Origin of the sequence: Yinghuangia seranimata, assembly GCF_029953285.1 — a bacterium.
Classification (GTDB): domain Bacteria; phylum Actinomycetota; class Actinomycetes; order Streptomycetales; family Streptomycetaceae; genus Yinghuangia; species Yinghuangia seranimata.
Map to the genome: position 1 here is coordinate 1 of NZ_JASAOI010000004.1, position 115,343 is coordinate 115,343.

A 115,343-nucleotide genomic window follows, 5' to 3' on the forward strand; every position below is an offset into this window, starting at 1 on the left:
CAACCGGCTCAAGCAGTGGCGCGGCATCGCCATGCGCACCGACAAACTCGCCACCAACTACCAAGCCGCACTCAACGTCGCCGCGATCTTCCTTTGGCTCAAGTCTTGATTCGTAAGACAGGCCCTAGGACGGCACCCGGCTCGCGAGGGCGGCGTCCTCGCCCGCGGGGAGGAGGCACGCGCTGTGGTGCCCCGGCGCGACCGTCGCCAACGGCGGTACGGCCTCGTCGCACGCAGCCATCGCGTGCGGGCAGCGGCCGCGGAACGCGCACCCCCCGGGGCCCGCCGCCGGACGCCGCGCCGGCGTCGGGTCGGGGAGCCCGGGGCCCGACGGAACTCCGGGGTCCGGCTGGGGCCGTGCGTCCAGGAGCATGCGGGTGTAGGGGTGCCGGGGCGACGGGAACACCGTCTCGGCCGCGCCGGACTCGACGATCCGTCCGCGGTACATGACCGCGGTCCTGTCGGCGACGTAGTGCGCCACGTCGAGTTCGTGGGTGACCAGGACGTAGGTGAGTCCGAGCCGTTCCCTGAGGTCGGCGAGGAGCGAGACGACCACGGCCTTGACCCGGTTGTCCAGGCTCGCGGTGGGCTCGTCCAGCACCAGGACCCGGGGCTCGACGGCGAGCGCCCGGGCGATGGTCACGCGTTGGAGTTCTCCGCCGGAGACGTCGGCCGGGCGCCGGTCGGCGTACTCCTCGCGCAGTCCGACGGTGTCGAGGAGTTCCGTGACGCGCGCGCGGCCCTCGGCCCGCCCGGCGACCAGGCGGTGCGCGTGCAGGGGAAGCGCCAGCGACTGGCCGATGGTGCGGCGGCGGTTGAGCGCCGACCACGGATTCTGCGAGACGATCTGCACCGACCGCCGCTGCGCGGGGGTGAGCGGGCCGGACATGGCGACGCCGTCCACCGTGATGCGCCCGGACGTCGGGGTCTCCAGGCCCACCAGCAAGCGGGCGAGGGTGGACTTGCCGCTGCCGGATTCGCCGACCACGGCGAGCGTCTGCCCCGCCGGTACTTCGAGCGAGACGTCGTCGACGGCGCGCAGCGCGGGTGCGGCGCGCCGCCGCAACCGGTCGCTCACCGTCCGCTCCGCCACGAAGTCCTTGGTCACGGAGTCGATGACGATCAGGCTCACCGGACTTCTCCCGGCTCGTCGGCGAACGCCGGGTCCGGGCGGCCCGGGTGGTGGCAGCGCACCAGCGACGTCAGGACCGCGCGCAGTTCCGGCGCCTCGGTGACGCATCGGTCGGAAGCGTGGGGGCAGCGCGCCAGGTAGGCGCATCCCGTGGGCGCGGACGCGACGGGTGCCTTGCCGTGCTGGTCGGGCAGAAGGCGCTCGCCGCGACGCCACCGCTGGGGCGCGGCCCTGAGCAGGACCCGTGTGTAGGGGTGCTGGGGTTCGGCGAACACGGCGTCGACAGACCCGAGTTCGATGATCCGTCCGGCGTGCATGACGCCGACGCGGTCGCACGTCTGAGCGATGACGCCCAGATCATGGCTGACCAGCACCATGCCGATCCCGAGCCGATCGCGCAGCTCCAGGAGCAGCCGCAGCACCTGTGCCTGCACCGTGGTGTCGAGCGTGGTGGTCGGCTCGTCGGCGAGCAGCAGGTCGGGCTCGGCGGCGAGCGCGGAGATGGTGATGAGCACGCGCTGGAGTTGGCCGCCGGACAGCTGGAACGGGTAGCCGTCGAGGCGTTCGGCGACCATGCCGAGCCCGACCTGGCGCAGCAGGTCGGCCAGGCGCGCGTCGTCCACGCCGGGCCCGGCGAGCCGGCGCAGCTGGCGGCCGAGCGGGATCACCGGGCTCAGCGACGTCATCGGTCGTTGCGGCACCAGGGCGATCCGGCGCCCGCGCAGCATCCGCATGGCCTCCGGCGACTGGTCGGAAAGCGCAATGCCGTCGAACTCCAGCCGTGTGGCGTCGACTTGGCAGACGTCCGGGAGCAGTCGCAGGATCGCGTTGAGCACGGTGCTCTTGCCGCTGCCCGACTCGCCGACCAGCCCGAGGATCTCGCCGCGGCGCACCGAGAACGAGACGTCGTGGACGGCGGCGTCGGCGGGCGATGCGGAGCGGTAGCGGACCGACAGTCCGGCCACTTCCAGGAGCGGAGCCTCCACCGGAGTCTCGGCCGGTGCGGCGGCCAGGACTTCGGTGCCGCGGTGGTGGGCCGCCGGGACGGGCGCGCTCACGACAGGATCCGCAGGCTCGCCAGGTCGAGCCTGCTGAGCTTGAGGGCGCCCTGTGAGAGCCCGGTGACCCGTTTGCTCTGCGCGATGACCGTCTTCGGGTAGACGGGCGGGATCATGACGGCGTCACGCACCAGAGTGGTGTTGAGCTGCTTGATCAGGCCGGTGCGTTCGGCAGGGTCGGCGGAGGCCCAGGTGCGCTGTATGAGGCCGTCGACCTCGGGGTTGGTATAGCCGGAGTTCAGGATGTTGGTGGTCTCGGCGGGCGAGAGGGTGAGGAAGTTGGCGTTGCCGCTGCCGAGGCCGCTTTGGTAGTAGCCCATGATGAAGTCGTACTTGCCGGTGATCCACTTCTGGGTCCACGGGCCGCCGTCGAGTACCTCGATGTTCACGTCGATCCCGACCTTCTTCCAGCCCTCGGCGAGGAGTTGGCCGATGCTGCGCATCTCCGCGCGGTTGCTGATGGTGAGCGTGAAGGACGGGTCCTTCACGCCGGACTGCTGGAGCAGGCCGCGCGCGCGGTCCACGTCGGTAACCACGGGGTACGGCGTGAACGCCGGGTCCCAGCCGATCACCGCCGGGCCGACGGGGCCCTGGCCTATCGTGGCGTCGCCCTGGAACACCGTGTCCAGGACGCCCTTGCGGTCCATGCCGTAGGCGACGGCCTGTCGGAACAGCGGGTTGTCGAACGGCGCCTTGCCGATCCGCGGGTAGGCGAGCAGGTCGACGGGCGCGTCGACCTTGTACACCGCCAGGCCGGGGGCCTTCTCCAGGACCCGCACCATCTGTGGCGGCACCTGGGTGGCGATGTGGATCTTGCCTTCCTGGAGGTTGACGGTGCGGGTGGTGCCGTCGGGGATGACGTCGATGGCGATCTGGTCGGGGCCCGGGCGCGGGCCGTGGTAGTCCGGGTTGCGGTCGAGGACGTAGCCGGTGCCGATGGTGACGCGCGTGAGCTTGTACGGGCCGGTGCCCATCACGGCGTCCTTGCGCGTGAGGAAGTCCTTGTGGCTGATCGGCATGTTGCCCAGGTGGGAGCGCAGCAGGCCGTAGCGCTTGACGAGTTGCAGGCGCACCGTGAGGGGGTCGGGGGCGGACGCCTCGGCGAGGTAGCCGAAGAAGTAGATGATCCACTCGCTCGGCGAGCTGGTGTTGTTGGCGTAGTTGAGGCAGGCGACGACGTGCTCGGCGGTGAACGGGTCGCCGTTGTGGAACCGGACGCCGGGCTTGAGGGGGATGGTCCAGGTCAGGCCGTCCGGGGAGACGGTGGGTTCGGCGGCGGCCAGCCGGGGGACCGAGGTGCCGGTGTCGTCGTACGCGTACAGGGACTCGGCGACCGGGTCGGTGACCCACCGGGTCAGCTCACTCGTCGAGTCCAGCGGGTTGAGGTCGTTGGCACCCGCGTACAGGCCGACCCGCAGGGTGCCGCCCAGGCCCGGCTTCCCGCTCGGCACGGCGTCGCCGGTTCCGGCGGGCGAGCAGGCCGCCCCGCCGAAGCCGAGGCCGGCCGCGAGGGAGGCACCGGCGCCCAGCCGTAGCAGGGCGCGGCGTGAAAGTGCCGCGCCACCCGGGTCGTTCGTTGGTGTCACTGCGAACCTCCGCGGTCGATACGGTCGTTGAGGGCGTCTCCGACGAGGTTGAATCCGGTGACCGCGAGCACCAGCACGAGTCCGGGCAGGACCGAGTACCACCAGGCGTCGACGAGGACGTAGTTGCCGCTGTCGGCGAGGATGCCGCCGAGCGTCGGGGTGGGCGGCTGCACGCCGAGGGCCAGGAAGCCGAGCGCCGATTCGGCGAAGATCGCGATGGCGATCCACAGGAACCCCTGGGCGAGGACCGGGGGCAGCACGTTGACCAGGACCTCGCCGAGCACCCTGCGGCGCGGCAGGCCGAGGACGCGCAGGGCCCCCACGTAGTCCTCATGGACCTCCGCGAGCGTCTGCGCGCGGGCGACCCGGGCGAAGTAGGGGAGGAAGGAGATGCCGAGCAGCAGCACCACCTTGGTGCTCATCGAGAGCGTGATGCCGGCGACGCTGCTCGAGCCCGTGCCGGTGAGGCCGATCACGAACATCGCGAACACGAAGACGGGCAGCGCCTGAACGGTCTCCAGGACGCGCATCACCGCGTCGTCCAGCCAGCTCCCGGCCCGGTAGGCGGCGACCATGCCGAGCGGAACCGCCAGCACCAGGCCGAGCAGGACGCTGAAGAAGCCGACCGCGAGCGAGAGCCGGGCGCCCGCGGCGGTCCGGGCCAGCAGGTCGCGGCCCAGGTGGTCGGTGCCCATGAAGTGTCCGGCGGACGGACTCTCCAGCGGCAGACCGGTGGTGGCGCGCGGGTCGGGCGCGAACAGGGGGACGACGAGTGCGAGGACGGTGAACCCGACGAGTAGGGCGATCCCGGCCGCGGTCAGCGGCGCAGGCCTGCCGGTCTTCCTCGCCCAGGAGCGCAGCCGGCTCCGCCAGGCCGGCGTCGCGCCGGAGATCCGGTCGGGTACGGTCACGGACGTCATGCGGCCACCGCCGTTCCGGCGCGCCTGCGGGTCAGACTCGCCCGCAGCCGCGGATCCAGCCGGAACTGGACGAGGTCCGCGACCAGATTGCACAGCAGGAACACCAGCGCGATCGTGAGCGAACACCCGGTCGCCAGCGGGTAGTCCTGGCCCGCGAACGCGCCCACGGTCAGCCGCCCCATGCCCGGGATCCGGAACACCGATTCGACCAGGACGGTCCCGGACACCAGCATCCCCATCATCAGGCCGGCCACCGTCGTCGTCGGCAGCAGTGCGCCGCGGGCGGCGACCCGCCACAGGATCGTGCGTTCCGGCAGCCCCGCCGCACGCGCGTACGCCACGTGGTCGCTGCGCAGCGCGTCCGCGAGCGACGCCCGCATAGTGCGTGCCACGATTCCGCCCGCGCCCAGCCCGAGGACGAACACCGGCAGCACCAGGCAGCGCAGATGCTCGACCGGATCCTCCCCGAACGGCACCCACCCGCTCGACGGGAGCACCCCGGGGATGCGGACGCCGAACACGATCACGCACACCACGCCGAGCCAGAAGCTCGGGATCGACACCACCACCACCGACCCCACCCGGACCAGCCCGTCGAGGAAGCCTCCGGGGCGGGCGGCGGCCAGTGCGCCCAGCAGGATCCCGATCGCCACCCACACCAGCGCCGTCACCAGCGCCAGTTCGAGCGTGACCGCCAGGGGGCCGGTGATCAGCGATGTCACGGTGCGGTTGTTGTAGATGGAGCGGCCGAGGTCGCCGTGGAGCAGGCGGCCCAGGTAGTGGGCGTACTGGACGGGGAGCGGATCGTCGAGTCCCAGGTGCTCGGCGAGCTTGTCGCGGCTTTCCTGGCTGGTGCTGAAGCCCTGCATCTGGAACAGCGGGCTGCCGGGGCTGAACCGCAGCAGGAAGAACACGAGCGTGGTCACCAACCACATCACCAACGCGAGCCCGGCCAAGCGCCGGGCGAGAAAGGCAAGCATGCAAGCACCTCTCAGGCTGTTCCGCCAGACAGTACGCCGTTTCATAGATGCTGCGAAAGTCCCGGCGCGGGAAACCCGTTACTTTCCCGGAGGCGGCCGGTTCGAGGCTTGACAGCGCGGATCGGCGCCCCCAAGACTTCCTGGATATATGGAACAGTGTTCCAACATCCGGAACGTTAGGAATGCCTGCCCTATCGGTGGGATCGGGGCAGCCATCGGAAAGGGGCCGGCATTCATGGCCGATCACGTGTTGGACCTGCGTGGTGCCGAACTGCACCGTGGGCACCGCGACGTCACGGGCGGGTGGCTGCGCCCGGCGGTGTTCGGCGCGATGGACGGGCTGCTCACCAACGCGTCCCTCATCCTCGGCGTCGCCGCGGGCGGCGGCGACAGTGCCGCGGTGGTGCTCACGGGATCGGCCGGCCTGGTCGCCGGGGCGTTCTCGATGGCCGCCGGCGAATACACCTCCGTGGCGTCGCAGGGCGAGCTGATCCGCGCCGAGATCGCCACCGAAAAGGCCGAACTGGCCACGTCGTTCGAAGACGAAGTGCGCGAGCTCGCGGAGGTCTACCGGGGCCGCGGCGTCGACGCCGACCTCGCCGAGCGGGTCGCGCGCCAGCTCTCCGCGCAGCCGGAGATCGCGTGGCGCACCCATGTGCGCGAGGAACTCGGTGTGGACCCGGACGACTTGCCGTCGCCCTACACGGCCGCCGGGGCGTCCTTCGCGGCGTTCGCCCTGGGCGCCCTGGTCCCCCTGCTCCCGCTGTTGCTCGGCCTCAAGTCCGCCTACGTCGGACTCGCCGCCGCAGCGCTCGGCCTTGCGGCCAGCGGGGCGGTGGTGGCCCGGCTGACGGCCCGCCCGATGTGGTTCGGCGCGGCACGGCAGCTGGCGCTCGCGGTGGTCGCGGCCACGGTGACTGTCGGCGTGGGGCACCTGGCCGGGGTGAGCCTCGCCTGACCCCGGCCGTTCCACTGGGTGAAACCGTGGCGCTCGCCCGGATACTATGGCACCTCCGAACCATCAAGGAGGACGAGGTGCCAGGAGCAGCGGTCGAAATCGAGGAGACGACCGGCAAATCCATCGCGGCCGTGGAGCGCGCGCTCGACGTGCTCCTGCTCTTCGGCCGCATCGGGCGGCCGGATCTCGGCGTTACCGAGATCGCCCAGGAGCTGGGCATCACAAAGGGCGCGGTCCACCGCATCCTGACCGCGCTGCGCAGCCGCCGGCTGGTCACCGCCGATCCGGTCACCCGCCGGTACGCGCTCGGCCCCGCGGCCGTCGCGCTGGGCCGGGCGTACCTCGCCCGCACCGACCTGCGCATGGTGGCCGCCCCCGAGCTGCGCAGACTCGCGGACGAGTGCGGGGAGACCGCGACGCTGTCCGTCCGCCGCGGCGACACCCGGCTGTACGTCGACCAGGTCCTGCCCACCAGCGAGCTGCGCATCGAGGTCTCGGTGGGCGCGCCCTACCCGCTGCACGCCGGCGCCTCCTCCAAGGCGATCCTGGCGTTCCTGTCGGACGACGAGATCGACGCGTACCTTGGGCAGGCCCGGCTGGAGGCGCTGACCGCCCGAACGGTGACCAACGCCGCCGCGCTGCGCAAGGAGATCGCCCAGATCCGCAAGCGCGGCTACGCGACCTCCGTATCGGAGCGCCAGGAGGGCGCCGCCGCGGTGGCCGCCCCGGTGCTGGACCACGACGGCTGCGTCATCGCGGTGATCAGCCTGGCCGGACCGCAGTTCCGGTTCCGGCAGCGGCTCGCCGAGTGCGCCCCGGTGGTCGTCGAGGCGGCGGGCCGACTCTCCGCGGAGTTCGGCTACGGCCTCGCGGACGGCGACTGAGACGCCGCGCCGGCGGTAAGTGACACCTTCGGGCCCGGGCGCACGTGGGGGAGAGCCGTGCCCTCCTCGGCTCTCTCCCACGACCACGCCCCGTGAAGGGTTCGTCAGCCGCGTGTGACGAACAGCCCGACCGCCTCGCAAGACGCGAGGTGGCCCATGCGGGCCGAGACGCGCCGGCAGGCGTCGAGCACCACGCCGCGGCATTCGTCGGCGACCCGGGTGAAGCGTTCGGCCGGCCCGCAGACGCTGAACACCGCCACCGGGCGCCCCTGGTGGTCGAAGATCGGCGCCGCCACCGAGCCGGCGCCCGGCTGCCGTTCACCGATCGAACCGGCCCATCCGCGCCCGCGGATGGTCACCAGGTCCTCGGTCAGAGCGCGCAGGCTCGGGGCGACCTCGCCCGCGGCGCGGACCCGGGCAAGGACTTTGCCGTACCTGACGATGCGGGTGAGCGCCTGGGGGTCCTCCGCCTCCGGCATCCACGCCAGCAGGGCCTTCGAGGAAGCGCCGAGGTACAGCGGGATGGGAGCGCCCAGCGTCACCGACATGATGACCTCGCGGTCCGGGGTGACCTGGTCGACGTAGACGCGGGCGTCGCCCACGCGCATGGACAGCGTCGCCGTCTCGCCGGTGGACGCGGACATGCCCGCGAGCTCCGGGGCTGCCACCGTGCGCACGTCCAGTGCGTCGAGATAGGCCAGGCCCAGACGCATGGCCAGCGGGCCGAGGGAGTACCGGTGCGTGTCGGGAGCCCGCTCGACCAGCCCCCGGCTGCGCAACGAGGACAGGATCCGGTGGACGCTGGCCTTGGACATCGCCAGCCGGTCGGCGATCTCGGTGATCCCCAGGTCGCCGCGGCGGGTGTCGCAGAAGCAGGCGAGGATGTCCGCGGCGCGGGTGACGGTGGCGACGCCCTGGGCTGCCGTCCCGGGTTCGCCGGGTTCGGCGCCGCGGCCTCGGGCGCCCGCGTCCTGGCGCGGTTCTCCGCCCATTGCCGGGCGGTCAGGCCTCGGACCGGCGCGCGAGCCCGACGGGCACCGGCGGGTCCGTCACGATGCGGGTGTCCAGAAACTCCCACCAGTCGTCCTGGCTGACCCGCTCGGACTCCCACGAGTCGTCCTTCTTCAGGCCCGCGAGTGCCTTTCGGTAAGCGCCCCACGCGGCCTCGTCCTCGAAGGCGGCCCAGTTCTCCAGGACGTACACCTCGCCGATCACGCTGTAGTACCAGCGCACTTCACGCACCATCGGCAGGTCGCGGTAGAACCAGCGCTCACGTTCCTCCAGCCACGCCCAGAACTCCTTCTGGTTGCGCCGCGACCGTTCCGACATCCTCATGCGGTACACGAGATAGATCACGGGTGGAACTCCCCATCTCCCGGGTGCCATCGCGGACTGCATGCATGCTACGAGTCTGGAACATGGTTCCACAATAAGGAACGCCATGCGCGCATCAGCGGCGAAGCCCGACCCGGTCCATCAGCACGATTCCGTCGTTGAAGAGCTGCACGTTGGTGACCCTGGGGCCGTGTATCGCGCCCGCTACCGCCTCCTGGTAGACCCACACCGGCATGTCCTTGTTGAGTGCGACCTGCACTTCGGTGTACGCGTTGCGGCGTGTGGCGGTGTCCGTGCCGGCTCGTGCGAGGTCGAGTGCCGCGTTGACGTCGGGGTTGTTGTAGAGGCAGCAGTTGGCCGGGCTGCTGCCGTACAGGTAGTCGTGGACGGAGGGCTCGGGGTCGTCCGCCCACAGCTGGCCGAGCCGCACATCGAACGTGTGCTTGATGACTGTCAGCTGGATGAACGTCATCAGGTCGACCACATCCACGCGCACGCTGACCGCGGGGTACTTCGCGAGTTCCGCCGCGACGTACTGGCCGAGCGCGCGAGAGCTGGGCTGCTCGGGGGCGATGAGCGTCGCCGTGAAGGGCTTGGTGCCGTTCCTGGTCACCTTCGCCCACAGCTGGGCGGACCGGACCGGATCGTTCTCCTCGGCGGCGAGCTGGTTGTTGGCCAGGGGAGAGTCGTCGCTGAAGATGCCCCGCGCGGGTGTTCCGGCGCCGTGGAACGCGATGTCGTTGATGGCCGCGCCGCTGAGTGACAGGGCCACCGCCCTGCGCGCGTCGGGATCGGCGAACGGGCCTACGGCCGTGTTGAAGCTGAGCATCTCGCCGCCGGACAGGTGAAGGGCCTCCACGCTGAGGCCCTTGTCCTTGGCGAGCCTCACGCCCAGCGGGTCGACAGTGACCGTCACGTCGGCGTCGGAGTCGGCGATCGAGGAGACGGCGGCCTCGGTCCGAGGCTCGGCCTTGAACACCACCTGATCGAGATACGGGCGACCTGTCTGCCAGTACGCGGGGTTCCTCTTGAGCGTCATGGACCGGTTCTTCACCCAGTCCCCTGGACCCAGCACGAACGGGCCTGCTCCCACCGGCTTTTCGCCGAGAGTGCCGGACGCGATGGCGTTCGGCGCGGCGATGAAGGAGAGGTGCCGGGCCACGGTGCGGTCGAAGTTGGCGTTCGGTGCGGGCAGTCTGACGGACAGCTCGAGGTCGTCGAGGACGGTGATCTTCAGCCCTGCCGCGGCCGCGCGCTGCGGAGAGTGCACCTGCTCCTGGCCGTGTCTCTCCCAGTTCAGCCGGATCGCTTCGGCGTTGAAGGGCTCGCCGTCGCTGAAGCGGATGTTCGGCCGCAGCCTCAGTCGCCACGTCGAGCCGGAATTGTCGGTGGGGATCAGGCTTTCGAGCAACTGCCCTTCCACCGCTCCGGTGGCGGGGTTCGTCCACACCAGCGTGTCGTAGATGGCGGCGAGACGGCTGCCGTCCGACGCGCTGGAGTATCCGCTCACGAACGGGTCGAGGCTGAGCGACTCCCCGCGTAGCAGGAAGGTCACCGAGCCGCCCGCCCTGGGTGTGCCGTCGTCGGTCGGCGGCGTCCTCGACTCGGAAATGCAGCCGCCGGTGAAGAGGAGAGCGGCGGCAAGAGCCAGGCCCTCCAGGCGTCTTGCACGTCGTCGTCGACCTGTTGTCCGGTGTCCCGCGGACGCAAGCTCGCTCACGCTCCTCGCCGGCAGGCGTTGTGCGTTCGTCACGGTCGTCCAGTTCCCTTTCGATGTGGTCGCCGGAGGCGCGCACCGGGAGCCGGGGAGCGCGGGGATGGCCAACGCCGGATCCGGAACGATGTCCCTTGTGCGGGACGGCTGTTCCTGTGGCTTTTCAGGCGCGCTGGTGCGTTGGTTCGGCCGCGCGGCTCGGGCGCGGTTGCGCCGGGGTCTCCGGAGGGCTCCGGACGATACACTCAAGGGTTCCGTTCAGGCTAACTTCATTCCATATAGCGAAACGCTCAAGACGGATTCCGGGATCCCTGAGAGCGAGCAAAGGCGGTATGCCGAGGACTGCCGGGCTGGGGACTTTACGGCCCGTGCGCGTGTGGAGATTTCCGGCCACCGCTGTGGAGTGTGGGGTGAACAGCGGGCGGCGTCGAGGTGGCGGGCGGCTGGTCGGGCTGCCCCGTCCGGATCGCCGCGAAGACCGGCGGCTTCGGGTGGACGGCGTCGAAAAGTCCGGTCCCGCGCGGCGATTGGGGAGGTCGCGGACGTGGTGGGGTTCGAAGCCCGCGGCCTCGGTCAGGGCCGGGTGCGGTGCCGGATGGCGCGGTGGTGAGGCGGCGCGGCGACGCGGCCTGGAATAATCTTTCGATTTTGCCTCCTCTTGATCGATACTGCTCGGCGTGCGGTCGGGGGCCTGCATGCGTTGGTGCGCTTTCCTGGCCTCTGGTGGGCACAACCCGGTGGCTGCCGGGTGTCCGGCAGTGTCATGGGAATTGCTCACCAAGGGGGAATCGGGGCATGTCCGTCCTGGCGTCGACTCGTCGTGTCCGCTTCAAACGGCGGGCCCGCCGTCGGCGGGGTTCCCGCCGCGCGGTCCTGGTCGCGGTCCTGGGCCTGGCGCTACTGGCGCAGGGCGCCGCCCCGCCGGGGCTGGCGGCCGCGGGCGGGACCGGCGGCGGCAGCAGCTCCGGCCCTGCGGTGGGAACTCCCGAGCATCCCGAGGGGACATCGTTCAATCCGAACCAGATCAAGGACATCAAGGCGGGCGACCCCGGCGCCGGCGTGAGCTTGATCGAGGCGCCGTCGGCGACGAACGGCGGCGAAGCGCGGCTGTCGTACCCGCTGGAGGTGCCGAAGGGTCGGGCGGGTCTTGAGCCGAAGCTGTCGCTGACGTACAACTCCATCGCCGCCAACGGCTGGCTGGGCATCGGCTGGGACGTCGGCATCCCGTCGGTCACGGTGGACACCCGGTGGGGCGTGCCTCGGTACAACCCCGCGTCGGAGACCGAAACGTATCTGCTGAACGGCGAGGAGCTGACTCCGGTGGCGAACCGGGGGCCGCTCCAGCCGAGGTCGGCGGAGAAGATCTTCCACACCCGTACCGAGGGCCGGTTCGACCGGATCGTGCGGCACGGTGACAAGCCGGGGAACTACTGGTGGGAGGTCACCGACAAGCAGGGCGCCCGCATGCTGTTCGGCGGCGCGCCGGACACGACGCTGGGCGACGCCGCGGGCAACACCGCGCTGTGGGCCCTGCGGGAGACGCGCGACAGCCACGACAACCTCATGCGGTACAGCTACGCCCGCGTCAACGACGGCGGGACCGCGAACTCGACGGTGCCAGGCACCAACCTCTACCCGCAGCGCATCACGTACACCGGGAAGGGCAACACCGAAGGCCGCTACTCGGTGACCTTCATCCGGGACCGCGAGCGCAACGAGCCGCGCCGCGCGGACGTGCAGATCGACGCCCGGTTCGGGTTCAAGCGCGTGACGGCGGACCTGCTGCGCCGCATCGAGGTCAAGCTCGACGACCAGCTCATCCGCGCGTACGAACTGAACTACCGGAGCGGCGTGTTCGCCAAGACGCTGCTTGCGGGGGTGGCGCAGTTCGGCGATGACAACCGGGTGTTCAACACGCACGTCTTCGACTACTTCGACGACGTCCGCGACCAGGCGGGGAACTACGACGCCTTCGCGCCCGCGGCGGGTTGGTCGGTGCCGGACGACGGCCTCGGGGTGGACATCCGCGAAGGCGAGGCGAGCGCGATCTCGGCGAACACGTCGGCGAGTTTCGGCGCGCACCTGTACGCGGGCTACAACGTCCAGGGGCTGCCGACCAAGGAGGGCTCGGTCGGGCTGAAGGTCGGGTTCAGCGCGGGCCAGTCCGACGGCCTGTCGACGCTGGCCGACGTGAACGGCGACAACCTGCCGGACAAGGTGTTCCGCAAGGGCAGCGACGTGTACTACCGGCCCAACCTGGCCAAGCCCGGCGGCCAGCCGAAGTTCGGCGACACACCGGTGAAGCTCACGAACCTGCCGGGCATCTCGACCGAGCGCACGCTGTCCGGCACCATCGGCATCGAGTCGTACGTCCTCACCACCTCGGCCCAGCTGGACTTCGTGGGCACCACGACCACCTCGGACCGGTTCTTCACCGACGTCAACGGCGACGGCATAACCGACCTGGTCAACAACGGCGGCGTGCTGTTCGGCTACCTGGACGCCAACGGGCAGCCCGCGTACAGCGCGGACTCCGCCCGCACCCCGGCGCCGATCGGGGACGGCGCGGTGACCGGCCAGATCGTCGGCGACCAGACCGCGCAGTTCGAACGGCAGGTGGACAACTCGCCGCTGCTGGACACGGTGCGCCGCTGGATCGCGCCGTTCGACGGCAACGTGCGCGTGGACGGCCGCGTGCAGCTGACCCAGGATCCCTCCCCGGCGCGGGCCGCGTACACCAAGGCCGACGGCGTACGCGTCACCATCCAGCACAAGGACGCCGAACTCTGGGCGCAGCGGATCGGACCCGACGACCACACCGAGTTCACCCCGGGCAATGTGGCGTCGATCGCGGTGAAGAAGGGCGACGCGCTCTACTTCCGCACCCAGTCCATCCTGGACGGCAAGTACGACACCGTGGCGTGGGACCCGCAGATCACGTACACCAACCTGCCGGCCGGCACGGACGCGAACGGCCTGGCGAACACCGTGTTCCGCGCGTCGACCGACTTCACCTACGGCGGCCGGCCGTCCTTGGTGACCGTGCCCGTCACCGGGACGCTGCGGCTGACCGGCGACGTGGTCAAGAACAAGGCGACCTCGGACGACGTCACGATCGTGATCGAGAAGGGCAACGGCGTCCACACCCCCGCCGAGGTGTACCGCAAGGTCCTGCCCGCCGGGTCGACCGGCACCACCGCGATCGACGTGAGCATCCCGGTCACGCAGTTCGAGAAGATGTCGTGGAAAGTCAAGACCGACTCCCCGATCGACGCCTCGGCGATCGGCTGGGTGCCGAAGGCGGCGTACACGGCCGCGCAGGGCGTGGAGTCGGTCGTCGACGCCGCGGGCAACCCGACGCTGGTGATCACCCCGCCGTACGACCAGACCGTGTACCCGGCGAACACCCTGTCCGCGCCGCAGCAGTCCTACAAGGCGACCAAGACCGGCCAGCTGAAGGTGCGGCCGAAGCTGACCTTCAACTTCAGCCTCTTCGGCGACACCCCGATCACGTTCACCGTGAAGAAGAGCGGCGGGCAGCTGCTCGGCAAGCGGACCTTCCTGGCCAAGGACACCTTCTTCGGCGGCCCGAACCTGGACCTGACGGTGCCGGTCACCGCCGGCGACGACCTCTACATCGACTACTCCTCGACGGACACGGGGCTGCTCGGCACACTCGTCGACCAGTCCGCGTCGGTCACCTACGACGTGGCGTCGCCCTTCCCTGCCCTCACCCCGGCGCCCAGCGCCATGTACACCTCGGTCCCGCAGGGCGCCTTCGCCCAGCCCTACCGCGGCTGGGGGGTGATCGGCTACCAGGCCAACCGCGACCGCGCCGCCCAGCCGATCAAGCAGACCGAACTCACGCTGGACCAGAGCTTCAAGGACGCGCTCCCCAAGGAGCCCAAGGAAGCGGACGTCCCGGCGTTCGCCGCCGATCCGCGGCTGACCATGCCACGGCTCGCGGTGTTCGCCCCCGTTCCCGCCAAGGGCGGCTGGGCCGCTCAGGACGAGTCCTCCTGGGCCACCGCCGCGATGGCCACCAGTTCCCGCCTCGGCGCGGACACCATCGACGTGGTCACCGACGCCGACGTGGTGGGCGACCGGGCGGTGATGCGCCGCGGTGTCACCGGCCAGGTGTCGGCCACCCTCGCGGCCGGCCCGTTCGGCGGCACCGTGGCCGGCGGGATCACCGCGGGCTCGGTCGACTACCTCGACCTCAACGGCGACCGCTACCCCGACGTCGTGGGCGCCAAGGAGATCCAGTTCTCCGACATGAACGGCGCGCTCGGCGCCACGCGCGGCACGCTCGGCGGCAACGTCCGCGAGGCGGACAACGTCTCCGGCAACGTGTCGCTCTCCGCCGGCAGCGAGACCGCCACCATCGCCAGCGCGCTGGGCATGGCCGCGCCCGAGGCGGGCACCAGCGCCAACACCGCCAGCACCGGCTCGGTCCAGCCGTCGCTCGGCATCGGCGGCAGCCTCGGCGGCGGCGAGTCCGACGTCCGCGTCGACCTGCTGGACATCAACGGCGACGGGCTGCCGGACAAGGTGTTCGCCAACGGCGACGTGCAGCTGAACCTCGGCTACTCCTTCGCCGCCCGCGAGCCCTGGCCGGCCGGGCCGATCAACGACGCCTCGACCCGCAACGCCGGCGTCAACCTCGGGTTCAACGTCGACCGCTACGGCTTCGCTGGCGGCTTGTCCGCCGAGCTCGGCACCTCGTACACCAACGCGAGCATGATCGACGTCAACGGCGACGGCCTCGTCGACCGGGTGTTCACCGACGGCGCCAACCCGATCAAGGTCGCGGTCAACACCGGCACCGGCTTCACCGCGCCCGTCCCGTTCCGCGGCAGCTTCTCCGACATCGCCGTCGACAAGAACGCCACGCTGGGCGCGGGCGTCTACTTCACCGTCGGCCTGCCCACCCCCGTCGGCATCTTCGTCTTCAACCCCGGCGCCAACGTGTCCACCGGCATCAGCCGTGCCGAGACCGGCCTGCGGGACGTGAACGGCGACGGCGTGGCCGACCACGTCAAATCCACCCGCGACAACGAACTCCTGGTCGCCGTCAACAAGACGGGCCGCACCAACCTGCTGCGCTCGGTCAGCCGCCCGATGGGCGCCCGCATCGACCTGGACTACACCCGGGCGGGCAACACCGCGGACATGCCGGAAAGCCGCTGGGTGCTCTCGCGCGTCTCCGTGTTCGACGGCGTCACGGGCGACGGCGCCGACACCCGGCTGACCACCTACCGCTACGAACAGGGGCGCTACGACCGGCAGGAGCGCGAGTTCCTCGGCTTCGGGCGCGTCGTCACCGAGGACCGCGACCCCGCGGCGGGCGACAAGGTCCTGCGTGCGATGACGAACGAGTACCGCAACGACGGATACGCGAGCCGCGGCCTGCTCACCCGCACGCTCACCACGGACGGCACCGGCCGCCCGTACACCGAGACCCTCAACACCTACCGCCTGCACGACGTCGCGTCCGGAGCCGACGCCGACCCCCGCAACGCGACGGCCACCGTGTTCCCGCAGCTCACCCGCGTCGAGAAGAAGTACTACGAGGGCGCGGCCACCGCGGCCAAGTCCACGTCCACCGAATATGCGTACGACGCCTACGGCAACCTCGCCCGCACGTTCGACGCCGCCGACGAGGGCACCGCGGACGACCTGGAGACGACCTACACCTACAGCGGCGCCGACCCGGCGTGCCGTGACCGCAACATCCTCGGGATCCCGACCCTGCTGCGGCAGACGGCCGCCGCCACGGGCGCCGTCCTGCGGCACCGCGAGGCGAGCGTCGACTGTGCGACCGGCGAGGTGCGCCAGGCGCGCGAGTATCTCGACGACAACACCGCGGCGGTCTCCGACATGGAGTTCCTTCCGGACGGCAACCTCAAGTCGGTGACCGGCCCGCCGAACGCGGCCGGGCAGCGCTACAAGCTGGAGTACGGCTACGACACCGCTGTCGGCGTGCACATCGAGTCGATCACGGACAGCTTCGGATACCGGTCGACCTCGGCGTACAACCTGAAGTACGGCGTGCCCGAGCGCACGACCGACGAGAACGGCCAGTCGCTCCTCATGGCGTACGACAGCTTCGGCCGGCTGGACACGGTGACCGGGCCGTACGAGGCCGGCAGCGGCCAGGCGACGATCGACTTCGAGTACCACCCCGAGGCCCCGGTTCCCTACGCCACGACCAGGCATCTCGACCGGGCCGCGGGCAGCGTGCGCGCCGACACCATCGACACGGTCACCTTCACCGACGGATTGAAGCGCGTCCTGCAGACGAAAAAGGACGCGTCGGTGTCCGCGTCGCCGGGGGCGGCGTCCGCCGACGTGATGACGGTGTCCGGGCGGGTCACGTTCGACACGTTGGGGCGCACCGTCGAGAAGTACTATCCGCTGACCGAACCCAAGGGGGCCGCCAACACCGCGTTCAACGCCGCGTTCGACACGGTCGCGCCGACCCGCGACACGTTCGACGTGCTGGACCGGCAGGTCAAGACCGTGCGGCCGGACGGCGTCACCTCGGAAACCGCGTACGGCTTCGGCCCGGACCGGGCGGGGGTGACGCGGGCGGAGAAGACCTCGACCGACGGCAACGGCAAGAAGGTGCGGACGTACGCCGACGTCCGCGGTCTCACCACGGCCGTACGCCAGACCAACGGGACGGCGGTGATCTGGACCGACTACGCCTACGACCCGGTGAAGCAGGTGACCGCCGTCACCGACGACAAGGGCAACGTGACGCGCACGTCGTACGACGCCGCCGGGCGGCGCACCGTCCTCGACAGCCCCGACGCCGGGCGCACCGAAACCCGCTACGACCTGGCCGGCAACCCCGTCGCGAAGACCACCGCGAACCTGCGGGCGGCGAACACGAGCATCGAGTACGACTACGACTACTCGCGGCTGAAGGCGATCCGCTACCCGACGTTCCCGGGCAACAACGTCACCTACGCGTACGGTGCCCCCGGCGCCGCGGAGAACGGGGCCGCACGGATCACCGAGATCCACGACGCGGCGGGCACGGTCACCCGCGGCTACGGTCCGTTGGGCGAGGTGACGCGCGAGACCCGCACGATCACCGTGGCCGGCGGCGCCCCGCGGACATACACCACCCTGTGGCGCTTCGACGCGTTCAACCGCGTGCTCCAGCTGACCTACCCCGACGGCGAAGTCCTCACCTACGGCTACGACTCCGGCGGCCAGGTCGGCAAGGCCACGGGCAGCAAGAGCGGGACCGACTACACGTATCTGGACCGCCTGGACTACGACAAGTTCGGCCAGAAGATCCTGCAGCAGACCGGCAACGGGGTGCGCACGACGTACACCTACGACGCCGAGGACCGCAGGCTCGCCACGTTGAAGTCGGTGGCGCCGAACTCCGCCACGTTCCAGAACCTCGGCTACACCTACGACAACCTGGGCAACATCACCGCGCTGACCAACGACGTGCCGCAGGGCGGCTCCATCGGCGGACCGAGCAGCCGGACGTTCGGCTACGACGACCTGTCCCAACTGACGTCGTCGTCAGGCCAGTACACCGACAAGAACAACCAGCTCGACAAGTACACGGTGACCCTGGGCTACGACTCGATCAACAACACCACGAGCAAGTCCCAGCGCCACGAAGTCACCGGCGGAACCCCGGCGTTCCCGCCCGGTGGCAGCGGCGGCGGGGCGGCCGGCCCGATCGAGCCGGTCGACGACCCGTCGAACGCCGCAGATGTCCAGGACAGGACCAGCTACGACTACGCCTACACCTATGCGGACGGGAAAGCGCACGCACCCGGCGCCGTCGGCCCGATCACCCAGGCCTACGACGCGAACGGCAACCTCACCGACACGGTCAACACCGCGGCGGGCGGGAAGCGCCGCCAGTACGTGTGGGACGAGGAGAACCGCCTCGTCTGCAACCAGGACACCGCCGCGGCCACCGTCACCCAGAACCCGAGCGGCTGCACCAACGCCACCACGGGCTACATCTACGACGACAAGGGCAACCGCGTCGTCAAGAACGGCGGCGGGCTCGCGCTCTACCCGAACACCAACTACAGCGAACGCGACGGGACCGGCTACAAGCACGTCTTCGTCGGCGACACCCGGCTGGTGACCAAGACCGTCGCCGCTTCCGGTCCCGAGGACACCCAGTCGTACTTCCACACCGACCAGCTCGGCTCGTCCGGATACGTGACCGACAAGCAGGGCGCGGTCACGGAGCACCTGGAGTACTTCCCGTCCGGCGAGACGTGGGTCGAGGAGCGGACCGGGCAGACGGGCACGCCGTACCGGTTCACCGGCAAGGAACTCGACGCCGAAACCGGGCTCTACTACCACGGCGCCCGGTACTACAACCCGAGGACGCAGCTGTGGGCGAGCGCCGACCCGGCCCTGCCCGACTACTTCGGCACCGACCTCGCCGGCGGCATCCGCAACCCGGCCAACCTCGCGGCGTACACCTACACGCACAACAACCCCGTCGTGCTCGTCGACCCCACGGGGAGGTTTCCCCAGGAGCCGGCGCCGTCGGCCTACAACGTGATCCTGGACCACATGGCCAAGGAGATGCGGGACAACTCCCAGTCCACAGTGGTGCAGAGGCTGCACACTCTGAACACGAACGACACGCGGTGGACGAGGCGGCTCAACCCGAACTGGTACGCCGACAAGGCGGCAGCGATGGCGATATGGAAGGAGAAAGTCAAGACCGGTGGTGCCTGGGACCACAAGCCCTGGATTGCGGAGAACAACGGCAACCAGGTCAACAGCTCGTCCCAAATCCCCGGCACCGGCTGGTACCTGCGGGACGACTTCTGGTCCAACGTCCACTACGGCTTCGTGGGTACGGCAGCCGGATTCAGCCCCGAGGTGCTGTTGGGGGCCGCGAGCCTCGTCGACGTGAAAGAGGGCCAGCCGGTCTTTTCGGGTGACCCCACCTCGATCCAGTTCGGTATCCGCCTCTATCAGGCATACGGGGAGGGCCTGACCGCCGCCGACCTCGACCGGGAGATCAGGAGCCACATCGCCGAGCTGGTGAGGGCGACGCTGATCGACTCCAAGCCGAAGAACTGAGTCGAACCGGGGGGCGGCCGGAATCCCCGGCCGCCCCTTCGCCTCTCCGAAATCGTGTGAAATTCATGGCGATTACCCGTCTTTGACGGACGAAACGCTCCGTCGACCCCCTGGCGTCACCTAGCCTGGCGAAGCCGGTGTGGGGCCGGCGACCCGGGGGCTGGGGGATGCTGCCGTGAACGAAAAGCAGCGGGCGTTGCTGCGGGAGATCGCCGGGCTTCTGCGCGAGCTGGTCAAGAATCCCTCGGCGGCCGCGTTTCAGATCATCGAGGAGCGGCTCCGGGGGCTCATCCTCGAACTGCGCGCGAACGACGCGGCCGCGATCGAGTGCGTGGCGCTGGAGTCGGTCCACTGGATCCTCGTCAAGGACGTCGGGGACCGGCTCACGGGGGACGCGCCCTCCGACGACACACTCGATGTCGTGACCGACGTCTGCGCGGAGCAGTGTTCCGTCATGGTCGCGCTGGCCCGCGCGAACTCGGGCACGACCGAGCCTTTGGTGGCCGACGGCGCCCCCTACATGTTGTGTCCGCTCAACATCGTCGTCGAGGGCGCGAACTCCGGGTCGCCGACGACCCGAAGGCACTCGCCCTCTTTCCGTTGGCCATGTCGCTGGTGATGCTGCGCGACGAGGGTGTCAAGCGTGTCCGCTTCGACCACATGGACACGATCACCCGCGAGGAACTGGCGTGGCTCTACAACGCCGCCCGCGCCGCGTTCCGATTCGTCAGAGGCCGGATCGGGACGTACAGCAGTGTCGTCGTCTCCGTGCCGGGCCTTGGCCGCAAGCTGTACGCCCGCCTGGTCTTCACCGCGGGCCCGACCGTATGGGTGCGCTTCGAATCCACCGCCCTGCCGCCGGCGACGGAGGCCGGGGCCGGCGTCGACGGGCTCAAGGCCGAGCTGATGGCGGCGTTCGGGCTCAAGGGCTTCGAGGAAGTCGAGGCCAGCCGCTGGACGTTACGCGAACTCCTGGAACTGAAGAAGGCGTTCGCGAAGATCCCGGAGCCCGACCGCAGGGCCCTGGTGGACTGCCTGATCGTGCGCCGCGCGAAGGCGGCCACCCTCGACAAGGACGCCGAGCGGGAAATGGCCTCCTACAACCCGGTCCTGCACTGCCTGACCCTCCTCGACAGCGCGTTCGCCGAGGACCGCGGCTTCGTCGGGATCGGGACCGGCCTCTGCCCGTACAGCCACTGGACCATCCTTCCGCTGGTTCGCGGACGGCGACCACCGGGTCGCCTTCCCGCTCGTGCCCGTCCCGTCGCCGGCCGGCGGCATGACCGACGCCCAGTTCACGGCCGTGCGGGACCTGCGCGCGTTGCTCGGCAACCTGCAGGCGACCCTGGAGCTCGTCGTACGCGGGGGCAGGTCTCCCGACACGCGCACGGTGACCGAGATGCGGACCATGTACGCCGTGCTCGACAAGGCGCTGACCGTGCTCGCGGCGGACCTCAAGGGCACGCGCAAGGTGCGGATCGAGCGTCTTGTCATCGATCACGTGCACGGGGTGCTGAGCACGTCGGTGCAGGGTCCGCTGGTTTCGCTCGGCGGACCGCCCGACATCGACGCCTGCAAGGCCATGCACCAGGTCTGCACGACCGTGGACGCCACCCTCGTGGACCTGGCCCGGCTGACGGGCGTCGGGGCCGTCGCCGCGCTCTTCACGTCGGCCTCCCCGGCCTACGCGGCAGCCCGCGCCTTCGAATCGTGGACGTACCTGCGTGACCGCCTGCTCCTCAGCAAGGCCGCAACCCCATCGCCCGTGGTGCTCACACCGTCGGCGAGTCTCACGGTTGACCGGCGACCGCGGTGAGCAGCTCGTCGAAGGTGATCAGGCCCGCGTCGTACCAGGCGCGCGGAGTGCCGTTGGGCCCGATCGACTGGGGGTTCAACGCGGCTTCGAGTGCGATGGTCGGCCCGAAGGCGAGCGCGTCGGGCTGGGTCGGCCAGGCGTGCGGGGTCACCAGGACCGCGCCGTACACCGGCAGCGCGTCCGGGTCGGCGAAGACGCGCAGGCGCGTATAGGTCGCCACGCTCGTCGCCGTCGCGCCGGAGCCGACGATGATGTCCCAGTAGGGCTGCGGCGTGATCGGCGCGCCGAGGGCCAGTGTGTACTGGCCGGCCTGCGCGAAGGCGTCGACAAGTGACTGCGGGGCTTTCGCCTGCTGCAGAGCCGGTTGCTGACTCATCGGCAGGTAGAAGAGCACGGTGCCGCCCGCCGCGTCGTAGACGGCCAACTGCCCCTGCAGCGGCCGTACACGGTAGCCGCGCGGCATGCCGGGCGTGGGATCCGCGGAGTTGTCGAGCAGCCACTGCTGGACCTGGGTGACCGTGGGCCCGCTCCCGAGCGGGCGCTTGGCCGCGTTGAACAGCGGCGCGAGCTGCGGCAGTCCGGTGTTCGTGAGGTTCGCGCGAGCGGACAGCGGAAGGCGGAACAGCGGCACGCCCCGCTGCGTGCTGACCGCGGCGTCGACCAGCAGCGTGGTGAGCAGCGACGCGCTGGTGAAATCGGTCCCGTGCAGGAGCGCGCCCTCCATCGAGACCGCGCGCTTGGATGAGCCGGGGCCGCACACGCACCCGCGCAACAGCGATCCGACCAGCACCGTGTCGCTGAGGTCCGTTCCCGCCACGCGCGCCTGAGTGAGGTCGGTGCCGGCCAGGTAGGCGCCGTTCAGCGCGGTGTCCTCGAGGTCGGCGTGCGCGAGGGTTGCCGGTTTGGCGTGCCAGAGCACACCGCGCAGATCGGCTCCGGCGAGGCTCGCGCCGGCCGCGGTGGTCTGCAGACACACCGCGCCGCGGAGCACGGCGGGGCGCAGGTTCGGGTCGGCGTTGAACACGTCGATCGCCGGCGTCTGGTTGAGGAGGAGGTCGTACAGCCCGCGCGGGTCGGTGATCTGCCAGCGTTGCCCGGGGGCCACGACGCGCACCGGATCTTCCGGTGAGATCCGCACGCCGCTGTTCGCGAACGCGGTGACGAGGGCGGGCTGGGCGTACGGTTTCGTGTCCAAGTCCGTTGCCATCGCCGCCGGCACGGTGAACAGCCACGCTTTCGCGCCCATGCGCACGCGCGTGAGGTCGGCGTGCGACAGGTCGGCGCGCGCGAACGAGGCGGCCTGCGCGACGGTGCCACGCAGGGACGCGAAGGTCAGCGTGGCGCCGTCGGCGATCGCACCTGTGAGGTCCGCGCCGTCGAGCACCGCGTTGTCCAGTCGGCAGCCGCTCAGGAGCGCGCCCTGCGCCGACGCCCCCGGCAGCGACAACGTCCGCAGGTCCGCGCCGCGGAAGTCGCCGCCGGAGAGGGTGGCACCGGCGCAGTCGAGCGCCGGAGGCGGCCCGCCGAGCACGGCACCGCGCGCGTGACAGTTCGTCAGCACAATCCCCTTGGCCGACTTGGGTGTTCCCCAGGCCGCGCCGGTCATGTCGGCATCGACGAAGTGCGCCGAGTCGAGCACCGCGCCGTCGAGCTTCAGCGATCCGAGCGTCGCGCCGTCGAAGCTCGCCTGGTCGAGGGTGCACGACGCCAGTTTCGCGCCGTCGAGTTGCGCGCGGTCCAACGACGCCCTGTGCAGGTTGACGGTGTCGAGCACCGCGCCGCGCAGGTCGACGTCGGCGAGGTCCGCCTCCGGGCAGGACCTGGTCGCGGCGATGGCGGCGAGCGACGGGGTGACGGTCGTCGGCGCGAACGTGTCGTACGCGCCTGCTCCGTCGTTGATCGTCAGCAGTGGCGCGTCGCTGCCGACCGTGTACGACACGACGGCCGGGCCGCCGGAGGCGGCGACGGTCCAGGTCTTGCCCGGGGGAGAGCCGCCGAGTGTCAACGACGCGGCCCGCGCCGGGTCTTGCGTGGTGGTGAGCCAGCCAAGTCTCTCGTCGAGCGCCACCCACATCAGGTTCGCGAGCTGAAGCGCGATCGATCCGTCCGCACGCTGGTACAGGATGCATCTCTCGGTCGGCGTGGCCGCGGTGGCGGCCATGCCCGGGTACCAGAGCGGCTCCTTCCCCGGGCGTTTGATCGCGTACGCCGTCAGGTATCTCGCCGGCGCGCCGCCGGTCGATCCGAAGACGGTCTTTCCCGCGAAGATCCCGACCGCCCCGCTGGGGACGCCGTTCATGGCTTTGTGAAGGCCGCGTTGGCCAGGATCGAGACGAAGCCTTCCTGGATGCTGAGTTGGGCCTGGTCGAAGAGGAAGTGGAAGCCGCTCATGATCGGCAGCGGGGTGCCGGTGTGGCCGATCGCGGCGAGTTCCTTGTCGTACGCGATCTCGCCGATCGTGGGCCAGAGCTTGTCGCCGAAGTCGCTGCCGTCGAAGTCCGGCACGGTCGAGGACACGAACGTCGCGTCGTAGACGGCGTGGAGGAAGTCGAACATCAGGGTCTGGGCGTCCGATCCGGCGGCCTGCGTCTTGCCCAGGCCGAGGTTCTGCAGGATGTCGGTGCGGGTCAGGTCGAACACGATGTTCGGCTGCTCCGGCTCACCGTCGAGGATCGTCAGCGTGAACCGCATGCTCTGTGCCAGAGCCATGCCGGGGGCGTACGCGGCCTGGGTGATCGTCGGCCAGTACTGCTGGTTGATCCCGGCGTCCTGGAGGTCGCCGTCCAACGCGCCCTCGGTCACGTAGCCGTTCCCCGCCAGCCCGCCCAGCAGCGTGTAGACGTTCGCGGGGAGTTTGGCCTGCAGGGTCTGCATGGCCGCTGTGTTGAGCACCCAGACCTTCTGGAACGAGACCGTCGGCGGCGCCTTGGGCGCGATGTCGGCCCGCATCGCGAACGCGGAGTAGCGCTTCAGCGACTTGATCCAGTTGGCGTAGGTCTTGCAGTGCAGGGCGTCCGGGTCCGGGAGGTCGGTCGCGTTGATGGTCAACGTCAGGCGACCGGCCTGGTAGAACGCCCAGTACAGCGCGTTGAGCTCGTAGTTCGAGACGTACGTCTGGAGATGGTGGCTGTCGGTGGGCGGAGGCGGCACGGGAAGCCCGGTCGGCGGCGTGCCGGGGTACGGGGTGCCCTTGTAGCTCACGGAGCCGGTGATCCCGATGGCGATGCCGGCGTCTCCGGGGAAGCTCATCCCGGAGTCGCCGACCCCGAAGTCGTACGTGATGTCGTCCGTCAGATGACCGCTCCCGGCGATGGACTTGATCAGCGGCGGGAAGACGTCCGCGATCGGTTTGGAGAAGTCGATCGCCGAGACCGACGCCGCGGTCGCGTCGCTGACATGCGAGCTGAAGCAGGATCCCACCTGGGTCTGGATCACGCTTTGACCGGGGACGTTGGGCTGTACGCCCGCAGTGCTCGTCGTCGGTGTGCCGGCCAGCACGACGTCGTAGGTCTTGCTCGTCGCGTTGTACTGAAAGCCCAGCGTCACCACGGTGGTCAGGCTGCCGAACACCGGTCCGTAGGGGTAGTCGTCGGATCCGTTGATCCAGTTGCAGACGGGGCCGATGTCGCCGGCGACGCACGAGTAGTCGCTGTAGGACTCGTGCCACTTGTAGTGCGCGGTGAACGCCTGCGCCTGCAGCGTCAGGTCGAACTTCCCGCCTGATTTCTGGACGACCGTCCCGCTCTTGGGGGCGAACCCCGACAGTGACCCGTTCGACAGCACGATCGCGACGTTGCTGTAGCTGTCCGAGTAACCGAAGCCCCCCACGGTGAAAGGCGGGATCGGTATTGTCCGGTCCGGCGGCGTTATCCGGGCGAGTTCGTCGGTCATCTGCTGGGCGACGAGCTGCTGGGTGAAGTACGTGATGCCCGCGGGCCCGATGGCAAGGGATAGCGCTTGCATGATTCTCCTCGTGACCAACGCGTGGTCGCTGGTCCTGTCCGATGGCGCGTGACAGCGCCTGGATGTCAACGTCTCCCGATCACGCCGGAATGGCGTAGACCTGCAGGCCGTCACCGCTGCGGTAGATGTGATAGACGGCCGCGCCGTCCTTGACCGTCCAGGCGCCGTCGGCGTCCACCACCTCGATCAGCGCCTGGTTCGAGAGCCGCACGCCCTGCGAGGCGAAGTCGCGGATGACGGCGGCGATGTTCCGCTGGTTGAAGTCCGGTTGCGTGGACAGCGACAGCGTGAACAGCGGCGGTGTGGGGGTCCAGTGCGCGACGCCCGGTTGGGGGCCGGGCCCGTGCATGGTCTCGTAGGTGAGCGCGTAGAGGTTGCGCCAGATGTCGATCGCGATCCGCCCCGCCACCACGTTCTGCGGGGACGGCGTGACACTGGGGTCCGGCGTCCGGACCACGAACGTGCCGTCGGGCGCGTAGATGTCGAGGATGTAGTGCTCGGGCTTGGACCCGTCGTCGCGGTAGCTCAGGACGTACACGTATCCCTGCGCCTCGACGGCCATGTCCAGGTACGTGATCGTCCCGACGCGCGCCGGCTGCAGCGGGAAGTAGGTCAGACACGCGCGCACCTCGGTCTTCCCCGGGGTGCCGCTGGACGCGGTGAGCCGCCAGGCGTCGAGGGCCGTCTGGTCCACGATCAGCCACTGCTCTCCGGTCTTCTCGGTGGTGATCTGCACCTTCGTCAGCCGCCGGTTGATGACGAGCGTTCCGTCCGTGGCGGAGATGCCCCAGGCGAACCCGCGCGGGTCGGTGATCGTCCACGCCGAGCCGGCGTCCACGACCTTGATCTGCGCGCTGGACGTCGGGTCGGTCATGTTGTCCGGGTCGTAGGCGAGGTCCACGCCCTGTTCGGAGAGCGCCTGGATCAGCGGGTCGTTGGCCGGCTTGAAGGCGCCCGTGTCGAGCTGGGCCGAGAACGAGCGGTCGAGCGAACCGCTGGTCGTCAGACCCGCTGCCGCCCACGCGGCCTGGATGACCTCGGGGACCGAGCCGCTGGTCAGTTCGTCGGCGATCGCGGCGGTGTCGAGCATGAGCAGGGACGGTCGCGGTGTGAACGAGGGAACGCCGTTGCCCTTCGTGTCGAACGCCTGGACGCGGCGGTTGACCGTCTCCAGCACCAGGATCCGCCCGTCGGGGGCCGTTGCCAGCGCCCGCGGACCTTGCAGCAGCCCCTGCCGCAGCCCTTCACCGGAAACCATCAGCGCGGTGGGCGCCTGGCCGTCGGGCGACGGTGCACTCGGCAGGCTCAGCAGCATCAGCTTCTGGGTCTGCCACGAGCACGCCACCACGGTGCTGCTGGAGTGGATCGCCGCGGCGTCGACGTTCTCCATCGGCAGCGAGCCCCAGCTCATCAGTCCGGGGTCCTCGAGCCCGAAGGTCGTGCGCTGGTCGTTGAGCGTGACCTTGCGCAGGTTCATGTTGCCGCCGCGCGGATCGACGACGAAGTTCGTCTGGTCGATCACGTTGCTGTTGGTTACGGGTGTGTAGGCGATGGCCGGACGGTCGGTCAGGCCGATGCCAGAGCGTTTGAGCTGCGACCCCGGCTGCGCGAGCACCGACAGGTTCTGGACCGCGTACAACTGCGCGTCGGACACGGGAGCGCTCGGGTTGTCGGGGGACAGGCCCTGGCCCGAGGCCCGCCACGCGTACCCGATCTGGAACGCGCTGTTGTTGATGCTCATCCCGACGAGTTCGCACAGCGTCCCGCCGCTGCCGCAGGCCAGCGAGGTGACCGGTGTCGCCGGCGGCAGGCCGCCCGCCACCCACGTGAACGCGTGTCCGTCCGTGACGACCCGTTCCTTGAACACGTACTGCGTGTCCGCCGCGAGCGGCACCAGGTTCTCCGTGATCTTCTGGTCGCCCAGTGGCAGCGTGGTGCCGGACGTCGGCGTCGCGGTACGCCAGTCGCTCTGCCACGACCCGGCGAGCCAGCCGTTCTTGCTGTAGACGCCCGTGAAGATCCGGAAATCGCCGCCCGCGGGAACGTCGGAGAACTTCAGCGGGATCGGCGCGTTGCTGGTCGTGGTGGGCAGGTCGTCCTGCAGCCGAATGCTCGTCCCGTCCCGGTACTCCAGGGTGGCGACGTACTTCGTCGCGACGGCCGGCCACACCGCGGTCTCGGGGCGCCCGGCCTCGCCGTGCGCCGGGTCGGGGTGGAGCGTGAGGGTCACGTCGATGGCACGCTTTGCGGTGACGGTGATGCACGCCGGCGACGACAGCACCTGGCCGGTCGTGACCATCATCTCCTCGAAGTTCAGACCCGCTGCGGCGAGCTTGAGCACCCAGCCCACCGGGCCGAACGCCGACGAGATCGCACCGCTGCCGACCTTGGTGAGCAGCCACTGGCCGAGCTTTTCGAGCCCCTTCTGCACCACCAGGGTGAGCACGGCGTCGGCGCAGGCGGTCAGGATCTTCTTGGTGTTCGTCAGCGCCGACGCGGTCGCCACGCCGCCGCCCACCACGCCGAACCCGACGGCGAGGGTCGAGGCGAGCAGATCGGGGTCGTTGACGATCTTGTTGAACAGCTTGCTGTCGGTGAACGCCGTGCCGGCGATCAGCAGGACGGTCGGAACGCCGTACTGCCACAGACCGGTGAGCAGCGCGCCGCGCCAACTGACGTCCGGGTCCCAGTCGGTGGTGCCGAGACTGCCGAAGTACAGCTGCACGCCGCTCGCCTTACCCAGCGGCAGCCGCAAGGGAGTGGGGTCCGTCCAGGTCGGAATCCCCATGATCGTGTTGGTCGCGGAGATCGAGTACAGGAGTTGTTTGTCCCCGATGGGGCGTTCCTTGTCGTCGATCAGCTGGTAGCCGGTGTAGAGCGTGCGCAGGTACTGGTTCGAGGCGTCGATCGAGAAGGTGCCCTTGTCGTCGACGACGATCGAGCGCGGGTCCACCCCGACGCCGTGGTGGTCGGTGCGTTCGGTGACCGTCCACTTGTACGACACGTCGCCCAGTGCCGTGGTGGCAAAGGCGCGGGGGTCCGGCGCGGGTTGGTCGATGACGCTCGTGCCCGGGGTCGGCGCCCAGGTCTTGCCGGAGAGCCGCATGTCGTCGAGCGCCGTCTTGCGCGCGCCGCCCGTGCACGGCTGCGCGGCCGCGTCGACGTTGGGGTCCAGCGTGTAGGTGTACAGCGGCTGGCCGGTCGTGAAGCCGCCCTGGGCGTCCGTGAGGTCGTACCCGGCCGACATCGGGGCCCCGGTCTTGTCGGTGCAGCGCACCACCGGTGACCACGACGGCGACGCCGCGATCGCCTGGGACAGCACCTGCATCGCGTTGTACTGGTCCGGATCGACCTCCGGGTCGGGCAGGATGTGGTCGTTCAGGATGATCGTCGCGGTGTAGCCCTGGATGTTGGCCAGTTCGGGATGGTGGCTGACGAGCGCGCCCGCGGTGTCCAGCGTTGTCACGAGATTCTGGGCGGCGACGAGGGTGCCGATGGCCTCCTCGGGGTCGTCGGGCAGCGCGGTCATGCCGAGCGAGGCGAGCTTGGCCGAGTGCAGGCGCGGGCGGTCGACGAGCGAGGCACGGTGGAACGCGCGCAGCCGCTCGACGGGTTGCTTGGCGAGTTGCAGCTGCTTGGCGTAGAAGGCGCGCAGGTGTCCCTCGGGAAGGTGGACGGCCATCAGCTTGACCTCGGCCAGGTGCACACCCGGGGGCGCCGGCTCGATCACCCGGACGAATCGTACGGCCGGAGTGGCGAACTCCTCGTCGGGCACGTCCGCGTAGTGCGTGAACGCCTCGCGCGCCGAGTCCGGCAGCGCGGCCAGCGCGGGGTTGGCGGACACGGCGTTCGACCGGGTGGCGTCGTCGTGACCGCGGAGCTCGAAGGAGGCGGCGCCCAGCACCTCCACCTCCAGACCGTCGGTCGTGTCGAGGTGCCGCAGGTCGAAGTGGAACAGCGTCATGGGGGGTCTCCTCGGCTCGTCGCCGACACGACCTGCACGGAGCCAGGCACAAACAGGTGCCTGGAGGCCCACTGACGTCGTTCCTGAGGCGCCGCGGACACGGCCGGTAGCGGTGTCGGGCAGTTGGGTTCCGCAAGGGAGGTCTCAACCACGGCGCCGCGAGAACGTGGACAAGCTCCTCATGGGCACTCTGGGCGATCCCTACAACCTCTCCTCCATAGTCCGAACAGGTGAGATCGGTTCGCCAATCGGATTACTCCATCTGGGGGTGCCCGATTTCATCCGCGCAGGTCGGGCGGCGTGTCGGATATCCGTGGCCGGCGCGGCCGGATCGGCCGGGACGCCGCCAGCGCGCGGCGAGCGGGCGCCGCCGCTTTCGACCACCAGGGGTAGCCGCTCGTCCTTGCGTCGGAAGAACCGACGGTGTCACCATTGGTTCAAAATTATGGCCCGTGCGATTGTCGGAGGTCCGGAGTGCGGACAAACAGAGGAGTCCGAGGCGGCATGCCGGCTGCCTGGGCGGCGGCCGTAGGTGTCGCGGCCGGGGCGGCTTGGCTGTGGCGGCATCAGGCCGAGGTTGCGACGTCGCGGCCGTTCAACGAGTGGACGTTCACGCACACGGCAGCCCTGCTGCCGACCGAGACCGTGCCGCGCGCGGTGCGGCCGCGGCTGCTGCCCCATGAGCCGCGCGGCCTCGAGGAGTTCACGTACGACTACGCCGGCGCGCGGCGCACGCTCGCTGACCTGCACAAGCGCACGTTCACCACCGGGTTCGCGGTCGTGCACCGCGGAGCGCTGGTGCACGAGTGCTATCCGGGGCGATTCGCCTCGCCGCAGGCCCGCTTCCAGCTGTTCTCCGTGACCAAGTCGGTCACCTCGATGCTGGTCGGCATCGCGCTCGAGGAGGGCGCCATCGCGTCGGTGGACGAGACGGCGGTCTCCTACCGCCCGGAGCTGGCGGGCACCGCGTACGACGGTCCGACGATCGAGCACCTGCTCCACATGAGCAGCGGCGCGGGCTTTGTGGAGGACTACACCGACCCGGACGGGGCGATCGCGCGCTTCGAGCGCGCGGTCATGGGCGGCGGGTCGATCCTGGACGTGCTGCGTGCGGTGCCGACCGTGGCCAAGCCGGGGACGGTGTTCAACTACTCGACCATGGACAGCCAAGTGCTGGGCTGGGTGTTGGAATCGGCGACGGGGATGTCGCTGGCCCGGTACGCGGCGGAGCGGCTGTGGGGCCCGATCGGGGCCGAGCGTGACGCGTACTACTTCCTCACCCGCGGGCGTCCGCGCACGGCGCTGGGCGGCGGTTCGTTCAACGCGGCGATCCGGGACATCGCGCGGTTGGGCCTGCTGATGGCGCGCGGCGGAGCGGTGGACGGGCGGCAGATCGTGCCCGAGGCGTGGGTCGAGCGCGGTCGCGGGGCGGGCCTGGCGCATCTGGAGGCCGGGGCACTCGGGCCGGAGGTCCCGGAGTGGTACGGGTACGCCAACCAGTGGTGGACGCTGGGCGGCGAGCACCGGGCCTTCACCGGGCTGGGCATCCACGGGCAGTTCCTCTGGGTCGACCCGGAGGCGGACGTGGTGGTGGTCAAGACCAGTGCGTGGTCCACGGCGGAGGACCTCGAGCGGGAGGCCGAGACGGTGGCGGCGCTGACCGCGCTCGTCTCCCACCTGGACGCGGGCCGCTGAGCGGCTCACCGGCGGCCCCGGGTTCCGCTGTGACGGTCGATAGGATGGCCGCCATGACGGAATCCGGGGCCGCAGCCGCGCCGAAGGCGAAGGCCCGACGCGGCCGTCCGCCGTCCACGTCGCTGAACCGGCAGCTGATCCTGGACACCGCGCTCGCCCTCGTCGAGCGCGAGGGGCCCGACGCGCTGACGCTGCGTCGTCTGGGCACGGACCTGGGGGCCAACCACACAGCGGTGCTGCGGCACTTCGCGGGCAAGGACGAGATCCTGCTCGGGCTTGCCGAGCGGCTGATCCAAGAGGCCATGGAAGGCTTCGTGCCGTCCGACGACTGGCGGCAGACTTTGGAGTCGCTGGCGCGCCGGGTGCGGGCGGCCTGCCTGGCCCATCCGCACGTCGCGGTGCTCGTGGGCACCCGCGTCTCGAGCCGGGCGGCGGAGTTCCGCGGCGCGGACGTGGTCGTCGGCGCTCTGCGCCGGGCCGGTTTCGCGGACCGCGACGCCGCCCGCTACTACCGGTCGCTGGTGGACACGGCCATGGCGTTGGCGTCGTACGAGGCCGCCGTCGCCGCGCTCGACAGTGCCTCCCGGGAAAGCGACCGGATGGCCTGGCGCCGGGAGTACCTGGCCGTGTCGCCGACCCGGTATCCGGACCTTGCGGCGGTGGCCCCGTATCTGGCCGAGGCCGACGAGGACGACCAGTTCGAGACGACGCTCGGCCTGATCCTCGACGCCGTCGAGCTTCGCGCACGCGCCGCGCGCCGGTGAATACCTGACCGACCAAGCGGTCTTCGGGAAGTGTGCCCCACGTCCCGGAGGCCGCTCAGCGTGCGACGGCCGGCGCCGGCTCGCCGACGCCGGGTTGCGGCTCGACCATCTGCCCGCCCGCGGCCCCGACGTGACGGGCGGTGCGCAGCAACGGGACGGCGGCGACGCCGGTCGCGGCCGCCAGCGTCAGGCCCAGCACGGTCGGGCCCGTCGCCTCCAGAACCCCGCCGACCGCGGCCGGACCGATTCCGGTGCCGATCGCCAGCGCCCCGGCGGCCGCGGCGGCCCAGCGCCCGCTGGGGTCGGCGGCGGTGACGACGCCGAGGGTCTGCACCAGAAGTCCGACGTAGCACACCTGCCAGACGACCGTCGCCGCCGCGTAGACCGGTGCGTGCGGGCAGGCCGCGACCAGCAGCTTGGCCAGTGCCTCCGCGACCAGCACGACCAGCATGGTGGGCACCCGCCCGACGCGGCGGGCGGCCACCGCGGTCGCGGTCACGCCGACGAGTGCGGCGAGGCCGGCCACGGCCAGCACCGCGGAGACCGCGGCCGAGGAGAGCCCGGCGTGCCGCTCGCCCAGGACCCCCGCGTACGACCAGGCGCCCTGGTCGGTCACAGCCAGCAGGGTCACCGCCGCGAGGAACCACCAGGGCGGCGCGTCGGCCGGGAGGTGCTCCGGGTGCGGCTCAGCGCCCTCCGGCAACCCGCGCACCAGCCACCACGCCGGCGCGCAGCACGCGGCGACCACCGCGAAGCCGGCCGCCCCGCCCCACAACGCGTTCGCCTGCGGCACCGCTATCAACAACGCGGCGAGTACGACGGTGCTCCCGAACACGGCCACCGCCGAAGCCCGTTCGCTGTCCCGCGTGGCTGCGATCGCCGCGGCGGCAGCGGCGAACGCCGCCCCCAGCCCCGCACCCGCGACCACGTTGGCCGCGACCAGGACGGCGACGTCGGGCGCCATGGCGGCCGCGCCGAGACCGGCTGCCGCCGCGACCAATCCCCACCGCGCCATGCGGACCCGACCCGGCCGCATCGCCCGGCGGGACAGCAGGAGCGCCGCGACGGCCGTGGCCAGGAGCTGTGCCGCGGCGACCGCCCCGCAGGCGCTGTCGGACAGGTGGAACCGCCGGCCGAACCCGTCGAGCAGCACCGGCATCACGGTGCCTCCGACGTTCCCCATGGCGCTGCCGGTGATCAGCGCGGTACCCACCGCCGCCGTCAGCACGGTTCCCGCGCCGGTTGTGCCGCGACTCATCTGGTCCTCCGGGGAGCTGCGGAAAGATTTACGAACCATAGCTGTCACCACTGGTTCTGAATAGAGACGACCAGAGACCGCGCGGGGGTTGGTTCCGCGGTGGCCGGTCCGTGTCAGGCAGCCGGCTCGCGCCACACGTCGGGAGGCACGACGCCGACCGACCGGCCCTCCCGGTCCAGGAGCCGCCCGAGGAGCTTGTCGTGACGCATGGACACCGTGCGGTTCGCGACGACCACGTCCGGGTGGACGTCGCCCAGGCGCCCCTCGAACGCGAGGATGTCGCCGACCGTGTGCAGGCTGGCCTGGACCAGCAGGTTGTGGTCGCCCGTCACGGCCGCGCAGTTGCGCACCTGCGGGAGCCTGACCAGCGCGTGGCCGATGGCGGACAGATGTTTGACGGGCGCCGAGGCCCGGAACGTGACGGCGACCGGCCACCCGCCGAGCGGGCGGGCGAAGTCGCACCGGAAGCGGAACAGGCCGAGCCGGACCAACTGGTCGACACGGCGTCGGACGGTCGGCGCGGTCGTGCCCAAGCCGTCGGCCAACGCCTGGTAGGAGGCGCGCCCGTCCACGGACAGCAGCCCGAGCAGCGCACGGTCCCGGTCGGTGATCTCGTGCGAGCCGGCGGCCTGGTCGTCGCCCCCTGAACCGGATGGTGCGGCCAGGCGGGAACGCTGCCCTGCGTCCAACGCGTCGATCCGCCACCGGCCGCCCTCGGTGAACATGTGACTGACGATGCTCGAACGCACCGCGGCGACGTCCGGTACGGCCGACAGGACGTCGAGCGTGTAGCGGGACATGGCCGCCACGTCGCCGGTGGCCACCGTGACGAGGAGACGGTGGGTGTCCGCGGGCCGCTCGATGGTCACCGCCTGGGGGTGTCGCCCCAGCACGGCGGCCACCCCGGCGGCGGAGCCGGCCGTGCAGTCGATCTCCACGTACGCCACGCAGAGCTGGTCGAACAGCCTGGGGCCGGGCGAGGCGCCGACCCAGACCTCGCCCCGGTCGGCGAGGCGGCCGTAGCGGCGGGCGACCGTGACCGGGTCCACGTCCAGGACGCGGGCCAGGTCCGTCCACGAGGCGCGGGGCCGCACCTGCAACGCGTGGACGAGAGCGAGGTCCGCTTCGCTCAGCATGCCGACCACGGCCTTCCGATCTGATGCTTGGTTTCCTGCGTCTGGAGACGGAAGGCTACCGGGAACCTGCAATCAGCCCCGGATCCATCCGTGCTGTCCGACGTTGGTCACCCTCGACCGGCACCTCCGCCGGACGGGAACGACGAACCGTGACCACGAATCGGGTGTCCGCATGGCGTACGGCGACTACCAGAACGAGATCTACCTCAACGGCCTGGGCGGCGTGGTGCCCGAATTCCCCATGGACTTCGCGGAACTGGAGGCCAGGGCGCAGGCCGCGCTGCCGCCCTCGGTCTGGTCCTACGTCGCGGGCGGCGCGGGCGACGAGCACACGCAGCGGGCCAACACGGCAGCCTTTCGGGACTGGGGACTGATCCCGCGCATGCTCGTCGGCGCCTCGCAGCGCGACCTGACCGTCGAGTTGTTCGGCGCGACCTGGCCGGCCCCGGTCTTCCTCGCCCCGATCGGTGTGATCGGCCTGTGCGCGCAGGACGGGCACGGCGACCTGGCCGCCGCCCGCGCCGCCGCGCGTACCGGCGTCCCGATGGTCGCCTCGACCCTGTCCGTGGACCCCCTGGAGACCGTCGCGGCGGAACTCGGCGACACTCCGGGCTTCTTCCAGCTGTACACACCCACCGACAGATCCCTCGCCGAAAGCCTCGTGCAGCGCGCCGAACGCGCGGGCTACCAGGGCATCGTCGTCACCCTCGACACCTGGGTCACCGGCTGGCGCCCGCGCGACCTCGCCACCGCGAACTTCCCCCAACTGCGCGGCCACTGCCTGAGCAACTACTTCACCGACCCGGTCTTCCGGGCCGGCCTCGACCGCGCACCCGAGGACGACCCCGGGGCCGCGATCCTCCACTGGACGCAGGTCTTCGGCAATCCGCTCACCTGGACCGACCTTGACTGGCTCCGCTCGCTCACCGACCTGCCGCTGATCCTCAAGGGCATCTGCCACCCTGAGGACGCCCGCCGCGCCCGCGACGCCGGTGTGGACGCCCTCTACTGCTCCAACCACGGCGGCCGCCAGGCCAACGGCGGCCTCCCGGCCCTCGACGCCCTGCCCGGCGTGGTCCAGGCGGCCGGGGGACTGCCCGTCCTCTTCGACTCGGGCGTCCGCAGCGGCGCCGACGCCGTCAAGGCCCTCGCCCTGGGCGCCACCGCCGTCGGCATCGGCCGCCCCTACGCCTACGGATGCGCCCTCGGCGGAACCGACGGCATCGTCCACGTCCTGCGCGCGATCCTGGCCGAGCTCGACCTGATCATGGCCGTCGACGGATACCCCACCCTCGCCGACCTGGTGCCCGAGGCGCTCCAGTACGTCTCGTCGCCCAGGCGCAACTGATCCACGCTGCCTGTGCTGGTCGAAAACCCGGCTACCGGGGGGAAGGGATGGCCGGCCCGGCGGACGCGGCTGCCGCCACCGCGAGGCGACCAGGCCGGTGCCACCGCGTCAGCGTGCCCGGGGTGACGATCCGATGCGCGCGTGGGGCCTTCGGCGGCACCTGGGTCAGCGCGGAGCGTTTCGCGACCTGCAGGACATCGAAAGGGGCGTCGTCGCCTCACTCACCCTCGGCATGGACCCCTCCATGACGAACACCGTCCTGGCCCGCCGGTAGACCGGTCGACTCGGTCCTCACGCCGCCGGTCGGCCGGTGACCGACCGGCGGCACCGGGTGCCTCAGAGCGCCGCCGGGATCCTCGGCGTTGCCGGGACGGGCTCGCGGGACGGAGGTGGGGCTACTTGGAGCGGGCGGCGTTGGCGGCCGGTCGGGCGAAGGCGCCTCCCCGGCGCAGCACCGCGTACCCCACGCCGATGCCGACGGCCACGGGCCACTCCAGCACGCCGACGACGCCGAGAGCACCCAGCCCCAGGTAGAGCGGCAGGCCGCCCTTGGCAGGGAGGACGCGTTGGGCGACCGCGATGGGCAGGGCGACCGCCTGCGCCGCGACTTCCGCCGCGTGCTCGACCGGGGTGGTGTCGGCGTCCCGGTCGGGCCGTGGTTTCGACGTCGACGACGGCGTTCCCGCCGTGGTCCGTTTCTGCGGCTTCGCCCGGTCCGCGGTTGCCGGACCGGGCGAGGCCTGTCGGTGTGCCGCGGTCGACCGCTTCCCCGACTTCTTTCCTGCGGCTGCCTTGCCGCCTGATGCCGGGCCGGTCGCCGTTTTCGTGGCCCGCTTCGCGGGTTTCCCGGCTGCCGCTTTGCTGCCTGACGCTCCCCGTTGAGCAGCGGGCTTGGCGGGCGTCTTCTTGCGCGACGCCTTCGGCCGGGCAACGGCCGACTTCTTGGGCGCCTTGGCGGCGGCCCGGCTGCGGGTGCCTTCGGTCTCGGTCGTCACTCTTCGCGCCTCCAATAGTCCGTTTGCGTAGTAATCTAGTAACTTACGCATCAATTATGCCGATTCGCAACACTTATCCCCTGGGTTGCGCAGCGTCGGGCCGACGGGTTCGGAGACCCCGTGCGGGCCCTTGACCCCGAGGCTGAGCAGGAGACGCGTATGTGGTGGAGCGGGATCGCGAGCTCGATGTCCGGCTTGGTTCCGGAACGCGTCACAGCCCTCGGGGGAGCCGCGAAGGATGCCGCCGGCCTGCTGGAACGCGGGGGAACGGCCGTGGGCCGAGCCCTGCGCGCGGTGCCGGCCGACCTCGTCGAGGCTGCGGCCGTCCTGGCGGACGCCGGTGCCGGCCGAGGCCGCCGACGGGTGTGGCGGCGCACCGGGCGCGCCCACATCGAGGTGCGCGGCCTCATCGGCCACGGCGAGCGTCACGAGCGCCTGACCCGCGAGCTGACCTCGGCGCTGCGTGCCGTCGAAGGCGTGCACTGGGCGGAGGTCAACGCCGTACTGGGGCAGGTCGTCATCGAGCTCGACGAGGAAAGCGTCGGCGTCGACGCGGTACTCGAGTTGGTGGAGCAGCTCGAGGAAGCGCACGGCAGCAGCGACGAGGACTTCCTCGGCATGCGCCCGCAGCCCCCGTACGAGACCGCGCCGGCCGCGATGGCCAAGGCGTCACTCGTGGCCGACTGCGTGGGGCTGGCGGTGGCCGCGGCGCGGCACGTCGTTCCTCTCGGGGCCTTCCCGGTGGCGTTGCGGGTTCCCGTGGTCCTGGCGGAGACCGAGCCCCGGCTGCGACGCATGCTGGAGGAGCGGATCGGCAAACCGCACGCCGACACCGTCCTCGGGGTGTCCAGTGCGGTGGTGCACGCGCTGACCGAAGGCCTCGGCCCCCTCGTCCTGGACGCGGCGCAACGGATGTGGCAGCTGGCCGAGATCCGCGCGCGGCAGGCGGTGTGGGAGGAGCGTGAGGACGAGCTGGTGCGCGGGGGCAAGGGGCTGGCCCCGCGGATCCCCGAGCGGCAGCCGCGTCCCGTGCCTTTGCCCGCGGGCCCCGTGGAGGTGTGCGGCGAACGAACCTCGCTGGCCACAGTGCTCGGTGCCGCCGGACTTCTCGCATGGACCCGCGACCCGGGACCGGCCGCGATGGCGATCCTGGCCACGGCGCCCAAGGCCGCCGGAATGGGACGGGAGGCGTTCAGCGCCCGGCTCGGCCGCGACTTGGCGTGTGCGGGCGTGGTGCCGATGGACGGCAACGCGCTGCGCGTCCTGGACCGCGTGACAACCGTCCTGATCGAGTCCTCCGTCCTGTGCGGCGCCCGCGTGCGGCTACTGTCGGCGGAACCCGCGGAGGGACGGTCGGAAGCCGATGTGTGGGGCGCGGCCCACACGGTGTTGGGGGACCTCGCCGTCCCCGACCTGTGCCAACCGGGCCCCTGGGCGGCGAACGGATGGCTGCTGCGACGTCCCGCGGGCGCCGCCGAGGAAGGCCCCGACGGAACCGCCGGTCTGGCGCTGGAACTCCACGACGCCGACGGCCTCTGCCACGGCCGTGTCCGCGTCGGCTGCGAACTGGACCCACTGGCCGACGCATTCGTCGCCGCCGCCCGTTCCGGCGGCCGCCGCCTGCTGCTCACCGAGCACGTCAGCGCCGAGGAACTCCTCCCGTGGGCCGACCGGACGCTGCCGGCCGCCGCCGCGCCGGCCGACGAGGTACGGAAGCTGCAAAGCGGCGGGGAGGTCGTCCTGGTGGTCGCCTCCGCCGCCGACCACGCCCTGGACGCGGCGGACGTCGGCGTCGGCGTCCTGCCGCCCGGGCACCGCGCCGACCAGGTGTGCTGGTCGGCGGACCTGATCTGCGGACCCGGGCTGGAGCAGGCGTGGCGCATCCTGTCCGCGGTCGACGAGGCCCGCCGGATCAGCACCAAATCCGCACACCTCTCGTTGGGCGGATCCGCGCTGGGCGCCCTGATCGCGGCCGCCGGCAGCCGCCAAAGCCTCGCCGGCCTGACGACCTCCCCGATCTACGCCGCGGCCTTCCTCGCGCAGCTCAGCAGCGTCAAAGCGGCCCGCCGCCTGGCCGCGAGACCCCTTCCCACCGCCCGCGTCCGGGGGGCCTGGCACGCGCTTGGAGCGCGCGAGACCCTCGGCATCCTGCACCCCGGCCGTGAGACGAGTCCTGCCCACTTCCGAAGCGAACAGCCGTCCGAACCAGGGGGCTTCGGCCTCGACACGATGTTCGACGTCGCCCGGTTCGCCGCCCGGACCACGCGACTCGACGTCGCCGCGCGGGAGAGCGGTCGCCTGCTGAACGCGGTGCGCGAGGAACTGCGCGATCCGCTCACACCCGTCCTCGCTCTCGGAACGGCGGCTTCCGCCGCGGTCGGGTCCACGGTGGACTCCGCTCTGGTGGGCGGTGTGATGGCCGGCAACGCCCTGGTCAGCGGAACACAGCGGGTCCGCGCCGAACGGGCCCTGCACAGCCTGCTCCTGACCCAGAAGCAGACCGCACGCCGGGTGACGTGGGCCCCGCCCGATCGGGTGCACACACAGGCGCCGTTCTTCGCAGGCCTGGACACGGCCACCCAGGACACCGTCGACGCCGACCGACTCCGGGTCGGGGACATCATCGCGCTGGGCCCCGCCGACGTCGTCCCCGCGGACGCCAGGCTGCTGGTCAGCGGACGCCTCGAGGTCGACGAAGCGAGCCTGACCGGTGAGTCGGCGCCGGTCGCCAAGGACCCCCGGGCCACGCCCGGCGCGGAACTCGCCGACCGCTCCTGCATGGTCTACCAGGGCACGACCGTGCTCGCCGGCAGCGGCTACGCCGTCGTGGTGGCCGTCGGCGCACTCACGGAAGCGGGGCGCGCCGCCGAACTGGCCGGAGCCGCGACCGTCCCGACAGGTCTGGAAGGCCACCTGGCGACGCTCACCAAGGCCGCGCTGCCGGCGGTCGGGATCGGCGGCGCCGCGGTCACCGTGCTCGGTCTGCTGCGCGGAGTGCCGGTGCGCGAAGCCCTCGCCTCCGGGGTGGCGGTCGCCGTGGCCGCGGTCCCGGAAGGCCTGCCCCTCGTCGCCACCGTCGCCCAGTCCGCGGCCGCCCGCCGCCTGTCCCGGTACGGGGTCCTGACCCGCTCCGCCCGCGTCCTCGAAGCCCTCGGCCGTGTCGATGTGGTCTGTTACGACAAGACGGGCACGTTGACCGAAGGTCGGCTCACCGTCGCCCGGGTCACCGCGCTGGACCACGAGCTGGAATTCGACAGTCCCGCCGGACGGCACCTGCTGCGGACCGCGGCACGCGCCTGCCCTCGGCCCGACGGGGACAGGGCGGCCGCGCACGCCACGGACCGGACCGTCCAGGACGCCGCGAAGCGGCACTGCGCAGCGGACGACAGCTGGCACCTGGTCGCCGAACTGCCCTTCGAGACATCCCGCGGTTACGCCGCTTCCTTGGGCACCGACGCCGGACGCCCGTTCCTCGCGGTCAAAGGCGCCCCCGAGACCGTGCTCGCCCGCTGCGCCGCCGCGGTCGCCCTCCCACCCGCCGGCGACGGCGACGCCGTCCGGGCCCCCTTCGACGCGGTCCTGCTGCACACCGCGAACGAACTGGTGCGTCGCCTCGCCGGCGACGGCCTGCGCGTCCTGGCCGTCGCCGAGGCCACCCCGGCCGAGGCCCCCCGCCCCGGGCACGACGTGCCCGCGCTCGCCCGCGACCTCACCTTGCTCGGCTTCCTGGCCATCGCCGACGCTCCCAGGGACGGGGCCGCGGAGACCGTCAAACGTCTCGACGACGCCGGCGTTCGCGTCACCATGATCACCGGGGACCATCCGGCGACCGCCGCAGCCGTCGCACAGGAACTGGGAATCCCCCGCGCGGACGAGGTGGCGACCGGGAGCGAGCTCGACCGCCTCCCCGAACAGAGCCGGATCGAAAAGGTCGCCCAGACCACCGTCTTCGCGCGCGTCTCCCCGGAACACAAGGTCCGCATCGTCCAAGACCTCCAACGAGCCGGGCGGGTGGTCGCCATGGCCGGCGACGGCATCAACGACGCCGCCGCCATCCGGCTCGCCGACGTCGGCATCGGGTTGTCCACGGGCGGCGGCGCCGCCGGCGCCGCCGCCGACCTCGTCTTCACCGACCCCGACCCGACCCGCATCCTCGACGCGCTACTCGAAGGCCGCACCCTGTGGCGCAGCGTCCGCGACGCGGTGGCCATCCTGGTCGGCGGCAACGCGGGAGAGGTCGCCTTCACCCTGCTCGGCACGGCCCTGTCCGGCCGCGCCCCACTGGGCACCCGCCAACTGCTGCTGGTCAACCTGCTCACCGACATGCTGCCCGCACTCGCGGTCGCACTCGCCCCGGTCCGCAACCCGGTCCCCGGCGAGGACCCGCTGGCCGACGGCCCGGTGACCTCGGAGCTCGGCCGCGACCTCGGCGGCGTCCTCGCCGTACGCGGCACCGCCACCACCCTCGGAGCCGTGAGCTCCTGGCAGATCGGCCGCATGACGGGACTGCGGACCCGGGCCGCCACGATGGGGCTCGCCGCGCTGGTCGGCACGCAGTTGGGCCAGACGCTCATCACCGACTGGCGCAGCCCGCTCGTCCTGGCCACCGTGGGAATCTCCACCGCCGCGCTCGTCACCGTCGTGCAGACGCCCGGGGTCAGTCATTTTTTCGGCTGCACACCTCTCGGGCCGGTCGCATGGGCGACGGTCGCTTCCTGCTCCACCGCCGCGACCATCGCCGCCGCCGTCGCTCCGCGCCTGCTGACCGACGACGAAGCGCGGGCGGACGCGTCATGAGCGGCACGCCGCGCCAAGCCGATGCGCCGTCGTCTCGCCGATGACCGGATAGCCCGTCGCTGCCAGGCGTCGGCCCGACTCCGCGGTGAACGCGTTCTGCGAAGACGGGCCTGGTGTGCGAGAAAGGAAAGGAGAGCATCGAGTCGCCGTCCGCTGACGGCGCCGGCGTGACGGGGCGCCGACGGCCACGTCGCCGGCACTCAACGTCGGCAACGTCGCCCGCGCACGGTGCTCCGGTTGAACCTCCCGGAAAGCACGATGAGTTCGCCCGACGGCACGCGCCGGGCGCAGCGCGCAATGGAGAACCACATGAACGACGATTCCGCCGAGATCGGCCCCATCGACTATCTCGTCCTCGAATTCCCCGGCAGCCGCATGACCGGCGAAGGCCTTCCGGCGCTCGTCGACCTGGTCGACCGCGGACTCATCCGCATCCTGGACCTGAGGTTCGTCAAGAAGGAGCTCGACGGCTCGGTCACCGCGGTCGAGATCGGCGACCTGACAGGCGACGGGCACCTGGACCTGGCGGTATTCGAAGGCGCCTCGTCCGGTCTCCTCGGCGATGACGACATCGACGAGGCAGGCAGCGTCCTGTCGCCAGGCAGTTCAGCCGGCCTCCTCGTGTACGAGAACACCTGGGCGGCACCCTTCGCCACCGCCATGCGGCGCTCGGGTGCCCAACTCGTCGCGAGTGGCCGCATCCCGGTCCAAGCGGTGCTGGACGCCCTGGAGTCCGCCGAGGCACGGGATGCAGAAGCCCCCTAGGGACACGCGGAACCAACGTGCTGACCACCGCGGCGCCACGCCGCACGAAGAAGGGAACACCGACATGCCAGGCCTCATCCGCGGAGTCGCGCGTACGGCAGTCGTCGCCGGTACCGCCACCGCCGTGTCCAACCGCGTCTCGCGACGCCAGCAGGGCCGATGGGCCGAGCAGGAGGCGGCCGCCGCACCACCGCCTCCGCCCGCACAGTACGCCGAAGAGCCTCCGGCAGCGCCGCCCGACGACACGAGCGACAGGCTGGCTCAGCTCAAGGAACTGGGCGCTCTCAAGGAACAAGGCGTGCTTACCGACGCCGAATTCGCCGAACAGAAGGCCAAGCTCCTCGGCTCCTGACCAGGCCCCGCCTTCCACACCGACTTCCCCGGCGGACCCCTGCGACCGGAGTCTCCCGGGTCGCCCCCCGGCAAGGACAAGGCCCGCGGCACCGGGGAGTGGATGTCCGTCATGGCGGGCGTGGTGCCTCGTCCCGCCTGAGATGCCTCCGTGGGCATGGGGTCCTACGGTCGGAAGAGGGCCCGGTATGCCTGAGGGCGACGGTCGCGCCCGGCAACCACGAGGTGAGGCTCGGGCATCGACGCCCGACGGGAGCCGCTGTGGCGGTCCCGTAAGTGACCCGTACCGGCCCGGATCACCGGTCCCTGGTGGTCCTCCGCCGGGAGGAGGCGGCATGACGGCGCCATCGGAACGTCCGGACGGCCCAAGCGCCGACCGGGCGCCGCAGGCCGGGGAGTCCGCGGAGAGCGGGCGTGTGCGGCGAGCTGCGGCATGGGCGAAGCGGAAGTACGCCGGGTCCTGGGCCGAACACCTGTGGGGCCAACTGGACGCGGTGGACTTCATCAACCGGTCCATGCTCCTGGCCGCCACACTCCTTCTGTGTGCCGTCCCGTTCCTCCTGGTGCTCGTCGCCTTGGAGGGGCGTTCGGCCGCCTCGGGTCTGTCGCGCCGCATGGGCCTCAACAAGGAGGCGGCCGACGATGTCGGTCAGCTGTTCACGACCTCGGCCGACACGTCCGCGGCCGTCACGGGTTTGTCGTGGGCGTTCTTCATCCTGGCCGGCATCGGCGCCGCCACCGCCGTTCAGCAGGTCTACCAGCGGGTCTTCGACGTGCAACCCCGGCGGACGCGGGACCGGCTGGGCGCGCTGGCCTGGCTGGCCCTGCTGGTGGGCGTTTTGAGCCTGGCCGGCTGGGTGATGCCGGGGCTGCACGCGAGCGTGCCGGTGCTCTTCTGGATCGTCAGCCTCGTCCTGGTCACCGCCTTCTGGTGGTGCGGGATGTGGCTGCTGTTGGCCGGAGGGCTCGGCTGGCGGAGGCTGCTCCCCTGCGCCGTCGCCACGGGTGCCTGCTGGACGGGCATGCAGGCTGTTTTCTCCGTCATCTTCTCCGGCATGATCACCGAGTACGACCGGAAGTACGGCTCGATCGGGGTCGTCTTCGCCTTCATGTCGTTCTTCATCGCCATCGGCGTGGTGCTCATCCTGGGCGCGGCGCTGGGCCTGGTGTGGCAGGAGCGCGGTCTGTCGTTCCGAGCGGCCGTGGCGAAAATGCGGCGGACGTCATGACCCGCAGCGGTCTGGTCGACCGGTGGATCCGCCACACGGCGGGGCGGGCCGTCGGCTTCACCCGTTTCGGAGGATGGCCCACCCCGGGCGGCGGGCGCATGGTGCGAGGGAAGCGCCAACGACGGGAGGTGCCCGATGGACGGCTCGATGAACCTGGCGTACGACTATCCGGTGCTCGGGGCTTTCTGGACGGTGATGTGGGTCGTCCTGGGGTTCCTGTGGCTCGTCCTGCTGATCGGGGTCATCGTCGATGTCTTCCGCTCTTCGGACCTGAGCGGACTGGCGAAGGCCAGCTGGCTTGTCCTTGTGATCATCATCCCGTTCATCGGCGTGCTCATTTACGTAGCCGTCCGCGGCGGCGACATGAGCAGCCGCGTCGGACGGTGAGTCGGCGAGGTCGGTCGCTGTCGCAGCGGGCGCGCGAGTAGCACGCGCGGTGGAAGTGCGGTTCAGTGGGACAGAGGGCAGTTGATCATCACCAACCCCCTGGTGCCGCTGATGCACGATCCGGTCGCGTCCGATCCGCCCGGTCTCCCGGAAGACCGGAACGTGCCGCTGACCGGCGAACCGCTGCTCGAGGTGCGGTTCGCGGTTCCGGCGGCTCCCAAGGCCTTCGTGCGCAGGCCGGCACTCGCGGCGCGCGTGACCGAGGGGGTCCGTGGGCCGCTCACCCTGGTCAGTGGTGCCGCCGGCGCCGGGAAGACCGCGCTCATGGGTGACTGGGCCCGGTCCGGTTCGGTACCTCGCGCGATCGCGTGGGTGACGGCGGAGCCTCGGGATACGCCGGAGCTGTTCTGGGCCCACGCGCTGGAGGCGCTGCGGCGGACCGGCGTTCGGCTGCGGCCCGAGGTGCCCGCGCCGGCGCGGGGCCACGGGGTGGACGGGTCGTTCCTGACCCGGGTCGCCGCCGCGCTGGCCGCCCGAGCGGAGCCGACGGTGCTGGTGGTCGACCAGTTCGACGGACTTGCGGCGGGAGGGATCGCCGACGGCCTGCACTTCGTGCTGGCGCACGCCAACGGCCGGCTACGGCTCGTGCTGACGAGTCGGACCGACCCCTTGATGCCACTGCACCGCTACCGGGCCTCGGGCGACATCACCGAAATCCGCAACGCGGATCTGGTGTTCACCGCCGCGGAGGCGGGGGAACTGCTGCGCGTGCACGGGCTGGACGTCTCCCCGGCGTGTGTCGAACTGCTGGTCCAGCGCACCGGGGGTTGGGCGGCGGGGGTCCGCCTGTGCGCGTTGGCGATGCAACGCAGCCACGACCCGGAGGCGTTCGTCCGCGAGTTCGACGCGGATCGTACGGCGGTCGCGGACTACCTGATCGCCGAAGTCCTCAACGCGCAGCCGCCCGCCACGCAGGACCTTCTGCTGCGCTCGTGCGTCACCGACCGGGTCCTCCCCGATCTCGCCGACGCGCTGACGGGCCGCCAGGACGCGGGATGGACGCTCGCCCGGCTGGCCGGAGCCAACGCCTTCCTCGAGCGGATCGACGGGGCCGGGTGTTCCGGGGGAGCGTGGTATCGCTTCCACCCGCTGTTCGCGGAGGTGCTGCGCGCCCACCTGCGGTACCAGCACCCGGGACTGGAGCCCCGCCTGCGTGGCCGCGCCGCGCGATGGCTCGCCGAGGCCGGCCACGTGGACGACGCGGTGGCACAGGCCGCCGCCGCGGGTGACTGGCTGTTCGCGGCGGCATCGGTCATCGACGATCTGGCGATCGCCCGCGTCGCCGACGGGTGGCAGACCAGCGCATTCGCGCGGATGCCGGCGGACCTGCCGGACGCCGCTTGTGCCCTGGTCACGGCGGCGTGCCGTCTCGCGGCCGGCGACATCGACGGCTGCGCCGCTGGGCTGCGGCGCGCGGACGCGGGTCTGACCGACTCGGCCGATCCGCGCCTGCTGCTTGGCCGCGCTGTGCTTGGGATGCTGGTCGGCCGGCGAACGGGCGATCCCGCCGTCGGAGATCAGGCGGCACGCGCCGAAGACCTGCTGCGCCGAGTACCGCAACGGCTGCGCGAGCAGCACGTCACGGCGGTGGTGTCGGTGGGCCTGGGAGCAGCCGAACTGGCCGCCGGGCACCTCGACCCGGCTGAGGCAGGCCTCCAGGCCGCCGTCGCCGCCTGCGGCTGCCCCTATGCCGAAGCCCCACTCTGTGATGCGCTGGGCTGTTTGGCCCTGGTGGAGCTTCTGCGGGGACGGCTGCGGGAAGCGGAGGCGCGCGCGTCCGAGGCCCTCGCCAAGGCGCGGCGATCCGCAGTGCGCGGTCCGCCGACTGGCCTTGGCCACGTAGTGCTGGCCGCCGTCGCGGCGGAGCGCGACGACCTGGAGACCGCCCGCGCCGAACTCGGCACCGCGCACGCGTCGGCGCGACCTCCCGTGGAGCCACTCGTCGCGGTCCAGGCCGCGGTTGTCGGGGCCAGGCTCGCCACCGCCGCAGGCGACTGGGAGGAAGCGCTCGCGCTGCTGCACGGCGCCGAACTGTCGCTGCGTACCGCCTTCCTGTCGGACTGGGAGGTCGACGAACTCGCCATCGCAAAGTCCGTGGCGCACCTGGCACAGGGCGATGCCGACGCGGCGCTCGCCGTCCTGGGCCCGGCCCCGGCCGGCCGACCCGAGCACACCGTGGCCGAAGCCCGCGCACTGCTGGCCGTGGGAAGCGGCGAACGGGCGCTCGCGCTGCTGGCCGGCCTGGGCGACGACAGGTCCTCGACAGCCGCCTGCCTCGCCGAAGCACGCCTGCTCCAGGCCGAGGCCGCAGCTGCGTCCGGCTCCCCGTGCGAGGCCGAGCGCCGACTGCGCCAGGCGCTGGAGTTGGCGCGGCCGGAGCGACTGCGTCGCGTCTTCGTCGAGCACGGCGGCCCGTGGCTGCGTCAGTTCCTGCGCCAGGACCCGCAGTTGGCGCGGGCGCACGCCTGGCTGCCGGAGCGCGCTGTGGGTTCACCGCCCCTCGGCGCGCGAGAGCGGACCCCCACGCCGATCACGCCGCTCAGCGACCGGGAGCGTGACGTGTTGGTCCAGGCCGCGCAGTTGTCGTCCAACGAGGAGATCGCGGCCGCCCTGTACGTGTCCGCCAACACGGTCAAGACCCACCTGACGAGCATTTACCGCAAGCTCGGCGTGTCGCGGCGCAGGGACGCGGTCCGCAAGGCCCGCGATCTGGGGATCCTGTGACCCCGGACGCGGGATTTCGCCCGGAGCGGGCGATGCGCGGTGCGCGTGCACCGGTCGACGATGGAGAGCAGCCCTTCCCGTTCCGACCCCGGTTTCGAGGACGTGCCGTATGCGCTACGAATTCCGCGTCGCCGGCGATGTGTCGGAACCGGTCGGCGGGGCCTTCCCCGAACTCGACCGGGCACGCGTGCCCGACCAGACGCTGTTCTTCGGCACCGTGACGGACGAAGCCCACCTCTACCAAGTGCTCATGCGGTTCCAGTCGCTGGGCCTGCACGTGCTGGAAATGCGGCAGTTGCCGCAGGAGACCCGTCAGGAGGAGTCGTGACCTCCCCACGTCCACACCCGGACTCCCCGGAACTGCAGGGCGCGCTGGAGGCGGTCGAGACCGCGTACAGCCGTGTAAGCGCCGTTCCGCACCCGGACCAGCGGCTGCTCCACGAACTCCAGCGGTACGCCCGCGAACTGGGCGCGGCGGCCGACCGGTCGCTGCCCGAGGGACGGCACGCCGGGTCCAGGCACGTCAGACGCCGCTGCGTCGCCGCCCACCGGGGCGCAGAGTGGATCCTCGCGCACTACCGCTGACCAGGCGCACAGCCGCGACCGCGCGGCCGAGCGCCCGCGGCGGTCTGGTCCGCCGGGCCGCCTTACGGGACCGCGCGCCCTGCGCGGCGGCTCCTACCTCTGCCACGCCTCCTACTGCCGCCGCTACCGCGTCTCCGCGCGGATGCCCGACACCCCCGACTCGTCCACCGGCGACATCGGCTTCCGCTGCGCGGGAACGATGTCGCCGCCTGCGGACGGCGGATGAGCTGGACGCGGGCGATCCCGAGTGCTGCGCCGTGGCGTCACCCACCCGTTGCGGGGACGGGCCGGCAGCTGATCAGGATGCCAGGCCGGCAACGCGGTCCGCTGTCGCGTGTCCCGTCCGCGATGTCGTCGCCCGCGTCTCCCGATCAGGGGTGATGGCGGCTTCGAGCATGGCGAGCAGCGTCGCGTCGCGGCGGTCGGCGGGCAGTTTCGCGACGACGGCGACGGCGTACTCCAGAGATTGCCGGGCGGGGCCGGACAGCCACAGGCGTGCACGTGTTCGAGCGGCCAGGCCCGTGCCCTCGGGACGACCGGCCAGGTGGGCCCGCCGCCGCTCGGCGTGGCGCCGCCGACGGGCGAGTCCGGCATCGCCGGAGAACCGCATCGCCACCTCGAGCACGGCCACGAGCGTGGCGGCTCGCTGCTCGGCGGTGCGCGGCGGACAGGACTCGAGCGCGGACGCGTACGCGACGAGCCCGCCTCGGCGCGCGCCCTCCACGTTGTCGTTGGCCAGGATCGCCACCATGGCGACCAGGCGGTCCGTGCAGGCGGGCGTGTCGCTGAACGGCACCCCCGCCACGAGGCTGACGTACTCCATCAAGCACGCCCCGTCCTGCGGATGCACATGCATGCCCCGGCTCAGCGCGGACGCGGCCGCCGGGGCCTCCGGATGCGACAGCATCGCCACCCGCCCTCCTCGACGTCGACCGAAACGGCCGTGGTGAAGTGATCCACACCACAGTTCATGATAGACATTTCGCCCATAAGGGAACCTGTCGAGCCGCACCGCCGAGACACTGAGGAAAGCCCGTGGACCTTGCTGCGGTGATCGTCATCGTCGTGGTGGCGCTGTCCTTCGACTTCACCAACGGCTTCCACGACGCGGCCAACGCGATCGCCACGTCGGTGTCGACCCGCGCACTCACCCCGAAGATCGCCCTGGCGATGGCCGCCGTCATGAACCTCATCGGCGCCCACATGGGCACCGGGGTGGCCAAGACCGTCGGCTCCGGCATCATCGACACTCCCACCGGCCGCGGGGGACTGCTCGTCGTCTTCGCGGCGCTCATCGGCGCCATCGCCTGGAACCTGATCACCTGGCGCCTGGGCCTGCCGACGTCCTCGTCCCACGCCCTGATCGGCGGCCTGGTCGGCGCGGCGCTCGGCGCCTCGACCGGGGTGAAGTGGGGCGAGCTGGTCGACAAGGTCGTCATCCCGATGCTGGTGTCCCCGCTGATCGGGTTCACGATCGCCTACCTGCTCATGGTCACCATCCTGTGGCTGTTCCGACGAGCCCAGCCCAAGGCCACCAACCGGCGGTTCAAGGTCGCCCAGACCGCCTCGTCGGCGGCGATGGGACTCGGCCACGGCCTGCAGGACGCCCAGAAGACCATGGGCGTGATCGTCCTCGCGTTGGTCACCGTCGGCTACCAGGAAAGCTTCGACGTGCCCGAATGGGTCATCTTCTCCGTCGCCCTCGCCATGGCCGCCGGAACCTACGCGGGCGGCTGGCGCATCATCCGCACGCTCGGCCGCCGCATCGTGCACCTCGACTCGCCCCGCGGGTTCGCCGCCGAGGTCACCGCCGCCGGCGTGCTGTACGCGACGGCGTTCATCTGGAAGGCCCCGATCTCCACCACGCAGACCATCACCGCAGGCGTCCTCGGCGCCGGTGCCACCCGGCGCCTGTCCGCGGTCCGCTGGGGCGTCGCGCGGAACATCGTCGTCGCCTGGGTGCTCACCCTCCCCGGCGCCGGCCTCGTCGCCGCGGTGATCTACCTCATCGCCCACGACCTCTTCCGCATCTGACGACCCGCCGCCCACACCGAGTGGCCTCTCCGTCGTCGGCGAAGTGGCGTCGCTCCCCGCGCCGCGGTCGATCGCCGACCGCGGCGCGGGGGCCGAGCCGGCCGGACTACTGACGGGCCAGATGCATGCGCATCTCGCTCTCCGCGTCGGTGATGAGCTCGCCGGACACGTCGATCGTCACGGTGTGCAGCGTGCCGGTGAAGCGGAAGGGCGAGGTGTATGCGGGGGTCACCGACGGTCCGGGGTTGGCTCCGCAGGTGACGCCGCCGGGGTTGAACATGATCGGTGTGGTGACCGGAAAGTCCTTTGCGCCGACGAGTTGGCGGTCGATGTAAAGCTGGGCCCGGCACGGCACGCCCTTGCCGGTGGCGAGGTCAGGCTTGCCGGTCGGCTCGAATTCGAACCGCAGCTCGTGCCGGCCTTCGGGTACCGGACCCTCGGAGGTGACGGTGTCCCACGTGCGGCGGACGTAATTGTGCGTGTAGTGCAGCTTGCCGTCCTTGAGGTAGAGGGCCCAGCCGCCGGCGCTGGTGCCCTGGCTCATCAGCACGCCTTCGGCGCCGCCGACGGGGATCTCCACATCGGCGGTGATGCTGTGGGGGCGGTTGAGCACCCGGGGGGAGACGGACGCCGGAAGGGTCTGGGTGCCGGGCCGGAAGGTGAACGAATCGCGGGCTTTGGTGATCTGGGGGCGTTCGACCATCATGCGCGCGAGGGTGCTGCTGTCGATGGGCAGCACTCCGTACTTCCCCGCCTCGACGTACCAAAGGGCGATCATCTCGATCAGCTTGTCGCGGTGGTCGTCGGCGATGTCGCGGGTCTCGGCGAAATCCTCGTCGACGTGGTAGAGCTCCCAGTTGTGGGCATCCAGCGCCGAGAGCATCTCGGAGGTGATGGGGGTGCCGAACGGCTTGTCCGACTCCGTGAACGAGGGACCCGGCCACGGGCATACCGCGCGCCATCCGTCGTGGTCGATGGCGCGGTGGCCCAGCATCTCGAAGTACTGGGTGCGGTGGAGGCTGGGCGCGGACGCATCGTCGAAGGTGTGGGCGAAGCTGACGCCGTGGAGGGGCGATTGGGTGACACCCTTGATCGTCTCGGGCGGTTCGACTCCGAGGACGTCCAGCACGGTGGGGACCATGTCGATGAGGTGCGCGTACTGGGTGCGTACCTCACCCCGCGCCTTGATTCCGCGCGGCCAGTGGACCAGGAACGGGTCGCTCGCGCCGCCCCGGTAGGTCTCCCGCTTCCAGCGCCGGAAGGGCGTGTTGCCCGCCCACGTCCAGCCCCAGGGGTAGTGGTTGAACGTCGTGGGGCCACCGAGGTCGTCGATCGCCCTCAGGCTGTCCTCGAGGGGCTCGGGCGCGTTGTTGAAGAACTGCGCCTCGTTGGCGGTACCCGTCGCACCGCCCTCAGGACTGGCGCCGTTGTCCGAGACGACCATGATCAGCGTGTTGTCGAGTTCACCGGTCTCGTCGAGGAAGTCGATCAGGCGGCCGATCTGGTGGTCGGTGTGGGACAGGAAGCCCGCGTAGACCTCCATCATGCGTGCGGCCAGGCGCTGGGCTTCGGGCGGGAGGGACTCCCATTGCGGCACGTCCGGGTCGTGCCGGGAAAGCTCGGCGTCGGATGGTGCCACCCCGAGTCGTTTCTGGTTGGCGAAAGTCTTCTCCCGGTACACGTCCCAGCCGTCGTCGAACTGACCGTGGTAGCGGTCGGCCCATTCCTTGGGGACGTGGTGCGGGGCGTGCGTGGCGCCGGTGGAGAAGTTCATGAAGAACGGCTTGTCGGGGGCGACCTGCTTGGCGTCCGCGATGAACGCCATCGCTTTGTCCGCCATGTCCTCGGTCAGGTGGTAGCCCTGCTCCGGTGAAGCAGGGGGATCGATCTGGTGGTTGTCGTAGACCAGGTCCGGATACCACTGGTTGGTGTCGCCGCCGAGGAATCCGTAGAACCGCTCGAAGCCGCGTCCCAGCGGCCAGCGGTCGTACGGTCCTGCCGGAGACTCCTGCTCCGAGGGCATCAGGTGCCACTTGCCGAGCATGTACGTGTTGTATCCGTGCTGCAGCAGCATCTCCGACACGAAACCGTTCTCGAAGGGGATGTTGCCGTTGTAGCCGGGATAACCGGTGGCCATCTCCGTGACCGCCGCCAGGCCGTTGGCGTGGTGGTTGCGGCCGGTCATGATGCACGATCTCGACGGCGAGCACAGGGCCGTGGTGTGCATGTTGTTGTACAGCAGGCCCCCGGCGGCGAGCCTGTCCAGGTTCGGGGTCTGTATCGGGCTGCCGTAGCAGCCGAACTGCCCGTAGCCGGTGTCGTCCAGGACGATGAACAACACGTTCGGCGCCCCGGGCACGGCGCGCATCGGCTCCGGCCACGCCGGGCTGGACTGGTCCGTCGTCCGCCCGATGACTCCAGGAAACGCACTGCCCGGCTTGTACTCGTTAACAGGCATCGCGCCCGTCCTCCTTCTGGTCGATCCCATGCGGGTACGTCGCTCTGGCAGGCGGAGGGACGTCATGGGGTGGCCGAAGGAGTCGGTCAGGCGTACCGTGCCCGCCCAGCACACGTGCGGGCGTCGACGAACCGGTTCCGGCTATCGCGGAGACCGTGGAACGCCCGCGAAGACGCGCGTAGTGACACAAGGCCCCCGCTCCACTCGAACGGCGGGTGCCGCGAGATGGCGCACGGCATATACGGGTAGGCGACCCACCGTTGAGAGTTTCGGGTCCCACCCTTCTGCGCGCATCGCACGATATTCATCGTAGGGGCCGCCCGAGGCGGATGCCAGTTGGGTGTGCGCCGTGTTTCCGGCACGCTTTTCCGGGTAATTCCCAGTGCGTTCGACATGCCTCTGCGGTATGGCAGGCGGACAATGGACCGGGCCCACGTACTCCCGCCCTGGGCGGTCGCGCACGGCGACTGTCAAGTCGTTCGCCCAGGGAATGGCCAGGAAATACAGCGATTTTCCGCCGTCCGATGCGCGGAGGTGGCATTTCATGTTTGGGCACTGGTATCCGCTCACCGAAAGCGGGGACGTCTTTTTGAAGTCCGCGCCATTCCGGGCTGTGGAATCCGTGGACGTCGCCGCGCCGCCTGCGCGCAGCTGGGAGATCATGACCGGCGATTCTCTGGTCAAATGGACGTTGGCGTTCACCGCTCTTGTCTGGCATCCGGACCCGCCGTCCGGCCCGGGGACGACTCGCGAGGTTACGCTGCTGCGGCTGCTCACCGTACGCGAGCGCTTCTTCCGATGGGAGGAGAACAAGCGCTACACGTTCAGCGCCGTGGGCGCCTCCCTCCCCGGACTGCGCCACGTCGCGGAGGACTGGGTCGTCGAACCCGCTCCGGGCGGCTCGCGTCTCACCTGGACCCTCGCCGCCCAAGCAGCCGCGCCCGCCACCCCGCTGCTGTGGGCGAGCCGCCCGCTCGTCAAGGTCATGCAACGGCACGTCCTGCGCGCGGTCCGACTGCACGCGGAGGACCGGAACGCGCCGCGCTCACGGGCACGGTCCGGATAGCCCCTGCTCGGCGAAGGCCGAAGCGGCGTGGCCGTGATCGGGGTCATGGCGGCCGACACCGAGTCCGGCATATGGTGTGAAACGAATCTGCCCCGGGCCGCCTCGAAAAGATCGTGGTCGTTGCACTGCCGGGCTCGTTTTCAGGCGCCAAAGAGGGAGAGCTTCATAAAGTGCAGCAGTCCTCCCTGAACGATGTGCGCGTTCGCGCGGTCATACAGACCCTCGGTCCCTATAGGTGGCGCAGGCTCACCCCCGAGATGGTGAGTCGTCGCGCACTTGCGGCCGTTGATGGTCACGCAGCGACCGGTACGGTGCCCGTGACGCGGCACGACGAGCGAATCGACGTGCTCCTCGAGTTTCTGGGGTGCTGTTCCTGGCGCACCCTGACAGTCGACGCCTTGAGCCGCCGGCTGGTGACCGCTCTGGACACCTGGCGGACGGAAAGCCAATGGCTCGAGATCGAACTGCGTTGGCTGCTCGACGCCGAAGACTGAGAGCGGACCACGGCCCAGGGCCTGCCCGGCGACGCCCTGCGCGGTCATACGCAGACGCGACGCCCAGCCGCCGGGACCGCCGCCGGGACCGCCGCCGGGAAGGACGCCGACTTCCGCATGACCCGCGACCGTGCCGCACCCGCGCTCGTTCACCGCGCATGGAGACGGAACCACGCGCCGGGTCAGAACACCGCCTGGGCCACCAAGCGCACATGAGTTCGGCGCGCACAGCCACGGACTACGACGTGGCCGCAGCGTCCCGACTGCCCACGGCGGCGCACGTGGCCCTCGGGCTGCGGCGCCTCGGGCTCGGCAACCCGGATGCCGACGCTCCGCACGAGCCGGCCGATGCGCAACTGAGACCGCGGGCCGGTGCCGTACCGAGAGGCACGCCGCATCCTGCAGACCTGGTTGAAGGCGAGCGAGCGGGGCTGCCGCATTTGCCGGTGCCGCGATCGTCGTCGTGACGCCTCGCCGGACCGGTTCCCGGGCCCGGCGCGCACCAGGCGCCGAAGCGTGGGGCGTGGTCGATGCGGGCGCGTCCAGCCGCAACGCCCACCACGCGAGGCCGAGTCGCCGAGTCCTGCCGACCGGGTCAGGGTGGAAGACGGGGGACGTCCCGACACCACTGCCTCGTCTAGGAGGCCCACGATGACCACGAACACGCAGGGAACGAGTACAAGCCCCTTCGCCACCAAAGCCCCGTCAGGCTGGACCGTCTTCGCCGGGGTCATGATGATCTTCGGCGGCACCCTGGCGATATTCCAGGGCATCGCCGCCATCGCCGAAGACGACATCATCGTCAAGACGCGCAACTACTCCTTCTCGTTCAGCACCACCGGTTGGGGCTGGATCCACCTGATCCTCGGTATCGTCATCCTCCTCGCCGGCATCGCGCTGTTCAGCGGCGCCCTCTGGGCCCGCATCATCGGCGTGCTCCTCGCCGGGCTGAGCCTGGTCGCGAACTTCATCTGGCTGCCCTACTACCCGGTGTGGGCAATCGTGGTGATTGCGATCGACATCGCCGTCATCTGGGCCCTCTGCACCGGCCCACGACGAAGCAACGGGTAAGGCCGCCCGGTCGGTCCTGTCTCTGCAACACGAGCTCTGGACGTTCGGTGTCCACGGGCTAGGCCGGTGGTGTTCAAGTGCGCCATGTCGTCCTGGCCGACCTTGTTGACCTTGATGTCGATGGGGTTCCTCTTCTCCTCCCCGTTCGGATCGCCCCAGCCGTAGCGCTTGTAGATGTCCACGCGGACCTCGCGGCCCGGAACGCCGTCGCCGGTGGTGCCGCGCTGCTCGCCGGGGGCGGTCATTCGTCGGCGGGTGGGGTGGGGGCCAGGAGCTCGTGGGCTAGGTGGGTGACGGCGATGGCGCGGGGGGTTTGGCGGACGCCGTCCATTCGGGCGAGGACCAGGTCGAGCGGTGGGTGTTCGTTGGTGAGGGCGAGGGCGGCCACGCGGGCGCCGCTGTAGGTGTCGTCGGTCGCCGGGCGCTGGTGCAGGACGGAAAAGCCGTGGCCTAGTGCGACGAGGGAGCGGACCGCTTCGTAGTTCTGGGAGCGGTGGCGGACGACCGGGGTGATGCCGGTGGCTGTGACGAGCGACCAGAAGTAGTCGCGGCTGTGCGGCAGGTCGAGCAGGACGAACGGCTCGTGGGCGAGTTCGGTCAGGTCGATGGCGCCGCGGCCGGCGAGTGGGTGGTCGGCTGCGACGAGTGCGTGCGCGGGGAGGGACGTGATGGTCTCGCGCGCGATGCCGGGGCCGAGGCCGAGGTCGTACGTGACGGCGAAGTCGATACGACCGGTGCGCAGGGCCTGGTCGAGCTCGTCCGCTTCGCCTTCGACGACGTCGATCCGGAGCTGCGGGTGGCGTTCCGCCGCTGCGACCAGCAGCTCGGGGAGGACGAAGGCCGCGAGAGTGACGAAGCATCCGAGCCGGACCGGGCCGGTGAGCCCGCCCTCGACGCCGCGTGCTTCGGCGGCCACGTCGAGCGCGTGGCTGAGGAGTTCCCGAGCCTGCAGCAACAGGCGCTCTCCGGCGGGGGTGGCCACCAGGCCTTTGCCCTTGCGGCGGATGAACAGCTGCACGCCGAGCTCGTGCTCCAGGTTCGACACCGCGGTGGAGACCGCCGACTGGGCGATCAGCAGGCGCTCGGCGGCCGCGGTCATGCTGCCGGCCTCGGCGGCCACGACGAAGTAGCGCAATTGCGTCAGCGTGAACCCGACCGCTTCCGTCATGGCTCCCGCCACCTCCCGACTGTCATCTGAATCCAAGATGACCTAACACTAAAAGATCTGCTTTACCCAGGGTTCTGCCGCTCCCATAGTGGTGGTGCGGCCCCTCCGGCCGAACGCCCCCACCCTTACAAGCCCGGAAGGAAGGCGAACCGATGGTCCACGACCGGCTGCGGCGCTTCAACACGGTCGACACCTATCCCGAGCAGAACCTCGCCAACGACCTGGCCCAGGCAGTCGTCGCCGAGGACACCGTCTACCTGCGCGGCCAGATCGGGCAGGACCTGGAGACCCGCGAGAGCGTCGGTGTCGGCGACGTCGAGGCCCAGGCCGAGAGGGCGATGGCCAACATCGCCATGCTGGTGGAGGAGTCCGGCAGCGCGTTGGACGAGATCGTGAAGATCACGGTCTACCTCACCGACATCCGCTTCCGCGAGCCGGTCTACCGCGTCATGGGCCGCTGGCTCAAGGGCGTGCACTACGTCTCGACCGGCCTGGTGGTCTCCGCCCTCGCGCGGCCGGAGTGGTTGGTGGAGATCGACGCCACCGCCGTCATCCCGGCCTCGCGCCGGGCCGAGGCCGCCGCCATCCGCCACGCCAAAGCCGCCGAACGCGGGGAGCTGCTGTGACGTTCTCCATCGCCGCCCGGTGCCCCCGCACCGGGCAGGTCGGGGTGGCCATCGCCTCCTCCAGCCCGGCGGTCGCCTCCCGCTGTGCGCACGTGCGAGCGGGAGTCGGGGCGGCGTGCACGCAGAACGTCACCGACCCCCGGCTCGGTCCCCGGCTGCTCGACCTGATCGCCGCCGGGGCGAACGCGTCGGACGCCGTCCGTCACACCGCCGATACCGAAACCCTCATCGCCTGGCGCCAGGTGACGGCCGTCGGTGCCGCCGGTGACCCTGCCGCGTTCACCGGCGAAGGCGCGCTCGGCACCCACGCCCAGGCCGTCGGCGACGACTGCGTCGCCGCCGGCAACATGCTGCGGCACGACGGCGTACCGCACGCGATGGTCGCCGCCTTCGCCGCGCAGCCCGAACTCCCGCTCGCGCGGCGCCTCCTGGACGCGCTGGCGGCGGGGCTCTCGGACGGCGGCGAGGAAGGCCCGGTCCACTCGGCCGGGCTGCTCGTCGCGGACGCGGTGCCCTGGCCGGTCACGGACCTGCGCGTCGACTGGACCGAGGGCGACCCGGTCGCCGCACTCGGCACCCTGTGGCGGCTGTGGGAGCCGCAGCAGGACGCCTACGTCCAGCGCGCGCTCGCACCCGAGCTGGCGCCCAGCTACGGCGTCCCCGGGAACCTCTGATGCGGCCCGAGACAACCACCGAGACCACACCCGTTCAGGCCCCCGCAGCCGTCCGAGCCCTGCTGGCGGAGACGGTCGGGCGGACGTCCGACCGCCTCCTCTCGCTGTCGCACCGCCTGCACGCGAACCCGGAGACGGCGTGGGAGGAGGAGAAGGCGGCCCGCTGGACCGCCTCGCTCCTCGACGACTTCGGCTACACGGTCACGCCAGGCGTCTGCGAGCTGCCCACGGCCTTCGCCGCGCGCATCGGCAGCGGTCCACTGCACGTCGCGCTCTGCGCCGAGTACGACGCGCTGCCCGGCCTCGGGCACGCCTGCGGCCACAACCTCATCGCCTCCTCGGCGGTGGGCGCGGCCGCCGCCCTGGCCCGGGTCGCCGACGACCTCGGGCTGACCGTCACCGTCCTCGGCACCCCGGCCGAGGAGGGCGGCGGCGGCAAGATCCTCCTGCTGGAGCGCGGCGCTTTCGCGGGCGTGGACGTGGCGATGATGGTCCATCCCGGCCCGGTCGACGTCGCCGAGGCCGAGCCGTTCGCCGTCGCGCACCTGGGCGTCCGGTACACCGGCCGGGCCGCCCACGCCGCCGCCTATCCGGAGCAGGGCCGCAACGCCGCGGACGCGTTCACCGTCGCCCAGGTCGGCATCGGATTGCTCCGCCAGCAACTGCCGTCGAACACGCGGGTGCACGGGCTGGTGACGCGCGGGGGAGAGGCGCCCAACGCCATACCGGAGCGGACGGACGGGCGCTGGTACGTCCGCGCCGCGGACCTGGAAGAGCTGGAACGCGTCCAGGCCCGTGTCGAGGCGTGCTTCCAGGCCGGCGCCCTCGCCTCCGGCTGCACGCTGGAGATCGAGCCGGAGTCACCGCCGTACTCGGAGTTCCGCAACGACGCGGAGCTGGTCGCCCTCTACCGCCGCAACGCCGAGGGCATCGGCCGCCGCTTCGCGGCGCCCGGCGATCCGGCGGCGCGGATGAACCGGGCGTCGACCGACATGGGCAACGTCTCCCGCGTCGTGCGTGCCCTGCACCCGTACATCGGCATCGACTCGCTCCCCGCCGTCAACCACCAGCGCGAGTTCGCCGCCGCGTGCGCGACTCCGGCGGCGGATGCCGCCCTGCTCGACGGCGCGCTGGCGCTCGCGCTGACCGCGGCCGATCTCACCGCGGTCGGCTGAGGGCAGCGGACGATTCCGCGGCCCCTGCGTGCGGGGGTATGAGCCAGGGGCTCACAGATCCGGGCAGCCGGTGACCGCGCGGGCGTGCGCGGTCAGCAGGGCCACGGCCGTTCCGCGGTCGACCGCGGGGTTGTGGGCGACGATGTGGAGCCCGTAGCCGTCCTCCATCGCGACGAGGTTGCGTGCGAGGTCGTTCGGCGGGGCGGCGAGTGTGAAGACGCCTGCCGCCGCGCCGACTTGCAGCAGCGTCGAGTAGAGGGCCGCCTCGCGGGCGAACAGGGACGCCATGAGCGCCGCGTGCGCGGCGCTGCGGTCGGCGACGCCGTGCAGCTCGAACAAGAGCCGGTGTACCGCGTCGTCCGGGCCGGACGGCAGGCCGGAGGCGAGCGCGGCGCGCATGCGGGCCACCGGGCCGTCGGGTTCGTCGATGCGGCGCTGCCGTTCGGCCAGGTAGTTCTCGACGGCGTCCTGGTGGACGGCCACCACGAGGTCGTCCAGCTCCGGGTAGTAGTACAGGACCGATCCCGCCGAGACGCCCGCCTCGGCGGCGATGTCCTTGATGCGGAGGCCGGCCATGCCGCGGTCGGCGATGGCCCGTCCGGCGGCGTCGATGAGCGCTCCGCGGCGGGCTTCCTGGTTCTTGGGGCGTGCCATGCCCCCCATTCTCTGATGTGAATCGCAGATTTCACAATCCGATGCGCTTCTGCCATTGACGCACGCTTAACCCGTTGTTTGAATCTGCGTTCAAAGAACTCGGGCAGCTGTGCCAGACCCGGCGGACGTGACCGCGGTCGACTGCCCCTCGAGGACTCCTGAGGTTCCCCGCCATGAGCGACTCCACCCCCGCAAGCCGTATCCCCACGACCTCCGCCGAGTGGCGGCACCTGGCCTCGGGCCTGACCCCGCAGACCCGCGCCTTCGTCGACGGCGAGCAGCGCGACGCCCGCTCCGGCGCCACCTTCACCGACACCGACCCGGCCACCGGCAAAGCGCTCGCCGAGGTCGCCGCGTGTGACGCCGAGGACGTGGACGACGCCGTCCGTGCGGCCCGCGCCGCCTTCGCCGACGGCCGCTGGTCCGGGCTCGCGCCGGAGGCACGCAAGAAGCGCCTGCTGCGGCTCGCCGAGCTGATCGAGCGGCACGGCCCCGAACTCGCCCTGTACGACTCACTCGACATGGGCAAGCCCGTCGCCGAAGCGCTCACCGTCGACGTCCCCGGCGCGGCAGGCTGCTTCGCCTGGCACGCTGAGGCCGCCGACAAGCTCTACGACGAGATCGCCCCGGCCGCGCCCGGCAACCTCGCCCTCGTCCGCCGCGTTCCGCTGGGCGTCGTCGGCGCCGTCGTGCCCTGGAACTTCCCGCTCGACCTCGCCGCGTGGAAGCTCGCCCCCGCGCTCGCCGCAGGCAACAGCGTCGTCCTCAAGCCCGCCGAGCAGTCCCCGCAGTCCGCGCTGCTCCTCGCACGGCTCGCGATCGAGGCGGGCATCCCGGCGGGCGTGCTGAACGTCGTCCCGGGCCTCGGCGAGACCGCCGGACGCGCACTCGGCCTGCACGAGGACGTGGACGTGCTGGCCTTCACCGGCTCCACGGCGGTCGGGCGACTCTTCCTCTCCTACGCCGCGCGGTCCAACGGCAAGCAGGTCTGGCTGGAGGCCGGCGGCAAGAGCCCCAACCTCGTCTTCCCGGACGCCGATCTCGACGCCGCCGCCGAGCGCGCCGCCTTCGGGTTCTGCTTCAACGCCGGCCAGGTCTGCTCCGCCAACACCCGGCTGCTGGTCCACGAGGACATCGCCGAGGAGTTCACCGCCCGCGTCGCCGACCAGGCCGCCGCGTACGCACCCGGCGACCCGCTCGACCCGGCCACCCGGCTCGGCCCGCTCGTCGACGAGGCCCAGGCACAGCGACTCCAGGCCGCCGTCGACGCGGCACGCGCCGCGGGCGGACGCGTCGTCCTCGGCGGCACCCGACCCGACCGCGTCGGCGCCTACCTGCACCCGACGATCGTCAGCGGCCTGCCCGAGGACGCGCCGCTCGCCCGCGAGGAACTGTTCGGGCCCGTGCTGACGGTCCTGCCGTTCCGCGACGAGGCGGAGGCCGTCCGGATCGCCAACGACTCCCCCTACGGCCTGGCCGCCTCCGTCTGGACCCGCGACCTCGGCCGCGCCCACCGCGTCGCCGAGGCGCTCCACGCCGGAACGGTCTCGGTCAACACCGTCGACGCGCTGAGCCCCGCCACGCCCTTCGGCGGCTTCAAACAGTCCGGCTTCGGGCGCGACCTCTCCCTGCACTCCTTCGACAAGTACACCGGTCTGAAGACGACCTGGGTCTCCTTCGGCTGACGTTCGGCCCCCGCCGTCCTGCCTGAGCCTCCTCACCCCCCCGCATGAAAGGCACCACCATGAGCCGTGTCCCGATGACCCCCGACGAACTGAAGGCAGCGGACCGGGCCCGCATCATCCACCCGTATCTCCCCGGCTCCGTCTCGGAGCGTGTGGTCATGACCACCGGCTCCGGCTGCCGCCTCACCGACGCGGACGGCCGCTCCTACCTCGACGCCACCGGCGGCCTCTGGCTCGCGCAGATCGGCCACGGCCGCGAGGAGGTGGCACGGGCCGCCTACGAGCAGATGGCGCGGCTGGAGTACTTCACCAGCTTCTGGGAGTTCTCCAACGACCGCGCCATCGAGCTGGCCACCAAGCTCACCTCGATCGCCCCGGAGGGGCTGGGCCACGTCTACTTCACCTCCGGCGGCTCGGAGGGCAACGAGGCCGCCATCAAGATGGCCCGCTACTACCACCACCGGCGCGGCGAGTCCTCCCGCACCTGGATCCTGGCCCGCCACAAGGCCTACCACGGCATCGGCTACGGCGGCGGTTCGGCGACCGGATTCCCGGTCTACCACGAGGGCTTCGCCCCGATGATGCCCCACGTCTCCCACCTGACCCCGCCGTGGCCGTACCGCAGCGAGCTCTACGGCGGCGAGGACCCCTGTGACTTCCTCATCGCCGAACTGGAGCAGCGGATCGCGGAGATCGGCGCCGGCAACATCGCCGCGATGATCGGCGAACCCATCATGGGCGTCGGCGGCATGCTCGTCCCGCCGGCCGACTACTGGCCGCGGGTGCGCGAAGTGCTGGACCGCCACGGCATCCTGCTGATCCTGGACGAGGTGGTCACCGCCTACGGCCGCGTCGGCACGTGGTTCGCCGCGCAGCACTTCGGCGTCACACCGGACATCATCGTCACCGCCAAGGGCATCACGTCCGGCTACATCCCGCTGGGCGCGCTGCTCGTCGGCGACCACGTGGCCGAGCAACTGCTCGCCGACCACGGCTTCCCCATGGGCTACACCTACAACGGCCACCCGGTCTCCGCCGCCGTCGCCCTGGAGAACCTCGACATCATCGAGCGCGAGGGCCTCCTCGCCCGCGCCACCGAGATCGGCGGCCTCCTGCACCGCGAACTGGAGGCGCAGCTCGGCGACCTGCCCGTGGTGGGCGAGATCCGCTCGGTCGGCATGATGCTCGCCGTCGAACTGGTCGCCGACCGGACCACCCGCGAGCCGCTGCCGATGCCGCAGCCGCTGCTGCCCGACGTGATCCGCCGCGAGACGGGCGTCATCGTCCGCGACTGCGCCCACAGCCTGGTCCTCTCCCCGGCGCTGGTCATGACGGACGCGGAGGCCAAGGAGGCCGTCACCGCCATGCGTCAGGTCCTGGAGCGCGTCCAGCCGAGCGGCGAACTGCGCAACTGACCGGCTACCGGGCCGTCCCGCAGCCCCGGCCTCGACGGGACGGCCCGGTGTTCGCGCGAGCCCCCGCACAGTTCGCGTTGAACACCTCCACCGCCCCACGCCCCCCGAGGAGTTCCCGTGTCCACCATCTCCGCACCGGACGGCCAGGTATCCGCCCACAGATCCGACTCGGTGCCGAACCTGCACCGCAGCCTCGGCCGCTTCGACATCATGGCTCTCGGCGTCGCCGCGGTGATCTCCGCCGACGTGATCGGGCAGATCGCCACCGGCGGCGGAGAGGCCGTCACCTGGACGGCGCTGCTGGCCGTGTTCTTCCTCGTGCCCTACGCGCTGCTCTTCGCCGAGACCGGCGCCGCGTTCCCGCAGGAGGGCGGACCCTACGTGTGGGTCAACCTCGCCTACGGCCGCACCGCCGCCGCGCTGACCACGCTGCTGTACTGGGTCACCAACCCGGTCTGGCTGGGCGGTTCCCTCGTCTTCGCGGCCGCCGGCGCCTGGGACGGCCACATCACCTACCTCGGCAGCGGGACCTTCGCGGACTACGCCTTCAAGCTGGTCTTCATCTGGGTCTCGATCCTCACCGCGGTCGTGTCGCTGCGCAGAGGAAAGTGGATCACCACGGTCGGGGCCGTCGCCAAGGTCGCCGTGATGCTGAGCGTCACAGCCACCGCGCTCGTCTACGGCCTCCAGCACGGCTTCAAGGGCCTCTCAGGCACCGGCTTCGCGCCCACCACCGGTGGCTTCCTCGCCCTCGTGCCGGTCCTTCTCTTCGCCTACGTCGGATTCGAGGCCCCGAACGCCGCCGGCGAGGAGATGCGCAACCCCAAGCGGGACGTGCCGGTCTCCATCGGCGTCTCCGGCGCGGTGGCCACCTGCTGCTACCTGCTGCCCGTGTTCGCGATCCTCGCGGTGGTGCCCGCCGAACAGATCACCGGCGTGGCCGGCTTCCTCGACGCCGCCGCCCTCGTCTTCGACAGCTACGGCAGTGCCGGCCATGCGCTGCTGACCACGACCAGCGTCGTGTTCGTCTTCGTCCTGATGACCCAGGGCAGCGCCTGGATGATCGTCAGCGACCGGATGCAGGCCATGGCCGCCGCGGACGGGGGCTTCTTCAGCCGGGCGCTCGGTACGTTCCACCCGCGTCTGGGCACGCCTGTGCGGATGAACCTCGTCTCCGGCGTCACCGCGACGGCGTTCATGCTCGCCGCCACCCTCCTGGTCGACGGCAGCGCCGCGGCGGACTTCAAGGTCGTCCTGACGGTGGCCGTCACCACTCTGCTGCTCTCGTACCTCGCGGTGATCCCGGCGCTGGGCACCCTGCGCAAGCGCCACCCGCACGTTCAGCGGCCGTACCGAGTGCCGTTCGGCGCCTGGGGGTTCCGGATCAGCCTCGGTCTCGTCTACGCCTGGATCGTCCTGGGCTCGTTCGTCGCGCTCTTCCCCGGCCTCCTGGAGCGCCTGCTCGGCGTGGACTACGACTTCACGGGCACCTGGGGCGTCTCCCGCACGGTCTTCGAGACCTTCACCCTCGGCACCGTGGCGATCCTGCTCGCCGTCGGGGTCCTCGGCTGCGTCATCGGCGCCCGACTCGACCGCCGCGCCGCGCCGACCGCGGCCGCCTCAGCCGCCGACACCCTTCCGGAGTTCCAGGCGTGACCACTCCCAGCGCCGTGCCGCACCGCACCGAACACGACCTGCTCGGCGACCGCGACGTTCCCGCCGACGCGTACTACGGCGTGCACACATTGCGCGCGGTGGAGAACTTCCCGATCACCGGCATCCCTGTCAGCACCCACACCGAACTGGTCGTCGCCCTCGCCTGCGTCAAGCAGGCGGCGGCGCAGGCCAACCAGGAACTCGGCCTGCTGGACCGCCGCCGCGCCGACGCCATCGTCCGTGCCTGCCAGGAGATCCGCGCCGGCCGCCTCCACGGCGACTTCGTGGTCGACGTCCTCCAGGGCGGAGCGGGCACCTCCACGAACATGAACGCCAACGAAGTGATCGCCAACCGGGCTCTCGAACTCCTCGGACACCCCCGCGGCCACTACGACGAACTCCACCCGCTGGAGCACGTCAACCTCAGTCAAAGCACCAACGACGCCTATCCGACCGCCGTCCGCATCGCCCTCCAGACCGGCGCGCTGCACCTGCGCACCGCCTTGACCGGTCTCGCCGACGCCTTCTCGGCGAAAGCCGCCGAGTTCGCGCCGGTGGTGAAGATGGGACGCACCCAGCTTCAGGACGCCGTTCCCATGACGCTGGGGCAGGAGTTCGGCGCCTTCGGGGTCACGATCCGCGAGGACGCCGAGCGCCTTGCCGAAGCCGCCGCGCTGCTGCTGGAGATCAACCTTGGCGGCACCGCGATCGGCACCGGCCTCAACGCCCCCGACCACTACGCCGAAACCGTGTGCGCGCGGCTGCGCGACCTGACCGACCTGCCGCTCAGCACCGCGGCGGACCTGGTCGAGGCCACCTGGGACGCGGGTGCGTTCGTCCAGCTCTCCGGGGTGCTCAAGCGGATCGCGGTCAAACTCTCCAAGATCTGCAACGACCTGCGGCTGCTCTCCTCCGGCCCGCGCACCGGACTCGGCGAGATCAACCTCCCGCCGGTCCAGGCCGGATCGAGCATCATGCCCGGCAAGGTCAACCCGGTCATCCCGGAGGCGGTCAACCAGGTCGCCTTCCGCGTCGTCGGCCACGACACCACCGTCACCCTTGCCGCGGAAGCCGGCCAGCTCCAACTCAACGCCTTCGAACCGGTCATCGCTCACAGCCTGCTGGACTCCCTCGCCCTGCTCACCAGTGCCGGCCGGACCCTGACCGAACGCTGCGTCACCGGCATCACCGCCAACCCCGACCGTCTGCGCCGCAACGTCGACCGGTCGATCGGCACCGTCACCGCACTGAATCCCTTCATCGGCTACACCGCCGCCACCAGGGTGGCGGCCGAGGCCCTGGCGACCGGGCGCAGCGTCCGCGAACTTGTCCTGGAACACGGTCTCCTGACGGAAGATCAGCTCGACCGGCTGCTCAGCCCGGAGAACCTCGCTTTCGCGCCGAAGGCGCCACAAGAGGCCTGACGTCGCACGCCCGGCCCGGCTGGTCGGCCACATCCCACCAGCCGGGCGACCGCGAGCCGGTAGTCATAGGCGTCCGGACTCAGATCAACACGACGAAGCCGCAGAGGGGTACCTCTGCGGCTTCGCTGTGCTCAGTTGCGACGTGGCGCCGACGCCGGCTCCGCCGACGCGGCGCCCGGCCGGTCGGTGGTGCGGTACGCGAGGTAGCCCCGCTGGATGGCGATGTGGTCGGCGACGTACGCGGCGTCGTGCCAGACACCCCAGATGAAGCTCGACCCGCGGCGGGACAGCCAGGGCAGGCCGAGGAAGTAGACGCCGGGCTCAGAGGACACGCCTCGTCGCTGCTGCGGACGGCCGTTCTCGTCGAACGCGTCGACCTCGAGCCAGCTGTAGTCGGCGGCGAAGCCGGTCGCCCAGACGATCGAGGTGACGCCGGCCTCGGCCAGGTCGAGCTCCAGGCGGGGGTTGGCCGCGCATTCCGGCTCCGGCCCGAGGACGTGGGCCTCCCGCTCCTCGGGGAGGTCGAGTCCGTTGCGCTCGACGTACTCGTCGGCCGCACGGAGGAGCGCGAGGTAATTGGCGTCACCGAGCGCGATGTTCGCGGCGAGGTCCGGCGCGAAGCGCAGTACGCCGTCGTCGTAGGACGCGGTCAGGCCGACGAGCTCGATGCCGTCGGCGGCCAGGCTGCGGAAGTCCACGGTGTGGCCGCCGTGGGCACCGCTGACCGCGATGGTGACGTGCTCGGCGCCCTGGGGAGGCGTCTCCGCGTCCCAGAGCGCGAGCACGCCGAGCCACCAGCAGAAGTCACGTCCGCGGTATGCGCGGGGAGGCCGGTCGTGGGGACCGACGGAGAGAAAGACCCGTCGGCCGGACCGCCGCAGCTCGTCGGCGATCTGGACCCCCGAGGAGCCGGCTCCGACGACGAGGACGGCTCCCTCGGGCAGTTGCTCCGGATTGCGGTACCCGCTGGAGTGGATCTGCACGGGGACGGCGCCATCCGGGACAACGGGCGGGATCAAGGGCCGCTGGAACGGTCCGGTCGCGGCGACGACGAAGCGCGCGTCGATGGCGCCCTCCGACGTCTCGACCCGGAAACCGGGCCGACCGGCGTGCTTCCGCACCGAGGTCACCTCGACACCGCACCGGATCGGAGCACCGATCTTCTCGGCGTACGCGACGAAGTAGTCCGCGACCCTCTCCTTCGAGGCGAAGGCATCGGGGGCGACATCGGAGAACTCCAGCCCTGGAAACCGGTCGTGCCACGCGGGCCCGTTCGCGACCAGGGAATCCCACCGCTCCGAGCGCCAACGCTCGGCGATGCGGTGCCGCTCCAGGACGATGTGCGGTATGCCGTGCGCTCCCAGGTGTTCGCTCATCGCCACGCCTGCCTGGCCCGCCCCAACGACGACCACTTCGGTCTCTTCACTCGGCATTTCAACCTCCGCTCAGGCGGTAGTCCATCCGGTGTCGCATCGACCGTGCTACCGCACGAGAAATCCTCGGGGGCGCCATGAGTTCTGTCTAATAGACGTTTTTGTTATTGGTCATCTAATTGATAGATGATGGATCGGCGGGATCTTTCCAGAGGACCGGGCGATCGTTGCTCAGCGGTCGCCAGTTGCGCGAGCGCACGAGCAGCCGGGCCTGCTCGATGACGGAGCGCGAGACGTGGATGCCCACTTCGCGGCCGGTGAAGATGTGGGGTGCGAGCGGGTGCGTGCGGTCCGGGCCGTTGTTGTTGGGCTCGACGTATGTGCGCAGCCGGCCGGAGAACTCGCGCTGGTCGGCGACGTCGAAGCGCAGTTCACGGATGGACACCCACAGAGCCCCGTTGATGTCGACGTCGACGACCACCTGGGCACGGGGCCGTCCGCCCGGCGTCGGGGCGAGGCCGGTCAACTCCAGGACGGCCAGCGTCTCGCCGACCTCCGCGCCGCCGGTACCGCGTTCGACGAAATGCGCGACGATCCGGTCCTGTCGGTCCCGGGTGGTGCAGACGAACTCGTGGCGCCCCGTGGGGATCGTGGTGTCGCGCTCGATCAGGAAGACGGCGGTGCCGTCGGCCGTCGCGAACCCGGCCGAGAACGCGCTGACGTCGAGGAGCAGCACGTCCTTCACCCGCCCGCTGATGACCCCGCCCTGGAGCGCGGCGCCGACGACCACGCCCTCCGGGATGATCCCGCGGTGCACCGGCTTGCCGCCGGTGGCGCGGTGGACCAGGTCGCCGATCATCGGCATCCGTGTCGCGCCACCGGTGAGGACGACCTGGTCGATCTCGTCCGCGGTGACACCGGCCTCCGCGAGGACGCGTTCGACCAACGCGGTGCACCGCTGCTGGAGATGACGCGTGATGTGCTCGAACTCGGCCCGGCCGACGGTGTGTTCGAAGTGCAGCGGGCCGCGCGTGGTCACGGTCAGGTAGGGGAGCCGGATGTCGGCCGCGCTCGCGGACGACAGACCGGTCTTCGCGGTCTCGGCGGCTTCGCGCAGGCGCCGCATGGCCGCCACGTCCTGGGTGAGGTCCACGCCGTGGCGGGCGCGAACGCGCGCGACCAGATGTTCTACGAGTGCGCGGTCCCAGTCGTCGCCGCCGAGGCGGCTGTTGCCCGAGGTGGTCCGCGTGTCCACGATGCCGTCTCCGAGCGTCAGCAGCGACACGTCCAAAGTGCCGCCGCCGAGGTCGAACACGAGGACGTTGCGGTCGTCGGTGTCGGAGTTCAGTGCCATCGCGGCGGCCGTCGGCTCGCTGAGCATCCGCATCACGCGGACACCCGCCGCCTCCGCAGCGACAGCGAGGGCGTCGCGCTGGATCCGGTCGAAGTTCGCCGGGACGGTCACGATCGCGCGGCGCACCGGCACGCCCAGGTACACCTCCGCGTCCTCGCGCAACTTCCGCAGGATCAACGTGGCGACCTGCTGCGCGGTCAGCGTGACCGCGCCGCGCGTCATCGTCCAGCCGGTGCCGAGCCGCAGCTTGACAGACCGCGCGGTGTACGCCGGGTTCGTGAGGTCCTGCCGCTGCGCGGCGGTGCCGACCAGGATCGACCCGTCCTCGGCGATGGCCACCACGCTCGGCGTGGTCCGCGCGCCCTCGGCGTTGGGGATGATGCGGGCCTCGTCGCCGTCGTAGAACGCGATGGCCGAGTTGGTGGTGCCGAAGTCGATGCCGACGATCGGGTCCGCGGCGTCGATCCGGCGTCCCGGGCGGTCGGCGGGGCGGCGCGGCGGCCGGGCCGTGCCGATCTCGCCGAGCCCGCGGGCGTGCCACAGCGCCCGGGCCCGCCCGGCGACCTCGCGGTCACCGTCCTCGATGAGGCCGAGCAGGGCGGCACGCGCCGGCCGCGTTCGTACCCGATCAGGGTGAGACGCTGCTGGGGCTGCAGACGAAGTACCCGGGAAGCAGGCTCGACGAGGCGGCGCTGGACTTCCGTCCCTACGGAGAGGGCCTCGTCGACGGATACATCAAGAAGGAGCTCTTCCACGACGTGTTCGCCGGGGACCTGCCGAGGGCGACCGCGGAGCTTATGTGGGCCGGCCAGCGGCCGGCCGATGTGCGCACTCTCGGGGAGCCGTCCGGGGCCCCGGCCTGGAAGACCATTCCGTCCTGGTACCTCGTGGGCCGCGACGACAAGGTGCTGCCGCCGGCGGCCCAGCGGTTCATGGCGCGCCGGGCCGGCGCGCGCACCTTCGAGGCCGACACCTCGCATGTCGCGATGATCGCGCAGCCCGGCGCGACGGCCGCTCTCATCAAGCGCGCCGCGGGCTGACACCACCGAGCCGACGAAGCGCGCGAACCGGTGGGCGCCGGCGCCTCTGCGGCGCCGCTGCGCCCGCCACGGCCCCGGGAAGGCGAAACGATGCATCAGCACGCGTACGACAGCCAGTGCACCGCCGAGGAGAACCGCCACACCTTGGCGAAGTCCCACATCAGGAATCCGAAACTCACGTTGTTCGCACTGGCGTTGGGTACCTTCGCGATCGGCGCCGGCGAGTTCGGCAGCAACGGCATCATCCAGCTGTTCGCGTCCGACCTGGGGGTGTCCGTCCCGGCCGCGACGTATGCGATCACCGCATACGCGTTCGGCGTGATGATCGGCTCTCCGGCGATCACCCTGCTCGCCGCCCGGGTCAACCGGCGCACTCTGCTGCTCGGACTGATCGGGCTGTTCCTGGTCGGCAACGGGCTCTCCGCCCTGGCACCGAACATCGTGCTGTTCGTCGTCTTCAGGTTCGTCGCGGGCAGCGTGCAGGGTGCGTTCTTCGGCGCCGGGGCCGTCGTCGCCGCGTACGTGTACGGACCGGGCAAGGGTGGCAAGGCGTTCGCCACCGTGATGGGAGGACTCACCCTGGCCACGATCGCCGGGTCGCCGCTAGGCACCTTCATCGGCCAGCACGCCGGCTGGCGCGTCATGTACGGGACGGTGGTCGCGGTCGGCCTGCTCGCCGGAGCCGCCCTGATGGCCTGGCTGCCGCGCACCGAAGACCTGCGCGGCAGCTCCCTCGCGCGCGAACTGGGCGCCATCCGGAGGCGCGACGTCTGGCTGATGGTTGCTGTCGCGGCGCTCGGCATCTCCAGCATCTTCGCCGTCTACACGTTCATCGGTCCGTTCGTCACCGACGCGGCGCTGCGGGACGCCTCGCTGATCCCGATCGCGCTCGCCGTCTTCGGCGTCGGCATGGCGGTCGGCAACCATGTCGGCGGACGCGTCGCCGACCGGCACGAGAACCGCGGTCTGATCTGGGGGTACGGCGGTGCGCTGGCGTTCCTGGTGCTGATCGGTTTGGCAGGCACGAACCTGATGATCCTGCTGCCCTGCCTGTTCGGCGTCGGCGCGACCATGATGTTCGCCATCCCGACCATCCAGGTCCGGTTGACGAGTCTCGCACCGGACGCCCCGACCTTGATGGGAACGCTCAACCTGGCCGCCCTCAACCTGGCCAACTGCCTCGGCGCGATCGGCGGCGCCGTCGCCCTCGACGCCGGCTGGGGCACCCTGTCCACCGTCTGGGCCGGCTTCGTCCTCACCACCGCCGGCTTGCTCCTGTACCTCACGACCGTCGCACGGGTGAAGCCGGCACCCGTCCCGGTTCGCGCATGAGGGCCTCATCGACCCGTCGGCCGTCCGGATGAGCATCGCGCAGTGCGGCCGGTGGGGCAGCGCGAACGTCCTCATGGACGGGCAGGTCTGCAATCCCGCACCGAGTTGGGCGCGCAACGGCTATACGAACCCGCAGATCTACTACCACGACATGTCGAGTTCGGCGTGGCCGGTGGGCACCGCGATCAGCGTCTGGAACGGATCACCCAACGTCCACCTCACGTGGAGTCCGAACGGCTGCCCTGGCTACACCGGAACGCACTGCGTCAACGTCTACAGCGGCAACTACGGGTGGATCTATGCGGGAAAGTTCACCGCGGACTACGACTCTCAGACCCACTACCTGCGTGACGGAACGAACTCGGTAATGCTGAACGACAACTTCGTGTCCGCGTACCCCTACTGACCCGCGGACTGCTTGGTTCGAGGTGAACTCCCCGGCTCGCGGGCTGCTGGACGGCCGCGTTTGGTGACCGTCAGGCGGTGGCGCCCGATGCGGGGGTGGTCCTGGCGATCTGCGCGAGGAACTCCGCGTTGCTCGCGGACTGCTGGGTCTTGTCGAGGAGCAGTTCGATCGCCTGCTGGGTGTCGAGTGCGTGCAGTGCCCGGCGCAACTTGCGGACGACGTAGCCTTCTTGGGCGCTGAGCAGGATTTCCTCCTTGCGGGTGGAGGACCCCTCGATGTCCACGGCGGGGTAGAGGCGCTTGTCGGCGAGCTTGCGGTCGAGTCGCAGTTCCATGTTGCCGGTGCCTTTGAACTCCTCGAAGATCACGTCGTCCATGCGGGACCCGGTCTCGACGAGCGCCGTGGCCAGGATGGTCAGCGAGCCGCCGTCCTCGATGTTGCGCGCGGCGCCGAAGAATTTCTTGGGCGGGTAGAGCGCCGTGGCGTCGACACCGCCGGTCAGGATGCGGCCGGAAGGCGGGGCGGCGAGGTTGTGCGCGCGGCCGAGACGGGTGATCGAGTCGAGCAGGACGACGACGTCGTGTCCGAACTCGACGAGGCGCTTGGCGCGTTCGATGGCGAGCGCGGCGAGGGCCGTGTGGTCTTCGGCGGGACGGTCGAACGTCGAGGCGATGACCTCGCCCTTGACGGTGCTCTGCATGTCGGTGACCTCTTCGGGCCGTTCGCCGACGAGGACGACCATCAGGTGGCACTCGGGGTTGTTCCGGGCGATCGCCTCGGCGATGGCCTGGACGACCATGGTCTTGCCGGCCTTCGGCGGCGCGACGATGAGGCCGCGCTGGCCTTTGCCGATCGGCGCGACGAGGTCGATGATCCGCGTGCTGAGGACGCCCGGGTCGGTTTCCAGGCGCAGGCGTTCTTGCGGGTACAGGGGGGTCAGCTTTGCGAACTCCGGCCGTCCGAACGCCACTTCCGGGTCCACGCCGTTCACGGTGTCCAGGCGGACGAGGGCGTTCGTCTTGGCACGGCGTTCCTCCTGGGGCCGACGCACCGCACCGGTGACGTAATCGCCTTTGCGCAGCTTGTTCCGGCGGACCTGGGCGAGGGTGACGTACACGTCGTTCGGGCCCGGCAGATAGCCGGACGTCCGCACGAACGCGCAGTTGTCCAGGATGTCGAGCACGCCGGCCACAGGCACGAGCACATCGCCGCCGCCTCCCTGCGGATTCTGGACGTCGTCCGGCCCCGGGAGGTCGGTCGCGACCTGACGAAGTTCCGTCGGCAGTATGGTCGCCAGGCCGCCGTCGGGCCGGCGATCCGAGTCCGCCACGGCGCTGCCGGCCGCCGAGGTGGGGGGTGTCGTGTTCATGGGTTCGGTGAAGTCGCTCACGAGAGAGGGACCTTCCTGCGGGGGAGGCACCGGCACATCGGGCACGGTGCTCGGGTGAGAGGGCAGGGGCGTTGCGCGGACCTGCCAGAGGGAAGCGCCGCCCAAGCGGCAGCTGCGGCGACCGGGCCGGGCCACGCGCGGTACGTGGCGCTTGGGCCGACACTGGTCACGCCGTATGCCGGAACCCGCTCAAGACCACCTCGTGCGAGGCGTCGAGCTGACGTGGTTCCAGAAGAAGGGCCGAACCGAAGAATATCGGGGGCCGGGCACCGTGCGTTCCGCAACAGGTGCTGGGGTCAGGGTAACACCGTGTGGGTGCCAAAGGCGAGATGCGGCATGCGAGATGCGGCATGCCGGATCTGCTGCGCGTCAGAGGGGCTGCCTGGGCCGAGCGAACGGCGTGCCTTCGCACAACGCTTCCGGCGGGCCGTCGCCCGCCTTGAGGGCAGGCGACGGGACCCGGCCGGAGCGTGGGGCGTCGCGGTGTTGTGTCAGCGCGTCAGGGAGCCCACGGCCCGAGCATCTCCTTGATCGCGTCGGTCGCGGCGAGTTGCAGCAGCGGCCCGTAGGTGATCCGGCCGACGCCGAGGCGGCGGAAGCGTTCGAGGTCGTGTTTGACAGGGTGGGCCGTGGAGTTCACCGGGACGGTGACGGCGCCGACCACGGCTGCGAGCAGTTCGTCGTCGTCCTGGATACGCACCGGGTAGACGCTGTCCGCGCCGGCCTGCTCCATGGCGCGCAGCCGCTCGATCGCCTCGTCGAGGACGCCGGCGGCGTCCTGGGCGTGGACGAAGAGGTCGGTCCGCCCGTTGACCCAGACCGGGATCCCCGCCTTGTCGGCGGCCGCACGCAGGCCGGCGATGTAGTCGGCGTGTTCTTGCGTGCTGCGTACGCGTCCGCCTTCCGAGTGGACGGTGTCCTCGACGTTGAGGCCGACGCCGCCGACCTCGGTGAGTCCGGCGATGAGATCCGCGGGCTGCTGTCCGTACCCGGACTCCAGGTCCACGGACACCGGGATGTCCACTGCCGCGATGATCGGCCTGACGGCGGCGAGCACTTCCTCGAAAGTCTGCCCTTCCTGGTCCTTGGCGCCTCGGGAGTCGGCGAGTGGGTGACTGCCGATGGTCAGCGCGGGGAAGCCGGCCGCGGCCGCTGTCCGCGCGGACCACACGTCCCAGACGGTCGGCAGCACGAGAGGCCGGTACTCGGCGTGCAACTGCTTGAGGCGTCGAGCGCGCTCAACGGTGATGCGAATGTCCATACCAGGGACGCTACCTCGGACCGGCGGCAACGCCTCGATCCGCGCCATCGCGCATCACTCGACGGACGGGTGGTGGTCAACCCGTTGGCGGTGTGCTGCCGTTCGGCGGCCAACAGGGCGATCTTTGAGGTAGCGCGCACCCGCCATGTGGGGTCGTGCTTCTCGGACCGGGCCATGTGAAGGTCCCTCCCCGGGATTTCGGGGTCGCCCCGCCCCGCGGCGAAAGCCGCGGGGCGGGGCCGGGTACGTGTGGTGTCGCTGGCTCTGTCAAGGGTGGGCGGGCGGGGCGGGGGGTTCCGCGAGGGGTGGGCGGTTGGGCCACCAGATGCGGGGGCCCGCGTCGAGGGCTAGGGCCGGGACGAGGACGGAGCGGACGAGGAAGGTGTCGATCAGGACGCCGACGGCGACCACCAGGCCGATCTCGATCAGTGCCACCTGCGGGGCGCTGGTCAGGGCCGCGAAGGTGGCGGCGAGCACGGCGCCGGCGCTGGTGATCACGCCGCCGGTGCCGGTCAGGCCGAGCAGGACGCCGCGGTGGTGTCCGTGTCGGTCGGCCTCCTCGCGGATCCGGTGGACCAGGAAGATGTTGTAGTCGACGCCCAGGGCGACCAGGAACAGGAAGCCCATGAGGCCGACCTGCGCGTCCATCGCGGGGAAGCCCAGGACGTGTTGGAAGAGCTGCCAGGAGACGCCGAGCGCCGCGAAGTAGGACAGCAGCACCGTGAGCATGAGCAGCACGGGCGCGACCAGGGAGCGGAGGAGCAGGACGAGGATCACCAGGATCACCACGAGTACGAGCGGGATGACCAGCCGTCGGTCGTGGTCCTGGGCCGCGTCCTTCGCCTGGGCGGCGGCGGTGGGCCCGCCGACCATCGCGTGTGCGTCGGGGACGGCGTGCACTGCGGCGCGGACGCGGTCCACCGTGTCCTTGGCGGCGTCGCTGTCCGGCCGGTCGGCGAGTACGACGCGGATCTTGACCAGGGTGCCGTCGGTGGAGGCCTGCGGTGCGGTGACGTCGGCGACGCCGTGGACGGCGCGTAGGGCGGATGCCACGGCGGGGCCCTGTGCGGCGTTCGCGACCACCTCGGCGGGCCGGGCCTGGCCGGCGGGGAAGTGGGCGGCGAGCAGGTTCTGGCCGGCGATCGAACCGGGGTTGCCGACCACCGCGTCGCGGTCGTCGAGCCCGGTCTGGACGCCCAGGCCGCCGAGCGCGAGCGCGGCCAGGACGAGGGCCGAGGCGACCCACACCGTGCGCGGCCGGCGTGCGATGCGCCGGCCCAGCGCGTCCCACCGGCGGGTGGCGCGCCGGCTCGGGGAGGCGCCTGCACGCGGGATGTTCGGCCAGAACACCCAGCGGCCGAGCAGTACCAGGACGGCGGGGAAGAGCGTGGTCATGACGAGGAAGCCGCAGCCGACGGCGATCGCGCCGCCGACGCCGAGGGTGTGGTTGAAGCCCATGTCGGCGGTGGTCAGGCAGAGCAGTCCGACGCTGACGGTGGCGGCCGACGCGGCGATGGCCGGCACGGCGCGGCGCAGAGCGGTCCGCATCGCCTGGTGCCGGTCCGCGTGGACGTACAACTCCTCGCGGTAGCGGGCGAGGAGCAGCATGGCGTAGTCGGTTCCGATGCCGAACAGGAGTGCGGTGACCACCATTTCGTTGCCGCCGCCGACGGTCATGCCGATGGTCTTGGCGAGGATGTAGGACACCGCACGGGTGGTCAGGAACGCGACGCCGACGCCGAGCAGCGGCAGCAGCCACAGCAGGGCGCTGCGGTAGGTGAACAGCAGCAGGCCCGCGACGACGACGATGGTGATCAGCGTCAGGGCGTGGCCGGTGGACTCGCGTGCGTCGGCGGCGTCCAGTGAGTTGCCCGCCGGGCCGGTCAGGCGGGCCTGCAGTCCGGGTGGCAGGTGGTCGTTCGCGTGGTCGCGCACTTGCTCGGCACGGTCGGCGAGGGTGGAGGTGTCTTTGTTGAGCGGCACCACGACGGCGAGGGCACGACCGTCGTCGGAAGCCTTGGGCGCGGGCAACGGGCGTGCGGCGACGGTGGCGAAGAACAGGATGTCGGCGTCCACCTTGGCGCGGTCGGCGGCGGTGAGCCCGGTGTCGCGGACGTAGACCACCACGCCGTCGCGGATGTCGCCGTCGGGGAACCTGCCTGCCAGTGCGGTCACTTCGGTGGACTCGGCGCCGCGCGGCAACTCCACGGTGTCGTCGTTGCGTTCGACGGAGGAGAGCTTACCGGCCAGCGGGACCGCGACAGCTGTCAGGACGATCCAGGCGAGTAGTACGAGCCATCCGACCGCGCGTGCGCCGGCAGATCGGGTGGGCCGCTGTGTCCGGTCGGTCGGGTTCGGCCGGACGGCCGGTGGGGTCGGTGTGGGCATGGTGGGTCTCCTTGCTCGGGTCGGGGGTGCATCAGGCCGTGCGGGATCGCGCGGGCGCCTGGAACGGCGTCGCGAAGTGAAAGGAGTGCGAGAGGAGTTGGATGGAGGGGGAAGCTCAGGAGCCGAGGTAGGCGAGCACGGCCAGGACGCGGCGGTTGTCGTCGTCCGACTGCGCGAGTTCGAGCTTTCCGAACACGTTCGAGGTGTGCTTGGTGACGACCTTTTCGCTCATCGACAGCCGGGCCGCGATCGCCGCGTTGGAACGGCCTTCCGCGACCAGGGCCAGCACCTCGCGTTCGCGGGGCGTGAGCCGGGCCAGGAGGGCGTCCCGGGTGTTGCCGACGAGCAGCTTGCGGACCACTTCCGGGTCCACCGCGTTGCCGCCGCGGGCGACGTGGCGCAGCGACTCGGCGAAGCGTCCGCCGTCCGCGACCCGGTTCTTGAGCAGGTAGCCGACCGCGCCGCCGCCGTCGGCGAGCAGTTCGCGGGCGTAGATCTGCTCGACGTACTGGGACAGCACCACGACGGGCAGTCCGGGGATCCGGCGACGTGCCTCCAGGACCGCGCGCAGGCCGTCGTCGGTGAACGTGGGCGGCAGGCGCACGTCCACCAGCGCGACGTCCGGGCGGTGTTCGAGGAGGGCAGCGAGCAGGGCGGGGCCGTCCTCGACCGCCGCGACGACCTCGAAGCCGCGCGCCTCCAGCATCCGCACGAGTCCGTCCCTCAGCAGGAAGAGGTCTTCGGCGAGGACAACGCGCACGGAAGCTCCAAGGTCACCAGCGTGGGGCCACCCACGGGACTGTTCAGGGCGAGGACTCCGTCGAACGCGGCGATGCGGCTCTCGACGCCGTGCAGGCCGGTTCCGGCGCGCGGGTCCGCGCCGCCGCGTCCGTCGTCGGAGACGGTGATCCGCAACGCGTCGCGGTCGTACCGGATGTCGATCCAGGCGCGGTCGGCGCGGGCGTGCTTGACGACGTTGGTCAGCAGCTCGGACACCGCGAAATAGGCCGCGGACTCCACCGGTGGGGCGAGGCGCCCGGGCAGGTCGACCTCGACCTCCACCGGCATCGGGCTGTCCATGCCGAGCGCCCGGACGGCGTCGCCGAGCCCCCGGTCGGCCAGCACCGGCGGATGGATGCCGCGGACCAGGTCGCGCAGTTCGTCCAGGATCTTCGACGAGGACTGCCGTGCCTCGGCGAGCAGCGCGCGGGCGGCCGCGGGATCGGTCTCCACGACGTGCTCGGCGGCGTCGAGGCTCATGCCCATGGCGACCAGCCGGGCCTGGGCGCCGTCGTGCAAGTCCCGTTCGATGCGCCGGAGTTCGGCGGCCTGGGCGTCGACGGCGACGGCGCGGGTCTCGGTCAGATGCCGGACCCGGGAGGTCAGTGCGGCACCCGGCGTCGGAGCGAGCAGCACGCGGGTGAACAGCGCGTGCAGCCGCAGCAGCCGCGGACCGGACACCAGCCCGAGGACGATGCAGGCCAGACCGAGCGGCGGCATCAGCCAGGCCGCCGCGCCGCGTTCTCCCTCGACCCGGACCAGGCCCAGGTAGTGGTCGTGGTAGCCGGCGGACGTCAGGTCGTCCCAGAGCAGCGGGACGACGAACCCTTCGGCGCCGTAGATCAGGAGCGCCGCCGGCAGCAGCGCGAGCACGCCGCCCACGACCGGATCCGCGATGGTCCACAGCGCGTCGCGCCAGGTGGCCGGGTCGGTCAGGATCCACGCGCACGTGCGCAGCCTGCCGACAAGCCCGGGGCGCGGCTGCGGCCGCGGCCGGTACGGCTCCGCGATCCGCACGCCGGACCACGCGTGCGCCAGCCGCCGCGAGCGGTTCGCCGTCGACCGGACGACGCCCACGACCAGCGGCAGCAGCAGCACGCCGAGCCCGAGACCGAGGTAGACCACCGAGACGACGGTCAGCACGAAGAGGACGGCCTCGGGGATCTTCTGCGCGAACAGCACCAGTCCGCGAACCGGGGCGAGCAGCGTCTCGCGCGGGTCGAGCCGCGCGAGGCGGGTCGGCCGCGCCACCCGGGCGAGCCGGGCGAACCGCGCGGCGGCACGGCCTGGGCGGTCCGGCGGGTACGTCACGATGGCCTCCTCGACAGTGCGGCGCCGTCCAGCGCCGCACTGCCGAGTCTGGTGCCGGGCCCTGGGGGCGCACATTGGCGCTGGACCCCGGTCTTGGGGGTGACCTAGGTCCCCTGTGAGGCGGCGCCCGGGTCGCGGTGGGAGTGGTTTGGGCGTCCGCGGGGTTGCTGCCCCCCATGCCTCGCGGCGTGAGCGGGTGTCGAGCATCTCGATGACCGTCTCCGGTTCGGTGAGTCGAGTCAGGATTCCCGGGGCGCGGTCGGGAGAGGCACGTAGGGGAACTCGGCACGGGGCACGGCCGCCGAGGAGGCGGTGAGGCCGAGCGGCAAACGGGTGCCCAGGACGATCTCGAACATGGCCTCGGGGGTGCAGCAGGCGAAGGTGCGACCGTTGCGGCGCTCGGGCGTGAACGACGCCTCGGTCCCGATCTCGTACCGCAGCACGTCGGGCAACAACAGGTCCCGGACCCGCTCTGCGTGTGCGGACGCGTCGACGGTGCTGCCCATGGCCGCCAGTGCGGCCGCGGTGTCGCGCATGATGGAGGGGCCGTACAGCACCCGATCCTCAGTGGGCCGGGTCGCGTTGAAGTCGATCCCGCGCTCGGCGTCTTCCAGAACGAAGAGCGTGTTGATCAGGGGCGTGGCGCAGCGGTTGATCTGGCGCCAGCCACCCGCGTCGGTGGCCAGAACGGATACGCCCCAGAAGCCGATCGTGTCCGCCGCGAGCACGTCGTCGGCGACTTCGAGCACGATGGCGCCGACGTCCGTCCCTTGGAACAGGTTCTCGGCCCGGTCGGGATCGAACCCGGCCAGGTCGGGTGACGTGCCCTCGGCCAAGGCGGTGCTGACGGCGGTCACCACCGTGCCCTCGATCCAGAACGCGTCGCCGGCCGGGCCCGCCCACGCGCGGATGCCGCCATCGGCGGAAACGCTCACCGCGTCGGTGACGCCTCGCAGGAGCTCGGCTCCCGCCGCGTCGCGATCGGTGGCCTCAGGCCCGCGCAGGACCCGCAGTGACCACCGTTGGGGGTGGTCGTGACCGGCGGGCGCGTCGGTGTCGTCCGCGGCCTCGACGGCATCGAAGGTGAAGCGGAACGTGATGTCCTCGACGGCGTCGCCGTCGAGGTCGACCTTGAACTCGTACATGCCCTCGGGATGGAAGCCGTGCCGTCCGGACAACGGGTCGACGTTCATGACGAAGACCGTGCCGGTGGCCCCTCGGAACAGGTAGACGTCGCTGATGTCCAAACGGGGGTCCTGACGGGCGAGTTCGGAGTCGAGATGATGGGACATGAGATTGCTCCTCTGGCGGTCTTCGGTGTCGTGTCCGCCGATCACACGTCCCTGACCACGTCATCGAGCCCTACGCGTGGGGAGGCAGACCTGCCCCGCCCCGCGCCGTATCACGCGCGCGTCGGATCGCGCGCGTGAGCTGGATCAGCGCACGGCAGGTTCAGAGTGCGGGCCGCTGTGCGGCGGTGGATCGGAATCGCTGCCGGTATTCCCCCGGCGGGATGGACAGTTGGCGCAGGAAGGCGCGCCGCATGGCTTCCGCCGAGCCGTAGCCGGTGGCCTGGGCGACCTCGTCCAAGCCGTCGACGGACCTCTCGAGTCGGCGCCGGGCCGCGTCGAGGCGTACCCGGTCGACGTACCGGCCCGGCGTCATGCCGACCTCGTCCCGGAAGACCCGGGCGAACTGCCGAGGGGACAACATCGCGCGGCGGGCGAGGTTGTCGACCGACAGGTCGCCGGACGGATTGTCGGCGATCCACTGCTGGACCTGGCGCAGCGGGTGGCGTTCCGCCCGCCGCCCGCGCTCGCCGGCGTTGAACTGCTCCTGGTCACCGGACCGGTGCCGGGGCACGACCAGCGCACGGGCCACCACCAGCGCCGCCTCGGTGCCCAGGTCCTCCTCGACCAGGGCGATCGAGAGGTCGATGCCGGCGGTGACGCCGGCGGAGGTGGCGACGCGGCCGTCGCGGACGTAGAGCGGTTCCGGTTCGACGACGGTGCCGGGGAACCGGTCGGCGAGCAGGTCGCAGAAGGCCCAGTGGGTGGTCGCCTGCCGCCCGTCCAAGAGTCCGGTCGCGCCGAGCAGGAAGCTGCCTGTGCAGATACCGACGACACGCTCGGCGCCGTCCGCGAGCTCGCGAAGGCGTGCGGTCAGCCGCGGATCCGGCGGGCTGTCGACGGGGCCGCCGGGCACCAGCAGGGTGTGCGGGGGCTCGCAGGCGTTCAGGTCCGCGTCCGGCACGAGCCGGAGGTGCACGCCGGGCGCGGTGGCGACCGCGCGTCCGTCGAGCGAAGCCGTGGTGATCCGATACGCCTGCGCCCCCGCGGCGGCGAAGACCTCCAGCGGGCCGGTCACGTTCAACGCCATCACCGGGTCCGGGAGAACGGCGAGCACAGTACGCGCGTTCACTGGTCCACCGTCCTTTCCTCGCACCCTTCGAGGTCGTCAGGCGCCCAGCATCGCAGCGCGTCGTGATGGCAGCAATGACAAGAAAACCAACTTTCCTGCCATGGCCGCCGGACGACGCGACGCATCGCACGGCTGACGAGGCCGGGTGCCCGGGGTCATGCGGCAATTGCGTGCCCGTCGTCCGACGGCAGCAGGTCAAGGAGTGCGCGCAGCGGAGCCGGCAGGTACGAACTGCTCTGCCACATCAGCGCCTTGGCACAGGGGATGCGCGGTGCGATCAGCCGTCCCTGGTCCAGGGAGCAGCTCCCGCGGGAATACTGTGAGCACGCGGGTCCATACGAGGGGATGTGGGCAGGCATTGAATGCTACGGACGGCGCCCGGGATGCCGACGGGACTCGGGTCCGGCAGTTACTCGACGTTGTTCGCGACGTCGCGGCGGAGGTCGCGCCGCACGAACTGCCGCTGCTCAGCGGCCTGCAGGGTTTCGGTCACGCGGAGATCGGCCGCAGACTCACCCACCGCGGGCGGCGTGACGACCCGCTCGGCTTCGGACTGGGCGAAGCCGTGGTCCTGGTGAGTCCCATCGTCTGGCTGGTGGTGCAGCAGGTCGCCGACCGCATCGCCGAGTCGGCGGTGGACGGCGTCCGGTCGCGCGGTTCCGCGGTGTGGCGCCGGTGGCGACGCCGCCCCGAGCCTGCGCCGGGGCTGCCCGAGTTCAGCGCCGAGGCGCTGCGGGAGGTGCGGGCCGGTGTTGTCGAGAAGGCCACTCAGGCCGGCATGGCGGAGGCACCCGCGCAGCAACTCGCGGACAGCGTCGTCGACCATCTCGTCAGGGGCACTGCGGATGAGGCCGAGGACGAGAGCGAGGCGTGACCCCGGCTGACCAGCCGTTGGCGGCCACACCGTCGAACGCCGCTTCGGCCGCGCCGAAGAAGCCGGCGCTCGACGAGCTGATCCTTTTCCCCGGCACCATGCAGCGCTTCATCTTGCTGCTGGTGCTCTTCCTCGCGGTGAGCAGCGGCGCGGCCCACGACGTCATCGAACACCTCCCGGTGGCCTGGGGCGGGCGCTACGGCGCGGTGCTGCTGCCGTACCTTGCCACGTGCGCGCTGGCGGTTGCGGCTCTCAAGCTCTACCGGGAACTCCCGGGCTGGAAGGTCCGGCGTGCGCGCCTGGTCCCGGTATCGGACATCGCCGACGGCGGCCGACTGCGCGCGGAGCTCGACCGCCTGTCGGATCGGGCCCGGCTCGAGACGGAGCCGACATGGGTCTACGCCCCCGGGGCGCCGTCCGCAAGCGCCGTCGTGTTCGGTACGCACCGGCATCCGATCGTGTGCCTGAACGCGGGCCTCATCGCGTACGCGACACTGCGGCCCGCCCGGTTCCGGGCGGTGGTCCTGCACGAGTTGGCGCACATCCACAACCAGGACGTCGGCGTGACCTACGCGACCGTGGCCATGTGGCGGGTCCTGGTCGCCGCCGTCCTCATACCCAAGGCCGCTTTCGTCCTCATCCGCGGGCTCACCGGCGTGGCGGGCGTCCTGGACCCCCGCGGGTTTGTCCAGGACGTGCTGATCGTGGCGCTGGTCTATCTGACCCGTGCGGACATCCTCCGCACGCGTGAGATCTACGCCGACCGCACGGCCGTCCATCTCTGGCACGTCGACCCCACCGACCTGATCCCCGCCGCCCGGCAACCGCGTCCGGACGGGTCCTCGTTCACGCGGCTCCGCGCCTCGGCGGTGGAAGCCTGGCGCACGCATCCGTCCTGGGGGCTGCGCGGCCGGGCGCTGGCCGGCTCCGACATGCTGTTCGTCCAGCGGGCGTTCCCGCTCTTCCTCACCGGGGTGGCCGCCGATGTCGCAGCGAGTCGGCTGACGTCTCCGTTCAGCTCGGTGGGAGAGTGGCCGGCGTCCGCGCGGGATGCGGAGTTCTGGCAGTTCGGCTCACCCTGGGCGTGGCTCGGCATGGGCCAGTACCTGCTGGTCGCGGGCCTGGCCGCGGGGATCGGCGGGGTCGTGCTGTGGCGTGCCGTACTGCGCGCGGTGCTCACAGGCCGCCGTACACCCACAGGCTGGTCGGCGGGCTTGTGGCTGGGCGCCGGACTGGCCCTGGGCGAGCTTTCGAACAGCAGCCGCAGCGAGGGGCAGTCGGTGCCCGCCCACCCCGAAGTCCTCTTGGTCCTCGTCGCGGTGGTCGCACTGCTGATGAGCTGGACCGCGCAGTATGCGGACTTGCGCATCAGAACCTATCGCGGGACGCACCTCAGAACCGCCATGACGGTCGGAGTGCTCGTCCCCGGAGTCGTGCTGGCGTTCGTGATGCTGTGGTGGGTCAAGGAAGGGTGGATCACCGGCTGGCACTCCTCCGTCAGCGAGGCACTGACCGCAGCCGAACTTCCCGTGTCCGACGCTTCCTTGCCGCTCCGAACCGCGGCGACCCTGACCGCGTTGCCCGGCAGCGACATGAGCTTCTCGGGGCTGTGGTGGACTGTTCCGCTGCTCTGGCTCGTCCCTCTCCAACTGTGGCTCGCACGGCTGCCGCGCGCACCGTCGAAGCGAGGCGGGCTCCGCCGAGGCCGCCGCACCGGGCGGCGGGTGCGCCGCAACGCCCGCCGCGAGGCCCGCAGCCCGGGGTGGAGCGACCACCCGCCGAGAATTCCCTCGGGCAAGGCTTCCACCATGCACAAGGCGGCCACGGCGACGCTGCGTGCCCTCCGGGAGCTCTGGACGTGCCTGACAGCCCTGCTGGGCTTCGGCGCGCTCCTCCTCGGGGCGATGTTCTTCGGCTTCTTCCTCATATACGGCGGCCTTCTGGGCAATTACGCGCTAGGCCTGTCGCTGTGGCTCGCCTTCATGATCGTGCGTCGGCGGCTCGACGAGGGCGACAAGGGCTACTGGCTGGAGCGGGCCCGGCCAGGCGCGGCGCCACCACCTGCTCCAAGCATCCAGGAGCTGCGCCGTTTCGTCCGCGTCGGCGTTGTCGGCGGACTGGTCGGCTGCGCCGGGCTTCTCGCCGAGCCGCTCGTGACGCGTTCCGCGCACGGGGAGACCACCTGGCAGGTTCAGAGCATCGAGAGTCTCGTCTGGACCATCGTGGTCACCGTCGCCGTCATGCTCGCCGTGGCGGTCGTGGCCGGCTGCGCCGCTCAAGGCGGCTATCCCGTCCTCACCGCTCTGATCGCATCTGGTGTCGCCTGCGTGATCAGTCTGACCGGACAAGGCGTCAGGGGATCCCTGGACGGGTGTTTGGGGCCGCTGAACAACCTGGCTCCGACGTGTGACTGGCAGCCGGAACGCTACGCCCCCCTGGTCGAGCACGCGCTCGGCTACGCGATGACCTTGGGGCTCCTCGCCGCAGCCGCGGCAGCGGCACTGTCGCACGCCGCGGCAACCGTGTTCCGACCACGCAGACGGGCGGTCGTGTCGGCGGGCGCCACCGCAGCGGCAGGACAACTGGCCGGGCCCCGCCCGGCCATGGGCTTCGTCAACACGATCGCTGTGGCTCTCATCGTCGGCTCCACCAGCTTCCAGACACTGGTCCAGGAATCACCGCTGCCCAGGAACGACCTGCTCATCGCCTACCAGATCCCCCCGACCGGTCCGCTCCCGAACGGGGTCTCACCGCTTGCCGACTGGATGCGCCATGTCGGCGACACGATGGCCCGGTACGCCGCGGCCATCCGGATGGCCGCGGATGCCTTCGACGCCTACCGCGCGGCCCCGCAGGACGCGGACGTCGCCACCCTCGCCAAAGGGTTCGAGCCCGCTTGCGCCGAACTCACCGACATCGTGGAGAACGCCGATCAGGACGGCAGGGTGATCAGCCCGTCCCTTCCCAAGGACCTCAGGCAGGCGTGGACTCGCTATTTGGCCGAGGTCAAGAACGTCCGGGAACGCTGCCTGGCGGCCCGGGACGCAACCACCGGGACCGAACTCGTCAGCGCGGTCGAGGGACTTGTCGCCGCCGGCAAGAACCAGATGCCGGCCGCCAAGGAACTTGCCGCCCTCATCGGGTCGTGAACCCGTGAATGAGCAGACCCGGGGAGAACGCGATCGCGCTTTCGCGGGTTTGAAGCAGCCGGCCACGTTCTTTGCGGCCTCCTTCGCCGCGTACGCCCGAAAGCCCACGACGGACGGCTGAGCGCCCCCGCGCACGCGTCACGACGACTGGCCGGTGGCTATCGGCTGCGTGAGCCTGGAAGTGGGGCGGGATCCGTGGGCATCAGACACATCCGAATTTGGGCGGTGAACTCCATGCCCGTGTACATCACACTCCTGAACTGGACCGAACAAGGCATCCGCGCCTACAAGGACTCCCCGGCCAGAGCCCAGGCGTTTGCCGGCGCCCTGACCAAGGCCGGCGGGTCGCTGGTCGACGTGTACTGGACGGTAGGCCCGTACGACCTCGTCTGCATCGTCGAGGCGTCCGACGACGAGTCACTCGTCGCCGCGCTCCTCGAGGTCGGCGCACTGGGCAACGTGCGGTCCACGACCATGAGGGCCTTCGCCACCGACGACATGGAGCGCATCATCGCGAAGAACGCCGGCTGACCGACGGGTAGCGTGGGTGGCCGTTCGTCGACCCGAGAGGCAGCCGTGGCCAAGCGCATCCCCGTCGTTCTTGTGGCAGGCTTCCTCGGCGCCGGGAAGACGACGCTGCTCAACCACCTGCTCCGGTCCGCCGAAGGCATCAAGATCGCCGTTGTCGTCAACGACTTCGGCAGCGTCAACATCGACGCGATGCTCGTGTCCGCACAGGTCGACTCGATGGTGTCGCTCGGTAACGGCTGCCTGTGCTGTGTCCTGGACACGTCCGATCTCGACGGCATGTTCACCCGCCTGGCCCGTACACGTCCCGATGTGATCGTCGTCGAGGCGAGCGGGGTCGCCGAGCCGGGGGAGCTGGTGCAGATGGTGCTGGCCAGCCGCAATCAGCGCATCCGGTACGCGGGGCTGCTCATGGTCGTCGACGGCGCGCACTTCGCCGAGACCCGGGACAAACACCCCGAGGTGGCCAGGCACCTCCGCTATGCCGACCTGATCGTCGCCAACAAGGACGACCTGCTCGACGCCCCCTCCCGCGAGGCGCTCGCCGCCGCGCTCACCGAGGCCGCCCCCGGTGTTCCGGTCCTCGCGACCCGCCGCGGCCGCATCGACCCGTCCTTGCTGTTCGACCCGCCGGCCACCGGTCCTGCCGTGCCGCGAGCCCGACAGCTGTCCTTCGACGACCTCCTGCACCACCACGACGACCACGACGCGCACCTGCACGCCGCTTACGACACCGTTCACCTCGAATGCGCCGACCCCGTCGACCCTCGCCTGTTCGCGGACTTCGTCGGTCAGCGTGTGGACTCCCTCTTCCGCATGAAGGGCTTCGTCCACTTCGCGCTCCCGGGCCGCCCCGACCGCTACACCCTGCAACTCGTCGGCCGGCACGTCGCCTACACCCGCTCCGGCTGGCCTCGCGGCCGGCCCCCCGCCACCTCCCTCGTCGCCATCGGCACCCGCCTCGACGCCGGAGCCCTCCACACGGCCCTCGCCGCCTGCATCCGCCCGGCCGCGCACGGCCCCGTCGCCGACCCCGACATCGCCATGGCCCCCATCCACCGCCACCTCGAAAACCGCCTCCGGGAGGCCCGCCCGGACCCGGCCCCCGAGCCGACGGCCGAGCCCGACGCCGAGTGGGCGGACCTCCCCGACCGCTGACACGAGACGGCCTGCGGCGAATCGCACGTGCATCGACAGCACGCGATGGCCGGCCGAACGGCAGGTGGCAACCGGGCGGTTTTCTCGCCGCTGAGAGGTTCTGGAGCGGCTACTGGGTCACGGGGCCTGTGACGGTCTGACGGCTGCGGTTGGTGGTGGGGGGCGCCTACCCGTCGTGTCCTGCGCCGTCCTCCACAGGGCCGCCGGCGTCCCCTCGATCGAAACTGGTCCGCCCCCGGCCGCCACACGGCGTGCCTGGCCAATTAGTCTTCGTGCGTCATCTTGATGCCTGAGCAGGCTCCGCATCTGTCGAACGGTCGCGGAGCCCAGTTGTGCCTGTGAGGAACCTGTCATGAGCGAGCCGCACGGGGGCGTCGGCCGGAATTACTTCGCTCGACTGCGCCGCCTGCCATGGGGTCCAGGCCCGGGTTGGTCGGCGTTCGGGCGCGAGGGCGGCCGCGTCGTGCCGGCGGTCGCCGGCGCGGTCTCCGGCGAACGGCGCGGTGGTCGCCTGAGCTGGGCGGCCGGCGCGCGTCACGGCGGGGACTCCGAGCCCGCGAAGTCGTCCGGCGGCTCCCCGCCGCGGTGGCGGATATGTCATATAGCGGTGGCGCTCGCACTACCGCTGTACGTGGGATGGGGCCTCCTGCTGGCCACCGGTGGCGGTGATCTCGCGGCTCAGTACTCCTGGGCGGAGTTCGCCGTGCGGCATCCGGGGACGCCGTACGGCCTGTTCTGGTACGGCGGGGTCGACGTCGGCAGCTACAGCGTCCTCTCGCCGCCGCTGATGGCGTTGGCCGGGGTCCGCACGCTCGCCGCCCTCAGTGGGTTGACCTCGACCTGGCTGTTGGCCGCGCTGCTGGTGCGCACCACCCGGAAGGTGCCGACGTGGCCGGCGCTGATAGGGGCGCTGGCGCTGTGGGCCAACGTCGTCTCGGGCCGCGCCACGTTCGCTCTCGGTGTCGCGAGCGCGCTGGGCACCTTGCTGGTCCTCGTGGGGCGGCACACACCTGTGTGGCGGCTCGTCGTGGGGGGCGTGGGGACGGGGCTGACCGTGCTGTTCAGCCCCGTGGCCGGTTTGTTCCTTCTCGTGGCGGGCGCGGGGTACCTGCTCGACCGGCAGTGGGCGAGAGGCCTGGCCCTGACCGTGCCGACGGGTGTGGTCGGTGGGCTGGTGGCCGCGCTGTTCCCGTCCCACGGCCAACAGCCCATGGGCGCCGAGCGGATCATCTTGCCGGTCCTGACCGGCCTCGTGGTGGCGTTGACGGCACCGCGCGACTGGCGCGTGCTGCGGGCCGGCGGCGCGGTCTACGCCGTCGGTGTGGTGCTGACCTGGCTGATTCCTTCGCCGGTGGGCACCAATGTCGAGCGCCTGGGCGCGCTGCTCGGCGCGCCCGTGCTGCTGGCGATCTGGTACGAGCGGAGACGGCGAGCCCCGCAGCCCGCGACGAGGTCTTTGCTCCGATTCGCTGGTGACCCGTCCTTCGGCACGCGCTTCTGTGCCGCGGGGCTGGCGATGTGCGTGATCTGGACGACGGTGGTGACCGCCCGAGATGCACTGAATCACACGGAGGTGCCTGGCTGGTCGCGGCACACCGCCGGGGTCATCGCCGAGTTGGACCGGCTGGGCGCGTATCGCGGCCGTGTCGAAGTGGTCCCCACCGGCTCGCACCGCGAGGCCCCGGTGTTCGCCCAGTACTTCCAGGCGGTGCGCGGCTGGAACCGCCAACTCGACATGGAGCGCGGCCGGTTGTTCTACTCCGACGAGCTCGACGAGGCGAGCTATCGGGCGTGGCTGAACGATTGGGCGGTCGGCTACGTCGTCCTGCCGCACGCCCCACCGGACGGCTACGCCGAGACCGAGGCCGCGTTGATACGGTCCGGCCGCCTGAGCTCCTGGCTGAACCCGGTCTGGAGCGACACCTATTGGACCGTCTTCCGCGTCCAGGACGCCGTGCCGCTGGCCACCGCCCCCGCCGAGGTGCTCCGTGCCGGCGACGCCGACATCGTGCTTGAGATGCCCAGCCCGGGAACCGTCACCGTGCGTGCCGCCTACTCGCACTGGCTGTACGCCGACGGCGCCTGCCTGCGCGCGAGCGGCCCCTGGATACAACTGACCGCCTCGCGCCCCGGGACGTACCGCATCACCTCCAGCTACTTCCCCCCGGACGGCTGCCGAACATGAGGTCCGCGGCCGGGAGGCACCAGGCCGTGGCCGCGTGGACGGTGGCCACGAGCTCGTCGACCCCGGGCTGACGAGTTATGCGGGCACCGCGCCGACCGCCAAGCCGAAGCCGGGTGCCGGTGGGGGCACCACGGCACCCGGATTCACGACGGTCCACGGGGTGTGCGTCAGGTCTGCGGCCAGCCCCGCCCTCGTCGTGAGCAAGGAGCTGTCGGCCGATCCCGCGGGGGTCAAGAACTACGCGGCGGATCTCAAGCTGGCGCCGGCCACGGCCGCCGCGCCGCAGCAACTCCGGGTGCAGACCAGCCTGGCGGTCAAGCTGATCCAGCCGTGGGGGCTGCCGCAGAGGTGAACCGCGGCTGCGCGATGACGACTGAAGGCCGTTCTCTCCGTCGGGAGAGGGCGGCTTTCCGGCGCTTCCGGGCGTCAGTGCGGCACCGTCGCCTGGCCGGCGACGAGTTCGCGGTACGGCGTGCAGCGGGCGACGAGCGCGGGGTGGTTTCCCGCGTCGACGACCGTGCCGGCGCTCATCACGATCACGTGGTCGGCGTGCCGGACCGTGGAGAGGCGGTGGGCGACCACGACCACCGCGCGGGTCGGTGCGAGGTCGTCCAGGATGGCGCGGAAGCGCTGCTCGTTGATCCCGTCCAGCTGGCTGGTGGGCTCGTCCAGCAGCACGATCTCGGCGTCCGACAGCAGCGCCCGGGCGAGGGCCATGCGCTGGCGTTGGCCGCCGGACAGGTCGGACTCGCGCCCGAGCAGGGTGTCGAGGCCTTGCGGCAGGCGGGCGACGTCGCCGGCGAGGCCCACGGCGTCCAGGGCGGCCTCGAGTTCCGCGTCCCGCGCGGGGTGGGCGCGGCCGAGCTGGAGGTTTTCGCGGGCGGTCGCCTCCAGCAGTGTGAACGCCTGGTCGACGTACGCGATGCGGGCGCGCAGCGCGTCCAGGGGCCAGTCGAGCACATCGTGCCCGAGGACGTCGACGGATCCGGACGCGGGCCGGAGGAACCGGTCGACGAGCGCCAGCGTGGTGGTCTTTCCGGCGCCGGACGGCCCGACGATCGCGGTCAGGCCGGTGCGTTCGACCGTGAAGGAGACGTCACGGAGGGCGGCTTCGCTCGCGCCCGCGTGCGTGTACGAGACCGAGCGGAACACCACCGCGGGCGCGTCGGGAAGCGGGGACGGGGCCGGCCGGTCGGCGTCCTCGGGGTCGGCCTCGGGGTCCATGAGCAGCACTTCGTTGCAGCGGTCGCGGGCCGCGAACCCCGCCTGGAGGCGGCCGAAGCCGGTGGCCAGGGCGTTGACCGAAGGGACGGTCTGCAGCAGGTAGAGGAGGAACGCGGCGAAGGCGGCGGCTCGGAGGTCGCCGCTCGCCAACCGCGTGCCGCCGGTGAGGATCACGGCGATCATCGCGAGCTGGTTGCCGAGGGTCAGCACCGCGGGGATGAGCGCGCCCAGCCGGGTGCCTTCCAGGGAGACCGCGCGCAGGCGTTCCGCGTCGGCGGCCAGGGCGCGCGCGGCCACCGGTTCGGCGCGGTAGGCCTTGATCGTGGTGAGCGCGTCCAGGTTGGCGGTGAAGCGCTGGGCGAGTTGCCCGACCGCGGTCTGCTGTCCGGCCGTGCTGACCCGCATCCGACGCAGGACCAGCAGCACCAGGATGGTGAGGACCGCCAGGGAGACGACCGTGACGAGCGTCAGCAGCCAGTCGATCCACACCATGATGCCCAGGGTCGCCGCGATCGTCAGTGCGGCGAGCGGCAGTTGCGTGGCCACGTCGACGACCTGCCGCAGCAGCATCGCGTCGGACGTGACGCGGGCGGCGAGGTCGCCGGTGCCTTCCGCGCGTACGACGGCCAGCGGCAGTCTCAGCGTGTGTTCCATGATGCGCGTCCGCAACCGGTAGGCCATGCGTTCGCCGATGCGCGCGAGTTGGAAGCCGGACAGGGCCTGCGCCAGGGCGCTGCCGACGGCCGCGGCGCACATCAGCGCGACGTCGGCGGCCAGGGGCCGGTGCGCGGAGAAGTCGGTGATGATCTCGCGGACGAGCAGCGGCAGCGCGAGCGTGGCACCGGTGGCCACGACGGCGAGCGCGAGCGCCCAGGTCAGCCGGCCGGACTCGGCGGTCAGTTCCCGGCGGAGCCGGACCGGGCCCGGGGCGCGGCGGGCGGTGGTGGGGTGCGGTTCGGCCACGGGAAACCTCTCTGGTGCTGCGGCGGCGCGACGAGGGCGTACGCCGGGCGGGTGTGAGCGGTCGGGCGGCGGGAAGACGCGGGAATCGGGAACACGGAACGGGCCGGGGCAGCGGTGCTGCCCCGGCCCGGAGCCCGACCGGACCTCACGGCCCGGTCGGTCCCGCGGTGCGGTCCGCCTGTGCAGGCGGCGGCACGGTCAGAGGCAGATCAGCGTGCTGAGCGTGCTGGTGCCGCAGTTGAGCACGCTCAGCGAGCTGGTGCTCGCGAGGGTGTCGTCGATCGGCGTCGCCTGGGTCTCGGGAACTTCCATCGTCTGGAGGTCGAGGATGGCCATGACAGTTCTCCTTCACTACGGGCGGTGAACCACCCGGCCGGGCGGCCGGGAGTCTGGGGGCGCGGGACGCGCCGGTGGAAACGTGCGAGTGGTTCCGTGGTCAGCCGCGACGGGCGGACACGGGTGCCACCGCGGCGGGGCTGCCGGTCCACGGCAGGAACGGAGTTCCGGCCAATGCCGTGCCCAGCGCGAGCAGCACCCCGGCGGAGCCGGATGCGAGGTCTGCGGACAGGCGCAGCAACTGGTCGCCGGGGAAGGCGAGATGGCCGCGGTAGGTGATCTGGTGGAGGGTCAGGAGCCGGCGGTGCCGGTCGAGGACGGCGTCGGCGTCCCCGGTGAGGGCCAGGTAGCCGAGGAGCCCCGCGCGTCCGTTGAACAGTCCGGGCTGGATGATGAATTCGGGCTCGGCCGCGCGCCGGATGGGCGCGTTGTAGGAGGCCGCCGCGATGTCGGGCCGGTGCGCGGTGAGGGCGGCCAGCGCGAGGCCGATCCCGGCGCTGCCCGTCTCGATGTACGGGAGCACCCGCCGTCCGTCGACGACCTGCACGGTGCCGTCCGCGACGGTCGCGCACCGGTCGAGGTCCAGTTCCAGCAGGGCTTCCGCACGGTGGAGAAGGGCGTCGTCGCCGGTGTGTTCGTACAGGCGGACGAGTGCGAGGGCGGGCCCGGCGGCGCCGGCCAGCAGACCGGCTCTCCGGCCGCTGTCCGAACTACCGGCCTTCTCCAGGGGGTCGGCGGCGTTCTCGGCGAGGGCGCGGGCTTCGTCGAGGAACCGGTGCTCGCCGGTGGCGTCGGCGAAGTGCAGCAGGGCCAGGGCGATGCCGGCGTTTCCCGTGCCCAGCGACGGGCCCGCGTCGGTCTCTGACGCCTCGGCGACGCGCGCCAGGACCGTGAGCGCCGCGTCGCGTTCCCCGAGCAGGTCGAGCGCGTAGGCCACACCGTGACCGCCGAAGTACAGGCCGGGGCGGATGGGTTGGCGGTACGCCGCGCGGACGAGCCACCGCACGTGCGCGGGGTCGATCGCGGCCCCGGTCGCGTGCAAGGCGTACAGGACGCCGGCCGCGCCGTGGGCGAGTCCGAGCCCGCCGTGGGTGAACTGGGCGACGTCGCCCGGGAAGAGCCGGTCGGCGCGCTCGGGTGTGGCCATCGCCGCGATGCCTTCGGCCAACGAGTCGCGGATCCGCGGCCAGTCGGCGTCCGGCGCGGACAGCAGGGCGGCGGCCTCGGCGCGGCGCTGCCCGAGATCCGGGCGCGCCATGCGGCCGTCCGTCGGCACGGCGCCCAGCAGCGCGCGGATGTCGTCCGTGTACCCGGGCGGCACGGGGAAGCGCCGTTCCAGGGCGTCGGCGAGCTCCGCGGCCTTCCCCGGGTCGAGGGCCGGAAGCTGGGCGAGCGGGAAGAACAGCCACAGCCGCAGGGCCGCGAGGCCGTACCGGTCGACCTGTCTCCCCGTGTATCCCGGGGGTGCGGTGAATCCGGCCGCGCCCAGCGCCGGCCGCAGGAAGTCCTCGACGGGGCTGGCGAGTTCGAAGTCGATGAAGCAGATGTCGCCGTCCGGGCGGACGATCAGATTGCGCGGGTGCAGGTCCCCGAAGACGACCCCGCGGGCGTGGATGGCGTCCAAGGTCCGCTCGACGCGCTCCACGATGCCGAGGGCCTCGCGGGTGTACTCGGCGACCGCGGACCCGTCGGCGTCCGGGTGGATCAGCGGGTAGCGCGAGGTGAGCCACTCGGTGAGCGCGCCCCCTTCGACGAACTCCTGCACCAGGAAACGATGTTCCCAGGCGTTCAGCAGGCCGTGCACGGCCGGGACGCCGGGCAGGCCCGCCAGGCGGGAGAGCATGTCGTACTCCTGCCGCAAGCGTGCGACGGCGTCGACACCCCGCTGGTCCAGGCCCGCGTGCGGGCGTGCCTCCTTCAGGACCACCTGGGGCCCGCCGTCGCGGCCGCGCGCCAGGTAGACCCCGCCCGCGTTCGAGAAGTGCAGGACCCGCTCGACCGTGTACGGCAGTCCCGAGTCGCTCTGCGTCGCGCGTTCGGCGACCGCGGGGGCGATGACCGCGGGGACCGGGGCCCAGGACGGGACGGAGAATCCCGCGCCGCGGACGTCCGGGACAAGGCGGCCGTCCGGCCCTTCGAGGGCGAGCACCCGGTCGCCGGCCTCGTTGCGGCAGTACCGCTCGGCGAAGCTCCCGTACCGCAGGTACAACGGGCCTTCACCCCAGCGCAGGTCGCTGAGGATGTACGGGCCGCGCCGCCCGGCGAGGCGGCGCCCGAGCACGTCGAGGCACTTCTCCAATTCCGCGTCGTCCACCGGATACAGCGTGCAGAACTTGCCGCTGGATCCGCGGGGCGCGTACTTGGAATTCTGCACCTGGAGGATCGGAAGGCCGCGCAGGAATTTGAACGTCATGCGCTCGCGCAGGCAGTAGTCGAACACGTCGGCGAGCACCGCCTCGGCGTCCTCCGCGCACGACGAGACGTGGATCTTCCAGCCCTGCGAGGGCAGTTCGACGCCCTCGGGGCGGACCACCGCCCATATCTCCAGGTCACCGCGCTCCCAGCCGGCCGGCAGCGGCGCGCCTACGGCGGCGAACTCCTCGGGCGCGCCCCAGCGCCGCGGGGAGTCGTAGAAGAGCGGATCGGCGTAGGCGTAGGCCTCATAGCGGTTGTCCACCGGAACCCTCCTCGGGGGCGAGGTGCGCGTTCAGCAGATGGTGTGACGATATGAATTCTTGGCGGCGGCCGGATCGGACGACAACGGCGCACGGCGGCATTTCCCGTCGCATTTGCACGACAACTATGCGCCGAACCGGTTGGTGTGCGCTATTGCCAAGGCCTGATGCGGCGTGATATTTCCGTCGAACGCATAAGCGATGCCGCGCGGATATTCACGTGCCCGGGCCGGCGAAATGAAGAATTGGAAGCACTGTCGGATCAAAACCGGGCACCCGTCAGGGCCGCCGACGGCGGGCGGACCACCTTCCCGCCCGCCCGTCACCCCCCGGCCACACCGTGGCGGTTGTCCGTCGGGCGGGCGTCGGGTGGATAGCCGGGGGGTTTGTTGGCGGGATGTCCGGCCGCTGGGCGCGTAGTTGCATCCATGGCGCGAGACGGCCTTCTGCGGGATCGTCTCATCCTCTGGACTGTGTGGCGCCTCTCCCGACTCGGGCGGGGCCTGTGCTCGTTCGGAAGGAACACGCTTGTGAGGATGAATCGTTCGCGCGCACGCACCGCGATGTGGGGGGCGGTGTGCTTGGGTCTGCTGGCCGCGTTCCCGGGCGCGGCGCAGGCCGCGGGGTCGGGAGCGGGGGCGGCGCGGCCGACGACCCCCGAGGAGATCGGCGCGTTGCCGCCGGCCGAGCAGAACAAGATCCTGGACCCGCTGCGAGCGGCGGCCGGTGCCTTGGACGAGCAGGGCCGCGAGGCGTACGCGGCCGTCTACGCGGGTGTGCGGTTGAACGCGGTCGCGGGCACCGTCGAGGTGTTCACGAAGGGGGACGCGAAGGCGCTGGTCGCGGCGGCGCACAAGGCCTCGCCCGGCGTGAACCTGTCGATGGTGCGGACCAAGGCGGCGAAGTACACCAAGGCCGAACTGTACGCCGCGCGTGAGCGGGTGCAGCAGTAGGCCGCGGCGGCCGGTGTGGTGGTCAACTCGGTGGCGGTGCCCGCCGACGGGTCGGCGCTGAAGGTCGGGGTCGGCGCGACGCCGGGCGCGCGGTTGGACGTGGCGGCGGCCAAGCCCTCGATCGCCGCGGCGGCCGGGGTGGACGTGGTGGTCGCGCCGAGGGAGCCGCTGAAGGCGGCGAGCCGATACGCGGACAGCGCGCCGTACTACTCCGGTTCGTTCCTGAACTCCGAGGTGGCCTGGTGCACCACGGGTATCCCGGTGATGGACTCGGCCGGCAAGAACTACATGGTCACGGCGTACCACTGCGGCAAGACGGGTGTCCGGTTCCGCAACGGCGACGACGCGTCGGTGGGCTGGTCGGTGAACCACAACAGTTACTGGGACGCGAGCCTGATCGACACGCCGAGCGCGCGGTGGGAGTACGACGGGCCGAAGGGCGGCAGCTATCAGCGGTTCAAGCTGACGAGCACGGCGTACTCGTACAACGGGGACTACGTGCACCAGAACGGCTACACCTCGGGTGTCGTCGGCGGGATCGTGGTGGACGACCAGGACGTGGAGTACCACGTCGTCGGTAGTAGCTACGGGACGTACACCGTGCGCGGGGTGTCCGGGCACCAGGTCAACGGGGGTTGCTCGGTCCAGGGGGGCGACAGCGGCGGTCTGGTGTTCCGGTACGTGAACGAGGAGGCGCGTGAGGTGCGCGGCGTGGTGAGCGCGGGCGACTGCTCGGAGATCCTCTGGACCGAGGCCAGGGACATCTACAAGGCGTTCGGGGTGCAGTTGACCACGCGTGAGTAGAAGCAAGCCGGTGCGCCCCCTCCGCCGTGTCGGGCGGCGGGGGCGTTCGGCTGTCCGGAGCGCGGACGGGCTCTCGTCGGCTGGTCGACTTAAGGGGCGCTGAGTCGTTGGTTAACGTCCGCCTAAGGATCGCCGCAAGCCTCTGACCTGGCATGTTGCCACCTCCGAGCTGCCTAGGATCCGTGCGACGGCAAGCGCCGACGGACACGCGGACGGATGAGATGAGCCCCACGACAACCCCAGGCGAGCCACCCCACGCGTCGCACGCCGGCGTAGGCGGCGGGACAGGGACGAGCGCGCCGCCGCGGGTGACGCCCGCGGCCCTGTACGTCGGCGTGGCCACCGGCGGCGGGACCGTCGTCGGCCTGTGGGCGGCGCAGGCGCGGTGGTCGATCCGAGCCGACGCGCTCTTGGCCACGGCAGCGCACCTGGCCGGCCTGCTGGCGGGCTACGGGTTCCTGGTGATGCTGCTGCTGATGGCGCGCGTACCCGCGATCGAGCGGGGCGTCGGCGCGGACGTCCTCACCCGCCGCCACACCCAGGCCGCGCGCTACGTGTTGTCCGCGCTGGGCGCGCATCTGGTGCTGGCACTGGCGGGCTACGCCGTGCACACCGGCAAGGATCCCGTGTCGGCGTTCGTGAGCCTGCTGCGCTACCCGGCGCTCGCCGCCGCCACCGTCGGGACCGTGCTGGTGCTGGCGGCCGGGTACACGTCGGCGACCCGCGTGCGCCGGAGGCTGCAGCACGAAGCGTGGCGCGGCGTCCATCTGATGACCTATGTCGGGGCGGCGCTGGGGTTCTTCCACCAGCCGGCCGGCCCGGACCTGGCGGGCGTGCCGGTCCTGGCGTGGCTGTGGTCCCTGCTGCACGCACAGCTGGCGATGCTGCTGGTGTGGTACCGCGGCGCCGTGCCGGCGCGCCAGGCTCTGCGGCATCGCCTACGCGTGGCAGAGGTCCGTGTCGAGTCGCCTGATGTGGTGTCAATAACCATGCGAGGCCGGGACCTTGCCCTCCTCCAGGCGGAACCGGGGCAGTTCCTGCGCTGGAGGTTCCTGACCCGGCGCCTGTGGCGTACGGCCCTGCCGTTCTCGCTGTCCGCCCCCGTGGCGGGCGACGAGCTGCGGATCACGGTGAAGGCGGTCGGCGGCCACACCCGCCGCATTCGACGCCTGCGGCCTGGCGTCCGGGTCGTCGCGACCGGGCCGTTCGGCGCTCTGACCGCCCATCGGCGCATGAACCGCAAGGTCCTGCTCCTCGCGGGCGGCATCGGCGTCACGCCGATGCGGGCGCTGTTCGAGACGCTGCCGGCCCGCCCGGGGGAACTGACCCTGCTGTACCGGGCGTCCACGCGCGAACAGGTGGTCCTGGCCGACGAATTGCGGACGATCGCCCTGCGCCGCCAGGCCCGCGTCTACTTCCTGCTCGGGCCGTCACGCGGGCCCGGGGACCCGCTGCACCCCGCCGCGCTGCTCCGTCTCGTGCCGGACCTGCCCGACCACGACGTCTACCTGTGCGGGTCGCCGGGGATGGCCGGTGCCGCAGAGCGATCGCTGCTGCGCGCGGGGGTGCCGCACGACCGCATCCATGCCGAGATGTTCTGAACCGGAGGAACCCCATGGCCCAGCCGCCGACGCGACGCGACCGCATCCGCACCGCCGTACTGCTCACCCTCGCCGGCGCGGTCGTCGCGACCGCCGCGGTGATGAACACCCCGACCGCCCCCGAGCCCCCCGACCGCCCGGGCACGGCGGCCGGGGCGGCCCGGTGAGGCCTGCGCCGGCGCGATTCAGTGTGCCGGTGTGTGGACGATCCGCCCGGACGTCACGTGTTCGACGAACGTCGTGACCGACTTCCCGGTGAGCGCGCGCGGCTGGTAGCCGTCGAAGTAGGCCAACGGCACGTGCACGGTGAGCAGCAGCGCGGCCATCGGCAGCCCGTACGGGAACCGCCGCATCGGGACCGGGTGTTCGCCGAGCCAGAACCAGAGCACGATGCAGAAGTTGGCGACGAGCAGGAACGCCCAGCGCTCCATGTCCCATCCGGCCAGGGCCAGCATGCTCGGGGAGAGGGCCGCGCCGGCGGAGAGCACGGTCAGCCGCAGTCCGCCGCTCCCGGCCTGGTGGCAGACCCGCAGGACGACGGCACCGACCACCAGGACCAGCGGCAGCAGGAACAGGAAGGCCTGCCACGGCGAGTACATGTGCCAGCTGGCGGACTGGGTGCGGCCGAACAGGGCGAGCGCGTCCGACCGTACGGGGAAGCCGTGTGCGGACAGCACGGTCCCGAGGGCCCGGGGAGCGCCGCCCGACGACGCGGGCACGAGCAGGACGACGGCCCCGACGACCGCGGCGGGCAGCACCGACGCGACCGCCCGCCGCGTCGGCAGGCTGCGTACGGCCGCGAGCACGAACAGCGGCAGCACGGTCAGCACGGTGATCTCGTGGACGGTCGCCGCCGCCGCGATCAGCAGCGAGGCGGCCAGGACCCGGCCCCGCGCCAGCAGCCACAGCGAGGCGAACAGAAACAGGTAGAGCACCTGGTCGAAGTAGCCGACCTCGTGGAACAGGTAGCCGCCGCTGGGCAGCAGGAGGAAGCCGAGCACCAGGTAGCGGCGCGCGGGGTTCCGGGCGGTCACCGCGGCGCGGACGAGCACGGTGACGATCCCCGCGAGGACCGCGAACGACACCGCGGCGAACAGCGGGTACGGATACCCGGTGCGCGACGCGATCGGGTGCAGCAGGCTGCCGACCAGGAAGCGCCGGTGGAAGCCGCCCTGCAGCGACACCGCCTGCAACGTGGCGGTCCAGCCGCTCGGCATCCGCAGCCCTGTGTACGCGGCCACCGCGACACACCCCAGCGTCGCGGCGAGCACACGCCTCCGGACAGCCTGCGGGCCGGGCGGTCCGCCGCCCCCCTCGGTCGACGGAGGACGCGCTTTCGCCGCACGGTCGTCCGCGGGGCGGTCCGTGACGCCGGTCCGCGGGTCCTGCCGAAGTCGGGACAGCGTCAGGGACATCCAGGGCACCTCACCTCAGTCGCGTCGGATGGGTCGCAGGACCAGCGAACGCCCGCACCATGAGAGCCGACTGAGAGGAGCGTGAAATCCTCGGGCGAAGGCCGGTCCCACCGCGAGCGAGGCGGTGACGCGCGAGAAGCCGTCGCGCGAACACGCCCGCCGCGCCGAACGGACGACCGTCCGGATCCGGTGGTCACCCGCGGCATCGGCGCCGAGGCGCGAAGGCGACAGGGCAACGAGGCACGCGGGGCCGGCACGAACGGACACACGGGGCCGGCGGGGGCGAGGGCGACACAGACGCAAGCATCGCCCGTGGCACGCCGTCGTCGCGTGCGGCCACGCGGTGCGGCACCTTCCATCCCTCCATCGGCCGTATCCGGCGTCCCGCGACCGGTCCTTGACGGCTCCCGACGCGTGGTGCCTGCTGTTCGGCCTCCGGCGCGGGTGCCGGGATCCAGGCCGTGTTCGGCGCACCTCGCGGCGTGGCGCGCGGGCGGTATCCGCGCACGGGCGCCGCCTTCGTCCGCGGCGGCAGGAACCGTGTGCACCCGTGTCCACGCCTGACCGGTTTGGCCGCCGCCCGGGTGGGTCAGGTGACGCGGATGCCGACGATGCAGGTGTCGTCGTCGGTGTCGGCCTTGCTGTGCGTCAGCAGGCGGTCGAGGCGCAGTCCGAGGGAGGCCGCGGGTCGGCGTGCGCTGTCGAGGAGTTGGGCCTGGGTTTCGGCCAGGGGGCGGTCGCGGCGTTCGATGAGGCCGTCGGTGTACATGAGCAGGACGTCGTCGGGTTCGAGCTGGACGTGGTGTTCTGCGTACTCGGTGTCGGAGAGCGCACCCAGCAGGATGCCGTCGGGCATCGGCAGGGCGGTGGCGGCGCCTTCGCGCAGGAGCAGCGGCGGGAGGTGGCCGGCGCGGGCCCAGCGCAGGCTCCGGGTGCACGGGTCGTACAGGCCGCACACGACGGTGGCGGTGACGTGTTTGGGCAGGGAGTGGGTGACGGCGTTGAGCCAACCGAGGAGCCGGCCGGGGCCGTGGCCGGTGACGGCCAGGCCGCGCAGGGCGTTGCGCAGGACGACCATGCTGGTGGCGGCGTCGATGCCGTGGCCGGCGACGTCACCGACGCACAGGAGGACCTGCTTGGTGGGCAGGACGACGGCGTCGTACCAGTCGCCGCCGACCGCGGCGTCGGACTCGGCGGGACGGTAGCGGACGGCGACGTCGAGGCCGGGGGTGTCCAGCGGCGTGGTCTCCGGCGGCATGATGGCGTGCTGGAGCTGCAGGGTGAGGCGGTTGCGTTCGGCGGCCTGCCGTTCGGTGTGCAGGAGTTGGTCGCGGGTCGCGGCGAGCGCGACTTCGGTCCAGTGCTGGGCGGAGACGTCCTGCTGGACGCCGCGCACCCCCACGAGTCGGCCGTCCGGCCCGAGGAGCGGTTCCGCGACCACCCGCAGCTGCCGGGCCGTGCCGGTGTCGTCGGACCCGCGGAGCCGGAAGGCGGCGGAGGCCGGTCTGCGCTGGTGGACGACGGCGCGCACGAAGCGTGAGACGGCGACGGCGTCGTCCGGATGGACGTGCGTGGCGAGTTCCTCCAGCGCGGTGGGTGTGGCGGTGGGCGGAAGGCCGTGGAGCTGGAACATCTGCGTGTTCCAGGTGGTCCTGCCGGTGACGGTGTCGTCCTCGAAGACGCCGATGCGGCCCAGGCGTTCGGCGTGGTGCAACAGGTCGGCGAGGCGGGCCGCCTCGTCCTTCAGACGCCACGTCACCAGGAGCGCGTCGCCCCAGCGGCTTATGCCGACGTCCGCCAGGGTGGACGTCGGGCGGCGGTCGACCATGACGGCCAGCGGGACCTGGGGGTGCGTGAACGCCGTTCCGGTGGCGTGGACGCGTACGGCGTGCCCGAACAGGCCTCCCGGTTCGGCGGCCAGCGGGTAGACCTCCAGGAGCGGCCGGCCCACGAGGTGCCGCCGGGCCCGACCGGCGGGATCGGTGAAGTGCGCGTTGGCGTACGAGATCCGGAAGTCGGCGAGCGTTCCGTCGGGTGCCCGGTGCGGCCGCAGGATCAGGGCCGGGTCGCGCAGGCCGTCCGCGAACCGCATCAACCAGGCGCTGCCGGGGGCCGGGTCGCCGTCGTCCGCGTCGCCGCCGCCCGGGGACCGGTCGGCCGGGTCCCGCAGGGTGTAGGCGCAGAGTTCGGCCAGCGCCTCGAACTGTCCCCGGCTCCGGGGCGGTTGTCCGGGCAGAGCCACGGGCCAGCAGATCTCCAGGACGCCGTGGATGCGTCCGCCGAGCGCGGCCGGCAGCGCGGCGCGGGCGCCGGGGTGCTCGGCAGTGCCCGGTGCGGCCAGGTCCTGGTCGGCGGCTGAGGCGACCCATACGGCCGCGGACTCCTCCAGGGCGCGCCCCGCGACGGTGGGGACGCCGTGCGGGACATGACGCCAGCGGGCCGCCTCGTGCGGGGCGAGGCCGGCGTGACCGCGCAGTGCGAGCGAACCGTCCTCGGCGACCGCCCACAGGAGCGCGGCGGTGGCGCCCAGCGGTGCGAGGGCGTGGTCGAGGAACGAGCGGGCCGCGGCGTCGGCGTCGTCGGCGGTGCCGGTCTCGGCGCGGCGCAGCCGCAGCGCTTCGGACGGCGTGTCCGCCCGGGGGGAGGGAACCCCGGCGTGGGCACGGGGTTCTTCGGGGTGCCTCGCGGTCGCGGGGTCCGTGGGCCGGGAGTGCGGCGCGGCGTCCGCGATGCGGTCGAGGGCGGCCTTGCCGATGATGTCGGCGGCCAGTTCGAGGGGCGGTAGGCCGACGCGGGCGGCGAGGTCGGCCAGTTGCCGGCGGGCGTCGACGGGGGCACAGCCCAGGCGTTCGACGAGGACGCCCGCGGCGGTGTCGAGTACGGCGCGGTCCTCGGCGGCGGCGAGGGCGGCGTGCAGTTCCCGCCCGAGGCGGTCGACGACGGCGGCGAGCCGCCGCACTGCTGTCCCGGGGTCGGATCCGGGGTCCGATTCCGGGTCGGATTCGGGGTCGGATTCGGCGTCCGTTTCCGGGTCGTCGGTGGGACCGGTGCCGTGGTGCGGCGGGTGAACGGGGGTGCGGGGGTCGGTCACGGTGCTGCCGGCTCCTGGAGTACGGCCCGTCGAGGCCTCGGGCGGTGGGGCGGTGGGGCGGTGTGCCCGGGCGGTCACGTGGTCGCGAGCCAGCGGCGGACGCACGCGATGAGGTCGTCGGCGTCGACGGGCTTGGTGACGTGCGCGCTGGCGCCCGCCGCGAGGCTCTTCTCCCGGTCGCCGGGCATGGCCTTGGCCGTGACGGCGATGACGGGCAGGTCGCGGTGGGCGGGGTTCCTGCGGATCTCCTCGGTGGCGGCGTAGCCGTCCATCTCGGGCATCATGACGTCCATCAGGATCAGGTCGACGCGCGGGGCGCGGGCGAGGGCTTCGATGCCCTCGCGGCCGTTGGCGGCGTGCAGGACGTCGATGCCGTGCCGTTCGAGGATGCCGCTCAGCGCGTAGAGGTTGCGGGCGTCGTCGTCGACCACGAGCACCGTGCGGCCGGCCAGGTCGTCGCGGAGCGGTGGTGTGCTGTCGGGTTGCTGCGCGACCGCCGGCGGCGGGACGTCGCCGGGCGCTTCGGCGGTGAGGTGCAGCGCGACGCGTTCGCGGAGTTCGTCGAGGCCGGCGAGGACTTCGAGGTGGCGGTGCTCGGCGTGGCGGCGCAGGCTCTCGTCCGTGGCCGGGGGAAGCCGGCGGCCGCGGTGCGCGAGCACGGGTACGTCGGCGAGGGCGGGGTTCGCGTCGACCGCGTTGAGGAAGCGCGAGGCGGCGTGGCCCGGCAGTCCCAGGTCGAGGACGACGCAGTGGACGGGCCCGGACGCCATCACGCCGAGGGCGGTCGGCACGTCGACCGCGGTGGTCACCCCGACGTCGTGGGCGTCGAGCGCGTCGCGGGAGCCCGGCCCCGCGGGGAGGTCGGCCGCCGCGCTCTCCGCGACCAGGGTCAGCAGCCCCCGGGGCTGCTCCTCGAGCACCAGCAGCCGGCGGCCGACCGCGGCCGGGCGGTCCGGTGCGAGGTCGTCGTGCCGACCGGTGGCGGGCTCGGGTACGCCCTCGGCGGCGAGCTCCGGGGTGTCGGCGCGGCCCGCGGGCAGGTACAGGGAGAAGGTGCTGCCGACCCCCAGGGTGCTCTCGGCGGTGACCGTGCCGCCGAGCAGGTGGGTGATCTCGCGGCTGATGGAGAGGCCCAGGCCGGTGCCGCCGTATTTGCGGTTGGTGGTGCCGTCGGCCTGCTGGAAGGCGCCGAAGATGCTCTCCAGCTGGTGTTCGGAGATCCCGATGCCGGTGTCGGTGACCGTGAAGGCCAGCACGGGACCGCCCCCCGGCGCCGTGTCCGGACGCTCCGCGTCGGCGCAGAGGCCGATGTGCAGTTCCACGCTGCCGCGTTCGGTGAACTTGACGGCGTTGGACAGCAGGTTGCGCAGTACCTGGCGCAGGCGGGCGCCGTCGGTCAGCAGGTCGGCCGGCACCCCGGGCGCGGTGGTGACGGTGAAGGCCAGGTGCTTCTGCGTGGTCATGGGCCGGAAGGTGGCCTCGACGTACTCGAGCAGGCCGCGCAGCGACACCCGCTCCCACGTCAGGTCCATCTTCCCGGCCTCGACCTTGGACAGGTCGAGGATGTCGTTGATGAGCTGGAGCAGGTCCGATCCGGCGGAGTGGATGATCCCGGCGTACTCGACCTGCTTGTCGGTCAGGTTCCGGGTCGGGTTCTGGGCGAGCAGCTGGGCGAGGATGAGCAGGCTGTTCAGCGGGGTGCGCAGCTCGTGGCTCATGTTCGCCAGGAACTCGGACTTGTATGTGGACGCCAGGGTGAGCTGTAGGGCGCGGTCCTCCAGTTCCTGGCGGGCCTGCTCGATCTGCAGGTTCTTCGCCTCGATGTCGCGGTTCTGCGAGGCCAGCAGGGCTGCCTTGTCCCCGAGTTCGGCGTTGGACCGCTGCAGTTCCTCCTGCTGGTCCTGCAGTTCTTCGGAGCGCGTCTGGAGTTCGGCCGTCAGGCGCTGGGACTCGCCGAGGAGTTCGTCGGTGCGGGCGTTGGCGACGATGGTGTTGACGTTGACGCCGATCGTCTCCATCAGCTGGTCGAGGAAGTCGCGGTGCACCGGCGTGAAGCGGCCCAGGGAGGCGAGTTCGATGACGCCGAGCACCTGGTCCTCGACGACGATGGGAAACACGAGCAGCTCGGCCGGCGCGGCACCGCCCATTCCGGAGGTGACGAGGTAGCCGTCGGGGACCTGGTCCACGGCGATCGTGCGACGGCTGCGGGCGGCCTGGCCGACCAGGGTGCGGCCCACCGGGACACGGCCGGCCGGCAGGCCGTCGGCGGGGAAGCCGTAGGAGCCGATCAGGGTCAGCACGACGCCGTCCGCGCCGTCCTCGGCGAGGTAGAACGCCCCGTACTGGGCGGAGACGAGCGGGGCCAGCTCGGCCATGACCAGCTCGGCGACCGTGGACAGGTCGCGGTGTCCCTGCATGAGGCCCGACATACCGGCGAGGTTCGACTTGAGCCAGTCCTGCTCCTGGTTGGCCCGCGTGGTCTCGCGCAGCGAGCCGACCATCGCGTTGATGTTGTCCTTGAGCTCGGCCACCTCGCCGGACGCGTCGACGGTGATCGACCGGGTCAGGTCGCCCTCGGCCACGGCGCTGGCGACTTCGGCGATGGCCCGGACCTGGCGGGTGAGGTTGCCGGCCAGCTCGTTGACGTTCTCGGTCAGCCGCTTCCACGTGCCCTCGACGCCCTCGACCTCGGCCTGCCCGCCCAGGCGGCCCTCGCTGCCGACCTCGCGGGCCACACGCGTCACCTCGGCCGCGAACGACAGCAACTGGTCGACCATCGTGTTGATGGTGTTCTTCAGCTTCAGGATCTCGCCGCGGGCGTCCACGGTGATCTTTTGCGACAGGTCGCCCTTGGCGACCGCGGTGGCGACCTGGGCGATCGAGCGGACCTGGGTCGTCAGGTTGCCGGCCATGAAGTTGACCGAGTCGGTCAGGTCGCGCCAGGTCCCCGAGACGCCCTTGACGTCCGCCTGCCCGCCCAGGATGCCCTCGGTGCCGACCTCGCGGGCCACCCGCGTCACCTCGGAGGTGAACAGCGACAGCTGGTCCACCATGCCGTTGAAGACGGTCGAGATCTCGCCGAACAGCCCGTCCGCGCCGTCCGGCAGCCGGGTCCCGAAGTCCCCGTCCCGCACCGCGGTCAACCCCGCCAGGAGTCTGCGCAGCTCCGGCTCCGCGACTCCGCCCGCCGCCCGCGCCGCGCGTGAACGCGGCCCCGTCCCGCTGCCGCTCGCGCCCATGGCTGCCACGTCCCGTCCGGATGCGGGCCCGCGCGCCGGCTGGCGCGAAGTGCTCGCCGGAGGTCGGCCCCGGGAGGCCCCCTCGAACGCCATCATTGCCCAACGGCAACGGTGCGTGCGACCGAACCGTGAGACGGGCGCCGGATTCCGGGCGTACGCCCGCCCCTGTGGTGACGGTCGGGCGCACCATACGCTTAACTGTTGCCCTATGGCAACGATAAGGTCGGGGTGTGGTCCTCAGGCGAAGCGGCGGGACGGCGCGTCCCGCACGCCCTCCCCGGTGTCGGAATCCGCGTGCGCCGGGTGGCCCGCGGCGCGCCGGAACGCCTCCATGCCCGCAACCAGCGCCGCACGGTCCGCGGCGGGCATCCTGCCCAGCGTGTCGACCAGGTCCTCGGCCCGCCGCGCCCGGATGGCGTCCATCAGCGACTCGCCGTCCGAGGTCAGCGCGACGACCACCTTGCGGCGGTTGTGCGCGTCCAGGTCCCGGGTCACCAGACCCGCCGAGTCCAGCCGGTCGCACAGCCGGCTCGCCACCGAGGAGACCGTGCCCATCTCCTGGGCGAGTCCGTGCAGCGAGATACCGCGGGCCCGATGGATGATCGTCAGAGCCCGCAGTTGGGTCGGGGAGACCGTCGTGCCGAACGCCTCCTGAGCCCGCCCCCACACCGTGATCAGCGACTCCAGCGTCCCGGCGAGCACCCCGGCCGCCTCCTCGGCGCCGACGCCGGGAGCACGACGGTTTCGCTGCGCTTGTCTTTCGTCCATGGTTCTTCTCACTCTGTCATGCCGCGTCGCGGGCCGGAACCGCGCCGCCGGAAGGGACCCCGGTGACCGCCGCCGACCGCCTCCTCGTCCTCCAGCGCGCTCTGCGTGCCGCGTCCCCGCAGGACCTCGTCCTTGTCCTTGCCCGGGTTCTGGTGGATGAATTCGGGGTGATCTCGTGCACCCTGCTGCTCGCCGACTACGGGGTCAGCGCCCTGCAGCCGTTCGGACGCGAGGCGACCCCCGGGTCCGCCGTCCCGGTCGCGGGCACCGCGGCGGGGCGCGCGTTCATGGCCCAGGAGCGGGTCCGCGACGCGTCGGCGCAGGCTGCGGCGCGCGAGACGCTCTACCTGCCGGTCTCCGTGCGGGGCGACCGGCTGGGCGTCCTCGAGGTCGTCCGGTCGACCGGCGGCGACGGCGCCCTGGCCGACGAACTGGCCGAGGCCGCCGAGGTCCTCGCCCACGAACTCCTCGCGGCCGAACCGGCCACCGACGTCTTCCAGCAGGCCCGCCGGCTGCGCAGACTCACACTCGCCGCCGAGATGCAGTGGGACCTGCTGCCCGGCCGCTCGTGCGAGCGGCCCGAGTTCACCATGGGCGCGCAACTCGAACCCGCCTACGCGGTACGGGGCGACAACTTCGACTGGGCGGTCAACACCGGAACGCTGGCCGTCAGCGTCACCAACGGCATGGGCCACGGCGTCCAGGCCGCCTCGCTCACCGCGCTCGCGGTGGGAGCGCTGCGCAACGCCCGGCGTTCCGGCGCCGACCTGGCGGCCCAGGCCGACCTGGCGAACCAGGCCGTGTGGTCCGCGCACACCGGCGGCGCCTACCTCGCCAGCGTCCTGTTCGAGGTCGACCTGGCGACCGGCGAGGTCGACGCCATCGACGCCGGGTCCCCGCTGGTGCTGCGCATGCGCCACGGCCAGGTCGACCGGCTCGAGCTCGAGGCGCAGTTCGCGCTCGGCACCCTGGAGGACACCCGCTACGTCCCCGAACGCTTCACCCTGGAGCCCGGCGACCGCCTCGTCGTCGTCAGCGACGGCGTCCACGACTACCCGCTCCACCGCCGACGAGATGTTCGGCACCCGGCGGCTGGCCGCCAGCGTCCGCGACCACCGCCTCCTCCCCGCGCCCGAGGCCGCCCGCGCCCTGCTCCGGGACCTCGACCGGTTCCGCGGCGACCGGGAAGCCGACGACGACGCCGTCGCCCTGTGCCTCGACTGGCGCGGCCGCGGCACCGCCGCGGACCGCTGACGGCGGCCCGGGTGGCCAGAAAGACACGGTGTTCGGCGGTGCCGTGGACCTCGGGTTTGGTGGATTCTCCAGGGACCGGGCCGACCTCTTGACCCCGGTGGGGACGGCGGATTAATTTCCGGGGAACGTGACCCGTGACAGCCCGGAAGGAGGCGACCGGCGGATGTACACCAGCTCCGACCTGAGCCGCCTCGCCCGGTGCACCGTCTGGGTGTCGGGTCGTATCGCGCACGGCTGCTGAGCACGCCGTTCTGACGTGCCCGTCTGGGGCACATTCCGGGATTTTTCGCCCATACCCTCCTGGCGCGTCGCTGCTGTCGCGTGCCGTTTTGCGTCCGGTCCTCTCCTGTGGCGCGTCTGAGCACAGAAGGCTGCCTGAATTGGCGAACATGATGAATCGATCGATCGCGCACCGCATTGAAGGCCCGTCATGGTGACGGCGCGGATCACGGTCAACGGGAAAGAAGCCTCGATTTCCCCGGTCGCGCCGCACACGACGGCGCTGGACTTCCTGCGCGAGCGTGGTCTCACCGGCACCAAGGAGGGCTGCGCCGAGGGTGAGTGCGGTGCCTGTTCGGTGCTGGTGGCGCGTCCCGGCGTGAACAAGCCGACCGACTGGGTGGCGGTCAACGCCTGCCTGGTGCCGGTCGCGGCGCTCGACGGCCAGGAGGTCGTCACCTCTGAGGGCCTCGCCACTCCCGGCGAGCCCGGCACGGCGTCCACGCTGCACCCGGTGCAGGAGGAGATGGCGGTCCGCGGCGGCTCCCAATGCGGTTACTGCACACCGGGGTTCATCTGCAGCATGGCCGCGGAGTACTACCGGCCGGGACGTTGCGCGCACGCGGACTCCGAGGGCGACGCCGAGCACGGTCCGAACGGGTTCGACCTGCACGCGCTGAGCGGCAACCTGTGCCGCTGCACCGGCTACCGCCCGATCCGCGACGCCGCCTACGCCGTCGGGGATCCCGCCGAGGACGACCCGCTGGCGCGGCGTCGCGAGCAGGCGCCGCCCGCGCCGGTCGCCACCGAATACACGCAGGACGGCCGTACGTTCCTGCGGAAGGACACCCTCGCCGAGACGCTGCGGGTGCTGAGCGAGCGGCCCGACGCGGTGCTGGTCGCCGGCTCCACCGACTGGGGCGTCGAGGTGAACATCCGCTCCCGCAGGGCGGACTGCGTGGTCGCCTTGGACCGGCTGTCCGAACTGCGGGAGCTGAGCGTCGAGTCCGACCACATCGAGATCGGTGCGGCACTGACGCTCACCGAGATCGAGCGTCGCCTCGACGGCGAAGTCCCGCTGCTGGCGGAGCTGTTCCCGCAGTTCGCGTCCCGGCTCATCCGCAACAGCGCAACCCTCGGCGGCAACCTGGGCACCGGCTCGCCGATCGGCGACAGCCCGCCGGTGCTGCTCGCGCTGGAGGCGTCGGTGGTGCTCGCGCACGCCGACGGCGAGCGCGAGGTCCCGCTGGCGGACTACTTCACCGGCTACCGGCAGAGCGTCCGCCGTCCGGGCGAGCTGATTCGCGCCGTGCGGGTCCCGCTGCCCCTGTCGCGCGTCACGGCGTTCCACAAGATCGCCAAGCGGCGGTTCGACGACATCTCGAGCGTGGCGGTCGCGTTCGCGCTCGACATCGAGGACGGGATCGTCCGCAAGGCCCGCATCGGCCTGGGCGGTGTGGCGGCCACGCCGATCCGCGCCCGCGCCGCGGAGGAGGCCCTGGAGGGCAGGCCGTGGTCGGCGGAGACCACCGAGGCCGCGGCCGCGCTGCTGCAGGCCGAGGGCACGCCGATGAGCGACCACCGCGCGAGCGCCGGGTACCGCTCCGCGATGCTCGGCCAGAGCCTGCTGAAGCTGTACGCGCAGACCACTGAGGCGGTGTCGTCGTGAGTCATCTGTCCGAGCGTCCTGAAAAGCCCGTCGTCGGCGTCGCGATGCCGCACGAGAGCGCGTTCCTACATGTCACCGGTACCGCGCTGTACACCGACGACCTGGTGTACCGCACCAGGGACGTGCTGCACGCCTACCCGGTCCAGGTCATGAAGCCCCGCGGCCGGATCACCGCGCTGCGCACCGAGCCCGCGCTCGCCGTGCCCGGTGTGGTGCGCGTGCTGACCGGCGCCGACGTGCCCGGCGTCAACGACGCGGGGATGAAGCACGACGAGCCGCTGTTCCCCGACGAGGTCATGTTCTACGGCCACGCGGTCGCCTGGGTGCTCGGGGAGACCCTGGAGGCGGCCCGGCTCGGCGCGGAGGCCGTCGAGGTGGAACTCGACGAACAGCCCGCCGTGATCACGCTGCGCGAGGCGATCGAGGCCGAAAGCTTCCACGGCGCCCGGCCGGTGATGACGACCGGCGACGTCGACGCCGGATTCGCCGACTCCGCCCACGTGTTCAGCGGCGAGTTCCAGTTCTCGGACCAGGAGCACTTCTACCTGGAGACGCACGCCGCGCTGGCCTACATCGACGAGGCCGAGCAGGTGTTCATCCAGAGCAGCACCCAACACCCGTCGGAGACCCAGGAGATCGTCGCGCACGTCCTCGGTCTGCACAGCCACGAGGTGACCGTGCAGTGCCTGCGGATGGGCGGCGGCTTCGGCGGCAAGGAGATGCAGCCGCACGGCTTCGCGGCCGTCGCGGCGCTCGGCGCCAAGCTGACCGGACGGCCGGTCCGGGTACGGCTCAACCGGACCCAGGACCTGACCATGTCCGGCAAGCGGCACGGCTTCCACGCCGAATGGCGGATCGGCTTCGACGCCGACGGCCGCATCCAGGCCCTGGACGCGACCCTGACCGCGGACGGCGGTTGGAGCCTTGACCTGTCCGAGCCGGTGACGGCCCGCGCGCTGTGCCACATCGACAACACGTACTGGATCCCCAACGCGCGCGTCGCCGGCCGCATCGCGAAGACCAACAAGGTCTCCAACACGGCCTTCCGCGGCTTCGGCGGCCCGCAGGGCATGCTGGTGATCGAGGACATCCTGGGCCGGTGCGCGCCGCTGCTCGGCCTGGACCCGGCGGAACTGCGCGAGCGCAACTTCTACCGGCCGGGCCGGGGGCAGACGACGCCCTACGGGCAGCTCGTCAGCCAGCCGGAGCGGATCTCCGCCGTCTGGCGGCAGGTCGAGGACAACGGCGGCCTCGCCGAACGCCGGCGTGAGATCGCCGCGTTCAACGCCGCGCACCCGAACACCAAGCGGGCGCTGGCGATCACGGGCATCAAGTTCGGGATCTCGTTCAACCTCACGGCGTTCAACCAGGCCGGTGCGCTGGTGCTCATCTACAAGGACGGCTCCGTCCTGATCAACCACGGCGGCACCGAGATGGGCCAGGGCCTGCACACGAAGATGCTGCAGGTGGCCGCGACCACGCTCGGCATTCCGCTGCACAAGGTCAGGCTGGCCCCGACGCGGACCGACAAGGTGCCCAACACCTCGGCCACCGCGGCCAGTTCCGGAGCCGACCTGAACGGCGGGGCGGTCAAGAACGCCTGCGAGCAGCTGCGTGCGCGGCTGGTGCAGGTGGCCGCGAGCCAACTGGGCTCGAACGCCTCGGACGTGCGGATCGTCGAGGGCGTCGCCCGCACGCTGGGCAGCGACCAGGAGCTGGCCTGGGACGACCTGGTGCGCACCGCGTACTTCCAGCGCGTGCAGCTGTCGGCGTCCGGCTACTACCGCACCGAGGGCCTGCACTGGGACGCGAAGACCTTCAGGGGCTCGCCGTTCAAGTACTTCAGCTACGGCGCCGCCGCGGCCGAGGTCGAGGTGGACGGCTTCACCGGCGCGTACCGCATCCGGCGCGTGGACATCGTGCACGACGTCGGCGACAGCCTGTCCCCGATGATCGACATCGGCCAGGTCGAGGGCGGTTTCGTGCAGGGCGCGGGCTGGCTGACCCTCGAGGACATGCGCTGGGACGTCAGCGACGGGCCGAACCGCGGCCGGCTGCTGACGCAGGCCGCGAGCACGTACAAGCTGCCGAGCTTCTCCGAGATGCCGGAGGAGTTCAACGTCACCCTCATGGAGAACGCGACCGAAGAGGGCGCCGTCTACGGCTCCAAGGCGGTCGGCGAGCCTCCGCTGATGCTGGCGTTCTGCGTACGCGAAGCGCTGCGGCAGGCCGCCGCGGCGTTCGGGCCGAGCGGGATCAGCGTCGACCTGGCCGCGCCCGCGACGCCGGAAGCGGTGTACTGGGCGATCCAGGCGGCCCGCCAGGCCGAGGCCCCCGGCACCGGGGCGGCCGTCAACGGGCACGCCGCCAACGGCCGAATCCCCATCGACACACGAGCGTTGAGCGGTGTCTGACAAGACGTGGATCGCCGCGGTCGCGGGGTTGCGGGAACGCCGGGAGTCCGGCGTTCTCGTGACCGTCGCGGCCGTGCGCGGCCACGCCCCGCGCGATGCCGGCGCGAAGCTCGTCGTCGGGCGGACCCGGACGTGGGGCTCGATCGGCGGCGGCAACATCGAGGCCGTCGCCATCGACCGGGCCCAGGAGATGATCGCCGCGTCCGAGTCGAAGCCGGAGCTGATCGACTTCGCCCTGAACGACAAGGTGACCAACCAGCACGGCGTCCAGTGCTGCGGCGGCACGGTCGCCGTACTGCTCGAACCACTGCCCGTGTCACGGGTGGTGGCGATCTTCGGCGTAGGGCACGTCGGTCTGGAACTCGCGCGCATCCTGGCCCGCCTGGACCTCGACCTCCACCTGGTCGACAGCCGCGCCGACATGCTCACCGAGGAACGGCTCGACGTCCTCTCCGACGCGATCGCCGAAGTGCACGTGCACCACACCCCCCTGCTCCCCGAAGAAATACTCGCCGAACTGCCGCACGGCGCCCACATCCTGATCATGACCCACGACCACGCCGAGGACGCCGCCCTCTGCGACGCCGCCCTGCGTACGACCCACCTCGGCTCCATCGGCCTGATCGGCTCGGCCGCCAAGTGGGCCCGGTTCCGCAAACGCCTCTCCACCGAAGGCGGCCACCCCGACGCCACCATCGACCGCATCAAGACCCCGATCGGCCTGCCGGACATCACCGGCAAGGAACCGGCGATCATCGCCGTAAGCGTCGCCGCCGACCTCCTCCGCACCTTCGAGTCCCCCGGCAACTGACCCACCCGCCACCGAAAGCCGACTTCGGAGCTCCAGCGACGGCGTGACGAGGCCGGGGTGTCGGTCAGCTTCGGTGGGGTGGGGGGCCTGAGGCGTTGAGGAGTTTCAGGCCTACGGTGGTGGGGGTGTGGAGGGCGGTGTTGCGGTGGCGGTTGGTGTGGATCAGGCCGGCGGCGCGGAGGACTGTGGCGTGTTCGCTGGCGCTGGGTGGGGAGATGCCGATGAGGGCGGCGAGTTCCTTGGTGGAGCAGCCGGGGTGTTCGGCGATCGAGTTGAGGACGGCGGCTCGGGTGTGGCCGAGGAGGGCCGAGACGGGTGCCGTGTGCCTGGGCGGGGTGGGCCTGGGGGTGAGGGCGGTCAGGCGCAGCAGGCGGTCGTCGTCGGCTACCGGGTAGGAGACGGTGGGTTGCGCCTGGGCGTGGGCGTCGTCGCCGACGAAGGAGCGGGTGCCGAAGACCGAGGGGACGAGGAGGACACCCTGTCCCCGTAAGTGCAGGTCGTAGTCGACCGGGTTGCGGATCTCGAGAACCGGTGGGTTCCAGCGCAGCCATTGCGGGTTGGCTCGGGCGAGCAGGTGGTCGACGCCGCCGTTGAGGAACTGGCGTAGGCGGAGGGTTCGGTCGGCGGTGAAGCAGTCGACGGCTTGCGTCCAGTAGGGGGCGACGAGCTCGGCGTGGAGGTCGGACAGGCCGTCGAAGAGGTCGTCGCGGAGTGTCGCGTCGTGCGGCAGGTTCGACGTCCAGGCCGGTAGGGGCTGGCGTTCGGCTATTGCGGCGAGTTCGGTGTCGATCATGGTGGTGGGGGTCGCGCGGACCTGGTCGAGGAGATCGTCGAGTTCCCCAGGGTGCGCGGGTGTGAGGAAGGTCGGGGACCAGCCGACGGGTGGGATGAGGGAGAGGGCCATCCACGCGCGGGAGGTCAGGCGGGGGAGGGCGCGTCTCCGCCAGGCTCCCAGGCGTACGGGTTGGCTGCGGTCCCGCAGGGCGCGTGCCGCGAGGTGCAACTCCGACAGCGGCATCGGTGCTTCGGCGATCCGGGTCCGGGCCAAGTCCTCGGCCGTGAAGTGGATGCGGTAGGTCACGATCCTCCCCCGTGGTGGCTCGCGAGTCCGGGATTGTCTCGAATCTCCTGATTCGGCCTGGGTCGAATCAGGTCGAAGGCCCGGTTGTGCGCCCAACAAGCTTGTCACGGACGGCTTGTGGCGCGGCGCTGCCCCACCTGCGCCGAGGACCACTGTGTCGTCGCAACTCCCAAGAGGCGAATCCGAGTTGAGGAGACGAGATGCGCAAGAACTCCGCGAGGACCCTGGGCCTGGTCGCCGCCGGTGCGTTCCTTCTGGTCGGCGCGGCGTCCGGAGCCGCCGTCGCGGCCCCGGCCGACCCGTCCGGCACCGTGCACATCGACGGGTTCGAACCCACCTCGGTGGTGACCGACGGCAGTTGCAAGGGGTGGATGAACACCGAGAAGCAGCACGGCAAGTGGTACGCGCAGGGGTTGGTGCAGTCCTGGCGCGGTCAGACCTGCGACATGATCCTGGAGCGGTACCACAAGGGGGACGGGGGGTGGACGATCGTCTCCGGTCGGCACACCGTCACCAACACCTCCGACTACACGACCTGGTACTACGACGACGCCGGTTACAAGTCCCGCGTCTGCATCTGGAACGACAGCGTGTCGCAGACGTGGAAGTGCGGTGGTGCCGTGTGACGTCCGCCGGTCGGCGCGCATGAGGACGAGGCCCGGCGTTCAGGGAGACGCCGGGCCTCGTCCGACCTTCGACGCGCCGCTACTCCGCGGCCTTCTTCAGCGCGTTGAGCCACGCGGTGAGCGAGTCGTCCAGGGCGACGGCGAGGTAGTCGCGGTCGGCGTCGATCGGGGCACCCGCCCAGGACTCCCGGGTGTGGACCACGACCTCGTCGCCGTCCTGGGTGAACGTCCACTCGTGCACGCCGGTGATGCCGTGCGCGGGGCCGCCCCACAGGATGCGGTGCGGGGCCTCGACCGCGTAGACGGTGGAGTCGATGGACAGGCCCGCGGTCTCCCAGTGGAAGGTCGAGCCGGGGGCGACGGGGCCGTCGAGCCGGGCCACGTCCACGCCGTCCTGCCAGGTGGGCCACGCGTCGATCGCGGTGTGGATCTCCCAGACCCGCTCGACGGAGGCGGTGATCCGGATGGTGTGGTCGGCGACGACGGGGGCGTTCTCGTCGATGTTCGTGGGGTAGGTCATGGCGGGTCCTCGGAATCGGGGAGTCGGCGGTCGAGGTGGTTCGGGGCGGGTCAGGCCTGCGGCTCGGGGTCCGCGATCCAGTGCCCGTGGATGCCGGCCGGCACTCGGCGGGGGAGTTCGACGGCGGCCACGGTGGTCAGGTCGCGCGCGTCCAGCACGAGCAGTTCCGAGGCGTCGGCCTTGAGGTCGCTGACGATGGTGAGCAGGTAGCCGTCGTCCTCGGCGGATCCGCCCGCGGCGGGCGCGAAGACGGCCTCGCCGGGCATCCGGCCCTCGCCGTGGGAGAGCAGCGTCTCCCGGCCGCTGAGCGTGTCGAACTTGACGGTGTGGTACCCCGACAGGCCGGCGCCGGGAAAGCCGATGGCGTAGCTGTATCGGTTGGCGGAACCGGTGTGCGCGTCGTTGATCGACGGGAACTCGGTGACCAGGTCGTTGAGGGCCTCGTCGGTCACCTTCCCCGTGGCCGGGTCCATGGTCCACCGGTGGAACGTCGAGCCGGCGTCGGGGCTGTCGCCGTAACCGGGGGCGCCGACCCACCACTTCCACGAGGTCTCCCACGCGGAACGGTCGAAGCGCGGCGCCTCGAGGACGATCCGGCCCTGCGCGTCGGTGTAGGCGTTGGCGACGTGCAGCAGCGCCGCCTGGTCGGCCACCTCGAACCAGGTGGTCGCGCCACCGGCGCGCGGCATCACACCGATGCGCAGCGGGACGTCGTCGTGCCAGCGGTAGGGGATGCCGGACTGCTCGGCGTGGTCGAAGACGACCGGCGCGTTGACGAAGACGACGTGCTCGCGGGTGATGGCGAAGTCGTGCATGAGCGAAGGGCCGGAGCCCTCGACGACCTCGGACCTGACGATCGCGCCGGAGGCGTCGGCCACGTAGTAGGTCAGGTACGGCGGGAAGGGGCTGTAGCCGAAGAAGTGCAGCTCGCCGGTCTCCGGGTCCTCCTTCGGGTGCGCGGTCATCGCGCTCGTGAGCTTGCCGCCGAAGTCGTAGACGCCGATGGTGTCGAGCTCGGCGCTGACCTCCCAGGGCAGGTTGGCCTCCTGCAGGGCCAGGTAACGGCCGCCGTGGAAGATGATGTTGGTGGCGGCGGCGCTGACGTCGAGCTCGGTCCCGGTGAACGGCACGCCGTCCAGGAACGGGGTGCGCACCCAGCGGTTGCGGTACCACTCGGCCCGGCCGCCGGCCAGGCGTACGCCGTGGATCATGCCGTCGCCGCGGAACCAGTGCGTGGGGGTGACGCCCGGCTTGGGGTTGTGGCCGTTGCGGAAGTAGCGGCCGTCCAGCTCGGGCGGCAGCGTGCCGCGGACCTTCAGCTCGTGGCCGGTGACCTCGTCGGTGACGGGGGTGAAGTGGCCGCTGATGTACGGCTTTTCGAGTGCCATGGTCAGGCCTTTCGCATCGAGAGGGCGGAGATGGTCAGGGTCACGGCGGCGCAGGCGAGGAACGCCGCGCCGTAGGAGGGGAGCCGGGTCAGGAAGGACAGGCCGACGGCGCCGCCGATCTGCCGGGTGGCGTTGACCAGCCCGCCGGCCAGGCCGTTGTCCGCGGGCGGGACGCCGGTGGAGGACATCGCGGTCAGCCGGACGAAGGCCACCCCCAGCCCCACGCCGATGAGGAGCGTCGGACCCAG

Annotated in this window: 82 protein-coding genes and 3 pseudogenes (1 of these 85 running past the window's edge); 47 read left to right on the plus strand and 38 right to left on the minus strand. The window is 71.4% G+C overall.

What is annotated here, in order from left to right:
- Window positions 1–109, plus strand: a pseudogene (locus tag QI554_RS02295) (IS5/IS1182 family transposase); the annotation flags it as partial.
- A 15-nt stretch (window positions 110–124) separates the two neighbouring features.
- On the opposite strand, the gene QI554_RS02300 reads toward QI554_RS02295, so the two are convergent.
- Genes QI554_RS02300 through QI554_RS02320 form a run of 5 tightly spaced genes read right to left on the minus strand, consistent with a single transcriptional unit; the run spans window position 125 to window position 5,676 of the window.
- Window positions 125–1,132 carry an oligopeptide/dipeptide ABC transporter ATP-binding protein gene (locus QI554_RS02300; RefSeq protein WP_281465220.1) on the minus strand — a complete coding sequence of 336 codons (1,008 nt, stop codon included), beginning with the start codon at window positions 1,130–1,132 and terminating at the stop codon, window positions 125–127.
- Window positions 1,129–2,190, minus strand: a complete 1,062-nt coding sequence (locus tag QI554_RS02305; protein WP_281465222.1) for an ABC transporter ATP-binding protein — start codon at window positions 2,188–2,190, stop codon at window positions 1,129–1,131. The genes QI554_RS02300 and QI554_RS02305 overlap by 4 nt, the downstream gene beginning before the upstream one ends.
- Entirely contained in the window at window positions 2,187–3,776 is a 1,590-nt protein-coding gene (locus tag QI554_RS02310; protein WP_281465224.1) for an ABC transporter substrate-binding protein, read from the minus strand. Before QI554_RS02310 ends, QI554_RS02305 begins: the two co-directional genes overlap by 4 nt.
- Window positions 3,773–4,696 (minus strand): ABC transporter permease, encoded by a 924-nt coding sequence (locus QI554_RS02315; RefSeq protein ID WP_281465227.1) that lies wholly within the window; start codon window positions 4,694–4,696, stop codon window positions 3,773–3,775. Before QI554_RS02315 ends, QI554_RS02310 begins: the two co-directional genes overlap by 4 nt.
- A complete protein-coding gene (locus tag QI554_RS02320; protein WP_281465229.1) occupies window positions 4,693–5,676 on the minus strand; it encodes an ABC transporter permease in 984 nt (327 codons plus the stop codon). Before QI554_RS02320 ends, QI554_RS02315 begins: the two co-directional genes overlap by 4 nt.
- Window positions 5,677–5,911: 235 nt before the next feature.
- Between QI554_RS02320 and QI554_RS02325 the strand changes: the two genes are divergently transcribed.
- Both QI554_RS02325 and QI554_RS02330 read left to right on the plus strand, forming a co-directional pair.
- Window positions 5,912–6,634 (plus strand): VIT1/CCC1 transporter family protein, encoded by a 723-nt coding sequence (locus tag QI554_RS02325; protein WP_281465231.1) that lies wholly within the window; start codon window positions 5,912–5,914, stop codon window positions 6,632–6,634.
- 77 nt (window positions 6,635–6,711) lie between these two features.
- Window positions 6,712–7,518: an IclR family transcriptional regulator gene (locus tag QI554_RS02330; RefSeq protein WP_281465233.1), complete on the plus strand. Its 807-nt coding sequence runs from the start codon at window positions 6,712–6,714 to the stop codon at window positions 7,516–7,518.
- Between the two features lie 104 nt (window positions 7,519–7,622).
- Here QI554_RS02330 and QI554_RS02335 read toward each other — a convergent pair whose 3' ends face one another.
- From QI554_RS02335 to QI554_RS02345, 3 genes are all read right to left on the minus strand, one after another.
- Window positions 7,623–8,510 carry an IclR family transcriptional regulator gene (locus QI554_RS02335; RefSeq protein ID WP_281465234.1) on the minus strand — a complete coding sequence of 296 codons (888 nt, stop codon included), beginning with the start codon at window positions 8,508–8,510 and terminating at the stop codon, window positions 7,623–7,625.
- A gap of 10 nt (window positions 8,511–8,520) precedes the next feature.
- On the minus strand, window positions 8,521–8,874 hold the full coding sequence (locus tag QI554_RS02340) for a hypothetical protein (protein ID WP_281465236.1): 354 nt from the start codon (window positions 8,872–8,874) through the stop codon (window positions 8,521–8,523).
- A gap of 94 nt (window positions 8,875–8,968) precedes the next feature.
- Entirely contained in the window at window positions 8,969–10,408 is a 1,440-nt protein-coding gene (locus QI554_RS02345; RefSeq protein WP_281465238.1) for an ABC transporter substrate-binding protein, read from the minus strand.
- 954 nt (window positions 10,409–11,362) lie between these two features.
- On the opposite strand from QI554_RS02345, the gene QI554_RS02350 reads away from it, so the two are divergent.
- The 3 genes from QI554_RS02350 to QI554_RS02360 all read left to right on the plus strand — a co-directional run bounded on the left by QI554_RS02350 (window position 11,363) and on the right by QI554_RS02360 (window position 21,473).
- Complete coding sequence (locus tag QI554_RS02350) at window positions 11,363–19,657, plus strand: SpvB/TcaC N-terminal domain-containing protein (RefSeq protein ID WP_281465240.1); 8,295 nt, start codon at window positions 11,363–11,365, stop codon at window positions 19,655–19,657.
- A gap of 175 nt (window positions 19,658–19,832) precedes the next feature.
- The gene (locus tag QI554_RS02355) at window positions 19,833–20,276 is read left to right on the plus strand and encodes a hypothetical protein (protein ID WP_281465242.1); all 444 of its coding nucleotides are present in this window, start codon (window positions 19,833–19,835) and stop codon (window positions 20,274–20,276) included.
- A 633-nt stretch (window positions 20,277–20,909) separates the two neighbouring features.
- Window positions 20,910–21,473, plus strand: a complete 564-nt coding sequence (locus tag QI554_RS02360) for a hypothetical protein (RefSeq protein WP_281465244.1) — start codon at window positions 20,910–20,912, stop codon at window positions 21,471–21,473.
- Here QI554_RS02360 and QI554_RS02365 read toward each other — a convergent pair.
- The 3 genes from QI554_RS02365 to QI554_RS02375 form a co-directional block, all read right to left on the minus strand.
- Window positions 21,448–23,772 (minus strand): pentapeptide repeat-containing protein, encoded by a 2,325-nt coding sequence (locus QI554_RS02365; RefSeq protein ID WP_281465246.1) that lies wholly within the window; start codon window positions 23,770–23,772, stop codon window positions 21,448–21,450. The two genes, QI554_RS02360 and QI554_RS02365, sit on opposite strands and share 26 nt — an antisense overlap.
- A complete protein-coding gene (locus QI554_RS02370) occupies window positions 23,769–25,436 on the minus strand; it encodes a hypothetical protein (RefSeq protein WP_281465247.1) in 1,668 nt (555 codons plus the stop codon). Before QI554_RS02370 ends, QI554_RS02365 begins: the two co-directional genes overlap by 4 nt.
- 79 nt (window positions 25,437–25,515) lie before the next feature.
- Complete coding sequence (locus QI554_RS02375; protein WP_281465248.1) at window positions 25,516–29,400, minus strand: NHL repeat-containing protein; 3,885 nt, start codon at window positions 29,398–29,400, stop codon at window positions 25,516–25,518.
- 504 nt (window positions 29,401–29,904) lie between these two features.
- Between QI554_RS02375 and QI554_RS02380 the strand changes: the two genes are divergently transcribed.
- Entirely contained in the window at window positions 29,905–31,095 is a 1,191-nt protein-coding gene (locus QI554_RS02380) for a serine hydrolase domain-containing protein (protein WP_281465250.1), read from the plus strand.
- Between the two features lie 53 nt (window positions 31,096–31,148).
- Window positions 31,149–31,859 carry a TetR/AcrR family transcriptional regulator C-terminal domain-containing protein gene (locus QI554_RS02385; protein ID WP_281465252.1) on the plus strand — a complete coding sequence of 237 codons (711 nt, stop codon included), beginning with the start codon at window positions 31,149–31,151 and terminating at the stop codon, window positions 31,857–31,859.
- Between the two features lie 55 nt (window positions 31,860–31,914).
- Here QI554_RS02385 and QI554_RS02390 read toward each other — a convergent pair whose 3' ends face one another.
- Both QI554_RS02390 and QI554_RS02395 read right to left on the minus strand, forming a co-directional pair.
- Entirely contained in the window at window positions 31,915–33,117 is a 1,203-nt protein-coding gene (locus tag QI554_RS02390) for an MFS transporter (protein ID WP_281465254.1), read from the minus strand.
- 113 nt (window positions 33,118–33,230) lie between these two features.
- On the minus strand, window positions 33,231–34,253 hold the full coding sequence (locus tag QI554_RS02395) for an Lrp/AsnC family transcriptional regulator (protein WP_281465255.1): 1,023 nt from the start codon (window positions 34,251–34,253) through the stop codon (window positions 33,231–33,233).
- Between the two features lie 172 nt (window positions 34,254–34,425).
- Here QI554_RS02395 and QI554_RS02400 point away from each other — a divergent pair, with 172 nt between their 5' ends.
- The gene (locus QI554_RS02400) at window positions 34,426–35,601 is read left to right on the plus strand and encodes a lactate 2-monooxygenase (RefSeq protein ID WP_281465256.1); all 1,176 of its coding nucleotides are present in this window, start codon (window positions 34,426–34,428) and stop codon (window positions 35,599–35,601) included.
- A 395-nt stretch (window positions 35,602–35,996) separates the two neighbouring features.
- On the opposite strand, the gene QI554_RS02405 is transcribed toward QI554_RS02400, so the two are convergent.
- Window positions 35,997–36,596: a hypothetical protein gene (locus QI554_RS02405; protein ID WP_281465257.1), complete on the minus strand. Its 600-nt coding sequence runs from the start codon at window positions 36,594–36,596 to the stop codon at window positions 35,997–35,999.
- Between the two features lie 120 nt (window positions 36,597–36,716).
- Between QI554_RS02405 and QI554_RS02410 the strand changes: the two genes are divergently transcribed.
- The 9 genes and pseudogenes from QI554_RS02410 to QI554_RS43670 all read left to right on the plus strand — a co-directional run.
- Window positions 36,717–41,393: a cation-translocating P-type ATPase gene (locus tag QI554_RS02410; RefSeq protein WP_281465259.1), complete on the plus strand. Its 4,677-nt coding sequence runs from the start codon at window positions 36,717–36,719 to the stop codon at window positions 41,391–41,393.
- Between the two features lie 309 nt (window positions 41,394–41,702).
- Window positions 41,703–42,158 carry a DUF6325 family protein gene (locus QI554_RS02415; protein ID WP_281465260.1) on the plus strand — a complete coding sequence of 152 codons (456 nt, stop codon included), beginning with the start codon at window positions 41,703–41,705 and terminating at the stop codon, window positions 42,156–42,158.
- Between the two features lie 64 nt (window positions 42,159–42,222).
- Window positions 42,223–42,510, plus strand: a complete 288-nt coding sequence (locus tag QI554_RS02420) for an SHOCT domain-containing protein (protein ID WP_281465261.1) — start codon at window positions 42,223–42,225, stop codon at window positions 42,508–42,510.
- Window positions 42,511–42,844: 334 nt separating this feature from the next.
- Window positions 42,845–43,738 (plus strand): YhjD/YihY/BrkB family envelope integrity protein, encoded by an 894-nt coding sequence (locus QI554_RS02425; protein ID WP_281465263.1) that lies wholly within the window; start codon window positions 42,845–42,847, stop codon window positions 43,736–43,738.
- Window positions 43,739–43,873: 135 nt separating this feature from the next.
- Window positions 43,874–44,125, plus strand: a complete 252-nt coding sequence (locus tag QI554_RS02430; protein WP_281465265.1) for a PLDc N-terminal domain-containing protein — start codon at window positions 43,874–43,876, stop codon at window positions 44,123–44,125.
- 81 nt (window positions 44,126–44,206) lie between these two features.
- A complete protein-coding gene (locus QI554_RS02435) occupies window positions 44,207–46,909 on the plus strand; it encodes a winged helix-turn-helix domain-containing protein (RefSeq protein WP_281465267.1) in 2,703 nt (900 codons plus the stop codon).
- A gap of 109 nt (window positions 46,910–47,018) precedes the next feature.
- Window positions 47,019–47,237: a hypothetical protein gene (locus QI554_RS02440; protein ID WP_281465268.1), complete on the plus strand. Its 219-nt coding sequence runs from the start codon at window positions 47,019–47,021 to the stop codon at window positions 47,235–47,237.
- Window positions 47,234–47,494, plus strand: coding sequence for a hypothetical protein (locus QI554_RS02445; protein ID WP_281465270.1), 261 nt, complete (start codon window positions 47,234–47,236; stop codon window positions 47,492–47,494). The genes QI554_RS02440 and QI554_RS02445 overlap by 4 nt, the downstream gene beginning before the upstream one ends.
- Window positions 47,427–47,720, plus strand: a pseudogene (locus QI554_RS43670) (SUMF1/EgtB/PvdO family nonheme iron enzyme); the annotation flags it as partial. The gene QI554_RS02445 and the pseudogene QI554_RS43670, both read left to right, overlap by 68 nt.
- Before the next feature lie 72 nt (window positions 47,721–47,792).
- Here the strand turns inward: QI554_RS43670 and QI554_RS02455 are convergent.
- The gene (locus QI554_RS02455) at window positions 47,793–48,407 is read right to left on the minus strand and encodes a hypothetical protein (RefSeq protein WP_281465271.1); all 615 of its coding nucleotides are present in this window, start codon (window positions 48,405–48,407) and stop codon (window positions 47,793–47,795) included.
- A 122-nt stretch (window positions 48,408–48,529) separates the two neighbouring features.
- Here QI554_RS02455 and QI554_RS02460 point away from each other — a divergent pair, with 122 nt between their 5' ends.
- Window positions 48,530–49,528 carry an inorganic phosphate transporter gene (locus QI554_RS02460; protein WP_281465273.1) on the plus strand — a complete coding sequence of 333 codons (999 nt, stop codon included), beginning with the start codon at window positions 48,530–48,532 and terminating at the stop codon, window positions 49,526–49,528.
- A gap of 106 nt (window positions 49,529–49,634) precedes the next feature.
- On the opposite strand, the gene QI554_RS02465 is transcribed toward QI554_RS02460, so the two are convergent.
- Complete coding sequence (locus QI554_RS02465) at window positions 49,635–51,986, minus strand: arylsulfatase (protein WP_281465275.1); 2,352 nt, start codon at window positions 51,984–51,986, stop codon at window positions 49,635–49,637.
- Between the two features lie 544 nt (window positions 51,987–52,530).
- Between QI554_RS02465 and QI554_RS02470 the strand changes: the two genes are divergently transcribed.
- The 3 genes from QI554_RS02470 (at window position 52,531) to QI554_RS02480 (ending at window position 54,617) form a co-directional block, all read left to right on the plus strand.
- Complete coding sequence (locus QI554_RS02470; protein WP_281465277.1) at window positions 52,531–53,052, plus strand: SRPBCC family protein; 522 nt, start codon at window positions 52,531–52,533, stop codon at window positions 53,050–53,052.
- Between the two features lie 113 nt (window positions 53,053–53,165).
- The gene (locus QI554_RS02475; RefSeq protein WP_281465279.1) at window positions 53,166–53,546 is read left to right on the plus strand and encodes a hypothetical protein; all 381 of its coding nucleotides are present in this window, start codon (window positions 53,166–53,168) and stop codon (window positions 53,544–53,546) included.
- A 651-nt stretch (window positions 53,547–54,197) separates the two neighbouring features.
- Window positions 54,198–54,617, plus strand: coding sequence for a DUF7144 family membrane protein (locus tag QI554_RS02480; RefSeq protein ID WP_281465281.1), 420 nt, complete (start codon window positions 54,198–54,200; stop codon window positions 54,615–54,617).
- Window positions 54,618–54,858: 241 nt separating this feature from the next.
- Here QI554_RS02480 and QI554_RS02485 read toward each other — a convergent pair whose 3' ends face one another.
- Complete coding sequence (locus QI554_RS02485) at window positions 54,859–55,785, minus strand: LysR family transcriptional regulator (RefSeq protein ID WP_281465282.1); 927 nt, start codon at window positions 55,783–55,785, stop codon at window positions 54,859–54,861.
- A 152-nt stretch (window positions 55,786–55,937) separates the two neighbouring features.
- Here QI554_RS02485 and QI554_RS02490 point away from each other — a divergent pair, with 152 nt between their 5' ends.
- The 3 genes from QI554_RS02490 to QI554_RS02500 are packed head-to-tail and all read left to right on the plus strand — an operon-like array spanning window position 55,938 to window position 58,260.
- Window positions 55,938–56,411, plus strand: a complete 474-nt coding sequence (locus QI554_RS02490) for a RidA family protein (protein ID WP_281465283.1) — start codon at window positions 55,938–55,940, stop codon at window positions 56,409–56,411.
- Window positions 56,408–57,085 (plus strand): DUF1028 domain-containing protein, encoded by a 678-nt coding sequence (locus tag QI554_RS02495; RefSeq protein ID WP_281465284.1) that lies wholly within the window; start codon window positions 56,408–56,410, stop codon window positions 57,083–57,085. Before QI554_RS02490 ends, QI554_RS02495 begins: the two co-directional genes overlap by 4 nt.
- Complete coding sequence (locus QI554_RS02500) at window positions 57,085–58,260, plus strand: M20 family metallopeptidase (protein WP_281465285.1); 1,176 nt, start codon at window positions 57,085–57,087, stop codon at window positions 58,258–58,260. The genes QI554_RS02495 and QI554_RS02500 overlap by 1 nt, the downstream gene beginning before the upstream one ends.
- A 51-nt stretch (window positions 58,261–58,311) precedes the next feature.
- Here the strand turns inward: QI554_RS02500 and QI554_RS02505 are convergent, their stop codons facing one another.
- Window positions 58,312–58,914, minus strand: coding sequence for a TetR/AcrR family transcriptional regulator (locus QI554_RS02505; RefSeq protein ID WP_281465286.1), 603 nt, complete (start codon window positions 58,912–58,914; stop codon window positions 58,312–58,314).
- 173 nt (window positions 58,915–59,087) lie between these two features.
- Here QI554_RS02505 and QI554_RS02510 point away from each other — a divergent pair, with 173 nt between their 5' ends.
- From QI554_RS02510 to QI554_RS02525, 4 genes are all read left to right on the plus strand, one after another.
- Window positions 59,088–60,599: an aldehyde dehydrogenase gene (locus QI554_RS02510; protein ID WP_281465287.1), complete on the plus strand. Its 1,512-nt coding sequence runs from the start codon at window positions 59,088–59,090 to the stop codon at window positions 60,597–60,599.
- Between the two features lie 59 nt (window positions 60,600–60,658).
- Window positions 60,659–62,014: an aminotransferase family protein gene (locus QI554_RS02515; protein WP_281465288.1), complete on the plus strand. Its 1,356-nt coding sequence runs from the start codon at window positions 60,659–60,661 to the stop codon at window positions 62,012–62,014.
- A gap of 117 nt (window positions 62,015–62,131) precedes the next feature.
- Window positions 62,132–63,670, plus strand: coding sequence for an APC family permease (locus QI554_RS02520; protein ID WP_281465290.1), 1,539 nt, complete (start codon window positions 62,132–62,134; stop codon window positions 63,668–63,670).
- On the plus strand, window positions 63,667–65,094 hold the full coding sequence (locus tag QI554_RS02525) for an aspartate ammonia-lyase (protein ID WP_281465292.1): 1,428 nt from the start codon (window positions 63,667–63,669) through the stop codon (window positions 65,092–65,094). Before QI554_RS02520 ends, QI554_RS02525 begins: the two co-directional genes overlap by 4 nt.
- A 131-nt stretch (window positions 65,095–65,225) precedes the next feature.
- Here the strand turns inward: QI554_RS02525 and QI554_RS02530 are convergent, their stop codons facing one another.
- Window positions 65,226–66,527: a flavin-containing monooxygenase gene (locus tag QI554_RS02530; RefSeq protein WP_281465293.1), complete on the minus strand. Its 1,302-nt coding sequence runs from the start codon at window positions 66,525–66,527 to the stop codon at window positions 65,226–65,228.
- Between the two features lie 115 nt (window positions 66,528–66,642).
- A complete protein-coding gene (locus QI554_RS02535; RefSeq protein ID WP_343230752.1) occupies window positions 66,643–68,553 on the minus strand; it encodes an Hsp70 family protein in 1,911 nt (636 codons plus the stop codon).
- Here QI554_RS02535 and QI554_RS02540 point away from each other — a divergent pair.
- From QI554_RS02540 to QI554_RS02550, 3 genes are all read left to right on the plus strand, one after another.
- On the plus strand, window positions 68,514–68,861 hold the full coding sequence (locus tag QI554_RS02540; protein ID WP_281465490.1) for an alpha/beta fold hydrolase: 348 nt from the start codon (window positions 68,514–68,516) through the stop codon (window positions 68,859–68,861). The two genes, QI554_RS02535 and QI554_RS02540, sit on opposite strands and share 40 nt — an antisense overlap.
- A 90-nt stretch (window positions 68,862–68,951) precedes the next feature.
- Window positions 68,952–70,193, plus strand: coding sequence for an MFS transporter (locus QI554_RS02545; protein ID WP_281465295.1), 1,242 nt, complete (start codon window positions 68,952–68,954; stop codon window positions 70,191–70,193).
- A gap of 28 nt (window positions 70,194–70,221) precedes the next feature.
- Window positions 70,222–70,599: a hypothetical protein gene (locus QI554_RS02550; protein WP_281465297.1), complete on the plus strand. Its 378-nt coding sequence runs from the start codon at window positions 70,222–70,224 to the stop codon at window positions 70,597–70,599.
- A gap of 70 nt (window positions 70,600–70,669) precedes the next feature.
- Here QI554_RS02550 and rho read toward each other — a convergent pair.
- The 7 genes and pseudogenes from rho to QI554_RS02585 form a co-directional block, all read right to left on the minus strand.
- Window positions 70,670–71,845, minus strand: a pseudogene (gene rho, locus QI554_RS02555) (transcription termination factor Rho); the annotation flags it as partial.
- A gap of 643 nt (window positions 71,846–72,488) precedes the next feature.
- Entirely contained in the window at window positions 72,489–73,250 is a 762-nt protein-coding gene (locus tag QI554_RS02560) for an isocitrate lyase/PEP mutase family protein (RefSeq protein ID WP_281465299.1), read from the minus strand.
- Window positions 73,251–73,517: 267 nt separating this feature from the next.
- Window positions 73,518–75,638, minus strand: coding sequence for an MMPL family transporter (locus QI554_RS02565; protein ID WP_281465301.1), 2,121 nt, complete (start codon window positions 75,636–75,638; stop codon window positions 73,518–73,520).
- A gap of 115 nt (window positions 75,639–75,753) precedes the next feature.
- Entirely contained in the window at window positions 75,754–76,398 is a 645-nt protein-coding gene (locus QI554_RS02570) for a response regulator (RefSeq protein ID WP_281465302.1), read from the minus strand.
- A complete protein-coding gene (locus tag QI554_RS02575; protein WP_281465304.1) occupies window positions 76,362–77,729 on the minus strand; it encodes a sensor histidine kinase in 1,368 nt (455 codons plus the stop codon). Before QI554_RS02575 ends, QI554_RS02570 begins: the two co-directional genes overlap by 37 nt.
- A gap of 239 nt (window positions 77,730–77,968) precedes the next feature.
- Window positions 77,969–79,021 (minus strand): DUF4331 family protein, encoded by a 1,053-nt coding sequence (locus QI554_RS02580; RefSeq protein ID WP_281465306.1) that lies wholly within the window; start codon window positions 79,019–79,021, stop codon window positions 77,969–77,971.
- A 160-nt stretch (window positions 79,022–79,181) separates the two neighbouring features.
- Window positions 79,182–80,150, minus strand: a complete 969-nt coding sequence (locus tag QI554_RS02585) for a GlxA family transcriptional regulator (RefSeq protein ID WP_281465308.1) — start codon at window positions 80,148–80,150, stop codon at window positions 79,182–79,184.
- 358 nt (window positions 80,151–80,508) lie between these two features.
- On the opposite strand from QI554_RS02585, the gene QI554_RS02590 reads away from it, so the two are divergent.
- From QI554_RS02590 to QI554_RS02615, 6 genes are all read left to right on the plus strand, one after another.
- Entirely contained in the window at window positions 80,509–81,024 is a 516-nt protein-coding gene (locus QI554_RS02590; protein WP_281465309.1) for a hypothetical protein, read from the plus strand.
- On the plus strand, window positions 81,021–84,173 hold the full coding sequence (locus QI554_RS02595) for a M48 family metallopeptidase (RefSeq protein WP_281465310.1): 3,153 nt from the start codon (window positions 81,021–81,023) through the stop codon (window positions 84,171–84,173). The genes QI554_RS02590 and QI554_RS02595 overlap by 4 nt, the downstream gene beginning before the upstream one ends.
- 234 nt (window positions 84,174–84,407) lie before the next feature.
- On the plus strand, window positions 84,408–84,704 hold the full coding sequence (locus QI554_RS02600; protein WP_281465312.1) for a GYD domain-containing protein: 297 nt from the start codon (window positions 84,408–84,410) through the stop codon (window positions 84,702–84,704).
- Window positions 84,705–84,749: 45 nt separating this feature from the next.
- Complete coding sequence (locus QI554_RS02605) at window positions 84,750–85,859, plus strand: CobW family GTP-binding protein (protein WP_281465314.1); 1,110 nt, start codon at window positions 84,750–84,752, stop codon at window positions 85,857–85,859.
- 352 nt (window positions 85,860–86,211) lie between these two features.
- On the plus strand, window positions 86,212–88,044 hold the full coding sequence (locus QI554_RS02610; protein ID WP_281465316.1) for a hypothetical protein: 1,833 nt from the start codon (window positions 86,212–86,214) through the stop codon (window positions 88,042–88,044).
- Between the two features lie 34 nt (window positions 88,045–88,078).
- Window positions 88,079–88,396 carry a hypothetical protein gene (locus tag QI554_RS02615; RefSeq protein ID WP_281465318.1) on the plus strand — a complete coding sequence of 106 codons (318 nt, stop codon included), beginning with the start codon at window positions 88,079–88,081 and terminating at the stop codon, window positions 88,394–88,396.
- Between the two features lie 74 nt (window positions 88,397–88,470).
- On the opposite strand, the gene QI554_RS02620 is transcribed toward QI554_RS02615, so the two are convergent.
- The 3 genes from QI554_RS02620 to lanKC all read right to left on the minus strand — a co-directional run bounded on the left by QI554_RS02620 (window position 88,471) and on the right by lanKC (window position 93,244).
- A complete protein-coding gene (locus QI554_RS02620) occupies window positions 88,471–90,231 on the minus strand; it encodes an ABC transporter ATP-binding protein (RefSeq protein ID WP_281465320.1) in 1,761 nt (586 codons plus the stop codon).
- A 198-nt stretch (window positions 90,232–90,429) separates the two neighbouring features.
- Window positions 90,430–90,567 (minus strand): SapB/AmfS family lanthipeptide, encoded by a 138-nt coding sequence (locus QI554_RS02625; RefSeq protein ID WP_281465322.1) that lies wholly within the window; start codon window positions 90,565–90,567, stop codon window positions 90,430–90,432.
- Window positions 90,568–90,667: 100 nt separating this feature from the next.
- Entirely contained in the window at window positions 90,668–93,244 is a 2,577-nt protein-coding gene (gene lanKC / locus QI554_RS02630; protein ID WP_281465323.1) for a class III lanthionine synthetase LanKC, read from the minus strand.
- A gap of 534 nt (window positions 93,245–93,778) precedes the next feature.
- Between lanKC and QI554_RS02635 the strand changes: the two genes are divergently transcribed.
- From QI554_RS02635 to QI554_RS02650, 4 genes are all read left to right on the plus strand, one after another.
- Entirely contained in the window at window positions 93,779–94,195 is a 417-nt protein-coding gene (locus QI554_RS02635; protein WP_281465325.1) for a hypothetical protein, read from the plus strand.
- Between the two features lie 15 nt (window positions 94,196–94,210).
- A complete protein-coding gene (locus QI554_RS02640) occupies window positions 94,211–94,999 on the plus strand; it encodes a chymotrypsin family serine protease (RefSeq protein ID WP_281465327.1) in 789 nt (262 codons plus the stop codon).
- 221 nt (window positions 95,000–95,220) lie between these two features.
- Window positions 95,221–96,600 carry a ferredoxin reductase family protein gene (locus QI554_RS02645; protein WP_281465329.1) on the plus strand — a complete coding sequence of 460 codons (1,380 nt, stop codon included), beginning with the start codon at window positions 95,221–95,223 and terminating at the stop codon, window positions 96,598–96,600.
- A 14-nt stretch (window positions 96,601–96,614) separates the two neighbouring features.
- Window positions 96,615–96,767, plus strand: coding sequence for a hypothetical protein (locus QI554_RS02650; RefSeq protein ID WP_281465331.1), 153 nt, complete (start codon window positions 96,615–96,617; stop codon window positions 96,765–96,767).
- 18 nt (window positions 96,768–96,785) lie between these two features.
- Here the strand turns inward: QI554_RS02650 and QI554_RS02655 are convergent, their stop codons facing one another.
- The 4 genes from QI554_RS02655 to QI554_RS02670 form a co-directional block, all read right to left on the minus strand.
- Window positions 96,786–97,841, minus strand: a complete 1,056-nt coding sequence (locus tag QI554_RS02655) for a hypothetical protein (RefSeq protein ID WP_281465334.1) — start codon at window positions 97,839–97,841, stop codon at window positions 96,786–96,788.
- Window positions 97,842–98,604: 763 nt separating this feature from the next.
- Window positions 98,605–101,106 (minus strand): SpoIIE family protein phosphatase, encoded by a 2,502-nt coding sequence (locus tag QI554_RS02660; protein WP_281465336.1) that lies wholly within the window; start codon window positions 101,104–101,106, stop codon window positions 98,605–98,607.
- A 74-nt stretch (window positions 101,107–101,180) separates the two neighbouring features.
- Window positions 101,181–104,354 (minus strand): response regulator, encoded by a 3,174-nt coding sequence (locus tag QI554_RS02665; RefSeq protein ID WP_425527900.1) that lies wholly within the window; start codon window positions 104,352–104,354, stop codon window positions 101,181–101,183.
- A gap of 228 nt (window positions 104,355–104,582) precedes the next feature.
- Window positions 104,583–105,113, minus strand: coding sequence for a MarR family winged helix-turn-helix transcriptional regulator (locus QI554_RS02670; RefSeq protein ID WP_281465338.1), 531 nt, complete (start codon window positions 105,111–105,113; stop codon window positions 104,583–104,585).
- A gap of 62 nt (window positions 105,114–105,175) precedes the next feature.
- Between QI554_RS02670 and QI554_RS02675 the strand changes: the two genes are divergently transcribed.
- The 4 genes from QI554_RS02675 (at window position 105,176) to xdhC (ending at window position 111,480) form a co-directional block, all read left to right on the plus strand.
- On the plus strand, window positions 105,176–106,459 hold the full coding sequence (locus QI554_RS02675) for a PP2C family protein-serine/threonine phosphatase (RefSeq protein WP_343230750.1): 1,284 nt from the start codon (window positions 105,176–105,178) through the stop codon (window positions 106,457–106,459).
- Between the two features lie 338 nt (window positions 106,460–106,797).
- Window positions 106,798–108,255, plus strand: coding sequence for a xanthine dehydrogenase small subunit (locus QI554_RS02680; RefSeq protein WP_281465340.1), 1,458 nt, complete (start codon window positions 106,798–106,800; stop codon window positions 108,253–108,255).
- Complete coding sequence (gene xdhB / locus QI554_RS02685; RefSeq protein WP_281465342.1) at window positions 108,252–110,669, plus strand: xanthine dehydrogenase molybdopterin binding subunit; 2,418 nt, start codon at window positions 108,252–108,254, stop codon at window positions 110,667–110,669. The genes QI554_RS02680 and xdhB overlap by 4 nt, the downstream gene beginning before the upstream one ends.
- Complete coding sequence (gene xdhC / locus QI554_RS02690) at window positions 110,662–111,480, plus strand: xanthine dehydrogenase accessory protein XdhC (RefSeq protein ID WP_281465344.1); 819 nt, start codon at window positions 110,662–110,664, stop codon at window positions 111,478–111,480. Before xdhB ends, xdhC begins: the two co-directional genes overlap by 8 nt.
- A 64-nt stretch (window positions 111,481–111,544) precedes the next feature.
- Here xdhC and QI554_RS02695 read toward each other — a convergent pair whose 3' ends face one another.
- Window positions 111,545–112,561: a winged helix-turn-helix domain-containing protein gene (locus tag QI554_RS02695; protein WP_281465346.1), complete on the minus strand. Its 1,017-nt coding sequence runs from the start codon at window positions 112,559–112,561 to the stop codon at window positions 111,545–111,547.
- Between the two features lie 200 nt (window positions 112,562–112,761).
- On the opposite strand from QI554_RS02695, the gene QI554_RS02700 reads away from it, so the two are divergent.
- Window positions 112,762–113,187 (plus strand): hypothetical protein, encoded by a 426-nt coding sequence (locus tag QI554_RS02700; RefSeq protein WP_281465348.1) that lies wholly within the window; start codon window positions 112,762–112,764, stop codon window positions 113,185–113,187.
- A gap of 79 nt (window positions 113,188–113,266) precedes the next feature.
- Here QI554_RS02700 and QI554_RS02705 read toward each other — a convergent pair whose 3' ends face one another.
- The 3 genes in view from QI554_RS02705 to QI554_RS02715 are tightly spaced (at most 50 nt apart) and all read right to left on the minus strand, a layout consistent with a single transcriptional unit that may run on beyond the window.
- Entirely contained in the window at window positions 113,267–113,707 is a 441-nt protein-coding gene (locus tag QI554_RS02705) for an SRPBCC family protein (RefSeq protein ID WP_281465350.1), read from the minus strand.
- 50 nt (window positions 113,708–113,757) lie between these two features.
- Window positions 113,758–115,095: a carotenoid oxygenase family protein gene (locus QI554_RS02710; RefSeq protein ID WP_281465352.1), complete on the minus strand. Its 1,338-nt coding sequence runs from the start codon at window positions 115,093–115,095 to the stop codon at window positions 113,758–113,760.
- A 2-nt stretch (window positions 115,096–115,097) separates the two neighbouring features.
- A protein-coding gene (locus QI554_RS02715; RefSeq protein WP_281465354.1) for an MFS transporter crosses the window boundary here: on the minus strand, window positions 115,098–115,343 show its end. The gene runs 1,035 nt beyond the window's last position; 246 of the gene's 1,281 nt are visible here — the last part of the coding sequence; its start codon lies beyond the right edge, outside the window; it ends in the stop codon at window positions 115,098–115,100.

Bases quoted from the DNA above. Each gene is read 5' to 3' on its own strand.
- QI554_RS02680 (WP_281465340.1), top strand. From the start codon at position 106,798: ATGGTGACGGCGCGGATCACGGTCAACGGGAAAGAAGCCTCGATTTCC.
- QI554_RS02350 (WP_281465240.1), top strand. From the start codon at position 11,363: ATGTCCGTCCTGGCGTCGACTCGTCGTGTCCGCTTCAAACGGCGGGCC.
- QI554_RS02610 (WP_281465316.1), top strand. From the start codon at position 86,212: ATGAGCGAGCCGCACGGGGGCGTCGGCCGGAATTACTTCGCTCGACTG.
- QI554_RS02440 (WP_281465268.1), top strand. From the start codon at position 47,019: ATGCGCTACGAATTCCGCGTCGCCGGCGATGTGTCGGAACCGGTCGGC.
- QI554_RS02700 (WP_281465348.1), top strand. From the start codon at position 112,762: ATGCGCAAGAACTCCGCGAGGACCCTGGGCCTGGTCGCCGCCGGTGCG.
- QI554_RS02635 (WP_281465325.1), top strand. From the start codon at position 93,779: ATGAATCGTTCGCGCGCACGCACCGCGATGTGGGGGGCGGTGTGCTTG.
- QI554_RS02420 (WP_281465261.1), top strand. From the start codon at position 42,223: ATGCCAGGCCTCATCCGCGGAGTCGCGCGTACGGCAGTCGTCGCCGGT.
- QI554_RS02470 (WP_281465277.1), top strand. From the start codon at position 52,531: ATGTTTGGGCACTGGTATCCGCTCACCGAAAGCGGGGACGTCTTTTTG.
- QI554_RS02425 (WP_281465263.1), top strand. From the start codon at position 42,845: ATGACGGCGCCATCGGAACGTCCGGACGGCCCAAGCGCCGACCGGGCG.
- QI554_RS02650 (WP_281465331.1), top strand. From the start codon at position 96,615: ATGGCCCAGCCGCCGACGCGACGCGACCGCATCCGCACCGCCGTACTG.
- QI554_RS02710 (WP_281465352.1), bottom strand. From the start codon at position 115,095: ATGGCACTCGAAAAGCCGTACATCAGCGGCCACTTCACCCCCGTCACC.
- QI554_RS02505 (WP_281465286.1), bottom strand. From the start codon at position 58,914: ATGGCACGCCCCAAGAACCAGGAAGCCCGCCGCGGAGCGCTCATCGAC.
- QI554_RS02465 (WP_281465275.1), bottom strand. From the start codon at position 51,986: ATGCCTGTTAACGAGTACAAGCCGGGCAGTGCGTTTCCTGGAGTCATC.
- QI554_RS02395 (WP_281465255.1), bottom strand. From the start codon at position 34,253: ATGCTGAGCGAAGCGGACCTCGCTCTCGTCCACGCGTTGCAGGTGCGG.
- QI554_RS02550 (WP_281465297.1), top strand. From the start codon at position 70,222: ATGAGCATCGCGCAGTGCGGCCGGTGGGGCAGCGCGAACGTCCTCATG.
- QI554_RS02480 (WP_281465281.1), top strand. From the start codon at position 54,198: ATGACCACGAACACGCAGGGAACGAGTACAAGCCCCTTCGCCACCAAA.
- QI554_RS02485 (WP_281465282.1), bottom strand. From the start codon at position 55,785: ATGACGGAAGCGGTCGGGTTCACGCTGACGCAATTGCGCTACTTCGTC.
- QI554_RS02510 (WP_281465287.1), top strand. From the start codon at position 59,088: ATGAGCGACTCCACCCCCGCAAGCCGTATCCCCACGACCTCCGCCGAG.
- QI554_RS02625 (WP_281465322.1), bottom strand. From the start codon at position 90,567: ATGGCCATCCTCGACCTCCAGACGATGGAAGTTCCCGAGACCCAGGCG.
- QI554_RS02320 (WP_281465229.1), bottom strand. From the start codon at position 5,676: ATGCTTGCCTTTCTCGCCCGGCGCTTGGCCGGGCTCGCGTTGGTGATG.
- QI554_RS02560 (WP_281465299.1), bottom strand. From the start codon at position 73,250: ATGGACATTCGCATCACCGTTGAGCGCGCTCGACGCCTCAAGCAGTTG.
- QI554_RS02415 (WP_281465260.1), top strand. From the start codon at position 41,703: ATGAACGACGATTCCGCCGAGATCGGCCCCATCGACTATCTCGTCCTC.
- QI554_RS02315 (WP_281465227.1), bottom strand. From the start codon at position 4,696: ATGACGTCCGTGACCGTACCCGACCGGATCTCCGGCGCGACGCCGGCC.
- QI554_RS02600 (WP_281465312.1), top strand. From the start codon at position 84,408: ATGCCCGTGTACATCACACTCCTGAACTGGACCGAACAAGGCATCCGC.
- QI554_RS02645 (WP_281465329.1), top strand. From the start codon at position 95,221: ATGAGCCCCACGACAACCCCAGGCGAGCCACCCCACGCGTCGCACGCC.
- QI554_RS02530 (WP_281465293.1), bottom strand. From the start codon at position 66,527: ATGCCGAGTGAAGAGACCGAAGTGGTCGTCGTTGGGGCGGGCCAGGCA.
- QI554_RS02490 (WP_281465283.1), top strand. From the start codon at position 55,938: ATGGTCCACGACCGGCTGCGGCGCTTCAACACGGTCGACACCTATCCC.
- QI554_RS02390 (WP_281465254.1), bottom strand. From the start codon at position 33,117: ATGAGTCGCGGCACAACCGGCGCGGGAACCGTGCTGACGGCGGCGGTG.
- QI554_RS02545 (WP_281465295.1), top strand. From the start codon at position 68,952: ATGCATCAGCACGCGTACGACAGCCAGTGCACCGCCGAGGAGAACCGC.
- QI554_RS02365 (WP_281465246.1), bottom strand. From the start codon at position 23,772: ATGAACGGCGTCCCCAGCGGGGCGGTCGGGATCTTCGCGGGAAAGACC.
- QI554_RS02705 (WP_281465350.1), bottom strand. From the start codon at position 113,707: ATGACCTACCCCACGAACATCGACGAGAACGCCCCCGTCGTCGCCGAC.
- QI554_RS02380 (WP_281465250.1), top strand. From the start codon at position 29,905: ATGCCGGCTGCCTGGGCGGCGGCCGTAGGTGTCGCGGCCGGGGCGGCT.
- QI554_RS02370 (WP_281465247.1), bottom strand. From the start codon at position 25,436: ATGCAAGCGCTATCCCTTGCCATCGGGCCCGCGGGCATCACGTACTTC.
- QI554_RS02515 (WP_281465288.1), top strand. From the start codon at position 60,659: ATGAGCCGTGTCCCGATGACCCCCGACGAACTGAAGGCAGCGGACCGG.
- QI554_RS02400 (WP_281465256.1), top strand. From the start codon at position 34,426: ATGGCGTACGGCGACTACCAGAACGAGATCTACCTCAACGGCCTGGGC.
- QI554_RS02335 (WP_281465234.1), bottom strand. From the start codon at position 8,510: ATGGGCGGAGAACCGCGCCAGGACGCGGGCGCCCGAGGCCGCGGCGCC.
- QI554_RS02430 (WP_281465265.1), top strand. From the start codon at position 43,874: ATGGACGGCTCGATGAACCTGGCGTACGACTATCCGGTGCTCGGGGCT.
- QI554_RS02325 (WP_281465231.1), top strand. From the start codon at position 5,912: ATGGCCGATCACGTGTTGGACCTGCGTGGTGCCGAACTGCACCGTGGG.
- QI554_RS02565 (WP_281465301.1), bottom strand. From the start codon at position 75,638: ATGCCCACACCGACCCCACCGGCCGTCCGGCCGAACCCGACCGACCGG.
- QI554_RS02580 (WP_281465306.1), bottom strand. From the start codon at position 79,021: ATGTCCCATCATCTCGACTCCGAACTCGCCCGTCAGGACCCCCGTTTG.
- QI554_RS02670 (WP_281465338.1), bottom strand. From the start codon at position 105,113: ATGGACGAAAGACAAGCGCAGCGAAACCGTCGTGCTCCCGGCGTCGGC.
- QI554_RS02500 (WP_281465285.1), top strand. From the start codon at position 57,085: ATGCGGCCCGAGACAACCACCGAGACCACACCCGTTCAGGCCCCCGCA.
- QI554_RS02385 (WP_281465252.1), top strand. From the start codon at position 31,149: ATGACGGAATCCGGGGCCGCAGCCGCGCCGAAGGCGAAGGCCCGACGC.
- QI554_RS02375 (WP_281465248.1), bottom strand. From the start codon at position 29,400: ATGACGCTGTTCCACTTCGACCTGCGGCACCTCGACACGACCGACGGT.